A 115,343-nucleotide genomic window follows, 5' to 3' on the forward strand; every position below is an offset into this window, starting at 1 on the left:
GTCTAACATTCCTTAACTCTAATCCGCACTGCCGTTTTTGGGTGGCTTCTGACGGAGTGCCGAGAGCGAACACCTCGCGCGCTGGGGCTGCCGGCCACCGGCGATCCTGCACCCGGTGGCTACCATCGAAGTATGACCGTTCCCACCCTGTCCCTGTCCACCAAGTCCGCCGTCGACTCTCCCGCCGCGATTCTCATCGTCGCTGCCCAACAAACGGATGACGGTGTGCGCCTCATCGAAACCGGAAGCGACACGCTGATGGCCGCGATCACGGCCCAGCTTCCGTTGCTCGGCGTGACCGGCGCCCGCGATGAGGTCGTGCGGCTGGTCACTGATGACGGTTCGCCGCGCGCGATCGCGATCGTTGGACTCGGACGTACCGTCGATACCGATGCGCTACGGCACGCTGCCGGTTCCGCGGTTCGTCAGCTGACCGGCGTCGGTGCCGTCGCCTTCGCCATCTCGTTGACCGATGCCGATCAGGTCGAGGCCGTTCTCGAGGGCGCAGCTCTCGGCGGCTACTCCTACACCGCGTACCGACATAGCTCGCTCGCCGCGGCCAAGCTGCCGGCGTCGAGTGTGGTCGTGCACACCGGGGTCGCGGCACCCAACGCCATTGCGCGGGCCAGCGCGAGCGCCGAGGCGATCCGCCTGGTGAAGGACCTCGTGAACATGCCCCCCCTCGACCTCTACCCCGCCTCGCTCGCCGACGCAGCGGTTGAGGCCACCACCGGTCTGCCGATCGATGTGACGGTCTGGGACGAGCAGCAGCTCGCGGCCGACGGCTTCGGCGGTATCGCCGGCGTCGGTGCTGGGTCCACTCGCCCGCCGCGCCTGGTCAAGCTCAGTTACACACCGGCCGGAGCCGACAAGCATCTCGCCCTTGTGGGCAAGGGCATCACCTTTGACACCGGCGGACTCTCGCTCAAGCCGCCGGCATCCATGGTCGGCATGAAATACGACATGACCGGTGCGGCCACCGTGCTCGCCGTTGTGCTGGCCGCGGCGCGGCGGGAACTGCCGGTGCGCATCACGGCTTGGATGTGCATCGCCGAGAACATGCCCTCCGGTTCGGCCATTCGACCCAACGATGTGCTGCGCATGCGCGGCGGACGCACCGTCGAGGTTCTCAACACCGATGCCGAGGGTCGCCTCGTACTCGCCGACGGTCTGGTCGCCGCTGCCGAAGAACAGCCAGACGCGATCATCGACGTCGCCACCCTCACCGGAGCAGCCGTCGTCGCTCTCGGCACCCGGTATTTCGGAACCATGGGCGATGATGCCCTGGTGCAGCGGGTTCTCGCTGCCAGCGCTGCCGTCGGTGAGGCAGCCTGGCCGATGCCGTTCCCCGATGAGCTGCGCGCCACCCTCAACTCCGATGTGGCTGACATCGCCAACGCCAAGATCGGCAGCACCGCCGGCGGCATGCTGCTGGCCGGCGTGTTTCTGCGGGAATTCATCGGAACGGATGTTAGCGGAACGACGATCCCCTGGGCTCATCTCGACATCGCCGGGCCTGCGCAGAACTCGGGTGCGGGGTGGGGGTTCACCGCGGCCGGACCGACCGGGGTATCCGTCCGGGCCCTGCTCCGACTGGCCGAGGACTTTTCACGCCCGTAGTACAGTCGTAGGGGCAAGAAAAAGCTTGTCAAACCACGTGGCCGATCAGCACAATTTCATCGGCCGTCGTGACAAAGCGTTAAGCGCGAGGGAGTAGCTGAGTGTCGGATCAGAATTTTGACATTGTCGTTCTCGGTGGCGGAAGCGGTGGATACGCAGCAGCGCTGCGCGCCGTGCAGCTGGGATTCACCGTTGGTCTGATCGAGAAGGGCAAACTCGGCGGCACCTGCTTGCACGTCGGCTGCATTCCGACCAAGGCTCTCCTGCACTCGGCTGAGGTCGCCGATGTCAGCCGCGAGTCGGCCAAATACGGTGTCAAGACCACGTTTGAGGGCATTGACATGGCAGCGGTCACCGCGTTCCGCGAGGGCATCGTCGCGAGCAAGTACAAGGGCCTCCAAGGCCTGGTCAAGGCTCGCGGCATCACCGTGATCGAAGGTGAAGGCCACCTGGTCTCCCCCACGACCGTTCAGGTCGGTGAGGACACGATCGTCGGCAAGAACGTCATCCTCGCGACCGGCTCCTACGCCCGTTCGCTGCCCGGCCTCGAGATCGGCGGCCGCGTCATCACGAGCGAGACCGCGCTCGCCCTGGACTACGTGCCCAAAAAGGTCGCCGTGCTCGGCGGCGGCGTCATCGGTGCCGAGTTCGCGAGCGTCTGGAGGTCCTTCGGCGCCGACGTCACGATCATCGAAGCGCTCCCGCACCTCGTTCCGAACGAGGAAGAGTCCATCTCCAAGCAGCTGGAACGTGCATTCCGCAAGCGCGGCATCGAGTACTCCCTCGGCATCCGCTTTCAGAGTGTCACGCAGAGCGACTCCGGCGTCGTCGTCACCCTGGAAAACGGGGCAACGGTTGAGGCCGACCTTCTGCTCGTCGCTGTCGGCCGCGGCCCGGTCACGGCCGGACTCGGCTTCGACGAGGTCGGCGTCACCATGGATCGTGGCTTCGTTATCACCGATGAGCGTCTCGCCACGAATATTCCCGGCGTCTACGCCGTCGGCGACATCGTTCCTGGCCTGCAGCTGGCCCACCGCGGTTTCCAGCAGGGCATCTTCGTCGCCGAAGAAATCGCCGGACTGAATCCGATCATCGTCGAAGACATCAACATTCCCAAGGTCACCTACTGCGACCCCGAGGTTGCATCCGTCGGCTACAGCGAAGCGAAGGCTGCCGACAAGTTCGGTGCCGACCAGATTTCGACCTACGAGTACAACCTCGGCGGAAACGGCAAGAGCTCGATTCTCGGTACCGCCGGGTCGGTCAAGCTCGTTCGAGTCAAGGACGGCCCCATCGTGGGCATCCACATGATCGGTGCCCGCGTCGGCGAACTCATCGGCGAAGGCCAGCTCGTTGTGAACTGGGAAGCGTACCCGGAGGACATTGCTCCGTTCCTGCACGCCCACCCGACGCAGAATGAAGCGATGGGTGAGGCCTTCCTGGCTCTCGCCGGCAAACCGCTTCACGCGATGTAGTCGGAATCCCATTCTTATCCCATTTTTAGACAATCAAACGGTTTTGAAGGAGACATGCGCATGAGCGAATCCGTCAGCCTCCCGGCACTCGGAGAGAGTGTTACAGAGGGCACGGTCACCCGCTGGCTCAAGAACGTGGGCGACCGCGTGGAGGTCGACGAGCCGTTGCTCGAGGTATCGACCGACAAGGTGGACACGGAAATTCCGTCCCCGGTCGCCGGCATTATTGAGGCCATCCTGGTGCAGGAAGACGAGACCGTCGAGGTCGGAACACCCCTCGTGACGATCGGCGACGGGTCCGGCGCTGCCGCTCCGGCAGCCGAGGCACCGGTCGAGGCAACCGCAGCCCCCGTGGCAGAGCCGGTTGCAGCACCGGAGCCGGTTGCAGCTCCTGTTGCCGCCCCCGAGCCTGTCGCAGCGCCCGCACCGGTTGCCGCAGCCGCACCGGTTGCCGCACCCGCACCGGTCGCATCGCCCGCACCGGTTGCCGCTCCCGCTCCGGTTGTCGCTCCGGCTCCGGTTGCAGCACCCGCCCCCGTTGCCGCAGCACCCGCTGCGGTTGTGGACGCCCCGGTCGCTCGCGGTTCGCACGCCGGGACCAGCGGGTACGTCACCCCGATCGTGCGCAAGCTCGCCAACGAGGCCGGTGTCGACCTGTCGACCATCAGCGGCACCGGGGTGGGCGGACGAATCCGCAAGGAAGACATCGTGCAGGCTTCGTCAGCGCGGCCGGCCGCGGCCGCCCCGGTCGTGGAGGTCTCACCGCTGCGCGGAACTACCCAGCCGATGTCGCGCCTGCGCAAGGTCGTCGCCGAGCGTGCTGTCATCTCGATGCAGTCATCCGCTCAGCTCACGACCGTGGTCGAGGTGGATGTCACCCGGGTGGCCATGCTGCGCGACCGGGTCAAGGGTGCGTTCGCCGAGAAAACCGGCAACAAGCTCTCGTTCCTGCCGTTCTTCGCCCTGGCCGCAGCCGAGGCGCTTCGTGCCATCCCGATCGTGAACGCCACGATCGAGGGCGACACGATTGTCTACCCGGCCCAGGAAAACATCAGCATCGCGGTCGATACAGAACGCGGCTTGCTGACTCCAGTCGTGCGCAACGCCGGCGAACTCGATCTGGCCGGCTTTGCCGCCCAGATCGCGGACCTCGCTGCCCGCACCCGGGACAACAAGCTCAAGCCCGACGAGCTCAGCGGCGGAACGTTCACGCTGACCAACACCGGTTCGCGCGGGGCCCTGTTCGACACTCCCGTGGTGTTCCTGCCGCAGAGCGCCATCCTCGGCACCGGCATCGTGTACAAGAAGCCACTCGTCGTCACGACCGACGGCCTCGACGCGATCGCGATTCGTTCGAGTGTGTACCTCGCCCTGTCTTATGATCACCGCATCATCGACGGAGCGGATGCTGCCCGCTTCCTCACCACGATGAAGGCACGTCTGGAAGCTGGAGCGTTCGAGGGCAACCTCGGCATCTAAGCTCCAGGTTCTGCCGACGCTGAGCAAATCAGTAGTCGAAAATCTCACGAAGACGCCAGCCGCCCTCGCCCTTGACCACAAGGACCGAGGCTGGCTGGCCTTTTTCGTTCCCGGCGCCCGGGGCGAGTGCGACAACGGCCAGGTTGCCGGTTCGTTCCGCGAGGGTCGGCAGGTGGCCCACGTAGTCCGGCAGTTGCGGTCCTGACCCGCCCTGTTGCCGCTGACGCGCGTCGTAGCTGTCCAGAGCGAGCACGGCCGACCCGGTCTGGTCGACGCCCACCAGGCAGACGAGGGACGCCGCAGCGAGGCAAGCGGCCCGGCCGGCGAGCAGCGCCACCACGGCCGCAATCGGATCGTCCCCCGCAATCGCAGCCGCGTCCGGCGTTTCAAGGTCGGAGACGGCACCACCAGCCTGGCTGTGGTCTGAAGAATGGTCGCTATTATCCGGTGTCGCGGACGTTGCGGGCGGTCCGGCCGCCACCGCGTCGGCCGCGGGACCGGGGCGCCCGGAATGACCGGAGAGCGGAAACAACGTCAGTGCCAACACGAGCACGCTGACACCGACCAATCCCGCCACCAGGATAGGCCTTCGACGACCGTGAAGTCGTTTACGCAGGCCATGCCCGAGTGCCGCGACCGGACGTGCATCAACCAGGCTGTTGAGCAGCCGGCTGAGCAGCCAGCTGAGGAGATGCCGTAACCCGGCGACCCTCGCCACCAGGTTACCAAGGGCCCGGGAGGGCGGTCTCAGGCCCGCATTGACAGCAGAAGGATACGGGTCGGGGTCGTGCAGAACGGGGTCGTCGTGTTCCGGGGCGTACGGGCCCGGCGCAGTCCGTTCGGTGGCGTGGCCGCGTTCGCTGAACGTGCCTCGGATCTGCAGGTTTCCGATTCGCCGAGCGGGCTCCGCAACCTCCTGGCCACCGATCGACGGGTCAGCCGACCCGGCGCTGTCGGGATCCGGTTCGGTGACGAGTCGAAAGCCCCGCAGCGGTTCCGCGTCGGCCCAGTCGAACAGGGCGCGTTCCAGATCCACCAGGATCGATTCCGTCGGTTTCAGTGCGAGGAACGCTCCAGGTTCTGCGCCGTACCGGCCAACATCGTACGGCCCAACACTGGTTTGACCAGCACCGTACCGACCCGCACCGTCGCTCGGATCCACCGCCTCGTGGAACCGCCGGATCAATTCTGCCCCGCCGTGGCTGCGCGCGTCAGTCTCGGCGAGCCCAGCACAGACGCACCGCCCGATGGTCGCCAGCCGGGTGTAATCGGCGCGGAGGAGCGGCATCCGCTCTCGTAGGGCGTCGCTGAATTGGCGGATCGCACCGAATCCGGTCAGCACGGAGCGGCCGGTCGCGTCGAGCAGTACGGTGGCCTGGCTGAGGCTGCCGTGTGCGAACTCGGCCGAATGCAGCGCGTTGAGGGCCACCACGACGGGGGCGAGGAGGGTCACCGCTTCGCCCGGCGACAGCACGGGATGTTCGATCAAATAGCGGGCCAACGACCCGCCGGCGAGCCGTTCCAAGATCAGGCAGATTCGACCATCACCGAGCTGCGCGACATCGAGCAGCCGGACCAGCCCCGGCGCTGCTGCCGAGGTGAGGACGGCGATGTCGCTCTCGATGCTCGCCGACTCGGTGTCGGCACGGAATATCTTGAGGGCGACCATGGCGCCGCTGCTGGAATGTCCGAGATAGATTGCAGCGCGGTCCCCCGTGCCAAGCAGCCGAATCAGTCGGTAGCCGGCAACGACGCATTCGCTCTGCAGCGCTGCCGACCCCGGCGCGCGATTTCCGTCGACCTCCAGCTGCGGCCGAGGACCGAAGCGAATCGGGTCACCAAGTCGGATCGGGTTTCTGAATTGGATCGGGTTTCTGAATTGGATCGGGTCATCGACCGGAGCCGGGGGCGCTGCGCTGCGTCGTTTCACGAGACCATGTTCTCGCGGGAATCCGGTGCACAGACCTGGCCGGCACGCACCGGTGCACAACGGGCGAACCAGGAAAGCGGGGAGGAGCGCAGAAACCTGACGGCAGCCAGACTGACAAACGTCTGCAGCTCGCCCCAACTCCCCCGCAGCCCCCTAGACTGGGCCAATGCTCGACTTTGTCGTCGCGGGGCTAAGCGCCAACTCCGTGCCGTATGTTGAGGGCCTAGAGCTCCAACGCGCAGTCCACCGTTCCGTCGTCGCCCGTGAGCGACCGGACACCGTCCTCCTTTTGGAGCATCCCGCCGTGTACACCGCGGGTAAACGCACCCTGCCGGAAGAACGCCCCGTCGACGACACCCCGGTGATCGACGTCGACCGCGGCGGTAAAATCACCTGGCACGGACCTGGGCAGCTGGTCGGCTACCCCATCCTGCACCTCGCAGAACCGGTCGACGTCGTCGGCTATGTTCGATCTCTCGAGGGCATGCTGATCGAGGTGCTGATCGGCTTCGGCATCGACGCCGTCCGGGTAGCCGGACGTTCGGGAGTCTGGGTCGGACCGGCCGGCCACGAAGACAAGATCGCCGCCATTGGAATTCGAGTGGCACAGGGTGTCACCATGCACGGCTTCGCGCTCAACTGCAGCAACTCCCTCGAGCCGTATGACCGCATCATCGCCTGCGGAATTCGCGATGCCGGAGTCACCACAATGTCCCGCGTCCTCGGCCGCACCGTAGACCCGAGTGACCTGATCGACCCCATCACCGCTGGCTTTCAGCGCACGCTGGGAGCCGACACCGACAGCCTTAACCCCGTCAGCCTCGACAACGTCAGGACGAACGCATGAACGCAGTACCCGAAGGCCGCAAACTCCTACGCCTGGAAATTCGCAACGCCGAAACTCCGATCGAACGTAAGCCGGCCTGGATCAAGACCGTCGCCAAAATGGGCCCCGAATATCAGAAGCTGCAGAGTCTCGTGAAAAGCGAGAACCTGCACACGGTCTGCCAGGAAGCCGGCTGCCCCAACATCTTCGAGTGCTGGGAAGACCGCGAAGCAACCTTTTTGATCGGCGGCTCCCAGTGCACACGACGCTGTGACTTCTGCCAGATCGACACCGGGAAGCCGGCCGACTACGACACCGACGAGCCCCGCCGCGTCGGTGAATCGGTTGTCACCATGAACCTGCGCTATGCCACCGTGACCGGTGTGGCCAGGGACGACCTGCCCGACGAGGGGGCCTGGCTCTACGCCGAGACCATTCGCCAGATCCACCAGCAGAGCCCCGGAACCGGCGTCGAGATTCTGGTGCCGGACTTCTCCGGCAACCCGGATCATCTCGCGCAGGTGTTCTCAGCCCAACCGGAAGTTTTCGCGCACAACGTCGAAACCGTGCCGCGCATCTTCAAGCGCATCCGCCCCGCCTTTCGCTACGACCGGTCGCTCGACGTGCTCACCCAGGGCCGTAACGCCGGTCTGATTACCAAGTCCAACCTCATCCTGGGAATGGGTGAAGAACGCGCGGAAATCACCCAGGCCCTGCACGACCTGTACGAAGCCGGCACCGACATCATCACCATCACGCAGTACCTGCGGCCGAGTGCCCGACACCTGCCGGTCGCCCGCTGGGTGCGCCCGGAGGAATTCGTCGAACTCAATGAGGAGGCCAAAGAAATCGGCTTTCTCGGCGTGCTTTCCGGTCCGCTGGTGCGGTCGTCCTATCGGGCTGGCCGGCTGTGGGCCCAGTCCATGGTCGCGACCGGCCGGGAGATTCCGGCCGACCTGCGCCAGCTGGCGGATGCCCAACTTGGGTTCGCCCAGGCCGTCTCCTAATGCGAGGACGGGGTGAATTCGGTCACTCGGCATTCGAGTGACTGGGTAGTCTTATACCCATGGCACGCAGCAAGGAAAAGACCCCCAAAAAACCGAAGAAACCCGGCCGCTTGAAGCAAATGTGGCAGGTTTTCCAGATGACGAGACGATATGACTCGAATATCGTCTGGATTCTGGTTCTGGCCTTCCTAATCCCCGTTCTGATCAGCCTGGCCCTGGCCCTGCTGATCCCCGGCAGCAACGTCTTCACGATGGTGCTGTGGATCGTCGCCGGCGTGCTCGCCGGAATCCTGGCGATGCTCATCATTCTGGGGCGGCGGGCCGAGAAAGCCGCCTATTCGCAGATCGAGGGCCAGCCCGGTGCTGTCGGTGCCGTGCTGCGCAGCTCGCTCAAGCGGGGGTGGGTCGGCAGTGAAATGCCGGTCGCCGTAAACGGCAAGACTCAGGATGCTGTCTATCGGGCTGTCGGTCGCGGTGGAGTCGTGCTGATCAGCGAGGGCCCGAAAACGCGCACCACACGCATGCTCGACGAAGAGAAGCGCAAGATCGTGCGCATCGGCGGCAACGTCGGCGTGACCGTGATCTCGGTTGGACCCGACGACGACGCCGTGCCGCTGCACAAGCTGGCCCGCCGTCTAACCCGGATCAAGCCCACCCTGACCAAGGCCGAAGTTCTTGCGGTCAACAACCGCCTGAATTCCATGGGCACCAAGCTTCCCATTCCCAAGGGCGTCGACCCGATGAAGGCGCGCCCGCAGCGCGGTTGACTCCAGACAGATTCACCCGATTCCGGGGAACCAAAAGAAGGGCCCACGCTTCGCGTGCGGCCCTTCTTTTGGTTGTTCGGACTGTGCGGCACAGACCGGACCGCTACTGACGAATGAGGGCCGTTCCGGCGATCTTGTCGTGGAAGCCGCGCTGATCGGAATCCCAGACCAAGGCGGGAAGCGCGATCCCGAGCAGCAGCGAGCGCACCACCGGCCGCCACAGCCCGATCCAACCGCCGTGAAGGGAGATGAGCCGCAGGCCAACGAGCCGGTGGCCGATACTGGCCCCGATGGTCGGAATAAACACGATCTGCAGGATGACGAAGATGATTAGGTTCGCGGCCGGATCGTAGTTGAAGAAGATCGCCGACACCGCGATCGCGATGGCCCAGTCGATGGCGAAGCCCAGAATTCGCCGTCCAGGCCGACCGATCGAACTCGGCCCGTGCTGGGGTAGCCCGAGGCGCTCCCCCGGCCATTTGCTCGGTGGCACTGGACCAAACGTGTTCGGGCGGGAGCTGGAGTCTGGCACCCGATAAGTCTACCGAGCAGGCTCCCCTGTAACATGTGTGAAACATAAGCGTCACGGACAAGTAACGCAGCGCTACTAATCTCAATAAAGCCGATGTGTCCGATTCGGCAATTTACACGCCCACGTCGTCTGGAGTTTATCCGCATGTTCCGCGATTCGTCAGAAGTGCTCAAATTCATCAAAGACACGGACGTCAAGTTCCTTGACATCCGTTTCACCGATCTTCCCGGTGTGCAGCAGCACTTCAACATCCCGGCATCCACCGTTGATGAAGAATTCTTCACCGTTGGCCAGATGTTCGATGGCTCGTCGATCCGCGGTTTCGCGTCGATCCACGAATCCGACATGCAGCTCATCCCCGACGTGTCGACCGCATACATCGACGCCTTCCGCACCGAGCGCACGCTCATCATGCTGTTTGACATCTACAACCCGCGCAACGGCGAGATCTACTCCAAAGACCCGCGCCAGGTAGCCAAGAAGGCTGAGAAGTACCTCGCCTCCACCGGCATCGGCGACACCGCATTCTTCGGCTCCGAAGCCGAGTTCTACATTTTCGACGACGTGCGTTACGAAGTTAACCAGCACACCAGCTTCTACTCCGTCGACTCCAGCGAAGGCGCCTGGAACTCGGGCAAGAAAGAAGAAGGCGGAAACCTCGCCAACAAGACGCCATTCAAGGGCGGCTACTTTCCGGTCAGCCCGGTCGACCAGCACGTCGACATGCGCGACGACATCTGCCTCAAGCTGATCGAAGCCGGCCTCATCCTCGAACGCAGCCACCACGAGGTCGGCACCGGCGGCCAGGGCGAGATCAACTACAAGTTCGACACCATGGTGCACGCGGCCGATGACCTGCTCAAGTTCAAGTACATCGTCAAGAACACCGCGCACGACTGGGGCAAGACGGCGACCTTCATGCCCAAGCCGTTGTTCGGCGACAATGGCTCTGGCATGCACACCCACCAGTCTCTCTGGGCCGACGGCAAGCCGCTGTTCTACGATGAGGCCGGCTATGGCGGACTCTCCGATGTGGCCCGCTGGTACATCGGAGGCCTGCTAAAGCACGCTCCGGCAGTGCTCGCGTTCACGAACCCGACGGTGAACTCCTACCACCGCCTCGTTCCCGGCTTCGAAGCACCGGTCAACCTGGTCTACTCGGCCGGCAACCGGTCAGCGTCCATCCGCATCCCGATCACCGGCACCAACCCGAAGGCCAAGCGCCTCGAGTTCCGTGCACCCGATGCCTCCGGCAACCCGTACCTCGCGTTCGCCGCGCAGCTCATGGCCGGCCTCGACGGGATCAAGAACCGCACCGAACCGCACGAGCCCGTCGACAAGGACCTCTACGAGCTGCCGCCCGAAGAAGCCAAGAACATCCCCCAGGTTCCGGCTTCGCTCGAAGAAGCCCTGCAGGCCCTCGAAGCGGACCACGACTTTCTGCTGGCAGGAAACGTCTTCACCCCTGAGTTGATCGAGACCTGGATCGAGTACAAGCGCGAAAACGAGATCAAGCCGCTCGCTCAGCGCCCTCACCCATTCGAGTTCGAGCTCTACTACGGCGTCTAAGCCCAACGTGTGAGAAAAGGACCGCATCCTCGGATGCGGTCCTTTCCTCGTAGCTGACGTCCCCGCGCAGGCTCAGCCGGCCGTCGGGCCCGGGCGCTCCACCGGGCCATAGAACAAACGCTCAAACACGGCGCGGGCGCGCCGCGTGACGGCGAGGTAGTCGTCTTCCAGCTGGTTGCCCGACCCCGGTGGGTATTCCATCACGCGGGCGATGCCTTCGAGGGCTGCGCGATCCGTCGGGAGCACGTTCGAGGTGTGATTGGTCCACAGGGTGATGGCCGAGCGCGCGCGGGACGCGAAGACCCAGGCGCTGCGCAAGACCGCGGCATCCGCTGCCGGAATCAAACCCGCAGTCACTGCCTCGGTCAGGGCGTGCAGAGTCGACGTCGTGCGGAGCGCGGGAATGGCCGCGGCGTGCTGCAGTTGCAGCAATTGCACGAGCCATTCGACGTCGCTGAGCGACCCGCGCCCCAGCTTGAGGTGCCGGTTCGAGTCGGCTCCCTGCGGCAGACGCTCGTTCTCGACCCGCGCTTTGATGCGGCGGACCTCACGCACGGCCTGCTCGCTGATATTGCTCGGATACCGCACCTCGGCGGCCACGGCCTCGAAGTCGCGCAGCAGAGCGGCATCCCCGGCGACTCCGCGGCCGCGCAGCAGCGCCTGGGCTTCCCAGGTGAGCGACCAGCGCCGGTAGTAGGCCTGGTACGACTCAAGCGACCGCACCACCGGCCCATTGCTGCCCTCCGGGCGCAGGCCGATGTCCAGATCCAACGGCAGGCGGGCGTCATCGCTCAGCCGGTTGAGTTCACGAACGATAAACCTGGCACGCTCGTTGGCGGCTTCACCCTCAAGGGTGCCGGCACGAAAGACATACATGACATCGGCGTCGGAGCCGAAACCGAGTTCAGCACCACCGAAGCGGCCCATTCCGACAACCGCAAATTCAATGCCATCGGGAGAAGCGGATGCTGGGCTCTCAGCCGAATCGCTGAGTTCGCCGCCGCGAATGGCCGCGATCACTCCTTGGATATAGGTCGCATTGACATCGGTGAGGCCCTGACCCAGTTGGTCGAGGTTGATCTGGCCGAGGAGCGAGGCGAAGGCCAGGCGGAGCATCTCGCGCCGGCGCGCCGCCCGAAGGATGGTGCTAGCGGCATCCGCACTTTCGTGTCGGCCGAGTACCGCGCGTGTTTCGTCCCGCAGGGCCCTGAGTGGACGAGGCTGCAGGTCGTCCTCGTCTTCCAACCAGGCCACCGCTTCGGGGATCTTCTCGAGCAGTTCCCCGATGTAGCGGCTGCCGGACAGCACGCGGGTGAGTCGCTCCGCAGCGCCGGACGAGTCGCGCAGCATGCGCAGGAACCAGTAGGTCGAGCCAAGGTTGTCGCTGAGCCGCCGAAACGCGAGAAAGCCATAGTCGGGGTCAGCCCCCTGGGACAGCCACTGCAGCAGGACGGGCAGCAGATGACGCTGAATTGCCGCGCGTCGTGAGACCCCACCCGAGAGCGCCGCGATGTGGGCGAGGGCGCCCTTGGTGTTAAGGAAACCAATCGCGGCCAGCCGAGCCTCGGCCTGCGCACTGGTCAGATTCAGACCCTCGGCCGGCAGTGAGGCAACCGCCGAGAGCAGCGGACGGTAAAACAACCGCTCGTGCAGGCCGCGCACGCGTTGCTTGGTCTCTGACCAGCGGATGGTCAGCCCCGCAGCGCTCGTCGCCAGACCGGTCGACCGGGCCAGCACCCGCAGGTTCGCCTCGTCCCGGGGGACCAGGTGGGTGCGGCGCAGCTTCTGCAGCTGCAGCCGGTGCTCCATCAGGCGCAGCACGCGGTAGTCCTGGGCGAATTCGGTCGCTTCGGCCCGCCCGACGTAGCCGGCCGTGGCCAGTGCGGTCAGGGCGGGGAGGGTGCCGGCCTGGCGCACCTCCGGATCAGTCTGGCCGTGCACGAGCTGCAGCAGCTGCACCGTGAATTCGATATCGCGCAGGCCTCCCGGCCCGAGCTTGAGCTGCACATCGACCTCATCGTCGGGGATATTGTCGGTGACGCGTTCCCGCATCCGCTGCACGGACTCGACGAAATTCTCGCGGCTGGCGCTGTTCCAGACCTTGGGTGTGACGGCGTCGATGTAGCGTCCCCCGAGCTCGCGGTCCCCCGCGAGCGTGCGCGCCTTGAGCAGGGCCTGGAACTCCCAACTCTTGGCCCAGCGATCGTAGTAGGCGAGGTGGGATTCGATCGAACGCACGAGCGCACCGCTCTTGCCCTCCGGGCGCAGGTTGGGATCGACCTCCCAGAGTTCCGGTTCGACAGCGGACTCGTTGAGTGCACGCATGATGAGTACGGCCAGCCGGGTCGCTATTTCGACGGCGCGGGAGCTTTCCAGCCCGACCGTGTGATCACCGTCGGCGACGAAGATGACATCGACATCACTGACGTAGTTGAGTTCACTCGCGCCGGCCTTGCCCATACCGATAATCGCCAGCCGGGTCGCGCGCACCTGTTCGGTGGGGAACACGCCGCGGCCGGCCGACTCGCCGCTGCACATGGTGCGCGCGACAGCGAGGGCGGCCTCGAGAGCCGCCGTCGCGAGGTCGGACAGGGTGCGGGCCACTCCGTCGAGCCCGGCCACGGGGTCATCTTGTTCGAGGTCGAAGGCCGCAAGTTGTGCTAGCCGGCGGCGGTATCGCACCCGAAGGGCGATCCAGGCCTCCTCGTCCACCAGGCGGGAGAATCCGTCGCTCGCGCCCACCGAGTCCAACAGGTCGCGCACCAGGTCATCGACGCTGGGCAGCACGGCCAGCGGTACCTTGAGGACGGACAATTCGTTCGGGTGTCGCAGGAAGAATTCGGCGAGGCCACTCGACGCCCCGAGAACCCGGAGCAGACGCCTGGCCGCAGCGCACGACTGCAGCAGGTGGAACAGTTCAGCGGATCCCTGCCGGAGCAGCGCGACCAGCGCGACCAGCGCAGCATCCGGACTGGCCGTTTTCGTCAGGAGCGGAAGCAGCCGGTGCGTGTCGGTCAACCGGTCGGTCGCCTCGGACGCGCTGTGTGGGCTGCTCGCACCGAGGCGCTCGACCTCGTCGAGCCGACCGCGCACCTCTGTGAGGTCCACGAACCCGACCCGAACAAGCTCGGTCAGTGTTAAATACGAACGCTCCATCGCGGGTGATTCCTTCGATCATCGACAGGGTTGCGAGTTAGAGCATCTCCAGATTTTTCTGCAGCTCGAACGGAGTGACCTGCGACCGGTAGTCGCGCCATTCCTGGCGCTTGTTCAGCAGGACGTAGTTGAAGACCTGTTCCCCGAGCGTCTCCGCGACGAGTTCGGACTCCTCCATGAACTGAATGGCATGGTCCAGGCTCGCCGGCAGCTGAGTGTAGCCGAGGGCACGGCGCTCCGTGTCGCTCAGGCTCCAGACGTTGTCCTCGGCTTCGGGCGGCAACTCGTAGCCCTCCTCGATGCCCTTGAGGCCGGCAGCCAGCATGAGCGAGTAGGCGAGGTAGGGGTTGGCCGCTGAGTCGATCGCGCGGTACTCGACGCGAGCGCTCTGGCCCTTGTTCGGCTTGTACAGCGGTACTCGCACGAGGGCCGAACGGTTGTTGTGGCCCCAGCAGACAAAGCTCGGGGCCTCGTCGCCGCCCCACAGCCGCTTGTAGGAGTTGACGAACTGGTTGGTCACCGCGGTGATCTCCGGCGCGTGCTTCAGCAGTCCGGCGATGAATTGGCGGCCGATCTTGGACAGCTGGTACTTGGCACCAGCCTCGTAGAACGCATTCGCGTCGCCCTCAAACAACGACATGTGGGTGTGCATGCCGGATCCGGGGTGCTCAGACATGGGCTTGGGCATGAACGTCGCGTAAACGCCCTGCTCAATGGCGACTTCCTTGACCACGGTGCGGAAGGTCATGATGTTATCGGCGGTGGTCAGCGCATCGGCGTACCGCAGGTCGATCTCATTCTGGCCGGGTCCCGCTTCGTGGTGGCTGAACTCCACCGAGATACCCAGGTCTTCGAGCATGCGCACGGACCGGCGACGGAAGTCGTGCGCGGTGCCGCCGGGAACGTTGTCGAAGTAGCCCGCCGAGTCGACCGGGATCGGCCCGTTCTTGCCGTACTTCGAGGACTTGAGCAGGTAGAACTCCACCTCGGGGTGGGTGTAAAACGTGAAGCCGCGGTCGGCTGCCTTGGCCAGGGTGCGCTTGAGCACGTTGCGCGGGTCGGCCACGGCGGGCTGCCCGTCGGGCGTGGTGATGTCGCAGAACATGCGGGCGGTCGGGTCGACCTCGCCGCGCCACGGCAGAATCTGGAACGTGGTGGGATCCGGGTGAGCCAAGACATCCGCTTCGAAAGAACGGGTGAGGCCTTCGATGGCCGAGCCATCGAAACCGAGGCCTTCGTTGAAGGCACCTTCAACCTCGGCGGGCGCGATGGCGACCGATTTCAGGGTGCCGACGACATCGGTGAACCAGAGTCGAACGAACTTGATTCCTCGCTCCTCGATGGTCCGAAGAACGAAGTCGCGCTGCTTGTCCATTCACGCTCTTTCTGATTGCTCCAACTTTAATAACTACTGCCTAGGCTACTGGCTCCAAGCACGATTCCTTGCCTGACTAAACTTGTCGCATGCCAGAGTTGACAGTGCCAGAGCCCATAGTCCCTCCCGCCGATGTCCCGGTTCAGCAGCCGTATGGACACGCTCCCGAGGGCCCCAAGCGGGTACGCACCAGACATTTCCAGACCGCGAAGCTGCAAGGCATCCCGATTACCGGCCTGACCAGCTACGACATGCTCACCGCACAGATTTTTGATGAGGCCGGTATCGACTTTCTCCTGGTCGGTGATTCGGCCGGCAACAACGTCTTCGGTTACGAGACCACCCTGCCGGTCACCGTTGACGAGCTCATTCCGCTGACCCGCGCCGTGGCGCGCGCGGTCACCCGCGCGCTCGTCGTCGCGGACCTGCCGTTCGGGTCCTACGAGAGCGGTCCGGATCAGGCCCTGGCCACGGCTGTGCGGTTCATGAAGGAATCCCAGGCGCACGCGGTGAAGCTGGAGGGTGGGGAGCGCAGCCACAAACAGATTCGGCGCATCGTGTCGGCCGGCATCCCGGTGATGGGGCATATCGGCTTCACCCCGCAGAGCGAGCACGGGCTTGGCGGTCACATTATCCAGGGCCGCGGCGAAGCGGCCGAAGCACTCATTATCGACGCCCTCGCCGTTCAGGAGGCCGGTGCCTTTGCCGTGGTCCTCGAAATGGTCCCGGCCTCGGTCGCTGCCCAGGTGACCGAACGCCTGTCGATCCCGACTATCGGGGTCGGTGCCGGACCATCCGTTGACGGTCAATTGCTGGTCTGGACCGATTTCGCCGGCATGACCAGCGGCCGGGTACCAAAATTTGTGCGCCAGTATGCTGACGTGCGAGCGGTGCTAACGGATGCCGTGCAACGGTTCACCGCCGATGTCGCCTCCGGCGCCTACCCGGCTCCAGAGCACAGCTATGAGTAACGCGCCTTCGGGCCGTTAGCGAGCGTCTCGCGCGTCGTCCTCAGACCACTTGGCGCTGTTCGCCCGCAGCTTCTCCAGGGCGTGGGAGGCGTCCTCGCGGGTATTGAACGGACCGACCCGATCCAGCGACGCCGACTGCAGGCCGTGCTCGACCTCGCCGGTGCGCATGTTGTACCAGAATGCGTGTTCTTTGTCCTCGGCCATAAGCTTGATCCTATGCCTAAGGATTCAATCGGTCACCTCATCCCGGGAACGGTGTCATCGACCCGTTCCGTTCCCTCCCAGATCGTTCGCCCGGAGTACGTCGGCAAGACCGGCCCGAGCCCGTTCACCGGCTCCGACGTTTACTCGGCCGAGAAGATCGAGCTCATTCGTGAGTCGGGCCGCATCGCCGCCGAGGCCATTGCCGCTGTCGGCCGGGCAATCGTTCCCGGCGTGACGACCGAGGAACTCGACCAAATCGGTCACGACTACATGGTCGCCAACGACGCCTACCCCTCGACGCTCGGCTACCGCGGCTACCCGAAGTCGCTGTGCAGTTCGGTGAACGAGGTCATCTGCCACGGAATCCCCGATAACACCGTGCTCGAAAACGGTGACATCGTGAACATCGACATCACCGCCTTCAAGAATGGCGTGCACGGCGATACCAACGTCACCTTCATCGTCGGCGAAGCCTGCGAAGAGGTCACCCTGTTGGTCGAGCGCACTCGCGAGGCACTGGCCCGCGGCATCAAGGCCGTCGCCCCCGGCCGGCAGGTCAATGTGATCGGCCGCACGATCGAGTCCTATGCGAAACGGTTCAACTACGGCGTGGTGCGCGACTACACCGGGCACGGCGTCGGCGAAGCCTTCCACTCCGGCCTGATCATTCCGCACTATGACGCCCCGCAGTACGACACCGTGATGGAGGTCGGCATGGTCTTCACCATTGAGCCGATGCTCACCCTCGGCACGAGCGACTGGGACATCTGGGATGACGACTGGACGGTCCTCACCCGCGACCGCAGCATCACGGCGCAGTTCGAACACACCATCGTGGTGACCGAACGGGGCGCCGAAATTCTGACCCTGCCCTGACCGCTCTTTCGACCAGATAGGTTCACTTCATGACTGCAACGACGGCAATCGGCATCGACATCGGTGGCACCGGAATCAAGGGAGCCGTCGTCGATCTGTCGACCGGTGACCTGCTCTCGGAGCGGGTGAAGCTGCCGACACCCAAGGGCGGCCGACCGCAGGACATCATTGAAACCACGCGCACGCTGCTCGGGACGGTGTCCCAGGGAGTCGGCGACCTGCCGGTCGGCATCTGTTTTCCCGCGGTTGTCAAGAACGGGCACACCATGTCGGCGGCGAACGTGTCGTCGAAGTGGATCGGCCTGGCCGCTGAGGCATTGTTCGAAAAGAGCCTGGGGCTCCCCATCCACTTCATCAACGACGCGGATGCCGCGGGATACGCCGAAGCGCAGTTCGGGGCGGCGAAGGACGTTGCCGGCGTCGTACTGCTAACCACGCTCGGCACCGGAATCGGTTCGGCGCTGCTCAATGACGGTGTGCTGGTTCCGAACACGGAACTCGGCCACCTGCAAATCGACGGTCACGACTATGAGACCCGGGCGGCGTACTCGGCCAAAGAACGCGAGAACCTCAGCTGGGACAAGTGGGCGTCACGCCTGCAGAAGTACTACACAACCCTGGAACTGTTGTTCACTCCCGACCTGTTCATCGTCGGCGGCGGCGTCTCCAAACATCACGAGGACTTTCTGCCGCTTCTGCGCCTGAAAACCAGGATTATCCCGGCCGTGCACCGCAACAACGCCGGCATCCTCGGTGCGGCCGCCCTCGCCGCCAGGTTCCCCGGCTGATTCGCACCAGCTGAGGCGCACCGCTCAACGTCATCAGGACCGACATCACTTTTGTGGTGTCGGTCCTGCTGACGTTTGAACTAGACGAACGCTACCGTGCCATCCGTTCGTCGACGGGGTCGTCCTCGGAAACTCGCTCAGACTCCATCGCACGCTGGCGACGCTTCATCCAATAGGACAGAGCGAAGATCACGATCAGCGAAACGTAGATGGTTGCCGCGATCGGTGACGCGATGAGCGCCGTTGGATCCCCCTGCGAGATCGCGAGCGACCGACGCAGCTGGTTCTCAAAGATCGGGCCAAGAATGAGCCCGACCACCATCGGCGCGATCGGGTAGCCGTAACGCCGCATGAAGAAGCCCAGCACGCCAACGACGAGCAGAATAGCCACGTCAACCGGCGTGAAATTGAGCGAGAAGGCACCCAGCCCGGCGAACACCAGAATTCCGGCATACAAGTACGGGCGCGGGATCTGCAGAATCTTGACCCAGATGCCCACCAACGGCAGGTTGAGAATCAGCAGCATCAGGTTGCCGACGTACAGGCTGGCGATGAGCGTCCAAACCAGTGCGCCCTGGGTTTCAAAGAGCAACGGCCCCGGTTGAATCTGATAGCGCTGGAACGCGACGAGCATCATCGCGGCCGTGGCCGTCGTCGGAATTCCCAGGGTCAGCAACGGCACCAGAACTCCGGCCGCCGCCGCATTGTTGGCCGATTCCGGGCCGGCGACGCCCTCGATGGCGCCCTTGCCGAACTGCTTCTTGTTCTTGCCCTTGGCCAGTCGACGTTCGGCCGCATACGAGAGGAAGGTGGCGACATCCGCTCCCCCAGCGGGAATCGTACCGATCGGAAAGCCGATGAAGGTGCCGCGCAGCCACGGCTTCCAAGACCGCTTCCAGTCGTCCTTCTTCATCCAGGTCGTCCAGCCGCCGGTGACCGGAATCACCTTGACCGGACCGTGCCGCAGCCGGGACGCCACGTACATGGCCTCGCCGACGGCGAACAGGCCAACGGCGACGAGCACAACGTCGATACCGTCGGCCAGAAACGGATTACCGAAGGTGTAGCGCTGCTGACCGGTGAGGGCGTCGACGCCGATCAGCGCGATGAACAGACCGAGGGCCAGTGAGGCCAGCCCACGCAGAACGGATGCCCCGAGCAAGGCTCCTACCGTGAGGAAGGCGACAAGCATCAGAGCCACGTACTCAACCGGCCCGATTTGGATGGCGAACTCAGCCACAAACGGTGCCAGGAAGCTCAGCAGCACTGTCGCGAGGGTTCCCGCGACGAACGACCCGAGAGCTGCCGTGGCGAGAGCCGCAGCGCCCCGCCCGGCCTTGGCCATCTTGTTGCCCTCGAGGGCCGTCACGATCGACGCCGACTCCCCCGGGGTGTTGAGCAGGATCGATGTCGTTGACCCGCCATACATGCCGCCGTAGTAGATGCCAGCGAAGACAATGATGGCCGCTGTCGGTTCGAGGCTGTAGGTGATCGGCATCAGCAGGGCAATGGTCATGGCCGGGCCGATGCCCGGCAGCACGCCGATGGCAGTGCCGATGAAGACCCCGCCGAGGGCGTAGAGCAGATACATCGGCTGCATCGCGACGCTGAAGCCATTCATCAGGTTGATGAAGTTATCCATTGAAGATGGCCACCCCTTCCAGGAGGAAACCGGCCGGCAGGGACACGCCGAGGAGGCCCGCGAACACGAATTGCAGAATCAACGCCAGCACGATGCCGGTCAGGGCGTTGCGCCACCAGGGCTTGGCGCCGAGTGACCAGGCCGCGCCGAAGAACAACACGGCGGCCGCGACGGGCCAGCCAAGCGGCACGATCAGCACGATATGAACTATGACGAAGCCAACCAGTTTCAAGACCGTGAGCCAGTCGGTTTTGATGCTCGGGTCAACGTCTTCGCCCTCTTCAGCGACGCCGACGTGGCCGCGCAGCAGCTGGAAAATCAGGCCGACGCCGATCAGGACGAGCAGTCCGGAGACCACAAAGGGGAACGCGCGGGGACCGATGTCACTGGCTGATGGCGGCGTGCGGATATCGGCGCCGGCCACGAAGCCGACGACTCCCAGGCTGAGGATGACACACGCGAAAACTATTTCTCCGACGGGCCGGGCGGGAGCAGCCCAGTGCGGGCCACCCCCGCCCAGCGACTCGGCTGTGGGAGCGGTCATCGGGTTACAGTAGACCGATGTCTTTCAGCGTGACCTTCACCGTCGCGATGTCTTCGGTGAGGAAATCGGCGAACTCGTCGCCGATCATGAAGGCATCCGCCCAGTTGTTATCGGTGAGGGTGGTCTGCCAGGTGTCGGTGGCGTGCAGGTCTTCCATCAGCGTGGTGAGGACTTTCGCCTGTGCGGCATCGATGGATCCGGGGGCGACCACTCCGCGCCAGTTCGTCAGCACAACGTCGATCCCCTGCTCGGTCAGTGTTTCGGTGTCGGGAAGCTGCGGGGCAGCATCCGATCCCGACACGGCCAGGGCCCGTAGCTTGCCAGCCTTGACCTGCTCGGCATACTCGCCGACGCCGGAGATGCCGGCGTTGACCTTGTTGCCGAGCAGCGCGGCCAGGGACTCTCCGCCGCCCGAGTAGGGGATGTAGTTGAGCTTGTCAGCGCCGATGCCCTGTTCCTTGAGCATCATGCCGGCCAGAATATGGTCAGCACCGCCGGCCGATCCGCCGGTGATCGAGACGGCCTGGCCGGTCTCGCCGATGTCGTCGAGCAGATCGCCAATGGTGTCGTACGGGGAATCCGCCGGAACGACCACGACGAGCGGTTCGTCGGTGAGGCGGGCGATCGGGGTGGTGTCTTCGATGCGGTTGGCCGCGCTGTTCGTTTCGACAGCACCGACCATGACGTAGCCCATGACCATGAGGGTGTTGATGTCCTTCTCGGTCTTCATGGCGGCGAGCCCGTTGGTGCCGCCGGCGCCGCCGACGTTGACGACGGAGGCGCTCGTCACGAGGTCGTTGGCCTGCAGGTCCTTTTCGATGGCCCGACCGGTCTGGTCCCAGCCACCGCCCGGGTCGGCTGGAACGATGATGTTGAGCTTGTCGATGCCGGCTGCTGCCTCATCGCTGCCGCCGCTGGTCGCTGCCGGGGTACTGCACCCGGCGAGTAGCAGAACGGATGCTGCCGCCGTCACGATCAAACCGGTTCGACGCGTCCCTGAGCCTTGTTTCATGCTGTCTTCCTCTATTCACTTCACTGTGATGCGTATAGCTACGCTGTGCCCCAGCGTATGGAGCCCCATCGGCCCGCGGAAGAATTCGGTCATAGTGCGCATATTGGTCATTACGGACAGCGCCCGTCGGACTGCACGCCTGGCCAGATGGGAGAATGGGAAAATGATTCAGTCGATGTCGCTGAGAACACAGTTGTTCTTTCTGCAACTCTTTATTGTTCTCATCGTCGTCCTCGTTGCCGGGTCGGTCGCCATCCGCTTGCAGGAGCAGCAGATTCGTGATGCCTATCAAGCCCGCATGGTGGGAGTCGCGCAGTCGGTGGCCGAGCTGCCCGCGATCGTGGATGCCTTTGACGATAGTGATCCCAGCGCCACCATTCAGCCCATTGCCGAGCTGATCTCCGAGGCCGCCAATGTGACCTACGTCGTCGTTACCGACGACACCGGCGTGCGCTATTCGCATCCAAACCCGGCCATGATCGGCCACGTAACCTCGACCGATCCGTCGATTGCGCTGTCTGGTGCGACCTATGTCGGCACGCAGACCGGCACGCTCGGGGAAACCTGGCGGGTCAAACTACCCATCTACGACGAGTCCGGAGTCATCATCGGCATGGCCTCGGTGGGAATTCTGGAGCAGACGCTGCGCGCCGACCTATACAAGGTGCTGCCCGAACTGGTGATCTGGCTCCTCGGGGCTGCCTTGGTGGGAACAGCCGGGGCCACGATGATCTCTCGGATGGTGTGGCGCCGGATCCACCGGCTGGAGCCCGAAGAGATCGCCTCCCTGCTGGAGACCCGCGAGGCGATGCTGCACGGTATCGGCGAGGGCCTCGTCGCGGTGGATGCCGCCGGTTCCGTCGCGCTGGTCAACGACGAGGCTCGCAGACTTCTCGGCGCGGACGATGACTCGGTGGGGCGTCCGGCGACGGACGTGGTCGGTGCGGAACTGGCCAGGATGCTGGCCGAGAGCGGGGAAAGCGATGAGACCGTGCTCGTCGGTGAACGCGTTCTGCTGGCGCGGTCCAACGATGCCGCCGTCGATGGTCGATTGGTCGGCCGGGTATTGATTCTGCGGGACCGGACCGAGCTGCACCAGCTTCTGCAAGACCTGGATGGCGCCAGGGATGTGACGCAGGCTTTGCGCGCCCAGGCCCACGAATTCGCCAACAAGATGCATGTCATTTCGGGGTTAATCGAACTGGGGCGCACCGAACAGGTGGTGGATTTCATCACTCGCGCCGGGCACGGTGGTTCCGTGCTCTCCCGTGCGCTCTCCCCCGGCATCACCGACCCCGACGTGGCGAGTCTGCTCATGGCCAAGAGCACCATCGCAGCGGAGAAGGGCATCAATCTGGTAATCGACGAAAAGTCTACTCTGGCACCCGATGGAACGACGGATCCGGTCACTGTACTCGGCAATCTCATCGACAATGCTATAGAGGCGATCGGCTCCGACGGCACCATCCACGTTCGCCTCAGTGAAGAAGGGACCGGTGCCACCATCGTCGTTTCCGATGACGGCCCCGGAATCAAGGAGAAGGACCGCGTGCGAATATTTGAAGCCGGCCAGTCCACCCGGGACGCCAGCCGCCCCGGAGCACGCGGTTTCGGCTTGGCACTCGTGCAGCGCGTAGCCGTGCGCCGCACCGGATTCGTCACCTCCAAGCCGTCGCAGCACGGCGGAGCAACCTTCACTGTGCTCCTCGCTGCCGTACCATCTTCGCCCGACCCCATTGGAACCGCCTCATGACACTCATTCGCACGGCTCCCGTTTGCACGGCTCTCATCCGCACGGTCGTCATCGACGATGACCGTGCAGTCGCGGGAATTCACACCGGTTTTCTGCTCGCTCACGGTGGGTTCGAGATCGTCGGCGTCGCCTATACCGGCACCGACGGCCTCGATCTGATCACGAGGCTGAAGCCAGACCTGGTGCTGTTGGACATCCATCTGCCCGGTATATCCGGCATCGAGGTGCTGCGGGCTGCGCGTAATCTTCCCGGTGACCCGGTCGATATCATTGCCATCACCGCTGCCAGGGAGCTCGATACCGTGCGGGCGGCGATGGCCGGTGGGGTCATGCATTACCTGGTCAAACCGTTCACCTCGACCGTGCTGCTCGAGCGACTGGACCAGTACGTTCAACATCGGCTGGACCTGCACGAACACGCCGCCGTAACAGCATCGATGCTCGACCAGGCCCGAATAGACCGGATGCTGCAACCCGGCACGGTCGCGCCGCCAGCCAGTGCCCCCGGGCCCACCGGGTTGGCGCTGTCCAAGGGGCTGTCCGAGGTGACGCTCGACGCCGTCGTGGCCACGCTCAAGCGCGCCACCGTGGGCATCTCGGCCAGCGACGTGGCCCAAAACCTGGGTCTGGCTCGGGTGAGCGCCCGCAGATATCTTGAATTCCTGGTCGCCGCCGAACGTGCCGGCATCACCCAAAAATATGGTCACGCCGGGCGTCCGGAGAAGCTGTATCACTGGACCGCGGGGTGAATGAAGTGGAATGGGCCGGCTAGTACGCCGGGTTCTGTCCAGGTGCTTGCGCACCGTCGACGGCCATCTATCTCGTGACTACGTTGCCGCAGCCCTCTAGCGGTCTACCCGAAAGCTCGGCGAGCCGCCTCAACGCTTTCTGTCTGACCTTGCTCCGGACGAGGTTTACCGAGCCGACCAGGTCACCCTGGCCTCTGGTGGTCTCTTACACCACCGTTTCACCCTTACCCCCAGCTCGCGCTGGTGGCGGTCTACTTTCTGTGGCACTGTCTCGCGGGTTACCCCGGGTGGGTGTTACCCACCATCCTGCTCTATGGAGCCCGGACGTTCCTCGGCATCCGCTAGACCCGAAGATCTCCCGAATGACGCGACCGTCTTGCCGACCCATTCCGAGTACAAAGCCTACCGGGCGAGCAGGCGACGTGCGAACCGGCGCTAGATTCCGGACTCTTCGGTGCGCACCAGCACGGCGCCACAGTCGGGGCAGAAGATGACCTCGTCCGCCGGAGCCTGACGGGCATCAGCGAGGTCGCTCCCGGTCAGAGTCATCGTGCATCCGCTGCAGGTGCGGGCACGCAGCAGCGCCGCGGCGTTGCCGTGGCCGCTGATGCGCAGGCGCTCGTACAGGGCAGCGAGGTCATCGGGGATGGTAGCCGCGATCGTCGCGCGATCACGGGTCAACTCGCCGAGCTGACGGTTGAGGTCGACCAGCGACTCATCCCGAACGGCTTCCGTCGCGGCGACCCGCTCGGCGATGGCGTCGCGTTCCTGCTCCACCACAGCGACGGCCGCCTCGTGCTCTTCCTGGCGCTCAAGCACGGCAATCTCAATCTCCTCGAGATCGAACAGGCGCTTCTTGAGTGAGGCCACCTCGGAGTCCAGGGCCTGGATGTCCTTGATCGATGAGGTGTTCTGCAGGCGGTCGGTATCGCGGGCAATGCGCTTCTCGACGACCTCAACGTCGCTCTCGATGCGTCCCAATTCGGTGCGCACGTCGTCGAGCTCGCCGGACCGGCCGAGCAGCTTCATACGGCTGGCCTCAGCCTCCCGGTTGAGCGCGGCAAGCTCGGTGTGCGCCGCGAGTGATTTTGACTGGTGGCTGAGCTGAAGAACCTTGATGTCGAGGGCCTGAAGCCGCAGAAGTTCTTTCTGCTGGAGTGGTGATGCCTTCACGATGTCCTGACCTAACGCTGGAATTGAGTTGTACTGACGAAAGAAAAAAGAATTAGTGCACGACGGAAAAATCCCACGGGTCGGTGTTCAACTCACTCACCGTGACCGACACCCCCGGCAGGTTCGCCCGCAACTGCACGGCCGCCGGCTCCAGCCAGAGCCATTCGCTGGCCCAGTGTGCGACGTCGATGAGGGCGGGTCCGCCGACGCAGAGCGCCTGCTCGCGTGCCTCCTGCGCAGGGTGATGGCGCAGATCGGAGGTAATGTAGACATCTGCTGCCAGCACCTGCGGATTGCGAAGCAGGGAATCACCGGCACCGCCACAGAGAGCAACCGTCGTGATCGGGGCTGCATAGTCACCGGCGACGCGAACCCCTGAAGCCGTGGCCGGCAACAGGGCCAGCACGGTGTGTGCCAGGTGTCCGAGCGTGGTCGGTTTCGGCAGACGACCAACCCGTCCGATGCCGGTGCCCGGCACAGCGCCACTCGTGATGGGCAGTGCGTCGATCAGCCCCAGCCGACTGGCGATCACGTCGGACACGCCGTCAGCAACCACGTCTGCGTTGGTGTGGGCGGCCAGCAGGGCACAGTCGGCGCGAATCAGCCGGCTGAGCAGTGCGCCCTTGTAGGTGTCCTCGGCGATACTCGTGACACCGCGCAGCAGTAACGGATGATGCGTCAGCAACAGGTCGGCGCCGGCCGCAATAGCCTCGTCGACCGTGTCGGCGACGGTATCGACGGCCAAGTGGATGCTGCGAATCGGCCGGGCCGGATCGCCACTGACCAGCCCCGGTGCATCCCACGCTTCGGCACCGCCCGGGGGCCAGAGGGTATGAGCGACGAGGGTAACGTCGGCGAGCGAGAATGGCACCCATTCAGCCTACCGGGCGACCGGTGCCAAGGTTTCGCGGACAGGACGCAACCGATGCGTCGGGTCCGCGAAAAGATAGGTCAGTAGTCGAACTCGTCGAACTGCGCGGCAGCCGATTCCTCTCGGGTCCACGCCGCCGGAATCATGGCTCCGGTTTGGGCCTTGCGGTGCAGAAAGTCCGTGGTTTCCGGTTCGACCAGTTCTGGCGACAGACTGTCCGCGGTGACGCTGACCAGCTGACTCGCGGAACCGATCAAAAACTGAGCACGAAGGAGAGTACCGCCGTCGCCCATGACCGGTATATCAACGACGTCGACTTGTCGACGGTTACACAGTGCCTCGGCATACAGCAAGACCGCATCAGCCAGATCGCTGCCGGTAATAACTGACCCACCGGGGTGAAATATACGTTTCATGATCTTCCTCGAAAGCTCACGTTTAGTGCGTGTGCTGCCAGGGTCCGGGGCGGCCAATGCCACTATACGCCCGCCCAGCATAAACGGGAGGTCAGTCTCGGCTAGTTCGCAACTAGTCGCTGCAACGCTACAGGATCAGTACGCGATTGACGATGCACTCGGCCACATCGGCCAGTGGAAGACCGTTATGACGGGCATACTCGCGAATCTTGTCGAAGGCATCGCCCATGTGCACCCCGTGGGTGTACGCCACGACGCCCTTGGCCTGTTCGATCAACACTCGACTGCTCAGCGCGTGCTGAAATTGCTGGCGCACGATGTCGCTTTCGCGAATAGCCCGCTCCTGCAGGATGCCTATGGTCGCGACATCCGCGAGTGCCTGCACCGTGTTGGTGTCGGCCGTACTCAAGCCGCCGGTGCGATCCCAGAACAGATTGAGTGAGCCGATGATCGTTGCCCGCAGGCGCAACGGTACGGCGTGCATCGAGGCGAAGCCCTGGGCGAGTGCCCCCTGGCGAAACTTGGGCCATTTATCGCCAGTCCTGTCGATGTCGGGAACGGCGACGGCCAGCCCGGAGGTGAAACTCTCAACGCACGGGCCGCTCCCGGCTCGCAGCTGCAGAATTTCGACCAGGCGGCTGCGTTCGTTGGTCGACGCCACCACTTCCAGCTCGCCGTCACCGCCCGACAGGATGATGCCCGCCGCCGAAGCCTCCAGCAGGGCGGCGCATTTTTCAACCAGGGTGTGCAAAAGGTCGACGACATCGTAGTCGGCGACGAGTGTGTCGGCCAGGGTAACGAAGGTCTCAAGGAGTTGACCCTCCCGGGTTTTTGTCACCATATTTCCACGCTAAGACTCGGGAATCGACGAGAAATCCAATCGTCGTGTCACTACATCTGCGGCGACTTCCCGAACAGTTCGTCCATGAGCAAAAGCATGTCCATGAATTATCAGAAGCGCGTCGGCCGCGGAAAGATTGAGCTGGGCCAGAACCATTCCGGTCGCTTGATGAACGACACGCCGCGAATATCCTTCATTATCTTCCAGATTTGTTTTCAATGTTTGCGCGGTGAGGGATCGACGCAAGACCTGGAGCGCGGCTATCTGTGCGAGCACTTCCGCGTCCAGAATCTGCGCGGGTGTGAGGCCGCCCGAGCGGGTCGAAAACAGCGAGACAGCTCCGATATCGACCGACCCCATGATGAGTGGAAAGGCGTAGACAGCGTGCACTTCGGTGTTCCGTGCGGCTTTCATCAGCGCCGGCCAGGTCGCGCCCGACGACGTCGCAAAGTTGTCGACGAGTACGGGCCGTCTGGTGGCCAGCGCCGCCCAGGCAGGCCCCTCACCCAGGTCGAATTGCAGCTCGTCGAAGTGGGCCGCCATGGCATTGCTCGCGCTCACGGTCTCGGACCCAAACGGGGCCCCGAGCGTGCACACCGCTGCTGCATTGACCGGCAGCACCTGCATGAAAGGGGCACAGATACTGGTGCGGCTTTCGTGAGCGAGCGACAGTTGTTCGACCGCGGCCCCGAATGCCAGCCGATCAGGCACAACACACCAGCCCACCCCAGAAGCCCTGCATCGTGCGTGTCATTCGACCTCACGATCACAAGTCCTGGAAGAATTCTCTGCGGGCCCTACCGGGCTCGAACCGATAATATCCACGGTGTAAAAGGTCCGGTCGCAATCAAATTCAATGAGAATCCGCAAGAACACGAACTTTCGAGAGACTGCGCATTTGCGGTAACTTGCCCGAAATCCGGGATTGTGGCGAATCCTGCTGCTGGAACGCCAACGCCTCGCCAACTCAAAACACCCAGCACATTTGCTCTGCCTGTACGCAACACTAGCCGAGCATAACGAGCTTGGCGGCACCGAACACCGGCGGTGCCGCTGTTCGTGACCCGGGACTCCCGCGGACCGAGGGCATCAGGCCCTCATGAGGCCACGGGATGCACGCGTCCAGAGGACCTTCTCCCCACGGGTTCTGGTCGCGCTCTCGGCCGTTCTGCTGTCCGTTGAACCACGCTTGCGATGAACAAGCGTCCGGCAGGAATTCGGATCGAAATCCACCGCGAGGGGTAGGCCATGGCGACGCATGCGCACCGTATCGCCATGGCGGCCCCACCCTGGTCGATTTGTACTTCCTTGCCAAAGTGTGCAAGGGCGGACTACGGTTCGAACGTTCGATTCAAAATTCCGCACCGAAGGAGTGTCATGGTCAAATCACCTGCCATTCGCGCTGGACTGACGCTGGTGTCCGTCGCAGCGTTGATCCTCGCCACAACATCCGTTGCATCGGCCCGACCCGGGGACGACGGCTCGATATCGACCGCCGACGGCGCTCGCGACGCCCACCAGCACGGCGGAACCGCCGGTCATCTGCCGGCAACACAGTCCAATGTCAACGTAGTCTCCAAACTGAAGATGAAGAACGCGGTGCCTGAAAAGATCGCCGACGTGGGCGTCTTTAAGAATTATGCCTACCTTGCTGCGTGGGGCGTCGTATCGTGCACCTACAACGGGGTGCACGTCGTGGATATCAAGGACCCCGCGAAGCCGAAGGAGGTCGCGTTTATCCAGTCCAAGGAGGGCAGCTACCCGGGCGAGGGTGTCCAGACCCTTCAACTCGATACGCCAGCCTTTACCGGCGACGTGCTCGTCACCAACAATGAGAAGTGCAAGGACAAAGCAGGTTTCGGCGGCATGAATCTCTATGACGTGACGAATCCCGAGCACCCCACACCACTCGCCGTGGGCATTGGCGATTCAACAGCCGATGGTCAGGGCAAGAAGACCGCCAACCAGACCCACAGCGTCTTCGCCTGGGATGCCGGCGAGAAGGCGTACGCGGTCATCGTTGACAACGACGAGGGCACCGATGTCGACATTATGGACATCACCAACCCGAAGAAGCCGTTCCTGACCGCCGAATACGATCTGGACAAGACCTTTCCGCAGATCCTCCAAAACGCACCGGCGAACCTGACCGACGTGTTTCTGCATGACCTTGTCGTCAAGCAGATCGACGGAAAACAGGTGATGCTGTTGTCGTACTGGGACGCCGGATACGTCACGGTCGACATGACCGACGTGCACACCCCGATCTATATCGGCGATACGGACTTCACCAACCCCGACCCGCAGCTTCAGGAGTCGGCAGGCCTGATCGAGAAGCCCGAAGGTAACGGCCACCAGGGCGAGTTCACCCTCGACAACAGGTTCATAATCGGTGCCGACGAGGACTTCGCGCCCAACGGCGCGGAGGGCACCACGGATGATTCCGCGACGCCGTTTCAGATCTCGCAGGGCAGCGACACCCCGCAGCTGCAAGGCGGCGAGTCGCTGACCGGTGATGCCGTCTACGCGGGACAGGCATGTTCCGGTGATCCGATTGTGCTACCAGCACCGGTCACCGCAAGCGGCAGCCAGATCGCGATCGTCACCCGTGGCCTCTGCGCGTTCACCGAGAAGGTGGCGAACGTTGAAGCGGCCGGCGGCTATGACGGAATCGTCATTATCAACCGCGAGGGTTCCGACGGATGCGGCGCGTTCGGGATGAGCGTTGCCGGCACCATCCCGACCTCTTCGGTCGACCGTCAAACCGGATTCGGTTTCTTCGACCTCGAGGCCTCGTACGATAACGCGGCCTGCCTCGCCGGTGCTGCCAGCGTGATTCCCGGCCTGAGCCTAGGCGCCGTCGGAGACCTCGTTTCCGTGCGCGCGTTCTTTGACGGTTGGGGTTATGTGCACCTCTTCGACAACTCGACGGGAAAGATGTCCGAGCTGGACACCTATGCAATTCCCGAAGCCATGGACCCGGCCTACGCTGCGGGCTTCGGCGACCTCTCGGTTCACGAGGTGGCCACGTCCAAGCAGCGGGCCGACCTGGCGTACTTCTCGTATTACGCGGGAGGTTTTCGAGTGACCAAAATCATCGACGACAAACTCGTCGAGACGGGTCGCTTCATTGACCAGGGCGGCAACAACTTCTGGGGTGTGGACGTGTTCGAGAACAACGGCGTCGAATACGTTGCCGCCAGCGACCGTGACTTTGGGCTCTACATCTTCCGATACACGGGAAACTGAGCCGACAGCCTGATCTGAATTACCCACACGCAATCGCTCCTGAGAACCCCTCAGGAGCGTTTTCGTCCGTCCCGGTGCGCAGTAGGAGGCGCCGGGCCATCTCGACCTGCCGGGTCAGCGGGGCAGCACCGTGGCACCGTCGATGTGACGGGGAATCGTGTCGTGATGCTGAGCCCATGACACCCGAACCCCCGTCGAGAAGCCGTTGAAGACCAGACGACCCACGGTCGGTACGACCGCGTCGCTGATCTGACGCACGAGATCGGGCTCGTTGCTGCTGTGGTGCTCGGTGGCGGTCAGCGAGGCGCCGCCGTCCCACAAAACGCGAATAATCGCCAAGGGCCACAATACGAACGCCAAGTCGAACCACGGCAAGCTGAGTGTCGCGGAGACTGCGTATTACTCAGATGCTTACTCTGATCAGGTATTTATACTGTGGGCCCTACCGGGCTCGAACCGATGACATCCACGGTGTAAACGTGGCGCTCTACCAACTGAGCTAAAGGCCCCGACGACGACTCAAGGTCACCGGGTCTGTTCAGTATAGGTCAGAGGGCGGGTACGAGCTGTCCAAGGGCTGCCCGGTAGGCGTCGATCGGACGAGCTTCGCCCGGTGCTGTGATGAAACTGGCCCGAATGATGCCGCTCGGATCGATCAGGAACGTGGCGCGGTTAGCGAAGCCCTTGTCCTCAAGAAAGACGCCGTATTCTTTCGCAACGGCGCCGTGCGGCCAGAAATCGGCCACGAGGTCGAAGGTGTATTTTTCCTGCTCACCGAAGGCCCGCAGTGCATGACGGGAATCCACCGAAATTCCGATGAGCTCGACTCCGCCGTCTTCAAACAGGGCCAGGTTGTCACGCAGTTCACACAGTTCGCCACTGCAGATGCCGGAGAACGCCAGCGGGAAGAATACCAGAGCGACGGATTTGATCCCCCGATACTGGCTCAACTGAACCGTTTCACCAAACTGATTGATGAGCTTGAAATCGGGGGCCTGGGTGTCATTTTCGAGAGCGATGAGAGCTTCTTTCCTCGGTGCCGGGCGCATGGATTGGCCGGTGACACACTCTAGCTCTGCAATATGTCCGGTGTCACAGCGAACACGCATTTTGGTTCAGCCACCCCCGCGCACGGACAAGTTGCGAAATCTGTAGGCTTACGTGGTGCCGCCGGTTGCAATCCAACCTGCTCTGTTACGGCACCTGCCACCGTTGTGTTCAAGCCGCGGGGCATCATCGCTGCATATACCCCAGGCTGCATCAACCACAGAGGAGAGGTCGACTATGACGGTCAACGACCAGGACCCGTATTCGACGAACAACGCCGACTCAGATCCGGAGGAGACTGCTGAGTGGTCGCAATCCCTCGATTCGCTCGTTGCCGAACACGGCCACGAACGCGGGCGCGAGATCATGCTGAGCCTGTTGAAGCGCTCGAAGGAGCTGCACCTCGGAGTGCCGATGGTTCCGACGACGGACTACATCAACACCATTGCTACGGAGAACGAACCCGATTTTCCCGGCGACGAAGACATCGAGCGCCGCTACCGTGCCTGGATCCGCTGGAACGCTGCCGTTCTGGTGCACCGGGCCCAGCGCCCCGGCATCGCCGTCGGCGGGCACATCGCGACGTACGCGTCATCTGCTGCCCTCTACGAGGTCGGTTTCAACCACTTCTTCCGCGGCCAGGACCACCCGGGCGGCGGCGACCAGATTTTCATCCAGGGCCACGCCTCCCCCGGCACTTACGCGCGCGCCTTCCTCGAGGGCCGCCTGACCGAGAACCAACTCGACGGTTTCCGCCAGGAAAAGTCGCATGCCCCCGACGGCATCTCTTCGTACCCTCACCCGCGTCTGATGCCGGAATTCTGGCAGTTCCCCACCGTGTCGATGGGCCTCGGCCCGATCAACGCGATCTACCAGGCGCAGCTGAACCGCTACCTGACCAACCGCGGAATCAAGGACGCGAGCGACCAGCAGGTCTGGGCGTTCCTCGGCGACGGCGAAATGGACGAGGTCGAAAGCCGCGGCCAGCTGCAGGTCGCCGCCAACGAGGGCCTCGACAACCTCAATTTCGTGATCAACTGCAATCTGCAGCGACTCGATGGCCCCGTGCGCGGTAACGGCAAGATCATCCAGGAGCTGGAAAGCTTTTTCCGCGGTGCCGGCTGGAACGTCATCAAGGTCGTTTGGGGTCGCGAGTGGGACAACCTGCTCAAGAATGACGTCGACGGCGCCCTGATCAACCTGATGAACGTCACGCCCGACGGCGACTACCAGACCTACAAGGCCGAGAGCGGCGCCTACGTGCGTGAGAACTTCTTCGGTCGCGATCCGCGTGCGCTCAAGCTCGTCGAACACTTGAGCGACGACGAGGTCTGGAACCTCAAACGCGGCGGCCACGATTACCGCAAGGTGTACGCCGCGTTCAAGGCAGCGTCCGAGCACCAGGGCCAGCCCACCGTCATCCTGGCGAAGACGATTAAGGGCTACGGCCTCGGTCCGAGCTTCGAGGGCCGCAACGCGACCCACCAGATGAAGAAGATGACCCTCGACAACCTCAAGTCGTTCCGAGACAGCATGCACGTGCCGATCACGGATGCCCAGCTCGAGGAAAACCCGTACCTTCCGCCGTACTACACCCCCGGCAACAAGGACGAGGCGATCGAGTACATGCACGAGCGTCGTCGTGCGCTCGGTGGTTACCTGCCCGAACGTCGCACCAAGCACGCCAAGCTCAACCTTCCCGGCGACGACACCTACAAGGTCGCCAAGAAGGGTTCAGGCACCCAGGAGATCGCTACGACGATGTCGTTCGTGCGGCTCCTCAAGGAGCTCGTGCGGGCCAAGGACTTTGGCAATCGCATCGTGCCGATCATCCCCGACGAAGCACGCACCTTTGGTATCGATGCGTTCTTCCCGACCGCCAAGATCTACAACCCCAACGGCCAGCACTACACGTCCGTTGACCACGCCCAGCTGCTGTCTTACAAGGAGAGCCCGCAGGGCCAAATCCTGCACGTGGGCATCAACGAGGCCGGCGCCGCCGCAGCATTCACCAACGTCGGTACGTCGTATTCCACCCAGGGTGAACCGCTCATTCCGGTGTACGTTTTCTACTCCATGTTCGGATTCCAGCGCACGGGCGACGCCCTGTGGGCAGCGGGCGACATGATGACCCGCGGGTTCATCATTGGCGCTACGGCCGGGCGCACGACGTTGACCGGAGAAGGCCTACAGCACGCCGACGGCCACTCGCCGCTATTAGCGTCGACCAACCCGGCCGTCGTCTCCTATGACCCCGCCTACGGGTACGAGATCGGCCACATCGTGCGCGCCGGCCTCGAGCGCATGTACGGCGGCGCCCACACCGACCCGAACGTCATGTACTACATCACCGTCTACAACGAACCGGCCGTGCAGCCGGTCGAGCCCGAAAATGTCGACGTTGACGGCATTTTGCGCGGTATCCACCGGGTGAGCACGTCGACGGTCAGCGGACCGAAGGCCCAGTTGCTGGCCTCGGGTGTTGCCGTTCCGTGGGCACTGGAAGCTGCGAAGCTTCTCGCCGACGACTGGGGCGTTTCGGCCGATGTCTGGTCGGTCACGTCGTGGACGGAGCTGCGTCGCGATGGCTTGGCCGCCGAGGAACACAACTTTCTCAATCCCGACGACGAGCCACGCATTCCGTATGTCACCTCGAAGCTCGAGGGAGCTGCCGGCCCGTTCGTGGCCGTGTCGGACTTCATGCACGCCGTTCCCGACCAGATTCGCCAGTTCGTGCCGAGCGACTTCGCCACCCTCGGCGCCGACAGCTTCGGCTTCTCGGACACCCGCCCGGCAGCGCGTCGATTCTTCAAGATCGACGGCCCGTCGATGGTGGTGCGCACTCTCGAGCTGCTCGCCCGCCGCGGCGAGGTCGACCGAAGCCTGGCCGGCCAGGCCATCGCAAAGTATCGCCTGCACGACGTGAGCGCGGGCACCACCGGCTCCGCCGGGGGCGAGAGCTAAAAGCAGTGGCACCGGCGCCCAAGACGAAAGAGCAGACTCTCAACTGGTTGCGCACCATCTCCGGTGAGTTGTCCACGCAGACGCTGAAACGACTCGAAGACACGCTCACCTGGTATGGCGATATGCCACCAGGGCGGCGGTCCGCTGTCGGCCTGGTCGCCCAGGCCGGAATTACGAGCTTCATTTCGTGGTTCGACGACCCGCGGTCAACCCCGTGGATCGCCGCAGACGTCTTCGGCGCCGCTCCGCGCGAGCTGCTGCGCTCGGTGAGCCTGCAGCAAACGCTGCAGCTCATTCGAGTGACCGTCGAGGTCGTCGAGGAACGCGTCAAGGACGGTGGAGAGTCTCTCCGGGAAGCGATCCTGCTCTACTCACGCGAGATTGCCTTCGGGGCAGCGGATGTCTACGCGCGCGCCGCCGAGGCGCGCGGGCTCTGGGACGCCCGCCTCGAGGCCCTCGTCGTCGATTCCATTCTCAGCGGGGAATACGACGATGAGCTGCCCAGTCGCATCGCGGCCCTCGGCTGGCACGGCCACGGCGAGGTCTGTGTGCTCGTCGGCACCACACCGCAGATGCTCGATGTCGACCAGTTGCGCCGCGCCGCACGCCACATGGCGGCCGATGTGCTCATCGGTGTGCAGGGAAATCGGCTGGTGCTCGTGATCGGGCGTGCCCGCCCGGCGCCGGTCGACAGTGAGGACGTCGGCACAGCCGCAGCGCTGACCTTCATGGAGATCGCCATGGCGCTCGAGCCCATCTTCGGGCCGGGACATTTGGTGCTCGGGCACGAGGTGCCCAACCTGGTCGACGCGTCCAAGAGTGCCAAAGCGGCGCTGGCCGGTTTTGCCGTTGCTCGGTCGTGGCGGAATGCGCCGCGCCCGGTGCAAGCCGACGACCTGCTGCCCGAGCGCGCCCTTGCTGGCGATCCGCTCGCCCGAGCCACGCTCATCCACCGGATTTACCGGCCGTTGCAGGCGCATTCCACCGAGTTGCTCACCACGCTGTGGTGTTACCTCGACAATGGGCGCTCACTCGAGGCGACCGCCCGGGAACTTTTCGTGCACCCCAACACCGTGCGCTATCGCCTTAAGCGGGTCTCCGAAGTCATCGGCTACGACGCCACCGGAGCCCGCGAGGCGCTCATTCTGCAGTCCGCCCTGATTATCGGCTCGATCAGCGACCACGACGGTTCCACCCGCCGCCGCTGACCGCCACCCGAGCTCACCGGCCAATTGTGCTGCTGTAAACAAAGGTTTCATGAATACTTAGTGTGATCTGCACACTCATTCGCGCTGCCAGATTGGAAGACTAATTAAGTGATCGTTGTCGTCTGCCCGGGTCAGGGCTCCCAAACCCCCGGATTCCTCGAACCCTGGCTAGCTATGCCGGCCTTCAGTGCCGGCCTCCGCCAAATTTCCGAAGACGCTGGACTCGACCTCGTCGCCCACGGCACCCTCAGCGACGCCGACACGATCCGCGACACTGCGATCGCCCAGCCCCTAATCGTCGCCGCCGGCATCCTTACCCTCGAGGCCCTGCTCACGGATGGACGCCGCGACCGCATTGCCGGTATCGCCGGACACTCGGTCGGCGAACTCACCGCGGCTGCCGGCGCCGGCATCCTCAGCAACGCCGAGGCGGTGCACTTTGTCCGGGAACGCGGCCTGGCCATGCAGGCGGCTTCCTCGCTGGTACCCACGGGCATGAGCGCCGTCATCGGGGCCGACGAAACCGAGCTGCTGGCCCGGGTCGCCGAGCTCGGTCTGGAACCGGCCAACTTCAACGGCAGCGGCCAAATCGTCGTCGCCGGTGCCCTCGACGCCCTCGACGCCCTCGCCGAGACTCCCCCGCACCGCGCCAGGGTCATCCCGCTTCAGGTCGCCGGTGCATTCCACACTCGCTATATGCAACCGGCCGTCGAGCGGATGACCGTAGTCGCCGACTCGCTCAGCCCCGCCAATCCGACCCTCCCGATCTGGACCAACCGCGACGGCGACCGGGTGAGTGAGGGCATCCGTTTTGTGAAGCTACTCGTCGGTCAAGTGTCCTCGCCGGTACGGTGGGACAAGTGCATGGAGACTTTCGCTGCGGCGGGAGTCACCGGAATCATCGAGCTCGCACCCGCCGGCGCCCTCGTCGGTCTCGCCAAACGCGGCCTGAAAGGCGTCCCGAGTGTCGCCATCAAGACCCCGGACGACCTGCCCGCGGCCTGGGCCATGATCGACCAGCAGTCCTGAATGTTATGAGAGAGACAATGCCAAAGCCCACACTCCAGCAGTCCCACGGACCGCAGTACACCCGCATTCTGTCCGTCGGCGCCGCCCGCGGCGAACACCTCGTGCCCAACGACGACCTGGTCGAAGCGATCGATTCGTCTGACGAGTGGATTCAGCAGCGCACCGGCATCATCACGCGTGCTCGGGCCGGCCAGGACATCGATGCCGTCGATCTGGCAACGGATGCCGCCCGCGAGGCCATCGAGAGAAGCGGCATCGACCCAGCCCTCATCGACGCCGTGATCGTCGCGACCATCAGCAACAGCCGCCAGACCCCGTCGATCGCTGCCGTCGTCGCCGATCGGGTCGGCACCAACCCGGCCGCCGCTTACGACATCAACGCGGCCTGCGCCGGTTATGCCTACGCCGTCGCCCAGGCCGATGCGCTGATTCGCACCGGGGCCGCGCACTATGCACTCGTTATCGGTGCCGAGAAGCTCTCCGAACTCGTTGACCCGACCGACCGCAGCATTTCGTTCCTGCTCGGCGACGGTGCCGGCGCTATCGTGATCGGCCCGAGCGACTACCCGGGTATCTCCACCACGGTGTGGGGCTCCGACGGATCCAAAGCAGACGCGATTCACATGAATCACACCCTTCAGGAGTACCGTCGCGGCGAGGCCGACTGGCCAACCCTGCGTCAGCAAGGGCAAACCGTCTTTCGTTGGGCCGTCTGGGACATGGCCAAGGTGGCCAAGAAAGCCCTCGAAGTAGCCGGAATCGAGAGCGCCGACCTTGCCGCGTTCATTCCCCACCAGGCCAACATGCGCATCATCGACGAGTTCGCCAAGCAGCTCAAGCTGCCTGAGTCCGTGGTCATCGCGCGTGATGTCGCTAACACGGGCAACACGTCATCCGCTTCGATTCCGCTCGCCACGCACCGTCTGCTCGAGGAACACCCCGAGCTCAGCGGCGGCCTCGCTCTGCAGATCGGCTTTGGTGCCGGACTCGTGTTCGGTGCGCAAGTCGTTGTGCTGCCCTAACCAACCCACCCCCTAAACTAGGTCTCGGTCAACCGAGACACCCCTCAAGGAGAAAAAACATGGCACTGTCCACCGAAGAAGTTCTGACCGGCCTGGCCGAGCTCATCAACGACGAGACCGGAATTGCAACCGACACGGTTGAGCTCGGCAAGTCGTTCACCGATGACCTCGACATCGACTCCATCTCGATGATGACCATTGTCGTCAACGCAGAAGAGAAGTTCGACGTGAAGATCCCCGATGAAGAGGTCAAGAACCTCAAGACCGTCGGCGACGCCGTTGAGTTCATCGTGAAGGCACAGGACTAGGCCCGATCCTGAACCAGGTCGGCCGGAAATCGGCCGACCTGTTCATTGGGCTGGTGGCAGATCGCGCCGGCCCACACGTTTGTCGTTCCATGGAGAGTTGACTTATGACCAAGAAAATCGTTATCACCGGAATCGGTGCCACTACGCCGCTGGGCGGCACGGCGGTCGACACCTGGACGGCCCTTCTGGCCGGCGAATCGGGCGCTACCACCCTCGAACAAGCCTGGGTCGCCGAAACGGCGATCCCCGTAACTTTTGCCGCACAGGCCCGCGTGAAGACCGCGGATGTGCTGCAGCGCTTTGAGGTCAAACGCCTTGACCCGTCCAGCCAGTTCGCCCTCATCGCCGGGCGCGAAGCCTGGGCGGATGCCGGCGCCCCCGAGGTGGAGCCGGAACGCCTGGCCGTGGACTGGGCCACCGGAATCGGTGGAGTCTGGACTCTGCTCGACGCCTGGGACACCCTGCGCGAACGCGGCCCCCGTCGCGTGCTGCCGATGACCGTGCCGATGCTCATGCCGAACGGCCCGGGAGCGGCCATCGGAATGGACCTGCACGCCCGGGCCGGCATCACCACCGTGGTCTCCGCCTGTGCCTCCAGTACCGAGGCTTTGGTCAACGCCTACAACCGTCTGCAGGCTGGATTGGCCGACATCGTCATCGCCGGCGGCTCTGAGGCCGCGATCCACCCGCTGCCCATCGCATCCTTCGCGGCGATGCACGCCCTGTCGACGCGCAATGACGACCCGGCAACCGCGAGCCGCCCCTACGACGTCACCCGCGACGGATTCGTGCTCGGTGAGGGCGCTGCCGCACTCGTCATCGAAACCGAAGAGCACGCCAAGGCACGTGGCGCACACATCTACGCCGAACTGGTCGGTGGCGTAGTCAACAGCGATGCTTACCACGTGACGGCGCCGGACCCCGAGGGGACCGCAGCCGCCCGTGCGATGGTGTCGACCGTTCAGAACGCCGGCGCCTCGCTCGCCGACGTCTCGCACATCAACGCCCACGCCACCAGTACCCCGGTCGGCGACATTGCCGAATACAACGCCCTCAAGCGCGTCTTCGGAGATCTGCTCGACGGCATCCCGGTGTCGGCCACCAAGGCGTCGACCGGTCATCTGCTTGGTGGTGCCGGCGCCCTCGAGGCGTTCTTCACGGTCAAGGCCCTCGCTGAGCGCACCGCGCCACCAACGATCAACCTCACGTCGCAGGACCCGGAAATTCCCCTCGACGTAGTGACGACGCCGCGCGCACTGCCGGCCGGAGACCTGCTCGCCCTGAGCAATTCCTTCGGCTTCGGCGGTCACAACGCCGTCGTCGCGTTCCGCTCGGTCTAGTTTTGCGCGAATAGAGAATGACCCCGTCCAGCTGGACGGGGTCATTTCTGTCGGGCGGTTCAGGTGACTTCGTTATCTTGCCGCCGGGTAAAGTCACCGGTCGACAGGCCGCGCCACTACCGGCGAACCACACGTTGCGCGGCCTGGCGGTTCAACCCACCTGGTGCAGCCAGACCACCGCGTTCAGGTCGCTCGCCTGCCGGAATGGTTCCAACTCGTCGTCCCAGGATTGCCCGAGGGCGAGCCGCAACTCGCGGTGCAGGTCGATTGCATTGGCGCCGGCGTTGTCCATAGCAGAGCGGATGCGGTCCTCCGGCACGACAATGTTGCCCACGCTGTCCGTCTGGGCATGAAAAATGCCCAGACCCGGTGTGTGCAGCCAACGGCCGCCATCCGTTCCCCGCCCGGCATCTTCGGTCACTTCGAAGCGCAGGTGCTCCCAGCCTCTCAGGCTAGAAGCGAGAACAGCGCCGGTGCCTGGGGCGCCCTGCCAGTAATATTCAGCCCGCTGGGATCCGGGCAGCGCGGGCTGCTCAGACCATTCGAAGTTCACCGCCTCGCCGAGCGCACGCCCAGCGGCCCACTCGACGTGCGGACACAAGGCGCGCGGAGAAGAGTGCACAAAAAGCACCCCCCGCGCGATCGGCGCCCGACGGTTCTGTTTTGCGTCCATCGCGTTTCTCCGTTCTGTAGGTGCGTCTTCCCCAACGACCTCGGAACGACCGGACTCCCAACCTGAAGCTGTGAGCACGATGGTGGATGTGAAATTGTGCGGCAGTCGCGTTCACCCCTATGGAGATCCCGTGCAGTCGATAGCGCCATTATGCCCCAGGGAGCTATGGATTGACAAGCGTGTGCGGGCATTACGACCTGATGATCGCGAGTGGCAGATCCGCCTTGGGCCGCGTGCCCGAACTCGGGCCGAACCTGTGCACGACACGAAATGTGAACCATGTCCTTCAAGAATGTTCGTACGACTCCTTTTGCCGTCTCCATCACTTCCGCAATTTCTTCACCGACGGCGCCGCCGTCACCATCCGCAAGGGCGCCTAGGCCGCAGGACTCACCTCCCGGCTAGCTCCCACCAAGAATTTCCTCGCAGGAAACCAGGCGGACCCCACGTGCACACAGCCCGCGGGGCCCGCCCTTTTGCGTGCCTCCCCCGCAGATCGGTTGCGTTGATCGACTTAGCCTCGTATGCCGGGCTTGGACCCAGCCTGTTGAGATTTCGACCGACGGGATGGGCGCGTCCCGTGGGCCTGGTCACGTCGGTGCGCTGGTGGTCTCGCCCTATTTGGCCTGGGCGTAGTTGTCGACGGTCGCAACCGTGAGCATGAAATCGACCGGAAAGTCGCCGAAGAGAAGCCGACCGGCGGTTTCGGCGGCCGTGACGATGATCTTCGCCACGACCTCCGCCTGGGCTGCCAACGTGTGCACGATGACCTCGTCGTGCAGAAAGAACACCAGGTGCGGCGCGTAATCGAAGGGCGCGCGTGCCCGCCCTGGTGCCGCGGGACGCGCGGCCGACGCAGCCAGGCCGGGCCCAGCATCCGCTCGTCTGAGTGCGCTGGTCGCACCGGCACCGGCACCGGACGCCGGGAGGGCGGCAAGTTCTCGGCGAATCTCGGCCATCCAGCACAGCGCCCATTCCGCGGCGCTGCCCTGAACGATGAAGTTTCGGGTGAAGCGGCCCCAGTCCCTCGCCTGGCTGCGGGCCCGGCGCTCATCGGTCGCTGTGGCCGCCGGATCGTACGCCTGGGCTTGCACCTCATGCCAACCCTGCCCGGGTACCGGCGACGACCGCCCCAGCCGGGTGGTGACGACTTCGCCTCGCTCGCCGGCCCGGGCCGCCAACTCTGTCAGGGCGATCGCCCGCGGGTAGGCACGCGCCAGGCGCGGCAACAGCCGACCGCTCTCCCCCGTCGTGGCGCCATACATAGCTCCGAGCATGGCGACCTTGGCATGATCGCGCGTCTCCACGACGCCGCTCGCAACGATTCCGGCATAGAGGTCGGTTCCACGCCCGGCCGTAGCCATTCGCTCGTCCTGGGCCAACGCGGCGAGAATGCGCGGCTCCAACTGGGCGGCATCGGCGACGACGAGTTTCCAGCCGTCATCGGCGACCACCGCGCCGCGAATCTGTCTGGGCAGCTGCAACGCTCCCCCGCCGCGCGTCGCCCAGCGGCCGGTCACCACGCCTCCCGGCACGTAGTCGGGGTGGAATCGACCGTTGACGACCCAGGACTCCATCCAGGTCCAGCCGTTGGCGCTGAGCAACCGGGAAAGCTTCTTGTACTGCAACAGGGGCTCAATCACCGGATGCTCGAGCTTCTTCAACTCCCAGCCCCTGGTCGAGGTCACGGCCAGTCCCGCGCGTTGCAGGGCCTTGAACAGTTCCTGCGGCGAGTCCGGGTTGAGGGCATCATCATCCAGTTCCAGCCGGATCCGCTGGGCGAGCAGTTCAAGACGGTCCGGTCGCACACCCGGCAGGGCGCGGGGTCCCAGCTCCCGCGTCAGCAGATGATTGTGCACGTCGGTGCGCCACGGAAGCCCAGCGAAGCGCATTTCGGCGGCCACGAGCGCGCCCGCCGATTCCGCAGCGAGCAGCAGGCGCAACCGGCCCGGTTCGGCAGCGGATGCCACGGCGTCGAGTTGACGGCGGAACTCACGCCCGGACGTCGATTCGGAGGCGCGAGAATCGGGGCCAGGTTCGGTGCCACCAGAGTCGCCGGTGCCGTCAGCGGCGTGGTCGGCGAGATCGTCACCGCCATGGTCATCGTCGACATCAAACTCGAACAGGGTCGCCCGGAGCTCGATCTGATCGGCTGTCACCGCTCTCGCTGCGTCCCAGCGATCCGGCGCGGCGAGGGCCAGTTCGCTCAACTGGGTCAGGGCGGAATTCTTGAGGATCACGTGGCACAGGCGCAGATCGTGGCAGCGCTCCACCCGGATTCCGGCACTGAGCAGCAGCGGATAGGTGTGGCCGGTGTCGTCCCAGACCCACCGCGGGCGGCCTTCAATGGCCCAGGATTCCCTGGCGGCCACAAACGTTCGAAATTCGTCCAGACTCAGCCGGCGCGGCGGTTGCAGCGAAGCTCCGGCCTCATCGCGGGGTTCGACGACCAGGTCGCCACCGCCCGCCTGCCGCACCAGTACATACACCCTTCTATTCTGCCCGATTCAGCGTGGCGGACCTGTTCACGGCGCCGGGCAGAACGGCACCGTACCCATCGGCTTCGAGGTGCCGATGGGTACGGTGGTTGTGCGTTCCGTCTAGCCGGCGATCTTGTCGCCGCTGGGTGCCACCACCCACCAGACGTCGCCGACAGCCTGACCGGTGGTGTCACCGGCCGCCGCATCGCCAGCCCAGTAGTAAAGAGGGAGACCGTTCAGGGTGACCTGCTTGGTGCCATCCGTTCGGGTGATCACGCCAACGGTACCGGTGACTCCGTCGACCGTCGGGGTGTCCGATTCCGCGACGACCGGCGGCCACTTAACGAGACAGTCACCCTCGCAGGTACTCTCACCGGAGTCGGCGACGTCCTTGTCGAACACGTACAGAGTCATGCCTTTGCTGTCGACGACGATCGTGCCGAGGTCGCTGTCGGCCGTCGCGAGTGTCGCGTCGGCGGCCGGTTCGGCTACTTCGCTTGACGAGCTCGACTCGTCTGCCGCCGGCGGCGTCGCGCCCTGCGAGCATCCGGTCAGTGCGAGAACGCTGATCGCCAGCGCCCCGACGACAGGCCCGACCTTGAGCCATATTTTGCTGTTCATGATTGCTTCCTTTTCTCGGTGCACTGCTTTGAAATGGTGCGTGATTGAGCGGTGCGTGATCACGTGGTGCGTAACGAGGGGCTACGTGAATTAAAACGAGATGCCATGCCGATTGGTTCAGCCCGGCAGAGCATATCCACTGAATCGATATCAGGCCGCAATCTTGAAGTCTGCGCCGACATAGGAACGCGGGTGTGCCGATAACCTGACGGCCCTTTTCCGAAGTGCCACAAGTTGGTCCTGTTCGGCAGCGGTCAGATTGGTCACGGCAGAGGAGATCGGCCAGAAGTCGACCTCGTCGAGATGTGCGTTCGGCAGAAGCATTCGCTTGATGTGACAGCGGAGCTTTCAGCCATCGCAGGAACGTGCCGCGAATCGTTTCTGATGTTTCCACCAGAATAAACAGGGACAAGTTTTACCAAATGTCGAGCATGAAAGCGGCGCGAGGTGAGTCGGGCCGTGCCGGTCGGCTGCGCGATCGCTGCGTGGCGCGCGGCCTCCAGATCGTCGCCGGCCTTTGCTGCTTTTGCTGGGCAGCTTTTTTACTTTGCTGCAGTTGGCGATCATGGTCTTCCTTTCGCCAGCAGATCTATGCCCCAATTTAGGCGGGTGCAAGCGGATGTAGGCGCTGCATCCGGGCTGGTCAACTTCTTCGATAAAATACGACGCCGGGTCTCGGCGTTCTCGTCGCCTGGCGCGCCGACCCGAGAAGATCGCCGATAGGTCAAAGAGAGGATTCTGATCGCGGAATACCTGAGCTCGCTCCCCGGTTTTGCCCACGCTGAGAGAAGGTGGCTTTTGGAGCCAGCTGGAATTCAACCCACAACGGAAAGTGGTCAGAGATCCGCCAGGAGACCTCGGTGGGTGTCAGGCTGCCGAGCAGGTGTGGCAGAAAGTTGAACGAACCCGCCCGCAGGGTGTAGGTCAGGGAGGTCAGCAGGGATTTTCCGTCTGAGTCCGAGAACCATGCGATCTGGTCATAGAAGTGCCTTGAGGTGTCGTTGTCGAACACCGTTCGTGGGATGTCATTCAGCTCGGTCGGAGGCCACAGCCCGGTCGATACAAATGCATCAAACAGCGGGTCACCAATGCGGTCGAGGTTGAAATCGCCCAGCACGAGAAGGTTTTGGTTCCATCGGTCGGTCCGATCCGCCCAGGCACGCATCTACTCCGCGAACGCCGTGATCTCCGGCAGCCGCGCAGTCGGGTCAGCCCCCCAGATGACGTGCACGGTGGTCAATGTGAATTCAGCTGAGCCGCGCACAAAAGTGGCGGCGTACGGCGTTCGGGCGAACTGTTCGGCCGGCCCGTCGACCTTTGCTGGCAGCACGATCTCACCCACCAGTCCCGAAGGCTGCACCCGAGTCGAGTCATACAGAAACGTCAACCGTTCTCCGTTTCCTAGGCCGCCCTCGGTGACGTCGGAGACGACCACTCTCCAGTCATCTCCGAGCAATTCGAGCAGAAATTGCAGGGCGGTTGTGTTGCGACGCACTTCTTGAACTGCCATCACATCAAAGCAGGTCACGACCGCAGCGATGCACGCGAGGGAGTACCAGTCCCGCTTGGGAGTATCCCCCGGTTCGGCGTGCCACTTGGCTGTGAGATCCCCCAATGCCCGAAGGTTCCAGGTCGCGATCAGTAGATCGGCGGGGTGCTTCGGCGGCACCACTGCGGCCAGCGCTGCTCTGAAAGCGATCAGGTTTTCCGCCACGTCGGGCGGCATTGTTGTCGTCATGATTTGTGAACCAAACTGCCCTGCCCACACGGATGGGCCGTACGGCACTCAGAAATGGAAATCTGAAAAGATCAGATCTCCGCACACTCACGTACGTAAGGTGGCGGCCGCCGCCGGGAACGGTACTTTATCGAACTGGTGGCGACCGCATCTGCGCACCACTCGCCGGCTTTGCGCAACCAGTTCAGGACCTACCCCGGAGCCGTGTCGGCGGCCTCGAGAGCGAACGCGAGGACCGATCCATCCATCCATACAGCTCGGAGCCGACAATATGCGCATGGGCATGCTCGTCGCTGGACGCCGGCACCGTGTTATCCGAGCGCGCGTGCACGATCAGCGTCGGGCACGTGACGCGATCCAGCGATGCCGGAGTGAACGGACGGAAGTCGTTCTCCAAGCCCCGCCGACGTCGCTTCGCACCGAGCGACGCGCGAAGCGTCGCCTCCAGCTGCGCTGTGTGGCCGGGGATCGCCGCGAGCAGCGCAGCGCGATCGGACGCGACCACCTTGGTCTGGCTGCCCAATACGCGGAACAGTGCAGTGAGCGTCGGACTGGTCGCGTGGGTCAGCACCAGATCGGCGCAATGGTGAGGGTGTCCCGGGCTGCGAGGCGCGCTGCCCTCTGCGAATTCGGGCTTCTCCTGTGCTTTGAAAAGCTTGGACCGTTTGCCTCGTAGGCGGCCCTTGGCTTTGGCTACGGCCATCCCTTCCCGGGTTTGTGCGCGGATCAGGTCGGCTTCGAGTTCCGCGACCATGGCCAGGACGTTAAAGAGGAGCCGGCCGACGGTATCGGTGGGGTCGTGAATGGAGCCTCCGATGCTGAGCTTGACTTCGCGGCGGGTGAGTTCGTCGACAACGTCCTTTGCGTCGCGCAGGGTACGGGCCAGTCGGTCCTGTTTGGTCACGACCAGGGTGTCACCGTCCCGGCAGGCGGCTAGTGCTTCCCTGAGTCCGGGTCGTGCCCGGTTGGCGCCGGTCAGGCCTTGGACGGTGAACGTCTTCTCTGGCGTCACGCCATGAGCGGCCCGGGCGTTTCGCAGGGCGGTGAGGTCCTGGTCGTTGGTGGATACGCGCGCGTAGCCTATTAGCATGCCGGACCTGCTTCTAGCAGGTACCATTTACCCCTTTTGACCGGGCATTTTCTCGGGCGGGGCTCACGGGAATCGGGCGTACGCGGAACCATGCGCGTGGGTGTCATTTGCCGTACTTGGCTGCACAAATTTCAGCACTCGTTTGCACTGGCCATTCTGCCGGCATCGACCGTCGCTGCCATCCCGGATGGGGAACGTCTTGCGGGACGCTTAGCCGGGAATGCCCTGGCGTCCCGGTGCGGCTCAGGGGCGCGTACGCGTATTTCCGATGGCGGTAAGGACTCCATCAACGGATGCACCGGCAGTGCATACGAGGAACGTGATCGCGTTGGTCCAGCCAGCAGGGCCGGCCATCACAAAACCTTGACCGCCTGCACGCTGCCCGTTACAGGCTCGCCGCAACGGCCACTAGGCCAACAAGTCGTGAGCCTGCTCGGGGTCTCCGCCCTTGGACCCGCGCCTGCATCAGGCGTCGGCGCCGTGCAGGCTCCACGTCCGTGACACGCGACACACAACGGCGCAGAACCGAGGTCTACCTCAGGTCTGCGCCGCATGGCGTGATTTAGATGTCGGTGGCGATCTCGAACTGCGAGACCTGCGGGGCGCTGACGAGGAGTGAGCCGAGCTCGGTCGCACCCGCGCCGGCGCGCCAGGCACGGTAGGCCGAGTCGGCTTCGGCGGAGGCCCATCGCTCCAGCAGGATCAGGTGGGAGGAATCTTCGGCATCGACCAGGACGTCGACACCGAGGCAGCCGTCAAATGCCCGGGTGCCGGTGAGGATATCTCTCAGCATGGCCGGTGCATTGGCGACAGCCTCTGCTTTCAGACGAAGGTCGAGTAAAACGGTGAGTGCCATGGATGCTCCGATCAGGTGGGGTTGGTGCAGCGTCTAGAAGCTGAGGATCTGGTAGCCCTGAACGACCAGGTTGCGTGTGCTCGCTTCGCCCTTGTAGTCGGTGAGTAATGGCCATCCGCCGGTCTCGATCGGGTCGGAGACTCCGTGGGAGTTGACGCAGAAACCGCAGGCACCCAGGATGTTGTCCTGAAGCGCGACGGCGAGCGGGTTCATCTTGTGCTTGGGGTCGGAGATGGCGGCGAGAGACTCAACGCCGGAGCCGTCAAAGACCACCACGACCTCATCGCCGGCCTCCTTGAATTCGAGGGCGGTCTTGAGGCCGCGGTAAACGCGTGAGGTGTCGGAGCCGATGGGCTCGTAGATGACAACGGCGATCTTGAGTTCAGACATAAACATGTACCTCCTAGGTAGACCGATCTGGCCACTGCTAACTATACCGATCTGTCTGGTATTGTCCAATCATGGGATCCACGACTACCGCTGCGACACGGAGCGCCCGGGAACGCCTGCTGGCATCCGCGGCTCAGCTGTTTCAGGAACGCGGCATCAACGCGACCGGAATCGACCTCGTCGTTCGCAACGCAGGAGTAGCAAAGGCCAGCCTGTACAACAACTTCGCGAGCAAGGAAGCGCTCGTCGTGGCCTATCTGGAACAAGAGTTGGACGGCTGGGTTCAGCACTCGCGCTCCCTGGACGACCCGTTCGGCGCGCGCCCGGAGCGCGTGGCTGCCCTGTTCGAAGCGCTAGCGGTCTCAGTCGAATCCCACACCTTTCACGGCTGCCCGTTCACCAACGCGGTGATCGAGCTGCCCGAGTGCGTCAGCGTGCGCCGGGTAGCCGAACACTACCGTGAAGTCGTTCGCGCCCACCTCGCTTCCATCGCCGGCGAGGACCCAACCTCCACCTTGGTGTCTCGACTCTTTCTGCTCTACGACGCGGCCATCACGGCCGCTAAAGTGGGCCGCGACGCAGGCCTCGTGCGCCAGGCCAGCACCATGGCACAAGAACTCGTCTAAAACTCAGCTTCCAGGGAAGCGATCAATGAAGACATCAGCTGCGTTGCGGGCATTCGAGCTCAACACCCGACCGGTGCACCCGCCCTCCCGGGTGGCGCCCGACCAACGCTGGGAGGAAGCGACCTCAGAACGCCACCAAGTAGCGCCAAAGACCACATACACGCATTGATGAGCGTGGAAGCTCCATGGACGGTCGTCTGCGGAGACCTGGGTCAGAGCATGGAGCCAAGGTCGGAACCGACGGACGGATATGTCGCGGTCGCCGATTTTAGTTGTCGGGTGGTTAGGCCCAGCTTGATTGCGAGGCCGAAGATGTTGATCACTTCCGAGTAGCCGGGGCCGAGCAAATGTGCGCCGAGAATCTGATCGGTTGCTGTATCAATGATGACCTTCGTCGCCGCGACGGTCTCACCGACTCGGTAATTGGCGTACCAACTGCTGGTGTCGTTGTAGCGCACAGCGATATCACGGCCATCACGCACAGCTTCGTGCTCGAGCATGCCGACGCGGTTCAGTTCCGGGATCGTGAACACCGTGGTGGGGACGCCGGCATAGTCCGGCACGGTCATCGTGCCCTTGAGCATGTTGGATGCTGCCACCTTGCCCTCAAAAACGGCGACGGGCGTGAGGCGTTCTCCGGGAGTGTCGGCGGCGTCGCCGGCGGCGAAGACCGACGGATTACTGCGGCTTTGCAGGTGTCCGAACACATCGATCCCCTTCGGGCCCCAGGCAATGTTTGCCGCCGCCAGATCCAGGCCGTCGATGTTGGGCACCCGGCCTGCGCCGTGCACCACCAGATCTGTCTCGACGACGGTCATGACGCCGTGCTGCTCGACGCTCACTTGAAGCCCCGTAGCGGTGCGCGCCACTGCACTAACTGAGGTGCTGTGCTTGACGCGGATGCCGGCTTGCTCACTGCGCTGCACGAGCAGATCGACGAGATCGGGGTCGAACGCGCGTAACGGCCGCGCCCCGTGATCGATGACCACGCAGTCCACACCCGCGCGGGCTGCGATGTGGGCGAACTCGAAGGAGACGAACCCGCCCCCGACGAATACGATCCGGCCGGGAAGCTCCTCGAGGTTGAGAAAGTCGGTGCTATCGATGAGGTGCTCGTGTCCGGGGAAGTCGAGGGGGCGCGGTCGGGCACCAGTCGCTATGAGAAACCGCTTCGCCTGGTGCCGCACGCCGTTGATTTCGAGGTGATGGGGCCCGGTGAAGTGAGCGGCACCGTGAAAAGTGCTCACACCGTTGCGCAGAAGTTCGTCTTCCAAGCTCTGAGGAACACCGTCGGTGAAACCGCGCTTGTGACGCATCAACGCCGCCCAGTCCAGCGTGAGCTCATTCTCGCTGATGCCTTTGCCCTGCATCAGATGGGCGGAGTCGATCACTTCCGCTCCCCGACGGAGAATCTTTTTCGGGTCACACCCGCGCAGCGCACACGTGCCCCCGTACGGCAGGGCATCAACGATCCCCACGCGCCATCCCTGTGCAGCGCACCTATTGGCTGCTGTGGTGCCGGCCATTCCGGCCCCGATCACAAACAGGTCGTATTCCTCAAACGTGTCGCTCATGCTGTGGTGATCGCATCGCGCAGTTGCTCCAGAGTCGGGGCGCCGGCCAATCCTGTCGGGGTCGTGTAGATGCGGCAGGCCATTCCCACCGGCGCTGCCGGGTCAGGAAAAAGGTCTGTTCCCCCCACCAGAATGCTCGGGGATCCCCGAAAATTGATTGCCTCTGCGTCTTCCAGATTCTCGACCAACCGCCGGGTCACGACGGTGCCGGGGCGTTCGACTGCGATCACCGCTAGCCGCTCAGCGGCAATTTTCCAGTTCGGGCACCCATCGAAGTACTGCAACGCAATATCCATGCCCTTACCGTAGACGTTGCACTATGGTGCAAGGTCAAGTGGTGGAATGGGACTATGCAAATTAGAGACCTGGCCATCGCGAGCGGCGCAACCGCACAGACCATACGGTTTTATGAGCGGCGCGGTCTGTTGGATCCCGCAGAACGTGCGGGGAACGGTTACCGCCGATACAACGAAGCGGCCCTCTCGCGCCTGCAATTCATTCGGTCTGCCAAGACGGCTGGTTTAACCTTGTCCGAAATTGGCAGCATCATCACGGTGAGAGAAGCAGGCGAGGTGCCGTGCGGGCACGTTTTAGACCTTCTCGCGGGGAAACTTTCGAATGTGCACCGCCGCCAACAAGAACTTGTACTTCTTGAAACAGAGCTGCAACACCTCATTGACGGGACCCAGCATCTCGATCCGGGCGATTGCGAAGCGGGCAGTGTCTGTCACCTCTTCACCCAAGCTCACCATTAGCGCACAACGTTCATTCACGCCATTAATCGGTGCGAATTCACCGCCATTTACCGCTGCAATTTAGACGTGGAACCATGCGGACTGTCTTCGGCACATTGCCGAGGGACACAAGGGGGACTACAGCAAAATTGGTGCTCCCTCGGGCAAGAGCTGGGACACTTTCGCGAAGTGGTGCATCGGGCAAACTCTTGGTTCTCCGTCGAGTGCGACGTATCAAAAGTCCAACGCCACTTACCTGTTCCAAGCGCCGGTTCAGATTTGGAGCAACGGGACCCTTCAGAAGGCTTATGAGAACCGAGTGTCAGTACGCACAAGCGACCGGGTCGTCGTGACCTCATACATTTCTTGAGCTTAGAATTAGAGATCATGCCTACTTCGGTCTCGAGCGCTAAACTCCTTGATGAACTTTTCTACTACCTCGACGAGTTCACTCCGCCCATCTTTAGCGCCAATCGTTCGCTCACTGTCGTGTCGGTTTCAGCGCCGGACGCCAGTGAACAATCGCCGGTCTTGATTTCCGCTAGTGAGTTCTCATCGCTCTACAGTGAGCTCCTTTCATCCGCGGTAGACGATCCGGCTCCGGTCTCACTTCGAGTAAGGGCCTTCCGTCTGTTTTCGGTCTTGCTCCAGGAAGCAGCGTGGGACCTGTCGGACCCAGGTTCGCGAGGCTACAGACTAGCTAAAGGCAAGTTCATCCCCTGGGACTAGAGCTTGATCAGTGTCACACCGCACGCGAACGTCAGAAGCCCGTGTGAGGCAGTAAGTCTTGTACCGGGCAAAGAAAGCACACAATTCGGCCGGTCGCTGCCGTTACTGGTGAGCAAGAAATTGGAGGCCGCTGCAGTTGCGGCGGCATGGACGTGTCGGTCGTGGGCATCAGAGCCGTGGAATGCGATGGACCCGTCAAAGTCGGCGATAATCTCGTCAAGGTTCTCGACGACGTCATCGTCGAGACGACGGGTGATGTTTCCGTCGAGTTCAGGCTTCACGCCCCGTCGAGCACGAACTATTTTGATGACGACGTCAATCGTTGCGTGGAGCTGGAACAACTGCTGCGTCTTGTTGAGCATGAGGAAGAGCCAGTTACGCGTCGTTCAACTCAGCAAGACATTGGCGTCGACAAAGACTCCTTGAAGCATGAGCCTCAGAGTATCGGTTGAGCAACAGCCACTACTTGTGTCCCGGTCCAGGTTCGGCTACCGGGACACAGTGTGTGCCGCGCGGTCGGGCCAGTCACGATGAGATGCTAGTTCTGTGGAATTGAACCAGGGCACCGATGCGCAAGCCGTTTTCATCCGCCCCTACGGTCAAGCGGATGCCGCAAACACATTGGCAATAATCCTTGCTGCGGTGACCGAGACCGCTGCCACCGACTACTCGCCGGAGCAGATTCAGGCGTGGGCTCGGCCAGAAGCGCGAGATCTGCCCACCTGGCATGCGTCGATGCAGGAGCGGAACAGTTACGTGGCCACCGTGGATGGTGCACCAGCAGGCTTCTCCGATGTGAACCCTGCTGGGTATATCGACATGCTGTTCGTTGCCCCTCGATACCAGCGACAAGGGGTAGCACGACAACTGATCGGACGCGTTGAGGTCCACGCGCGTCAGGCGCAGCTGACAGAACTGATAGCCGACGTCAGCATCACAGCCCGCCCCTTCTTCGAGCGCCACGGCTTCACCGTCGAGGTAGAACAGCACTCGGTGATGGGCGGCGTGTCGCTGACCAATTACAAGATGAAAAAGAAGCTCCTCGACAGCGCGGTGTGCCTGAGCGGGCAGCTTGTCTGCCACACTCAGGAAGAGGCGAACACTGTCCGGGATCACCTACCCACGGCACCTTGCCCTGACCCGCGCCGAACCGGGATGCTGTTCGTTTAACGTCACCCCGACGAGCGATCCGCTGGTGTGGCAGGTCGAGGAGTGCTTCGAGCACGCAGCTTTTTTCAAGGCTCATCCAGCAGGTCAACGATGACCACACCGTTGTCGAGGTCGCCTCCCGGCACGGAAACTCGGTGATCATGTCGAAAGACGACTACGACGCGATAACCGAAACTGCCTACCTGCTTCGGAACCCTGCGAAGGCCGAGCGGCTGCTCACGGCGATCGAGCGGGTGCGACGCGGAGAGTTCAAGCAGCACGACCTGACAACCGAGTGAGTCGGACTGTCGCCTTCGACCCGAATGGGTGGGACGACTACATCTACTGGCAAACCCAGGACCGCAAGACTCTGAGGCGCATCAACCAGCTAGTCAGCGACGCGTTGAGCGATCCGTTCGCGGGGAGAGGCAAACCTGAGCCCCTCAAGCACCTCCTTGCCGGCGAGTGGTCCCGCCGCATCGACGACACGAATCGGCTGGTCTACTACGTCACGGATGACCACATCATCATCCTGCAAGCTCGCGACCGCTACTGACCCGAGGTCTACGTGTCCTGCAAGAGGTCTCCCTGTGACACGGCTCGACCATCGGAATGACTGCTGGCGGTCTCTGGGTTCGGTTCTCCCGTTGCTGAGTTGCCTGGCCCGACAACACGATGATGCGGTCGATCTCGAGCGCATCGAGTAGCGCTGCCATGCCGCCGCCCGGCAGCGCAAAGGTCTGCCCCGTCGCAAGCGGTGTTCCCAGGTACCCAGGCATGCTTGGAGCGATGATTCGGAACCCGTTCACGAGCAGGTACTCGACCGCCACGAGCCCTTGATCCCACCCGCCGAGGGTGCCGTAGATGGCGAGAATCGGCTCGCCCCTGCCTCGCTCGGCGAACTCAACCGGTCCCGATCCCGTTGAAACGGTTCGCGGGATTTCCGCCAGGCACGCGCGGAAGTCTTTGGACGAGGGCGATCTCAGCGCGGTGGCCATGACCCACTATCGCTTCGACGGCGTGCGTGGTCAATGGCGCGAAATTTCGCGCGTGCAATTTCAGAGCGGATGCTGGCCCGCGCTCCCGACACAGGCTCGCGCTCATCCGTGGCGAGCGCACTATTCGCCCGGGCGCCGTCGAGTGTCACCGCCGTGGCCTCGACGGTTGACCGAACGCTATCCTCGACGGCATGACGCGAGACGGCCCATCCGAGTATGAAACAGACAGGGATGGCCTTCGCCTCCTGGCCGACAGTCGGCAGCGGACAGCCGACAGCGGACAGCCGACAGCCGACAGCCGACAGCTAATCAGGGCCAGCCCTGACCGCATCCTCGCCGGAGCCGACTCGATCACCGCACTGGTACATGCACCTCGATCGAGACGAGCGCCATCGCGTCGCTCAAATCACTGTGCAACATACCGGCACGGTGCCCGTCATCGTCGGGATCGGCACCGGGCGGAGAGGATGCTCCTTCAGCATTCGATCACGTTCACCGCGAGGCCACCTCGAGACGTCTCCTTGTACTTGGTCATCATGTCGGCACCGGTGTCCCGCATGGTCTTGATCGCTTTGTCGAGTGACACCTTGTGGCTGCCGTCTCCGTGGAGGGCGAGGCGGGCAGCGTTGATGGCTTTCACGCTGGCAATAGCGTTGCGCTCGATGCACGGGATCTGCACGAGCCCGCCCACGGGATCGCAGGTCAGGCCCAAATTGTGTTCGATTCCGATTTCCGCAGCGTTCTCCGCCTGGATGGGAGTTCCTCCCAGCGCTTCGCAAAGGGCGCCGGCGGCCATGGAACAGGCCGCGCCGACTTCGCCCTGGCACCCGACTTCCGCGCCTGAGATGGACGCATTCAGCTTGAACAGGATTCCAATCGCCGCGGCCGTCAGCAGGAAACGCACGACACCGTCGTCGTCGGCCCCCGGGACGAACTTCACGTAGTAGTGCAGCACGGCTGGGATGATCCCGGCCGCCCCGTTGGTGGGCGCCGTGACGATCCGCCCACCGGCCGCATTTTCCTCGTTGACGGCCAGCGCAAAGAGATTCACCCATTCCATCGCCCGCAGGGGGTCGGTGGTGTCCTCCGGCGCCTGCAGCGCGCGGAACAGCCCCGGTGCCCGGCGCGTGACCTGCAGGCCACCAGGCAGAATACCGTCGCCAGCACATCCGTTGGCCACGCACGTCTGCATGACGGACCAAATGTTCAGCAGCTTCGTGCGTAGCTCGATCTCCGTGTGCCAGGTGCGCTCGTTGGCCAGCATCACGTCGGAGATGCCGAGTCCCTCCCGGGCGCAGATTGCCAGCAGTTCATCGGCCGTCGTAAACGGATGCGGCAGGACAGTTTCATCCACAACCACACGATCCGCACCCACGGCATCCTCATCCACGACGAAGCCTCCACCGACGGAGTAGTAGGTGCGCTCCCGCACCACGCCACCATCGTGGCTCATGACCCGAAAGATCATGCCGTTCGGGTGTGCGGGCAATGATTTGCGCCGATGTAGGAGCACGTCCTCGGTGAAGTTGAAGTCAATGCCGTGCCGACCGGCCAGCATCAACCGTGCGTCGAGTGCGGCCGCCGCCACCTGGTCGTCGGCCGTTGCCGTGTCCACGGTTTCCGGGTCCAGGCCCTGGAGCCCGAGAACCACAGCCTTGTCCGAGCCATGGCCACGGCCGGTCGCGCCCAGCGAGCCGAACAGCTCCGCCTGAACCCGCACGATTCCGTCGAGCAGACCGTCCCGAGCCAGACCCTCGGCGAAGCGTTTCGCCGCGCGCATCGGACCCACCGTGTGGGAGGACGAGGGCCCGATGCCCACGGAGAAAAGGTCCAACACGCTCAATGCCATGTCGTGCTCTCCGCTACCGTGAACTCGCGCATACCGTCCAGGAGCCAGCGGCCCAGGTAATCGGCAAATGATGCCCGAGGGAATACGCGGAACGTTTCGTTGTCAGTTTTCCACAGGACGACCGGAACGTTGCCGATCACGGTGGCGATTGCCACGCCGGTCGAGAAGGCGCGGGGATGCAAGTCGGCCGCGCAGCTCTTCTCCAACACTGCCCGGGCGGAGGGTCCGGCCAGTTCGAACGTCGTGCGGTTGCTGGAGAGATCGACGGTTTGTCCGGCTCCATCGCCGAGGGCCGCCACTAGCTCGGCAGCGAGTGTGCCGTCAAGTGCCTCCTCCTCGGCAACCAGCAGAAACTCGTCCGGCCCCAGCCACAGCACGGCCATTCCGGCGACCCCTGTGGTCACCTGCCCACACGCGGTCGGCAGCCCTCCGGTGACGGCGCCGATGCGGCGACCACCCTCGGAGAGCGGGTCGACACGGATGCCCACCATGACTTGGAACGGGATCTCCCGGAGGGAGACCCGAGCCTCGGCCGACGCGGTTTCAGCGAATTCCGCCCAAAGATGTTCCGCGGGACTGTGGCGACGCGCCGTCAGGTGCGTTTGTTGGACATCCGTTATTTGAGCATCCGTGCTTTCAATCGTGTTAACCATCTCGGCGCTTCCCTTCGGCATCAAAAAGTACTGTTTCCCCAACGACGACGTCCACGCGCTCTGTTCCGAAGACGGCCACCAGGTGTTCCCCGATCCGGTCTCGACCGTTCGTGATCAGCGCGAGCCCGAAGGACCGGCCCAGGGCAGCACTATGATAACTCGACGTCACAAAACCCTGCATCGGAACGGGTCCGACTGCGGGGGTGATGGGCACACCGTGGTCGATGAGTTGGGTACCTTCCGGCAACCGGATCGTCCCATCCGTGGGCATTACGCTCACCAGGTGTTTCCGGCCCTCCGAGCGCACACCGGCACGCTCGTATGAGCGTTTGCCGATGAAGTCCTTGACCTTGGACACCACCCACTCCATGCCCGCATCCTGCGGGGTGACGGTACCGTCGGTGTCCTGGCCGACGATCGGGTATCCCTTTTCTGCGCGCAACACGTGCATGGTTTCCGTACCGTATGGGGTGATCTTGAACTCTGCGCCGGCCTCGGTCACGTCTTCCCAAGTCTGCAGCCCGTACCAGGCCGGAACGTTGATCTCGTAAGCCAGCTCACCGGAGAAGGAGATTCGGCAGATTCGAGCAGCAACGCCGGAGGCGAGCACCGTTTCGCGGAACGTCATAAAAGGGAAGGCCTCGGTAGACAGATCAAGCCCCGGCGCCAGCTTGCCGAGCACCGCACGGGACTTCGGCCCGACGACGGCGATCGTGGTCCATTGCTCCGTCACTGACGTGCAGCTCACGTCCAGCTCCGGCCACTCGGTCTGCAGCCATTCCTCGAGCCAGTCCAGCACCTTCGCTGCACCGCCGGTTGTGGTGGTCATGAAGTAGCGGTCGTCATCCAGTCGAAGCGTCACGCCGTCGTCGAAGATCATGCCGTCGGGGGTGCACATGACGCCGTAACGGGCCGAGCCGGGCGCGAGCTTCTTGAAGGCATTGGTGTAAATGCGGTTGAGAAACTCCCCGGCTCCGGTGCCGCGGATTTCAATCTTGCCCAGAGTCGTGGCATCCATGTAGCCCACAGAGTCGCGCACAGCCGCGCATTCGCGCAGCACGGCAGCGTCCATGTCCTCGCCCGCAAGCGGGTAGTACCACGGACGTTTCCACTGGCCGACGTCCTCGAACAGCGCACCGCGCTGTTCATGCCAGGTGTGGATGGACGTCCGGCGAGCGGCGTCAAACAGGTCCCCGCGCTTTCGACCGGCCAAGGCCACGAACGACACCGGCGTGAACGGAGCACGGTACGTCGTGGTGCCGATCGAGCCGATGTCGGCGTCAACGGCGGTGCCCTGTCGGCGAAAAGCAGCAGCAATGACGCCGATCGCGTTCACACCAGAGGTCTTTCCCTGGTCATTGGCGGTGCTGATAGAGGTATAGCGCTTGATGTGCTCCACGCTGCGGAGCCCCGCCCCCGTAGACCGCCAGACATCGGCCACGCTTTGGTCGCGTTGAAAATCGACGAAGTGATGGTTCCAGTCTGACGTCGTCCCTTTGGTTCCGCCGACCAGCCAGAGGGCACGGGTCGGCGCGACGGGCTGCGCCGGACGAGCGGGACGGGCCAACGTGGCGATGGCAGCAGCTACGGCCGCTCCCGTGGAGAATCCGGCGTTGACAGCGGCAATCGCTCCCGCGGATACACCCTCGGCGATACAGTCGGCCAGTGCATAGCTCCCCCGCGCTGCACCGACGACCTGCTGGTCGCGAACCACCGTCGACGGTACGAATCCGACGAGATCCTGGTCCCAACGCACCTTGCCCTGGGCCTGACTGTGCAGGTGTACCACGGGGCTCCAACCGCCGGAGACTGCCAGGAGGTCAGCCTTGAATTCCTCAATGCCACCCACCGGCGCACCGTCGTCGTCGATCCGGGCGACCGAGACCCGCGCCAGGCGCTGCTCACCCACGGTGTCAACCACAGCACTGCCGTAGAGAACGCGTACGCCCGTTTTGGCCGCCACGAGCGCTGCGAGCGCCGACGGCGCTGGCCGAGCGTCGACTACCGCTGCCACCTCTATACCCACCGCACACAGGTCGGACGCGAGCAGGTATGCGCTGTCGTTTGTGGTCCCGATCACGACGCGGGAGCCCGCTGCCACACCGTACCGGTTGAGGTACGTGCGGGCAGCAGACGCCAGCATGATGCCGGGGCGGTCGTTGTTTTCGAAGACGATCGGTCGTTCGTGCGCGCCGGTCGCCAGCACCACCTGGTTCGCACGGATGTGCCAGATGCGGAGGTGCGAGACGCCGTCGGCCGGGGCCGTCTGCAGATGGTCGGTACGGTTCTCGACGGCGATGAGGAAGTTGCTGTCGTAGGAGCCGAACACCGTCGTGCGGCACAGGATCGTGCACTCGGGGATGCTGGCAAGTTCGGCTCTGATGTCGGCGACCCACTCGAGGGCATCGACGCCGGCTACCTGCTCATCACGGCCGGAAAGCAGTGTTCCGCCCAGCTCGGGCTGGTCGTCGATGAGGATTATGCGGGCGCCAGTGCGGGCCGCCTCCCGTGCCGCTGCCAGCCCGGCTGGACCGCCGCCGACCACAAGAACGTCGGTGTGAACATACTTCTTGTCGTAAACCGCTTCGTCATCGCTCGGGTCAAGCTGACCCAAGCCGGACAGGAATTCAGCCTCAAGACCGTCAACCAGCTCCACGGTCGTGGCTGGGAGCATAGATTCGGCGACGTGGCCGGGGAATCGTCCCGCCACCTTGACCAGCGCATTGGGCTCCTCCACGCCAGCAGACATGATGCCGCGCGGTCGGTTCCCATACAGAGAATTGCCAACCGACACGCGGCCTGCGGCGAGCAGCGCGGAGGCCAGAGTATCGCCAGGATGGCCGGCGTACCCGACGCCGTCCACGATGAAGTTGAAAACCGTACCGCGGTCAATGCGTCCGCCATGGCTGAGCCGATTGGATTGAGTGTGCTGACCGGTCATAGCTGGACTCCTTCCGGTGTTCCTTGGCGGGTAGTACTCATGCCCATACCGGTCGTGGGTTGCGACGTCCGCAGGGCTGGCGGCTCCTGGCCAATGCGATAGACGGCCGTGATGTCATAGCTCACGGTGTCCCGGAGCATATTGAACCACTTTCGGCATCCCGCACTGTGCACCCATCGCTCCGCAAAGAGCCCTTTCGTGTTCTGGCGGTAGAAGAGGTACTCCGCCCACTCCCGGTCGGTGAGTTCTGCCGGATGCTCGGGGTAGGCCACGTGGGCTTGTCCCCCATAGTGAAATTCGGTTTCGTTGCGCGGCCCGCAGTTGGGGCATGGAAACAGCAGCATGGCGTGCTCCTTACGTTCTGAGAGGTCGATTTCTAGTGAGCCACGGCGGCGGCGCCGTGCTCGTCGATCAGGGCGCCGGTTTCGAAACGTTCCAGAGAGAACGGCTTGTTCAGGGCGTGCGGGGCCCCGGTGGCGATGGTGTGGGCGAAGGTCAGGCCCGCTGCCGGCGTTCCCTTGAAGCCGCCGGTTCCCCACCCGCAATTAACGTACATATTCTCAACCGGTGTGGTCCCGATGATGGGCGAGGCATCCATTGTGGTGTCGACGATGCCGCCCCAGGTGCGCAGCACATGGGCCCGGGCGAAGATCGGAAACAGCTCGACGGCGGCGGCCATCTGCTCTTCGATGACGTGGAAGGATCCACGCTGGCCATAGCCGTTGTACGAGTCGACTCCGGCCCCCATCACCAGTTCGCCCTTGTGGGCCTGGGAGACATACACGTGTACCTGATTCGACATCACCACCGTCGGGTGAACGGGTTCGTGCAGCTCGGACACCAACGCCTGCAGCGGGTGGGACTGGATCGGCAGCCGAAACCCGGCCATTTCGGCGAGCAACGAACTGTGTCCGGCCGCGCACAGTCCCACTTTGCCGGTGCTGATGGTGCCACGGCTGGTTTCCACGCCGGTGACCCGCTCGCCGTCTTTGATGAAGCCGGTGACCTCACAGTTCTGGATGATGTCGACCCCCAGCTCGTCGCATTTGCGGGCAAACGCCCACGCCACGTGATCATGCTTGGCGATGCCGGCCCGGGGTTGGTAGGTGGCACCCATGACCGGGTAACGGATGTTGTCGCTGATGTTCAGGATCGGGCAGAGTTCCTTCACCTGCTTCGGGTCGAGCCATTCGGCGTCGACCCCGTTGAGTTGGTTGGCGCCGACCCGACGGATGCTTTCACGAACGTCCCCAAGAGTATGGGCGAGGTTCATGACGCCACGCTGGCTGAAGAGAAAGTCGTATTCGAGCTCTTCCGGCAGGATCTCCCAGAGTTTGAGCGATTGCTCGTAGATCGCCGCGCTCTCATCCCACAGGTAGTTAGAGCGGATGATGGTGGTATTGCGGGCCATATTCCCGCCAGCCAGCCAGCCCTTCTCCAGGATCGCGATGTTCGTCATCCCGTGATTCTTCGCCAGGTAATACGCCGTCGCCAACCCGTGACCGCCGCCACCGATGATCACGGCGTCGTACGACTTCTTGGGATCGGGGTTGTGCCACAGGAACTCCGGGTGCTCCTTCAGCTGTTGGGTACTCACTGAGCGACTCCGCTCAGCACGGCCACGATTGGTTCTTCAAACGATACCGGCGCGGACAGCTGCGGATACAGCGGAAATTTCTCTGTCAGCTTCCGAACCCGCTCGCGCAACAGGATCGCGGAATCCTCACTCAGGTCACCCGAAATGGCGGCCGCGATAATGTCAGCGACCTCGGTGAATTCGGCACGGCCAAATCCGCGGGTGGCCAGTGCCGGTGTGCCGATCCGCAGCCCGGAGGAAATCATGGGCGGCCTCGGGTCGAACGGAACGGCGTTACGGTTCACGGTAATGCCGATGCGGTGCAGCCGATCCTCGCCTTGCTGGCCGTCAAGGGCGGAGTTGCGCAGGTCGACCAACACGAGGTGCACGTCCGTGCCGCCGCCCACCACGGAGATTCCGTATTCCGCGACATCCGAGGCGAGCAGACGTTCGGCGAGGATTTTGGCACCCTCGAGGGTGCGTTCTTGGCGCTCGCGGAAAGCTTGCGTGGCGGCAATTTTGAAGGCGACCGCCTTCGCGGCGATGACGTGTTCCAACGGGCCGCCCTGCTGACCGGGAAACACCGCGCTGTTGATCTTTCGTGCCAGGGACTCACGGCTGAGGATCACCCCGCCCCGAGGGCCACCCAGGGTCTTGTGTGTCGTCGTGGTGACGACGTCGGCGTACGGAACCGGGTTCGAGTGCAGACCAGCAGCTACCAGCCCGGCGAAGTGCGCCATATCCACCATCAGATATGCGCCGGCGAGGTCTGCGATGCGGCGGAACTCCGCAAAATCGAGCTGTCGGGTGTATGCGGACCACCCGGCCACGATCAGTTTGGGTTGGTGTTCCAATGTCAGCGCTTCCAGTTCGACCATATCCACGGTCATGTCTGATTCGCGCACGTGGTACGCAATGGCGTTGTACAACTTGCCGGAGAAATTCAGCCGCATGCCGTGCGTCAGGTGCCCGCCGTGGGACAGGTCCAATCCCAGGATGGTGTCGCCGGGGTTTAGGAGCGCCGCCATGGCGGCGGCGTTCGCTTGCGCGCCCGAGTGTGGCTGCACGTTGGCGGCCTCGGCACCAAAGAGTGCCTTCACTCGGTCGATCGCCAGCTGTTCAATCACGTCAATGTGCTCGCAGCCACCGTAATAGCGCTTGCCCGGGTAACCCTCCGCGTACTTGTTGGTCAGTACCGAGCCCTGTGCTTCCATGACGGCTGCGGGGGCGAAATTTTCAGAGGCGATCATTTCCAGTGTCGATTGCTGACGAGCCAGCTCTCGAGTGATGGCCTCGCCGACCTCGGCATCTACGCTGGACAGAGTACCGGTGAGCACATCGGCCATGGGTTAGCTCCTTGCAAATCGCCGCTAATACGTAACTATTAGCCAATTGATATATTAGATTAAGTGCAACAATATAGTGCGGCCAGTTCGACGTCAAGGACTTCCTCTGGGGCAAGCGACCCGAGGAGAAACCATGACGAACGCTACAGCAGCGGCTGAGCCAGATCTGTCGTTGTCAGAGCATGCCTACCGCAGTCTGCGCGACCAGCTGATCATGCTGGAGATACGCCCGGGCGATGCCATCAACGATTCAGCCCTGGCGGCGAGCCTCGGTATTGGGCGCACCCCCGTGCGCGAGGCGCTCAAGCGACTCGAGAGCGATCACCTCGTCGTCTCGTACCCGCGCCGCGGAACTTTTGCCACCCGCGTCGACTTCACCGAGTTGGCAGACATTTCGGAGATCCGCCAATTACTGGAGCCACTCGCGGCCCGACGTGCGGCGCAGAACGCCACCGCGCCAATGCGCGCAAAATTCCGAGATTTAGCCGCTAGTATTGCAGGTTCAGAACCTGGCAACTCGGACCAGCATGACCTGATGCGCTTTGACATCAAAGTACACCGGCAGATCTATGCCGCAGCCGGCAATGCGCATCTGGAAGACGTGCTGATCCGCTACGACAACCTGGCAACGCGCATCTGGTGTCTGGTGCTCGACAAAATCCCATCCGTGGTCGGGCACATCACCGAGCATGTCAAGCTGCTCCAGGCCATCGCCGACGGTGACGGCGAACTTTCCGCTGGGCTGGCCCTCGAGCACGTGACCAACTTTGAGAAGACCATCCGCACCGCCCTTTAGACGGTTCCTGGTGGGCGGCGCCTGCCTCAGGCGGCGAAAAGAGCTTCGCGTACCGCCTGCTCGAAGCCACTCACGTGGATCCGCGCGAGTTCGGCGGCACCTGCCTCATCTCCGTCGATAACGGCACGGAGCAGGTCCACATGCTCATGGACGTGCCGGGACAGGTCAGGCAGGCGATCCAGGACCATGCACCAGATTCGTGTCGCAAGATTGTCGTAGCGGATCAGGACATCTTCGAGGTGGGGATTGGCGGCCGCCGCATAAATGCCGCGGTGCACGCTGGCGTCCAACCGCAGCGTTTCGACGACGGACGCTGCGCTCGCGTCGAATCCCTCGACGGCGCGCATGACCTCCCGCAACTGTTCCCTGGCAGACACCGTGGCCACGCGGGCAGCCCGGGAAGCGGCAAGGGGTTCCAGCTGCGTGCGGATTTCGGAAATGAACGCAAGGTCAGTAACGTCCACGCGGGTCGCGAAAGTTCCTCTCCGCGGGTAGGACACAACGAGGCGATCGAGCTCCAGCCGTTTCAAGGCTTCGCGCACCGGCGTGCGCCCGACGCCCAAGTCTTTGGCGAGCTCGCCATCACTGAGTAGATCGCCAGGCTTGATGTCCAGAGTCAGCAGCCGATCGCGAACGCGTTCGTAGGCTATATCCGCCAACGACCTCCGTGCGGCATCAGCACCAGCACCAGCACCAGCACTCACCCAAGCTTCAACCGCCATTCGTTGACCCCTTTCAAATCGAGCAAGAAGGCTATTGACCTATCTCAGTCGCCAGTATACGCTGATCACCAAATCAGATATATCAGTAGTAATACTGCCAATATATATAGGGGCGGAGACATGACGCTAATTTCGACAGACTCATCTACCAGCACACTGCCTCAATCGGAGGTTCTTGGGCAAGAGCAGACGAAGAAGTTCGTTCTCACATTGTCGTGCGTCGAACGCGCAGGCATCGTCCACGCGGTCACAACGTTCCTGTTCGAGCGTGGCTTCAACATTGAAGAACACCAGCAGTTCGATGACGGCCTCCGAGAGACTCTGCATCTCCGCACCGCATTCTCGGGCCCTTCTACTTACACCCCGCACGGTCTCGAGGAAGAATTCCGATCGATTGCTGCCCGCTTCGACATGAAATTTAGCTTTCATGACGAGACGAAGCAACGCATCCTGGTCATGGTGTCCAAGTTCGGGCACTGCCTGAACGACTTACTCTTTCGCTGGCGGGGCGGAAGCCTCCACGGCGACATTGCCCTTGTGGTTTCCAATCATGAAACCCACCGGGCAATGGTTGAGGCCGCCGGCGTCCCCTTCATCTACCTCCCGGTGACTCCCGCGACCAAATTGGACGCCGAGCGGCGCTTACTGGAACTGGTGGAGGAGCAGAAAATCGACCTCGTCGTGCTTGCCCGGTACATGCAGGTTCTGTCCGATGACCTCTGCCGCTCGCTGGAAGGCCGCGCTATCAACATCCACCATTCCTTTCTCCCGGGATTCAAGGGCGCACGCCCTTACCACCAGGCCTACGACCGTGGCGTAAAGCTGGTGGGCGCCACGGCACACTACGTCACTGCGGAACTCGATGAGGGGCCAATCATCGAACAGGAAGTCATCAGGGTCGACCACAGCTATGGACCGACCGCTCTTTCAACAGTCGGACGGGACGCCGAAGCACTGGCACTCTCCCGGGCCGTGCGCTGGCACTGCGAACACCGTGTACTTCTGGATCGGAACAGCACCGTCGTGTTCCGGTAAGTAGAAGCCACCCAACCAGCAGGTATTGACACACAAAAATCAGGAGGAGAAACCACATGGCATCGACGCCAAGCATTGTCATTATCGGAGCTGGAATAGTCGGAACGAACCTGGCCGATGAACTCGTCACCCGAGGTTGGAACAACATCACTGTGCTGGACCAAGGGCCGCTGCACATGCCCGGGGGCTCAACGTCCCACGCCCCCGGTCTCGTCTTCCAGACAAACGCCTCGAAATCCATGGCACTCTTCGCCAAATACACGGTGGAGAAGCTACTCTCCTTGACCGAAGACGGCGTCAACTGCTTCAACCAGGTCGGCGGCCTCGAAGTCGCCACCACCGAGACCCGTCTCGCTGACCTGAAGCGAAAGCTCGGATACGCAGCATCGTATGGAATTACCGGAAAAATTCTTTCACGTGAAGAGTGCATGGAGCTCTACCCGCTCCTGAACGAGGAAGATATCCTCGGTGGACTACATGTTCCCAGCGACGGCCTGGCCAACGCCGCCCGCGCCGTTCAGTTGCTGATCAAGCGCACGGAAGCCGCGGGCGTCCAGTACCTGGGCAACACCACTGTCACGGGTATTGAACAGTCCGGCCGGCGCGTCACAGGTGTCCAGACGTCCGACGGTGTTATCCCCGCGGACATCGTGGTTTCCTGCGCAGGCTTTTGGGGGGCCAAGATCGGCGAAATGATCGGCATGTCCGTTCCTCTTCTACCCTTGGCCCACCAGTACGTCACGACCACTCCGGTACCAGCGTTGAAGGGCAAGAACAGCCTGCCCAACGGGGCCTCCTTACCCATCCTGCGACACCAGGACCAGGACCTGTACTACCGCGAGCACGGCGAGCGCTACGGCATCGGTTCCTACGCCCACCGCCCAATGCCCGTGGACCTCGACGAACTCGGCACCTTTGAGCCCGCCACGATCAGCGAACACAACATGCCCTCCCGGCTGGACTTCACCGTGGATGACTTCCTTCCGGCCTGGGAGGCCACCAAGCGGATCCTGCCCGCGCTTTCGGAAAGCAATATAGAGGATGGCTTCAATGGCATTTTCTCCTTCACCCCCGACGGCGGATCCCTGGTGGGCGAGTCCAAGGAGTTGGACGGCTTCTTCGTTGCCGAAGCCGTGTGGGTGACCCACTCTGCCGGTATCGCCCGCGCCGTTGCCCAACTGCTGACCACCGGAAGGTCGGAGATCGATCTGGGTGATTGTGATATTCACCGCTTTGAAGAGGTCCAGTTAACCCCGGAATACGTCAGCGAAACATCACAGCAGAATTTCGTCGAAATCTACGACGTCCTCCACCCACTCCAGTCCAAGCTGTCCCCCCGCAACCTCCGCGTGAGTCCGTTCCACGCGCGCCACAAGCAGTTGGGCGGGTTCTTCCTGGAGAGCGGCGGATGGGAACGCCCCTACTGGTTCGAAGCAAACGCGGAGCTGTTGAAGGAGATGCCGGACAGCTGGCTGCCGCCAGCTCGCGACGCGTGGTCGGGGATGTTCAGCTCGCCCATTGCTGCCGCGGAAGCGTGGAAGACCCGCACGGCAGTTGCCATGTACGACATGACTCCGCTCAAGCGCCTCGAGGTCTCCGGCCCGGGCGCTCTGAAGCTGCTGCAGGAACTCACCACTGCGGACCTGGCCAAGAAGCCCGGTGCAGTCACGTACACCCTCCTGCTGGACGACGCCGGCGGCATCCGAAGCGACATCACCGTGGCCCGGTTGAGCGAAGACACCTTCCAGCTCGGAGCCAACGGAAACATCGACACTGCCTACTTTGAGAGGGCAGCCCGCCATCAGACTGAAAGCGGGAGCGCCAGCGACTGGGTACAGGTGCGCGACACGACGGGCGGCACGTGCTGCATTGGCCTCTGGGGGCCCCTCGCTCGGGACCTGATCAGCACCGTCAGCAGCGACGATTTCAGCAATGACGGTCTCAAATACTTCCGCGCCAAGAAAGTAGTCATCGGCGGCGTCAACGTAACGGCCATGCGCTTGTCCTACGTCGGCGAACTGGGCTGGGAACTCTACACAAGTGCCGACAACGGTCAGCGCCTCTGGGATGCGCTCTGGAAGGCCGGCCAGCCTCACGGTGTCATAGCGGCAGGCCGTGCAGCTTTTGGTGCGCTGCGTCTTGAAAAGGGTTACCGATCCTGGGGCACGGACATGACGACCGAGCACGACCCCCTGGAAGCCGGACTGGGATTCGCCGTGAAGATGGCCAAGGCATCCTTCGTCGGAAAAAAAGCGCTGGAAGGCCGTAGCGAGGAAAACTCCGAACGGAACCTGTGCTGCCTGACGGTCGACGACGGCCGGAGTATCGTCCTGGGCAAGGAACCGGTGTTTTACAAGGACCAGGCGGTCGGCTACGTCACCAGCGCCGCCTACGGCTACACCGTCGCAAAACCGATCGCCTACGCGTACCTTCCGACGGCTGTCACTGTCGGGGACTCTGTTGAGATCGAGTACTTCGGCCGGCGCATTCAGGCCACGGTCACCGCAGATCCGCTCTACGACCCCACGATGTCCAGGTTGCGCGGCTAACGCCCCGCCGGGGCCGTTATGAAAATGGAGTGCCAGCACCTCTGAGGGTCGATGCGCGGTGTGCGCAAACCCGGGCCACGACTTCCCGTTTAGCCGTAAGCCGGGAGCAAGCTCTGCTGGCGGTCCGGACTGAAGCACTCAGCCGTGATGCACGACCGCGAAGAAATCTCTGGACACACATCCAGGCCTGCAATACGATGCCTCAGATATATCTTTACTGGTGATTTAGGAATATCAGCCGTCAAAGGCCGAATTATGATTTTCGATTTGGAGGAGGCTCTCAACCTTCTGCCCGATCTGACCCCAAGGGCCATGTATAACCACAGGCCTATGCCGCATCGAACAAAGGACACGCTTATGCCTTTTAATAGTGACCTAAAATCCCACACACCCGAGGAGTTACCTGCCAACAATGATGTGGCAGAGACTCCGCGTAATGACGAGTCCCGAAGGGGGGAGAAGAGTAATGCAATCATTGGTGTCTCCGGCGAAGTAGACACAATCCCCGCACGCGCCGTGCCGGACGCCGAGTACGGGCAAATCCTCGAAGAATTGCGTCATGCCCAGACCGAGCAGGCAGTTGCGGATCGCCGCAACCATAAGCTCAGTCTCGACAAAATCATCTTCGGGATCACCGGCGCCATCGCCATTGCCTTTGTTGTCTGGGGCTTTGTGGGACGCGATAGTTTGTCCAGCACTTCCACGGGTGCCCTCAATTGGGTCATGGAGTACACCGGCTGGCTCTTCATGCTCGTGGCATCGCTCTTCGTGATCTTTGTCCTGTGGCTGGCCCTGGGTAAGTTCGGCAACATCCCGCTGGGTAAGGACGGCGAAAGGCCCGAATTCCGCACTGTCTCCTGGATCGCAATGATGTTCGCCGCCGGCATGGGCATCGGGCTGATGTTCTACGGCGTGGCCGAACCCCTTTATCACTATATCTCTCCCCCGCCCGGCACCGTGGACGGACGAACCCCCGAAGCCATCCAGACTGCCATGGCCACCTCGATCTTCCACTGGACGCTGCACCCCTGGGCCATGTATGCCATTGTCGGCATCCCAATTGCCTACGGGACGTACCGCCTGGGTCGCAGGCAATTGATCTCCGTCGCATTCACGTCACTCTTCGGAGTCAGGACGGTCGAAGGGCCAGTCGGGAAGTTCATCAACATCCTGGCCATTTTCGCCACCTTGTTTGGAACCGCTGCATCGTTGGGCCTTGGTGCCCTGCAGATTGGCAGCGGCATGACGTCCAACGGTTGGTTCGGCGAGATCGGCACCCCCGTGCTCGTGGCGATTGTCGCTGTCCTGACCTTGTGCTTCGTCGCTTCAGCCGTCTCTGGAATCAGCCGCGGTATCAAGTGGCTTTCCAACATCAACATGGTCCTGGCCGTCGTCCTGGCATTGATCGTCTTCGTCGCGGGCCCCACTCTCTTCATCCTTAACTTGATCCCCTCTGCAGTTGGCGAGTACGCCCGCGACCTGGCCGAAATGTCGTCCCGGACTGAAGCGGTCGGCGATGAGTCGCTGCGCAGCTGGATGAGCAGCTGGACAATCTTCTACTGGGCCTGGTGGATCTCATGGACCCCGTTCGTCGGTCTCTTCATCGCCCGCATTAGCCGCGGTCGCACCATCCGCCAGCTCGTCACCGGAGTGCTTCTGGTGCCCAGCGTCGTCAGCGTGATCTGGTTTGCCGTCTTCGGAGGCGCAGCCTTCCAAATTCAGCAGGAAGCCGACAGAACCAACACCCCGGGCCTGGTCACCGTGGTCGACGGGACACCGACCGTCAACTTCGACGGAGCACTCTTCGACCTGATCAAGAACCTGAGCATGCCTGACTGGGCCACTACTGCCGTTATCGTGCTGGCCATGGTTTTGGTCGCTATCTTCTTTATCACTGGTGCCGACGCTGCCTCAATCGTGATGGGATCGCTCAGCTCCAATGGCGCCGAGCACCCCCGCCGCGGAGTGATCATCTTCTGGGGCTGCCTCACCGGTGCCGTGGCGGCGGTCATGTTGCTGGCCGGCGGCGATGCACCATCGGAAGCCTTGGCTGGCCTGCAACGAATAACCATCGTGGCAGCGCTACCGTTCGTCATCGTCATGGTGTTGCTCTGCTTCGCTCTCACCAAGGACCTGCGTCGCGATCCTCTCTTCCTGCGGCGTCGCCTGGCCACATCCGTCGTAGAGCGAGCAATGCGCACCGGCGTGGAACAACACGGCGGCGTGCAGTTCGACCTCGTGACAAAGCACGACTGCGCCGAGAAATGCTCCGACTCGGACTGCCCGGGGGGCACTCGCACGGGGAGCATCCCAACCTTCGAGCCCCAGCAGCCGGGCCCGGACGGTAAATAGCGGCGCACCTTAGGTAGCAGCCCACCTCGGCGGCACGCGGCTTCTTCAGGCCCGTGCCGCCGAGCCTCACCCACCCCCAACGAATAGCAAAGGTATGTACATGTCCCAGCTCCGCGACCAACAACAGACGCTACGGATTAGCAGCGAAGGGAAAGATTTCGTGGATATCCAGTTGGAGTGCTCAAATCCAGTCACTGTTCAGCTGCAACTGGATGGCGGCTGCAATTGCCAACACGACCAAGGGAACCGCCCGGGCTCGTATGTTGACAGTGACCTCGGTCCTCGCTGACGGCAGCGGCGTCCCGCGCCCTGATTAATAGTCCTTGGCGCCCGGCCGCATTTTCGGAACTGTTTCGACAGCGACGCGCAATGGACCACATTCGCGAATACCGCATCCATACACGGCTCAGCAAACGGCTCAGCAAACGGCAGATCCTGTCCGTTCGTCTTTACCATTGCTGGCCCTCCAAAATGACTCCCAGATCACGCCCAAGGAGATTCACCTTATGACGAACGAGAGCTTCGATTACGTGATAGTCGGCGGCGGAAGCGCCGGATCGGTCCTCGCAGACAGGCTGAGCGCCGACGGACAGCACACGGTGCTGGTCCTTGAAGCGGGCCGCAGCGACTACCCGTGGGACCTTTTCATCCAGATGCCGGCGGCCCTCACCTTCCCCAGCGGCAACAGGTTCTACGACTGGCAATACGAATCCGACCCCGAACCCCGCATGCACGGTCGGAAGATCGCCCACGCCCGCGGCAAAGTGCTCGGCGGCTCCAGCTCCATCAACGGGATGATCTTCCAGCGCGGTAACCCCCTGGACTACGAACGCTGGGGAGCGGACGCCGGCATGGAGACCTGGGACTTCGCGCACTGTCTGCCCTACTTCAAACGCATGGAAACCACGCTGGCCGCAGCTCTGGACGATGACTTGCGCGGCCATGACGGACCTCTGGTCCTGGAGCGCGGGCCCGCCCGCAATCCCCTGTTCCAGGCTTTCTTCCGCGCCGCCGAGGAAGCGGGTCACAAACGCACCGATGACGTCAACGGGTACAGGCAGGAAGGCTTCGGCCCGTTCGACCGTAACATCCACAAGGGCCAGCGGCTGTCGGCTTCCCGGGCTTACCTTCGCCCCAACAAGGGCCGTCGGAACCTGACAGTCCGCACCCGGGCGCTGGTGGCCAGAGTCAACTTCGACGGCACAACGGCCACGGGGGTCAGCTACCGCCGGAACGGGAGGCTGCACACCGTCAGCGCCAAGGAGGTGGTGCTGTGCGGCGGGGCCATCAACACGCCCCAGTTGCTGCAACTGTCCGGCATTGGTGATTCGGCCCACCTCTCGTCGCTGGGCATCACGACTGTCGTGGCTCTGCCCGGTGTCGGCGAAAACCTGCAAGACCACCTGGAGGTCTATGTCCAGCACTCCTGCACGCAGCCCGTGTCCATGCAGCCTAGCCTCAGCCTCTGGCGCTACCCATTGATCGGACTCCAGTGGCTGCTGAGCCGCAAGGGCCCGGCTGCCACCAACCATTTCGAAGGAGGCGGATTCGTTCGCTCCAACGATGACGTCGCCTACCCCAACTTGATGTTTCACTTCCTGCCGGTGGCTGTGCGCTACGACGGCCAGAAGGCCGATGCCAAACACGGGTATCAGGTCCACGTCGGCCCCATGTACTCCGACACCAGGGGCAGTCTGAAGATCATCTCCACGAACCCGGCCACGCACCCGTCCCTGCAATTCAACTATCTGTCCACGGACCAGGACCGGCGCGAATGGGTCGAAGCCATCCGGGTTACCCGCGACATTCTCGGCCGGCCGGCCCTGGCTCCCTACAGCGGCGGCGAACTCTCACCCGGCCCGTCCGTGCAGACGGACGAGGAAATCCTGGACTGGGTGGCTCGGGACGCCGAAACGGCGCTCCATCCCTCCTGTACCGCCAAGATGGGCCCTGCCTCTGACCCCCTGGCGGTGGTGGATCCGCTCACCATGAAGGTCCACGGGACCTCGGGGCTCCGCGTGGCTGACGCCTCCGCGATGCCCTATGTGACCAACGGCAACATCTACGCACCGGTCATGATGCTCGCCGAAAAGGCTGCGGACCTCATCCTGGACCGTACGCCACTGGCACCCCAGCACGCCGACTTCTACCGGCACGCACCTGCAGCTACTACCGAGGCCGCGCCCAGTGTGGGTCTCGCATGAACCGCGTTCAGGGTGTTCAGCTGACCGGCCTTGGAACCGTCACGGTCCCCGATGACGCACCGGTGCCTGGGCTGTTTGCGAACGGCCGGTGGACTGAAACGGCCGCCGGGTACACCCGGGTCATCCGCTGCCCGGCGGACGGTGAACAGGTCGCCGAGGTTGCCGAATGCACGGCCGCCGACGCCGGGGAAGCCGTCGCCAGCGCCCGTCGCGCGTTCGACAGCGGAGCGTGGCCGGGAACCAGCGAGAAGGCGCGTGGCCAGGTCCTGCTCCGCACCGCCGAATTGCTGGAGCGCGACAAGGCCCTGTATGCCCGGGCCGAGGCCCTCGACACGGGCAAGCGCTACGTCGAAGCGGAATACGACATCGACGATATCGCCGCCTGCTTCAGGTACTACGGCGGCATCGCCGGGACGGACGCAGGCCGTGTGATCGACACCGGAAATCCCGGCAGCATCAGCCGCGTTGTCCACGCACCGGTCGGGGTTTGCGGACTCATCACGCCGTGGAACTACCCCCTCCTGCAGGCCTCCTGGAAGGTGGCCCCGGCCCTGCTGGCCGGTAATACCTTCGTCCTGAAACCCAGCGAATTGACTCCCTCCACGGCCATCCTGCTGATGGAAACGCTCCTGGAAGCCGGGTTGCCGCCCGGCGTCGCAAACCTCGTCACCGGCACGGGCCCCGAGGTCGGCGCCGTCCTGAGCGAAAGCCCGGACGTTGACCTGGTCTCCTTCACCGGCGGCCTGGCCACCGGGATCAGCATCATGAAGGCCGCGGCCGACACCGTGAAGCGGGTCGCCCTGGAACTGGGCGGGAAGAATCCGAACATTGTCTTCGCTGACGCCGACCGCGAGTCTGCTTTGGATAATGCCCTCACTGCGGTGTTCCTGCATTCCGGGCAGGTGTGCTCGGCCGGCACGAGGCTCATTATTGAGGAATCGATCCACGACGAGTTCATGGCCGAACTGGTGCGGCGCGCCCAGTCCATCCGGCTTGGCGGTCCCTTCGACGAGCGCGCGGAAACCGGCCCGCTGATTTCGGCCGCGCACCGTGACAGGGTCCACGCCTATGTCCAGGCCGGCATCGCGGAAGGAGCCACGCTGCTGTGCGGCGGATATATCCCCGACACCGGCGCGCTGGCAATCGGCAGCTACTACCCTCCCACCATCCTGGATGACTGCCACACGTCCATGAACGCCGTCCAGGAAGAGTCGTTTGGACCGGTCCTGACCGTGGAGACCTTCAGCACTGAGCAGGAAGCCATCATGCTGGCGAACGACACCGCCTACGGGCTGGCTGGCGCCGTCTGGACGAATGACGGTTCCCGCGCCCAGCGCGTTGCCGGATCCCTCCGGCACGGAACGGTGTGGATCAACGACTACCACCCCTACCTTCCCCAAGCTGAGTGGGGCGGGTTCGGCAAGTCGGGAAACGGCCGCGAACTTGGGCTTCAGGGTCTCGCGGAGTACCGAGAAACCAAACACATCTGGCAAAACATCAACCCCCAGCCCAGCCACTGGTTCGAGTCTCCACCGGCAGGAGTACAGCAATGAATAGTCCCGACATCTCCGTGCGCAACCTTTGGAAGGTCTTCGGACCGGGGGGCGACCAGATTCCCGGAAACCCCGAACTCTCGGGCCTCAACTCAGCGGAACTGCTGGAACGTACCGGCTGCAACGCTGCCGTCCGTGACCTGAGTTTCGACGTCGCCAAAGGCGAGGTCTTCGTGGTCATGGGACTTTCCGGATCCGGCAAGTCCACCCTGATCCGGTGCCTGACCCGGCTGATCGAACCCACCTCCGGGCAGGTCCTGGTGGACGGCAAGGATGTTCTCCAGGCAGGCATGGCCGAGCTCCGCGAACTGCGCCGGCGGAAGATGTCCATGGTGTTCCAGCATTTCGGCCTCCTCCCGCACCGCACCGTGCTCGACAACGTCTCGTACGGGCTGCAGATCCGCGGGGCGGCCAAAAAAGAACGCTTCACCCGGGCCCGGGAGATCATCGAACTCGTGGGCCTCAAGGGCTACGAACAGCACTACCCGGACCAGCTGTCCGGCGGGATGCAGCAGCGCGTGGGCCTGGGCCGGGCCCTTGCCGGGGATCCGGACACCATCCTCTTCGACGAGCCCTTCTCCGCCCTGGATCCGCTCATTCGCCGTGATATGCAGGCCGAAGTCATCCGGCTGCACAAGGAAATGGGCAAGACCATGGTTTTCGTGACCCACGACCTCTCCGAGGCGCTCAAGCTCGGCGACCGCATCCTGATCATGCGAAACGGAGAGACGGTCCAGTGCGGCACGGGAGATGAGCTGGTGGGGTCCCCGGCGGACAAATACATTGAGGACTTCGTGTCCGAAGTCCTCCGCGCGGATGTCCTGACTCTGAAGTGGATCACCCGGCCCGTTGAGGCCGCAACACCGGCTGACGCGCCCGTTCTCAGTTCACGGATGATCATCCGCGATGCCATCGCGGCGGTCATGCAGTCCCCCTGCCCCGTCCTGGTGGAGGATTCCGGCCGGATCACCGGGCAGATCGACCGTGACAGCATCCTGTCGGTACTACAGCGCACGGAAGCAGCGGCCTAGTGTCCGTCCTCGTCCGGGATCGGGCCACGGCGCAGCCCGCACCGTTCCCCTCCCCCTCCCGTACCCTCGAACCGCGCCGCAGGCCCAGCAGACGCACCATCCTGTTGGCCAGCGCAGTCGTCGTCTGGATCCTGGGATTCGTTTTCCTGCATGGAACCTCCACCCTGACGCTGCCGGCCTCTGAGCTGACGGACCTGCACCGCTCCCTCAACCAGTTCAACGTTTGGGTAGCGGCAAACCGCGCGGACAACCCCGTCTTCCTGTACGTCTTAACGCCCTTGCGTGCCGGCGTCGACGCCGTGGCCAACCTGTTCATCACCACCTTTGCGGCGAGTTCCACGGGCCTTCGTCTGCCGGAAATCGGCTGGCTCGGAACGGTGGGCTTGCTGGGGTGGATCGCGTTGGCGATCGGAAATGCCCGGGTCGCACTGTTGACGGTGACCATCCTTATATTCTTTGGCTTCCAGGGCCTGTTCCTCGAGGCCACCTACACGTTCGCCTTGGTCGTCACCGCTGTGCTGCTGACCCTTCTGGTTGGAATCCCACTCGGTGTCCTGGCCGGCGTGTACGGCCGCGTCGCCAAGTTGATCACGCCGGTACTGGACTTCATGCAGACGCTGCCAACGTTCGTGTACCTGGCCCCCCTGGCTTTGATCTTCCTCATCGGCCCGGCATCGGCCGTTATCGCCACAGTGATCTACGCGGCTCCGCCCGTGATCCGCCTGACGGCGCACGGCATCCGCGGCATCCCCGAGAACACCCGCGAAGCATCCGATTCACTGGGCACAACTGGTGTGCAGCGGCTCCTTACCCTGCAGCTTCCCATGGCCCGCCGCACCATCGTCATGGGGATCAACCAGAGCACCATGGCTGCCCTGTCCATGGTCACCATCGCCGCCCTGATCGCAGCCCCCGGGCTCGGCCAGGTGGTGGTCCGGGCGCTGCAGTCGCTGGACGTCGGCACCGCCGTCAACGCTGGACTGTCCATAGTCCTGCTGGCGATCATGCTGGACCGGGTGACCACCGCCGCAAGCCGCCGCGCGGAACCAGGAGCAGCCCGCAACCGCAGGGTCTCCCGCAGGACCAGATATATCCTCCTGGGCATGACCCTGGTGCTGGCCCTGGTCATGGTGCAGTTCTCCCGGACCATGCTGTGGGCCGCCGCATTCCCGGCCAACCTTGACATCGGCCGGGTGATCGTCCAAGCCGTGAGCTCGGCCAGCGAATGGACGCAGGCCAACCTATCCCTCTTCACCGTCTCCTTCCGGGAAGCCGTCACCACCGGGATCCTCAACCCGTTCCAGTCGCTGCTCACCGAGACACCCTTCTACATCCTGGTGGCCGCTATTGCCCTAGCCGCATACGCCCTGGGCGGCTGGAAGCTCTCGGCCCTGACCACTGCCTGCCTGGGCGTTATTATCTACCTCGGCCTCTGGAGCGACTCCATGGTCACCCTGGCCGCAACGCTGGTAGCAACCACGGTGGTCATGGTCCTGGGTATAGTCTTCGGCGTCGCCATGGGACGGTCCGCTCGGGTGGACCAGATTATGCGGCCCATGCTGGACGCGGGCCAGACCATGCCCGCCTTTGTCTACCTGGTCCCGTTCCTGGGCCTCTTCGGCGCCACCCGTTTTACAGCGATCATCGCCGGAATCATCTACGCCGCCCCCGTGGCCATCAAGATCACGGCCGACGGCATCGCGGCGATCTCCCCCACCGTTGTCGAAGCCGCCGTATCCAGCGGCTCCACCCCCTGGCAGGTCATCACCAAGGTCCAGCTTCCGATGGCCAGGCAGACCCTGGCCCTCGCCGCGAACCAGGGCCTGATCTATGTCCTGGCCATGGTGGTGGTGGGTGCGCTCGTGGGCGCAGGCGGCCTCGGGTACGACGTCGTTGCTGGCTTCGTGCAAAGCTCGCTCTTCGGCAAGGGCCTCGCTGCAGGCCTTGCCATCGTCTTCCTCGGCATCCTGCTGGACAGGATGACCCAGGCCGCCGCAGCCACACCGGCGCGAAAAATCCCTTCGCCCAAAACGTCGACAACCTGACCGCATGATCGCCCTGCGCCCGGCGCGGTGCACCCCCGCATTCCCCCCAATAAGGAGATCAGATAATGAACAAAGCTAGATTGCTGTTGAATCGAACTGTCCCGGCAGTGGCTGGAGCTGCTGCCGCGATCATGCTGTTCGCAGGCTGCGGCGGTGCCTCCGTCAATCAGTCGGCTGCCGACCCGGCTGCCGACGGCGCGGCGGCCTGCGGAACGGTCAACGTCGCAATGAACGCCTGGGTGGGGTACACGGCCAATGCCGCCGTGTACAGCTATGTGGCGAAGAACGAGTTGGGCTGCACCGTGGTGCAGAAGGACCTGAATGAGCAGATTTCGTGGCAGGGCTTTGCCTCCGGCGAGGTGGACATCGTGATCGAGAACTGGGGCCACGATGATCTCGCCAAGCAGTACATCACCGATCAGAAAGTGGCCGTCGACGCTGGCGCCACCGGAAACGTGGGCTACATCGGCTGGTACGTGGCGCCCTGGATGGCCGAGAAGTATCCGGACATCACGGAATGGGAGAATCTGAACAAGTATGCCTCGATGCTCGCCACGTCCGAATCCGGAGGCAAAGGGCAGCTACTCGACGGCGATCCCGCCTTCGTCACCAATGACGAGGCGCTGGTGAAGAACCTCAATCTGGACTACAAGGTGGTGTTCTCCGGTTCGGAGGCCGCCCTGATCCAGTCATTCCGTACAGCGGAGCAGAATAAGACGCCGATTCTGGGCTATTTCTACGAGCCGCAGTGGTTCCTGGCCCAGGTGCCGCTTAAAAAGGTCAACTTGCCGGCGTGGACCGAGGGCTGCGACGCGAACGCGGAAGAAGTAGCCTGTGACTACCCGGAATACAAGCTCAACAAGATTATTTCGAAGAAGTTTGCGGACAGTGGATCGCCCGCAGCCAAGCTTGCGAAATCATTCAACTGGACCAATGAGGACCAGAATGCGGTTGCTACGGATATCCAGGGCGGCATGATGCCCGAGGAGGCGGCAAAGAAATGGGTGGATGCTAACGAGGATGCTGTGAACGCCTGGCTCAACTAGTCCAGAACGTTCAGATTATGCGGCGGCGAGTCCTCCCTGGGCTGTCTCACTGATCTCAGCCGGGTCGGTAGACTCACCCACCCACCGGAAATCCGTGGGTGGGTGAGTGACTTGTTTTCAGCTCCTTGTTCGGGCAGCGCGAACGTGTCGCCACCATGCGGATCTGCTGGCCCTGTCTGCGACGAATCGTGGGCATCCGCTCTCAGAGATCGTCTTCGGGTCGGGCGGTGAGGATCCGATTGGCGCTGACCTGCAAAATGCCGAGCGACTCCTGAATCAGGGGCGATGTGATGCTGCCCTTGCGCACCGCAGCGACAATGCGGCGCGAGGGTTTGCCCTTGCCGGCAATGCGCAGTCGAACCACGTTTTCGGCACCGTGCAGCGGCGCCAGTCGCGGCAGCAGTCCCAAGCCCAGCCCAGCACCAACGAAGGCGATCTGGGTTTCCCATTCCACGGCCTCATGGGCAATTCGCGGTGTCACCCCGACTGCCGTGAACGCCGCCGTAAATAGGGCATGGTAAGTGGAACCGGCCGCCTCGGTTATCCAGGGTTCCGTGGCCAGCTCCTCGAGCGTCACCGTTTGCCGTGATGCCAACGGATGGTCGGCGGGAATGATCACGTCCAGGGGATCGTCGAGCAGAACAGTCTGTTCGAAGCGCGCATCATCCTCAACCGGGGTGTCGGACTGCATGGCGACGATGACCGCGAGGTCGATTCGCTCGGCAACCAACAAGTCGAAGCAGCGAGCCGGGTTGGCCTCGAGTACCTGTACCTCCAGCAGGGGGCGTGTCGAGCGCAGCGTGGCGGCCAGCGGCGCGAGCAGCTGGGCAGCCGCCGTGGAGAATCCACCGAGCCCCAAACGGGACGGCACCTGGTCGCCGGCCTCCATGGCCGCGGCGCGCAGGCTCTCCCATTCCGCAATGAGCGCGTCCGAGCCCGCCACGAGATAGCGGCCCGCGGCGGTTAGCCGTACCCCTCGGCCGTCCTTCGTCAGCAGCTGCATTCCGAGCACACGCTGGAACTCCCGCAATTGCGCGGAGACCGCGGAGGGAGAATAACCCGTGAGCGCCGCCGTAGCCCCAACGGTGCCGCACCGGCCAAGTACCCGAAGTGTTATAAGCCGTGGATCGATCATGCACTTATTCTGCACTGTTATTTGCTAAATCTTGCGCTTTTGTTGCAGATCTATGCTCCCTAATCTCAGGATTAGCCGTTTTCGACAACGCCGGTTGCCCCCCACTCCGGGTCTCACTCATCGCACACTCATCCAACCCTCTCGGGAGGAAACCCATGGCTGCTCCAGTACACATGCCCCTCAATTCACGTGGAAGACTCGCTTCATCCTTGCCAGCCGAGCAGATGGCGGAAATTACCGAGTTGTTTGATTTTCGGCGGGTGGGATATTCCCTCGATGCCCCCTTCTACACCGATCCGACGATTTTCAACATTGACATGAAGGCCATTTTTGGCCAGCATTGGATCTTTGCCGCCAGCATCGCCGAGCTCCCGGAACCAGGAGACTACGTCACTGTCGATTACGGCCCGTATTCCCTGATCGTGCTGCGCGACGACGACGGCGGCGTGAACGTGCTGCACAACGTGTGCCGCCACCGGGGCGCCCGCGTCTTGACCGAAGCTTCGGGGACCACGGGCAACCTGGTCTGCGGCTATCACTCGTGGACCTACTCCCCCCGCGGCGATTTGGTCCATGCCTCGGCACCGGGGGAAACGCAGTTCGACAAGGGCTGTTTCGGTCTCAAGCGCGCCCACAGCCGCGTGTTCGCAGGACTCATCTTCGTCTGCATTGCGGATGTACCGCCAACGGACTTCGACGAAACCGGAAAGATCTTCGAACCCTACCTTGCGCCCCACGACCTATCGAAGACGAAAATCGCTTACCAGCAGAACATCGTCGAGGAGGGCAACTGGAAGCTCGTCATGGAGAACAACCGTGAGTGCTACCACTGCGACGGCCACCCGGAACTCGCCTGCTCCCTCTTTCCCACCTGGGGCCTGACGGAGGGCCTGATCCCGCTCCATCTTGAGGAGGTGTGGGGCCGAAACAAGGAAGCACAGTCCTCGCTCGAGGACCGTTGCCGCCGTTATGGCCTTCCCTATGAGGCCGTCGAGGAACTCGACACCCGCGTAGGGGGAATCCGCATCTCACGAGACGCTCTCGACGGCGACGGCGAATCGTTCTCGCCCGACGGGCGCAGACTCTCCAAGAAGCTGCTCGGTGACTTGCGCGACTTCCGCCTTGGCCGCTGCTCGATGCACCTGCAGCCCAACAGCTGGTTCCATTTCGTCGCGGACCACATCATCACGTTCGCCGTCTTCCCCGTCAATGAGCACCAGACGCTGGTACGCACCACCTGGCTGGTGGCTGACGACGCCGTGGAAGGCGTCGATTACGACCTGGAGAAGCTCACCCACACCTGGAAGCAGACCAATCTGCAGGATAAGGCGTTCGTGGAGTTGTGCCAGAAGGGCGCCAGCAGCCCCGCCTACGAGCCCGGCCCGTACATGAAGAGTGAATACCAGGTCGAGGCATTCATCAACTGGTATGTACAGCGCGTGCAGGAGCACTTGGCATGATTGAACTCGGCACCGTCACGGCCATCCAGGAGCCACAGCGCATTCGCGGCCTGGAGATGCCGTGGAACAGGGTGCTGGGCAGCACCGATGGACCCGCCGGTGCGGCCCGCGCATTGGGACCCTGGAATCCGCAGGAGCTTATGGCCGAATGTGTCGAGACCATTCCCGAGGCGGGCGGCATGATGACCTTCGTGTTCCGCCGCTCCGACGGGGCGCCCCTGGCGTTCCGTCCGGGCCAGTACGTGAATGTCGCCTTTCCCGTGAACGGCGAGGACCAGGACGCCGTGGACCGCAGCTACTCGCTGTCCAGTTCGCCCACCAAGCCGTGGACCTTTGAGATAACAGTCAAATGCGACCCCACGGGGCAGGTCTCGCCGTGGGTGCACGCGAACGTCAAACCCGGCACCGTCCTGGAGATGCTCGGGCCGGTCGGGGCCTTCCACCTGCCCGACGTCGACCGGCGGGCACGGTACCTCTTACTGGCGGCCGGCTCCGGCATCACCCCCATCATGTCGATGGTGCGGACCATCCACTCCCTGCCCGGACAGGCCGATGTCGTGCTGCTCTTCCACGGAGCGGAGGCTGGAGGGTTTGCCTTCCACCAGGAATTGAACTACATCGCCTCCGTGGACTCACGCGTCAAGGTCTTCTACTCCCTGGGCAACCGCAGCGAACCCGAGGGGTGGCAAGGGCTCACCGGAAGGCTAACGGCGGCCATGCTCGACCAGGTAGCCCCCGATGCCAACGGCCGCCAGGTTTATGCCTGCGGCCCCGAGGGTTACCTGAACGCAGCCACCGAGCTCCTTGAGAACGTCGGCGTCGACGACACCTCCATCCACGTGGAATTCTTCTCGGGAGACCGCCAGACCATTCTTGAATACCAGGCGGAGGTCGCGCTTGCAGTGGACATTGCGGAGGAAATCGCCGAGGAAATCGCCGATTCCGCCGAGGACTACTACGAAAGCCAGCCCGCAGCATTCGGGCTCTACGAGCCCGGCTACGATGCCGAGGGAACCCTGGAGGCCACGGGACTGCCTCTGGAAACCGTCGACCCGGACTCGTCCTGTCCCCAAGCCCCCGATGCCAGTTCGGATGTGGGGCCGGAGGCCGGGTCCACCGATGTCTCGAGCTTCGACACGGTCGGCACGGGAAGTCTCACCCTTTCCTTCCTGCGCACCGGCATCAACGTGCGCATCGACCCCGCCGAACATATCCTCGGGGTGGCCCAGCGTGCGGGCGTCAGGATCGGCGCGAACTGCAGGGAAGGCATGTGCGGCTCCTGCAAAGTCGTCAAGCTTTCCGGGGAAGTCGACATGAACCACCAGGGCGGGATCCGGGCTCGGGAAATCGATGCAGGCAAGTTCCTGCCCTGCTGCTCGACCGCGCTCACTGATTTAGTGATCGATGCCTAGCCGCCTCCAGCTTCTTCCCGCCGGGAGCGTATCAATAGACCCGAGTTGCTTCACGAAAGTGACAACAACGTCCTCACAGGCAGTCTGATGCGACCAGCATCACCGTGAGGGTTCGATCGCCAACCCATAGGAGCCATTTAATGTCAGGTAACAAAGCCGTTGCATACAAGGCGCCGGGGATCGTGGAAATCATCGATACCCCGTATCCCACCTTTGAACTGCAAGCCGGCCCAGGCGTCAATCCCCTCAATGTCGGCCGGAAGATCCCGCACGGGGTCATCCTGCGCACCGTGAGCACCAACATCTGCGGCTCTGACCAGCACATGGTTCGTGGCCGCACGACCGCCCCGGCCGGTCTCGTCCTGGGGCACGAGATCACCGGGGAAGTCATCGAGACCGGGCCCGACGTCGAGTTCATCGAGGTCGGGGACATCGTCTCGGTCCCCTTCAACATCTCCTGCGGACGTTGCCGGAATTGCAAGGAAGGCAAGACCGGAATCTGCCTGAACGTGAACCCAGACCGTCCCGGTTCCGCCTACGGCTATGTCGACATGGGCGGATGGGTCGGCGGGCAGGCGGAGTTCGTCCTGGTCCCCTACGCGGACTGGAACCTGCTGCGGTTCCCCGATCGGGACCAGGCCCTGGAAAAGATCATGGACCTGACCATGCTCTCGGACATCCTCCCGACCGGTTTCCACGGGGCCGTTACTGCAGGTGTTGGCGTCGGGTCCACCGTCTATGTTGCCGGGGCCGGTCCCGTGGGGCTGGCCGCGGCAGCCAGCGCCCAACTGCTGGGGGCTGCGGTGGTCATCGTGGGGGATCTGAATGAGGATCGCCTGACCCAGGCCCGATCCTTTGGCTGCGAAACCGTTAATGTGGCCAACGGGGACCCGGCTGACCAGATCGAGCAGCTTCTCGGGGTCCGGGAGGTCGATGCCGGTATCGACGCGGTCGGTTTCGAGGCCCGCGGACACGGACATGGTGCCGGGGCCCAGGAAGCGCCGGCCACCGTACTCAATTCACTGATGGATCTCACCGCCGCCGGCGGGTCCCTGGGCATTCCCGGCCTGTATGTCACCGGGGATCCGGGCGCCGCGGACGAGGCGGCCCAGAAGGGCAGCCTGTCACTGTCCCTGGGCACCGGCTGGGCGAAGTCCCTCTCCTTTGCTACCGGCCAGTGTCCGGTCATGAAGTACAACCGGCACCTGATGATGGCGATCCTGCATGACAGGATCCAGATCGCCAAGGCGGTCAACGCCACAGCCATTTCACTCCAGGATGCCCCGCGGGGGTACGCGGAATTCGATGCGGGCGCCGCCACGAAGTATGTCCTGGACCCGAACGGCTACCTCAGCAAATAGTCCGCCAGGCAGGTTAGAGCAGTCGGTGCACCACCCATATCGTGTGGGCGGTGCACCGCCCAATCCGTCTTCGAGGCGCTTGAACGTGTTGCGGATCAGATGAATGTTATGCCGATGTCGGCACGGTGGCTTGATGACGTGGGTCTGAATGGCACCGGCTACGTCGCGGCCGAACTGGGCCAGCAACGCAATAGTGTCGTCGCTGGAGACTCTGATCTCGGCAGCGAGGTTGTCCAGGGCGGTGCCTTCCGGCAAAAGTTCTGCGAAGAAGTTGCGTCTTCGCCCCGCCCGGCTGCGGTTGCTGACGAGGTCGAACGGCACCGAGGCGGAGAGGATCGTGCTGCCGAGCCCCAAACACACAGCTGCCTAGGCGTTTAGGCGTGCAGCCAACTCGTGGAGGGTGGGAACGGTGTAGTCCGGTTGCGCGAAGTAGCTCGGATAAGGGGCATCGCCTCGGTTGATCCAAGCGGTGCTGAGGCCCGCTTGGGCTGCCCCGTGGATGTCCCAGGGGTGCACGGCGACCAGGAGCATGTCGGCCGGCTGAACCCCCAGAGCATTCGCGGCGTAGTGATAGGCGGAACCGACAGGTTTCCACGCCGGTGCGTCCTCGACGGTGAGAAGGGCGTCAAAGTTATCTCGAATCCCCGCCTCGGACAGCATGGCTTGTGCCAACCGTGCCGACCCGTTGGACAAGGTCGCGAGGCGGTACCCCGAGACCTTCAACGCCCTGACCCCGTCTGCGACATCCGGGTGCAGGTTCAGCGTCCCGAGGCCCTCCAAGACATGGGATACGGCCTCATCGGCAGTGCGCGTCAGGGCGATGCCGCGGAACAGATCATGCAGGATCGCGGTGCCGATCACGGAGAATCTCGCACTGTCGCCAGACGCGGCGAGGGCGAATCCGTCTCGAAGCAATGATGCGAACCAGATCCGGGCCAGATAACCCGGGGCACCGACCTCCACGAAACGATTCTCCATTGGTGACATGTCCGAGAGGGTCTCATTGACATCGAAAACGATTACTGACGCGGCTGCATTCATGATGGGCTCCTTAAGATTGATCAACGTGCCCGAGATCGGAAACCGACGGCGTCTGTTCACGCCGGTCGTGCCTCGACTCAAACACGAAGTCGGACAAACGATGTGGTCGACCCCTTCCACCCAATAGGCAGAGTCACGGCAGCGAACACGATGCGATCCACGGACCCACGGACCCACGGACCCACGGACCTCCAGTCTACGAAAACCTCGCCCGCGCCCTAAAACTGATCCTGTGAGGCGTGGGATGCACCGCCGGGAATTCCTCCCCTGCCTCATGGTTGTCTTCTAGACGTATCGGAATCGGCGGGTGTAATGCCGCCCGACGGACCGTCGCTCAACTCAACGGAAAGAAGATCGCCATGGACCTCAACAAATTGGATCTCGCCAATCGCCGCGGAATCATCACGGGCGCAGGACAAGGCATCGGCCAGGCCATCGCCCTCGAGTTTGGTCGACGCGGTGGTCACCTCCTGCTGGTCGGCCGCCAATTGGCCACACTCACCGAAACCGCCCGCCTCGTCGCCGCCGCGGGCGGAACAACCGAAATCCTCGTCGAAGACCTGACTCAGCCTGGCGCTGTTGAACGGGTCGCCGACACCGTTGCACCGTGGAGCACGGTTGATCTGCTCGTCAACAATGCCGGCAATGTACGCGCGGGTCGGCTTGAGCTCATCAGCGATGCGGATGTCCATTCAATGATCGATCTGAACCTCACCGCTCCGATCCTGCTCACCAAAGCCCTCCTGCCGGCGCTTCGTCTGAGTGGCGAGGGCCGTGGAAGCATCCTCCTGAACGTTTCCAGCGGGATAGCCCTCGTCGGGATGCCGTTCTATTCGATTTACGCGGCCACGAAATCAGGCTTAGCCCAGTTCGGCGAATCGCTGCGCCGGGAATTGATCGGAACGGGCGTGCACGTTGCGACCGTCTACCCGGGGGCCACCGATACCGCCATGATGACCTCGCAGAACGCCGGTGCCGAACTCGGCTGGGGCCGCCGCAGCCTGGCCGACGTCATCACCGATCTGATCGCTGCATTGCAGGCAGGTGAGCATGAAATCAACACCGCACCCGAGGGCCGCCGGGCAATGCAGGAACTCAACCTCACCGACCCATTGGCCGTGGATGCCGCACTGGCTCCCGGCCTCGAAGCCCTCGAACTCGCGGTGCGCGACCACCGCAGCATCTAGCGGCCCAAACTACGAGACCACCACGTGAAGAACACCGCAACCTCAAGCGGATCCGATTTTGCCTCAAAGACCGACGTCCAGACCCGAAGTGGCATTCTGCGCGCTGGAACGCGGCGGGCGTCGCGTACCGGGGCTCACGCATCCTCTTATCGAATCATCCCTGGCGCGTTCACGGTCAAGTCGCGCTGCGCGTTAGCTGGCGCAGAAGGTCCAGGGCTCGGTCCTTGGTGAACTGTTCTGTGGTCCTCTAAGGTGAGCTCGTAGACGTCGGCATCCAGGTTTCCGATGCCGTGCAGCGCAGCGGATGATTCGTGAGAAACAACCGCCAGCTCGGGTGACACGAGGCGCTCGGACGCTCTCGGCCGGGGGTCAAGGGCAAGCCGCGCTACCTGCAGCCCGCGATGCCGATCGAACGGCACCCCGACAACCACATACACGCCATGCTGCAGCCGTGCCAGAGCACCATGCTCGGCAAGCCGAGCCAGCTGCGCTGGCGTAACTCCCAGACCACGGGCCTGGGGCGGCGATCGCCAGCAGCGAGCGGATCGCTGACTTGCTGAACCGTTGTCACGCTCTTGGTCGATACCCGCGCAGACCCAATAAGCTTCGTCATTGACGCCTTTCGATGTCTCGCAACGGTCCTTGCCTGCCTGCATATTGTTGACAAACGATGCGAGACACGCCGCTTCTTACATTGCCTTCAGACTGCGATGCCCACAACCCGATCACCGAGAAGGATGTAGACCGTGGCGCTCGTCACTATCGCGCAACGTCGACCCGTCCCATCGTGGCGTCAGCCGCCAGCTTGTGAGACGTGGTCTCCACCGTACCGGTGGGATTTGAAAACTAGACCGTCCCTAATCAGACGGCGGACCGCGCCCAGATCAGCAGGATTACCGGGTTTTTCAATCTTTTGAACACCCGGGACACCGATGCGATTTCATTCAAGTGCTGCCAAAATATTGCCACGCACAGCACGGAACAGTGGACGACTCTGCGGACGCCCGAAGCATTGGGAGAAACCCGATGCTGACGAAGGGATGGCCGAGGCGCATGTGTGCCCCGGCCATCCCTAATCAGGGGTTAGTCCTGTGTGCCGTCTTCGACGGCGACACCGTTGATGTCGTCGCTCGTGTTCTCGGTGTCGGTTTCGGTTTCGGTTTCGGTACCAGACTCGGTGCCGGACTCGTCGGCGGTTTCGCCGTCGTTGGTGCCGTCTTCGACCTCGTCCTGAACGTTATCCGTGTCGGCCGACGTGACGCCTCGTTCGACGTGCGAGGTGGACGATGAGGGACTGGCGGGAGTGGACTGGGCGCCGGCGGTGAGGGTGATGCCGCCGACGAGGGCCAGAGCCAAAGCGACTGCTGCGCCACCGGCGATTTTCGTCTTCTTCTGCATGGTGTGTGCCTTTCGTGAGTGAGCTCCGCGACTGCGGGGCCATACTTCCAAGCTAAAGAGGGGCACGTGAGATAAGCGTGAGAGCCAGAGCTACAGAGTCACTTTAGGGGCGGAGGGGAAGATTCACTGCCACGGTGGTGCCGATGCCGACTTGTGAGGTGAGCGTGATGCGGCCGTCGTGCGCGTGGATGATCTGCTGCACCAGGCTGAGGCCGATGCCGTGCCCGGGCTGTGATCGCGCCCGGTCCGATCGCCAGAACCGGTCGAAGGCGTGTTTCAGGTCGTTGTTGTCGATGCCGATGCCGGTGTCCCGCACGGTGACGGTGCAGGTCCTGTCGTGGACGGCAGTGCTGACGGTGATGACGCCCGTCGGCGGGGTGAATTTCAACGCGTTGTCGATGACGTTCGCGATCGCTCGAGCGAGCAGGGCCGCGGAGCCCAGAACGGCCGCGGCCCGCCCCCGGTGAACGTCCAGCCGGGCGGCATCCACTGGGCTACTGGCTCGCGCGTCGATGTCGAGGCGGACAAGGTCATTCAGGTCGACGAGTTCGTACGTTTTCTTCAGCTCGGCTCCCGCGCCGCGCGATAGCAGCAGGAGGTCATTGGTGAGCTGGGTGAGGCCGCCGACGGCGTCGAGCGCGGTCTGCATCGCCCGCTCATACTCGGCCGGGGTGCGGATGCTGAGCAGGGCGAGTTCGAGTTCGCCCTCAATGACACTGAGCGGGCTGCGCATCTCGTGAGAGGCGCCATCGACGAAGCGTTGCTGCAGCTCGTAGCTTTTCTGCAACGGTGCCAGGGCTGCGCGGGCCATGAGAAAACTCGCGATCGGGATCAGCACCAACAAGACGGCGTAGAGCACGAGCAGGCCGGTGCGGAGGTTAGCGAAGCCCTGCTCGGCCGCGTTAATGGCGCCGGCACCGTCCGATTCAGCGGCGTCGAAATCGAAGGTTCCGGTGACGAAGATGTAGATGCCAACCGCGAACGCGGCGAACAGCACCAGCTGCACAATCGTGTAGGTGACGGTGAGTCGAACCAACGCGCGGCGAAACATCAGCTGTCCGCTTGGATCAGGTAGCCGGCGCCGCGCCGGGTCTCGATGATGACCGTTTCGCCGGGCAGGGTGAGTTTTTGCCGCAGGTAGCGGATGTAGGTTTGCACGACGTTGCTGAATCCCTCATAGTTGCTGTCCCACGCATGATCAATCAGCTCGGTGGCACTAATGATGGTGCCGGCGTTGCGCATCAGGTATTCCAGCACAGCGAATTCCTTCGCCGTCAACACAATGGTGCGCCCGGCCCGCATCGCGGTGCGGGTGGCGGGGTCGAGGGAGACCCCTTGCGCCTGCAGCACGGGTGCGTACGCCCGCGGAGAACGCCGAAGGAGCGCCCGCACGCGGGCCAACAGCTCGACCAGGTGGAACGGTTTGACGATGTAGTCGTCGGCGCCGGCGTCGAGCCCTTCAACCTTGGTACGCATCGAATCCAGCGCGGTCAGCATCAGCACGGGCACGTCGCTATTGATCAAGCGGATGCATCGGCACACGTCCATCCCTCCACCCGGCAGTCCCGGGAGCATCAAATCCAGTACGACCAGATCGTAGGTGTCAATTTCGAAGGCCTGCACGCCGTCGGGCGCGGTGTGGGCGACATCGACGGCATAGCCGGATTCGGTGAGGGTACGACGGATGACGTCCGCGATGCGGACGTCATCCTCGATAACGAGCACCTTCATACGCTGCCCGGCCCGACCGATTGCGGACGTGGCGGGTAGCGGGTGATGGTCATAGCCTCGACCCTAGACCGTGGCCGAGGAGACCAGGATGAGAAGCCCGAAACCTCACGGCGATCACTGCGGCAGGCACTGCCGCGTTCCGCTGATCCTCACACCCGATCATTCTGGCGGCGTGAGACGAGGGCTCGGATGACGACGGGAACCACGGAGAGCATAACGATGCCGATCAGCACGAGATCGATGTAGCGTGCGGCGAAGTCGGCGACGCCCGGGATGTGTGCCAGCCCGAAGCCCAGGAGCACCACCGCGGTCGTCCAGAGCACGGCGCCGATGATGTTGAACAGTGTGAACACCCGCCGGCGCATTTTGCCGACGCCGGCCGCGACGGGGGCAGAGGTGCGTACGACCGGTACGAAGCGGGCGATGGTGACGGCCGCCGGGCCGAACCGATCAAAGAACCCCTGCGTTCGGATGACGCTCTTTCGGCTGAACAGGCCAGAGTCGCGCCGGTCGAAAATGCGTCGGCCCGTCGTGCGCCCGATAATGTACCCGAGTTGGTCGCCCAGCACCGCCGATAGGGCGATGGCCGGGATGACGATCCAGAGCGGCTGGCTGATCACCCCGCTGAGGACGAGCACGCCGGTGAAGAACAGCAGGGTATCCCCGGGCAAGAAGAACCCGACGAGCAGGCCCGTCTCCACGAACACGATCGCGCAGACGACCACGAGGCCCCAGACGCCGGCGCCGGCGATCACAGATTGCGGATCCAGAAAACCGGACGTGGGTAGTGCGGTGGCGATCATGGTGTTCATGCTGCAGGGACTTTCTCTGAGTTTTCTGAAGGCGATCCGGGCATCCGCTGCTGCGCGAGGTGTTTAGGCGGTGGCCGTCAGTTGGGCGTTCGTGGTGCGGGCGCGGCGGGTGAGCACGATCACGAGGATGAGGATCACGGCCAGGAACAGCACGCTGGTTCCCGTCGTTCCGAGCCCCAGGCCGCCATCAGCGACAGGCTGAGACAGCAGATCGCCGGTGGATGCGCCCAGCGGGCGGGTCAGGATGTAGGCGATCCAGAATGCCAGCACAGCGTTCAAGTGGAAGACGAAGTACGCCACAGCGACCAGCGCGATGGCGGCGGCGAAGACGAGCAGCGCGACGAAGAAGCCCAGGTTGAGTCCTTCGGCGACGAGGTCGCCCGCCGCAGTCCCGAGGGCGAACGTGAACAACACGGCCAGCCAGTAGAACGACTCCCGCCGAGTCGTGAAGATGGAGTGGATGGACAGGGTCTTCTCCGAGATGGCCCAGACGGTGAAGGTCGCGGCCAGTGCGATGGCGAAGACGACCGTCGTCACCCACAGGGGAACGCCGAGGCTGTCGGTGAGGTTATCGGTGATCAGAGTTCCCACAACGCTGATGAGCACCACGGCCAGCCAGTACACCGCCGGGGTGTATTTCTGCAATCTGAATTGCACGATCAGCGCGGCGACCAGCAGGACCGCCATAATGATCGACGTGATCGTCAGTCCCAGGTTGAGGTCGACGTTGAGGAAGTCCGCGGCGGTCTCCCCCACTGTGGTCGCGAGTACCTTGATCACCCAGAAGATGAGGGTGACCTCGGGCACCTTGGTGAGGATGTTCCGGACGGGCGAAACGGTCGTGGAGCGGGTCGAGGTCGTGGACATGTGTTCCTCCTGGGATGGGGTCGGTAACACCAGCGAACACGGTGGTGTCTAAGATTTCTCACAGAAGAAGGCAATCATCGCAATGGATTCTTTTACCAGGTGAGCGGCGACCTGCTCGACGGAGCAGGATCAGGATGCGGCTGGCTTCGCGCGCGGGAGGGTGAGGCTGATCGCTGTGCCTGCGGCGCCGCTGTCGACGACGTGCACGGCTCCTCCGTAGCGCACCGCAATTTCCCGCACCAAGGACAGGCCGATACCAAACCCCGTTCGGGCGTCCCCGCCACCGTCCACGGCCGCGCCGGAGTGCGCGAATCGATCAAAGATGCGGGCGGGGTCGATGCCTTGAATGCCGGGGCCGCGATCGCGCACGGTGACCACCACCGTCTTCTTGGTCACGGCCACACCCACCGCGACGATCGACCCGCTGGGGGCGAAGCGCACAGCGTTATCCAGCAGCGCGACCGCGCAGCGGGTGATGCTGGAGGCGGGCACGCGCACCGGCGCGGGCTGGGCTGCATCCATTTCAATGGTGATGTTTTTGTCGACGGCGATCAGTGCCATCGATTGCACCGCGGCTTCGACGGCAGCGACCAGGTCGACGACGACGGTATCGTGCACGGCCGCGCCGCCGACTTCAGCAGATTCGAGCAAGTCGTTGACGATGTGGATGAGGTCCTTCGCATCGCTGCGGAGCTCTGCAACGACCGAGGACGACGGATCATCGGCGGGGAGGGTGCGCTGCAGAATTTGCAGGCGGGCATCAAGCACCGCAAGCGGGGTTCGGAGTTCATGGCTGGCGTCAGCGACAAACGCCCGTTGGATGCGCAGCACATCACCGAGCGGTTGCACGGCCCGACGGGTGACCAGAAAGCTCAACACACCGGCCAGAATGATCAATGCCACGCCCAACACTCCCGCGGCCCGCAGCAGGTTGACCGCGCTGACCTGCAGGTTGTCGGTGTCGGGCACCGGTTCGAACAGCTCACCGGGCGAGATCTCGGACAGGATGTAAACGAAGACGGCCACGATGACCACCGCGACAACCGCAGCGCACGCGATCGCGATGCGGGTCCCGACGAGTCGGGAGGCCCGACGGATGGCGAGGGTGTCGCTGTCAACGATGCGGGTTCTGCTTCGGATCATGGCTGTCCCAGGCGGTAACCCGCACCGCGCACGGTGAGGACGATGTCGGTTTCGGTCTTGCGCCGCAGATAATGCACGTAGGTGTCCACCGTCCCGGCGGTGTCCGCGGCGCTGAACACGGTCTGCAGGATCTGCTGGCGGGAGAACGTGCGTTGTGGGGCATCCGCTAACAATTTGAGCAGTTCGTTCTCCTTCACCGTCAGCAGGATGCGCCCGTCATACGGGGAATAGATCGTTCGACTGTCGGGGTAGTACTCCCAGGCGCCCACCAGCACCGTGCGGCCCTCCCCGGTGAAGACCCGACGGATGGCCCGGAGCCGGGCGAAGAGCTCATCGAATTCGAACGGTTTGACCAGGTAATCGTTGGCGCCGATGTCCAGCCCGGCCACCTTGTCCCCCGTCGTTCCCAGCGCAGTGAGGAGCAGGATGGGAGTGGTCACCAGTTTGCGGCGGAGCGCTTCAACCACTCCGAGGCCGTCCAACGTCGGCAGGCGCCGGTCGATCACCATCACCTCGAACTCGCCGCCGAGACCGGCCGCAAGTCCCTCCGCGCCGTCGGCGACCAGGGTGACATCGTAGTTTTCCGTGAGCACGTCGCAAATCATCGGGCCGAGCTTGGCATCATCTTCGATCAACAACAGCCGGGGGCGAGCTGTGCTCTCAGCGGGCATTCCAGACTCCTCCGTGCACGGGTCCAGCGTGGAGGCCGGATCGACGTTCGCTCCAGTGTGCCAGTAGTAGCACCGAAGCGGCGTTCACCAGCGCCACGGCAGCAAGCGAGTACACGACCGACGCCACCACATCCGACGGGTAATGCACCCCCAAATAGACCCGGGACGCAGCCGTGGCGAGCACCACCACCGCGGCCGTTCCAATCACAAACGGATGCCATCGGTGACCGGCCGTGACGAGGACGACCCCGAGCAGGAAGCAGGCGGCGAAGCTGGTGTGTCCGCTCGGAAAGCTGAGACCACCCGGTTCAAGCAGCAGGATGTGCGGCAGCGACGGTATGTCAGGTCGCGCCCGCTGCACCAGGAGTTTGATCACGTCGGCGCCCAGCGTGGGAATCATCACCACCAGCACGAAGCGGATCGCCGCGCCGGGTCGCCGGGTCAACAGCAGCACCGATCCGGCTGCCAACAAGACCAGTACCACGCCCACTGCGGGGCTGAACAGCCAGTCAATGCCGAGGGCCACCGCGTCCAGAGGCGCGCTGTGGTCAGCGTTTACCTGCCGGAGAACATTCATCTCCCCGTCCGTCCACCCCGCCGACCCGGTGAGCACGAACCCAGTGGCTATGACGGTGAGAATGACTCCAGCCGCGGGAAGAGCGGTCCGAACGAACCTGTGCAGTGGTCGGGTTTCTGAGCTCATCCCCCCAGACTTACCCGTCACGTCACAGAACAGTCTAAGAATTGTGCCTGCCGGGACGGGCTCTCACTGACCATTCAGTCCCGCTCCGCAGGAGTTGGTTCCTTCAACACCTACCCGGAGCAGTTCACCGAACGACGCGATGAACACAAGCAGTGCACCTCCCGGTAAACTGGCCGTGGGAAACCGGGTGGACAGCCGCATTCGCAGCGGCCTGCAGGCCGTGGCGGCCGCGGTTATCGAATAGCTCACGCGGTCTCGGCTCCGAGCTGCAGCCTGGTCATCACAGCTTCGACGCGGGCGCGTGCCGGAGCGTTCAACCCTCGGATGGGGCGCGGCAGACAGTCCGGGGCCACCAAGCCCAGTTGTTCTGCGATCGCGGCAACCACCCGGTAGCTCCCGCCGAGCTCGGCGAAGAGGGCCCACAGCGGCTCGAGCCGCGCGGACTGTTGCTCGGCTTCGCTGCTATCGCCGTCTTGTGCGGCCCGTGTGATCGCGAGGGCGAGTTCGGGGAGTGTTCCGCCGATCACGGAGTACCAGGCGTCGCATCCGGCGTTCAACCCGGTCGCTGCCGAGGCATCACCAGAGACCCCCACGGTCACGTGTGCGGGCACCGCATCCCGGATTGTTTGCACCCGGGCGGCGGCACGGGCTGGCACTCCGGGGACTCCCGGGATCTTGATCGCGGCCACCTGCGGGAGTCGGGCGATGCTGGCGTACAAGTCGTCGGTGAAGGTGACGTGGGTGGTGCCGGGGTTGTCGTAGACGACCAACGGCACAGACAGGTTCGAGGTCACGTCCTCGAACAACCCGAAGACGTCATCGTCCGTGAGCGGCTGGTAGCTGACCGGTGCCAGCAGCACGGCGCGTGCGCCAGCTTCCTGCGCGTCTTCCGCCAGGGCGAGGACGTGCGAGGTGCGGAGCGCACCAATGCCGACGATCACTGGCACCGTCTCGGCGTGCTGGACGGCGCACAGTGCCACCCGGCGTCGCTCCTCGCGGTCCAGATACATGTACGACCCGGTCGAGCCGAGAGCGGTTATCGAGTCGACACCCGCAGTGACCAACTTTCCGATCAGCCCCGCGTAGGCGGTCTCGTCGAATGCGTCGTTGCGGAGCGGCGTCAAGGGGAAGGCGCTCAGACCGGTAAACATGGGCACTCCATTCGGATGGCAGTAGCTGCGGCAGTCCTTCCACCCTAGTGCACTATAATGCACCGTGTGGGTGTTGAACCGGATGACTTGGCGGCGGTCATCGGCGCGCGCATTCGAGCGTGCCGGCATGCCCTGAAGTGGACGCTCGATGAGGTGGCGGCGCAGTCCGGGGTCAGCCGTCGGATGATCGTCAAGGTCGAAAAAGGCGAGGCCAACCCGAGCGTGGCGACCCTGCTCCTTCTCAGTGATGCGCTCGGAATCGACCTTCCGACGCTGGTCGCAGCCCGGGACGGTGTTCCAGCGGCACTGACGCGTCGCGGCGACGGCGCGGAACTTTGGTCAAGCCCGAGCGGCGGTAGTGGAATTTTGCTTGCGGGTACCCCGTCGCCCGACGTCTTGGAACTGTGGCAGTGGACCCTTGCCCCCGGAGATACCCACGAAAACACGCCCCATGTTGCTGGCACACGAGAGATCCTGCACGTCGGCAGAGGCGTGGTGAACCTCACCGTCGGCCCCGATGAGGTGAGCCTCAGCCCCGGCGATACCTTCGCGTTCGATGGCGACCAAGCGCACGCCTACGCGAACACGTCGAAATCCACTGCGGAGTTCACGCTTGCCGTCTTCGAGCCCGGCGTCGGTACGTCCAGCCCACGCCCCTCCCACCAGACCACCTGACGGCAGGAACACCATGACGACCTAACACGACCTCCTCAGCGGGGCCTGCGTCGACGATGAGATCTTCGCGCTTCGACCGGACTACCGCGCCTGCCTCCTCACCGTGTCCGGCCTCACCCTGGGGGAAAGCGACGACGCCAGTGACGCTCTGCTCCACGAGGCGGAGACAACAGCCCGGCACCTCCTGGCAGCAGCACCGGTCGAGGAGGTGCCACACGTTGCGGCGTGGCGGGATGCCAACCGTGGCTTCGGTGCGAAACCGCAACGCACGAGGAACAGCCTCGAGGCGCTCCTTCGCCGGGCCGGGGACGGGCTGCCACGGGTGAACCGGCTGACGGACCTCTATAACGCGATCTCCGTCCTGCATCAGGTGCCTCTCGGCGGCGAGGACCTTGACCGTTACGTCGGCGCACCCCGCCTCATCCGTGCCACTGGCGACGACACTTTCGATACCAGTGCCGGCGGCGCCGACGTCACCGAGCACCCCGACTCCGGTGAGGTCGTCTAGTGCGATGACGCCGGCGTCACCTGCCGGCGGTGGAACTGGCGTCAAGGCCGCCGCACGCAGCTGAGCGACAGCACCACACGTGCCCTGTTCATCTTGGATGCGCTTGCCGCGATGTCCGACGAGCAGCTGCACGAAGACCTCGCCACCCACCTCGCCCGGCTCGGCCCCCACGTCGGCGTCGAATCGCGAATCCTCGCGCGCCCCACCCCCAACTGACCTCGCCACTCGCGTTCTACCTCCCGGAACAGGACTGCCATGACGCCTTCACCGGACAAGCACGACGCCTCGACCGTTGGCGACCTCACCTGGGCCGTCCATGGTGGTAACCGCATCGACGCCGGTACGGGCGCGATCCGGAGCCCGTTGGTGATGGCGAACTCCTATTTGCTGCCCAAGGACCCGGCATCGATGAACTGATCAGCGACCGAGCAGCTGGTCTACGGGCGGAATGGTTCCGCCAACCAGGAAGCCCTTGAAATAAAGATCGCAGCGCTCGAAGGCGGGGAGGTGACGGTAGCGTTCGCGACCGGTGTCGCGGCCCTACACGGGGTATTCTTCACCCTGCTGCGCACTGGCGATCACGTGATCGTCTCCGACGTCACCTACGAGGCTGTCTGGCGACTGTTCTCTGAGCTGCTGCCGGAACGGTACGGGATCGAAGCGTCCTTCGTCGCCGACGACGACGCGGTCCGGGAAGCAATCCGGCCCAGCACGAAGCTGATCCACGTCGCGACAATCGCGAACCCCACCACCAAGGTCGCCGACATCAGCTCCCTCGCGGCTATCACCCACTACAAGGGGCTCCTGTTGAGCGTGGACGCAACCTTCACACACCCACCGTTCTTCCGCACTCTCGAACACGGCGCCGATCTCGCCGTGCACTCGCTAACGAAGTACATCAACGGTCACGGTGACGCGATGGACGGCGTCGTCACCGGCAACGCCGCCCTGATCGACCGAATCCGCCATGACGCCTTGGTCGACGTCGGCGGGGTTACGAACCGCGCTCTGGGCAGATTTTGGGAGCTTTCACGCACATCCTCTGCGCTCCGCCACATAGTCCTCTACCGGCCGCGCAACGTGGCTAACTCGTCGAGCAACTCCCGTCATCGTGAGCTACTCCGAGACACCCTCGAAGAGGAGCGCGAGCTCGTCGAGTTCGACGTCCCAGCCCTCCCGGTTCTGCTCAAGACGTTCGCGACGGTAGCGGGTGCCGCCGGGAAGTGTATCGAAGCCCGATTCGATCACCGTGACATCCGTCCCGGTACCAGCATCGGCGATGGTGAAGCGCACGTGCGTCGAGTACTCGTCGAGCTGTTCGGCGGGGATGCCCGACCAACGGAAGCCGAACGAGCCGTCGGGCACGACCTCGGTGATTTCGATCGGGAAGCTGCCGTAGTCATCCCAGTCGATGCTGCCAGTAGCACCGGGTTCGAGCGCGGCGAACCCCGCACCGTCGCCAAACCACTTGACCATCACCTCGGGGTCGGTCAGCGCCTTCCAGACGCGCGCGCGCGAGGCCTCGATGTGCACGGTGCGGGTTACTGTGTGCCCCTTGATTCTTGCGTGATCAGACACGGTGTTTCCTTCACGTTCAAGCTGAGCGCGACGGGACATTGCCCGCCGAGCGGCACGTCAACAAGTTCAGCAAACGCACCTCATCGAGCCTACCCATGATTGCCTATCTGCTCACGGCCGGGTGAGCGCGGTGAACGCGGATGTGTGCTCGGCAATAGATAGCTGCAAGCGCCTACGGAACGGCGAACAGCATCGCCAGCACGCCCCACTTCAGCCCGCGCCGCGTGTTAATCGCGTCGATCACGATGGCGGTCGGCATGAACCGGCGCAAGAAAGAATAGGTGCTGGCGGTGGCGGCCAGAATAAGTTCGAACATGGCGCGGCCTTTCAGATGCTCGGCAACAAGAACCTGAAAGACGGAGAGTCATGCCATCGCAACGCGCGACGGCGCATAAAAGAGGCTGCCTAAGATTATTTTAGAACCGGATGTCGGCAGGCGAAAGTATCGCGCGTACCATTTCCCAGAGGAATCTTCCTGCACCGGATCGCGCTCAAACCGTTGCCCCGAACTGTGGGAACCGTCAGGACGAGCCGCTCCATGCGGCCGGAACGATGGTCCAGAGAAGCTCGGTCTGTCCCCCACTGCGGTTGTCCCAAGAGTGGGGTTGGCGCCCCGCGACGGTCATCGTGTCCCCCTCCGATAGCTCAACTTCGCCTCCTACCAGCCGAAGGACGAGGCTCCCGGATAACACGTGCAACACCTCGACATCGCAGTTGATCGTGTAGAGCTCGTCTCCCCCTGAGGCTCCGGGGGCGAGGGTCGAGCGGAGTACTTGCACCCGTGACTCGCCCCGTGGGGTGAGCAGCTTTTCGATCGCGCCCTTCCCACCCATGTTGATGAGTGCCGCATCGGCGAGGGCTATGACCTCGTTATCGGGCGCCTCGAAGAGCGAGCCGAGCTGAAGGGAAAGCACCTGGCACAGTGCCACGAGCGAAGACACGCTGGGCGAGGTCTCGTCTCGCTCCACTCTGCTGATGAAGCCGGTGCTGAGGTTACTTGCCGCGGCTACGTCCGCGATCGTCAAGGCCTGGGCTAGCCGCGTTGCCCGGAGTTTCGCTCCGATCGCGAGCGGTGCGCCCGATGGTGCCGGGTTGAGAGCTCGCACAGTGCCTTGCCTTTCTTAACGCGTTTCGACCTGACATGGGACTGTTTCCCAGTATCTCGCGATCTCTCGCCGCTCCCCGCCATGCGCACGGCCGGTGTCGCCGCGGGCCGGGCTTAGCGCGGTGTCATGGCCGAAAGGATTTCGTAGGCGACATGGGAGGCGGCAACGGCCGTAATCTGCGCATGGTCGTAGGCGGGGGCGACTTCGACGACGTCGGCTCCGACGATCCGCACGGCGCTCAGCGCACGGATGATGGCCAGCAATTCCCTGCTCGTCAGCCCGCCCGCTTCCGGGGTGCCGGTTCCGGGAGCGTGAGCGGGGTCGAGAACATCGATATCGACGGACACGTATACCGGGCGGTTGCCGAGGCGGGCCAGCATCCGCTTTACGACTCCGGCAACGCCCTCGGTCTCGACTTCGTGGGCGGCAATGACGGCGAAGCCCAGGCGGGCGTCATCGGTGAGGTCCTTGCGGCCGTAGAGCGGGCCACGAATACCGATGTGCAGGCTGGCTTCGAGGTCAATTAAACCCTCCTCGGATGCGCGGCGAAAGGGCGTGCCGTGGGTCACAGGTGCGCCGAAGTAGGTGTCCCACGTGTCGAGGTGAGCGTCGAAGTGCAGCACCGCGACCGGGCCCGTCACCTTGGTGACCGCCCGCAGCAGGGGAAGGGCGATGGTGTGGTCCCCCCCAATCGTCAGCAGTCGTGTTCCGCCAGCGCCGAGACGGGTTGCCTCTGCCTCAATCTGAGCGACTGCCTCGTCGATATTGAAGGGGTTCGCCGCAATGTCTCCTGCGTCGACGACCTGCTGAGTGGCGAACGGCTCTACATCCTGCACGGGGTTGTAGGGCCGCAGCAGCCGGGAGGCCTCGCGCACGTGGGCCGGGCCGAAGCGGGCTCCGGGACGGTAGCTGACCCCGCTGTCAAACGGCACACCCACAACGGCTATGTCTGCGTTGGGCACGTCTTCGATGCGGGGAAGTCGGGCGAAGGTGGCGATGCCGGCATAACGGGGTGAAATGCTGGCGTCGGATGGACCGATCGGATTGTTCATGGGAGCTTTCTTGGAGGGAGTCGGTGGAAGAGTGATCTGCGAGCCGGTGGTGACAGGGAGTGCGGCCTGCCTATGGCGTAAGTTGCAGCGCGACAGCCCGCACGGGCGCTCCATCCGCCGCCTCGAAGGCGATGGGCAGCAGAGAGATGAAGGGCTCATCGAAGTCGACCGACGCAAGATTCGTGAGGTTCTCGCAGATCACTCCGTCAACGTCTGCAATGAGGTGATGCACGGGAAAGCCCTCACCGTGATGGGTGGAGTCCGGTGTCTCATCGATGTTGATCGCGTCGATCCCGAAGGTGCGAATGCCCAGGGAAATGAGTTTGGCGCAGGCATCGGCGTCGAGGAATGGATTGTCGAAGTACGTCGGTGAGCCGCAGTGCGCGCTCCATCCCGTGTGGAGAAGCACGATAGCTCCCGGCAGAAGTTGCGCCTCGACGGGCTTGAAGTACGACCACGTGATGCGACCGCGCGCGCCCGCGGCACGGGCGTCGACGAGTACACCTGTGCCGACGAACCGGTCCAGCGGCAACTCATCGAGTTTCTTGGCCGCATCATCAAAGTGGTACGGAGCGTCAACGTGGGTGCCCGTTTGTGACCCCATGGACACCGAGAGAAGGTTAAAGCCGTCGCGATCGATCGTGCTGTGCGGGTCAAACCGTGGCACAGGATCTCCCGGATAGACCTGGGTGTCTGCGTTCACCAGGAGGGAGAGATCCACGACCTTGTTTGTCTTCATAGTCAAAAACTATTGCACAGGAGACAACATCCCGCTAGTGTCAATCAAAACCTGCCGCCTCCGCCGGCCCCCCTCCACGAGTCAAAGGCAAACCCATGAGTGACAACAATGGCGTTCATCACACCGCGCCCGCCGTCGAGCTAAACGCGCGGCCAAAAATCACCGAGGTTGAAACCCTCGGCGTCGACACCATTCCCGACGCCGACCGCACCTCGACCTGGCTCGACCTCCTCCGCATCCAGTTTGGCGGCGCGAACACGTTTGCCACCGTGCTGCTCGGTACCTTCCCGATCGTCCTTGGCCTTTCCTTCTGGCAAGCCGCCCTCGCAACGATCTGCGGAGTGCTCGTCGGCACGTTCTTCCTGATGCCGATGGGACTATTCGGCCCGAAAACAGGCACCAACAACGCGGTGTCATCCGCTGCATTCTTCGGCGTGCGCGGGCGAGTGGTCGGCTCGTTCCTCTCCCTTCTCACCGCCATCGCCTTCTACTCCATCTCGGTGTGGGTCAGTGGCGACGCACTCGTGGGCGCGCTCACCCGGCTTGGAGGCATAACGGACTCAATCGGACTTCGCACCCTGGTCTACGGAGTGATCGGAGTGATCGTCATCGTCGTGGTGGTGTACGGCTATCAGTTCATGCTGCTGGTGAACAAGACCGCGGTCATCGCCAACACGATCCTCATCCTTCTGGCTATAGTCGCGTTCAACGGTGTGTTTGACAGCTCCTACAATCCCGGACCCGCGGCCTTCGCGCTCGGCTCCTTCTGGCCGACATTCGTCGCCGCCGCGCTCATCGTGGCCTCCAACCCCATCTCGTTCGGGGCGTTCCTCGGAGATTGGTCCCGCTACATCCCCCGCACCACCCCGACTCGCAAGATCCTCGGCGCAACACTGATCGGCCAGTCCCTCACCCTCATTCCCTTCCTCTTCGGTGTGGCGACCGCAACGATCGTCGCTGGCGAGAGCGACTACGTCGTCGCCCTCATCCAGGCATCGCCCATCTGGTACGCGGTACTCCTCATGGGAGTGGCCTTCATCGGCGGACTGTCGACGGGCACGACCTCCCTCTACGGCACGGGCCTCGACTTCTCTTCGGTCTTTCCTCGGTTCACCCGCGCCCAGGCCACCATCGGTATCGGCATCGTCGCCTTCCTCTTCATCCTGACCGGCCGCATCTTCTTCGACCTGCTCGGCGCCGTGAACGCTTTCGTCGGCGCCATCATCGTCACGACCACCCCATGGATGGTCATCATGGCCATTGGCTACATCGTGCGCCGAGGCAACTTTCGCCCGCGCGATCTCCAGGTTTTCAACCGCGGTGAAATCGGCGGCGCTTACTGGTTCAACAACGGAGTCAACTGGCGCGGAATGGTCGCCTGGATCGGAGCCGCTACCCTCGGACTGCTCTTTGCGAACTACCCGCCCATCATCGTTGGACCCTTCATCAATCTGGGCGGCGGCGTCGATCTCAGCCTCGCGATCGCCGTGATCTCGGCGGCCGTTCTCTATCTTGGAGCGCTTTGGATCTTTCCCGAGCCCCGATTCGTGTTTGGTGATCAAGGCGCACGCGGCGTACCAACCAGAGAATCGACTATCCCTGCCATCGAAACCGACCATTCGTCCACCGCCGCCAAGGTCGCAGCACGCCGAGTCGGAGCCGCAACGTGAGCATGTACGAAGCAGTGACAGCGGATGCGTTGGCCGCAGCCGACCAGATCATCGAGGACTTCGGCCATCACCACCGCGACGCCTATTTCGCCCGGTTCAGCCCGCAGGCAACCTTCATGTTCCACAACGTCGGGCGGCGCCTGGAGTCGCGGGAAGAGTATGAGCAGCTCTGGCTGGAATGGGAATCAGACGGATTCACGGTCATCTCATGCACGTCTACGAACCGCCGCATTCAGCTGGTTGGCTCCGTCGCCGTGTTCACCCACGATGTCGAGACAGTCTCCGAAGTTGCGGGCGAACGGTCGACAAGTCAAGAATCTGAGACCATCGTGCTTTCACTCACAGGCGGAACCTGGCTCGGTATCCACGAGCACCTGTCTATGCGCACCAACAACGCCGCGGACTAACTCCCCGGCGCCGATAGCGGGCTTCGTTTCAATGGAGCGGACACGTCGAAATACTTGGCCAGGTCCCTCGTGGTTAAATGTGAATCAAGGCTGAAACTCAGGAGGCATTCGGCACCCCTCACCCATCGGCGATCGCGGTCGCTCTTAGTAACTCTAAGATGATTTGAGCGTCTTCTGCGCCAGCGCCAACAATAGGCAGCTTTCAGGAATATACGTCAATCACATCGGGTGTCGTTGCATCTGTGCGGACTGAAAACTCTTGATCAAAGCGAATTCCAATCGCGGTGGTGAGACTTGAACCCAGAACTAATGGAAATATTCCGAATGTGACACGTTCGCCAGTGAAGAGAAGACCTGATCAGGTGTCGTTTTGACGACGCTCTCGGAATTGAACCCGAGACAGATGTTCTTATAGTCAAATCTCGACGATTTTTGCCGGATAAAATCCCAGATCAGATCCAAATTACAGGAGGGCGGCCGGGACTTGAACCCGAGACCGACGGTTTGCACCGAGGCCATTTAGGCTGATACTCGGCTCGCATTCAAACCTCGGTTAGTCTCGCTTTTTCTCGATCTGATCTGGAGCTTCTTGCGTGAGATGTCGTCGTCATTATCTCAACACCTCGGGCCGTCTCGGCGGGTTTCGGAGCGATAAACGGTGAATAAACATGTGTGCGTCAAGTCCTCACGCGCCGACGTTGCTACCCGTGGGACGTCCGCTGAGGAGGTTCTTGGTGAACCGCATAATGTCGTCCTGGAGCTCGGCATAAGCCTGCGTGGCCGGAGTCTCTGAACGGGCAAAGGATTCCACGGTCTCCAGCACGGACGTGATGATCAACCGGGGAGTGCGCACTTTCCACGCCTCGCCTTCGGCCACAAGATCATCGATCATGATGGCGGCATGACTGTATTTTCGGTTGACGGCCAGAGCCATCTTGCCGTCGCTGTCGAGGTGCGTTTGCGGAACGACATCGTAGGCCGGGGTGATTCTCGTGCCGCCGTCCGGGAGGTGGAGCATGCTGACGTTCTTGGCGTGCATATCAAGGTTACCCACGGCCTGCGAGACGGTCAGGAGCCGGAGGAGCTGCTCGACGGACGCTCGGTCGCCGTCGCGACCGAGGACATCCGCTATGCGCTTGAGGGAGACCTTGCCGCCGTACTCTTGATATTTCTCGTTCTTTGATGCGCCGAGAGCTTGGTTCATGTCTTCTTGGTGAAGGCGTCCCTGGGGTGCGTGCGGTGATCGGTCATAGCGCTCGATGACCAGACCGGGGACTCCGCCGAAGTCTTCGATCCAGGTGTGGAGCATGGTGAGGCCGGCCGCTTTGGCGGCTCGGAAGCCGTATTCTTCGTCGAAGGTGATGGTCGGGTAGCGCACGGACGATGGCTTGATGATATGGGTCGACGGGTACCCCTCGAGGACTTGAAACCAGTGGTCATCCTGTCGTGCGAGCACGATCTTGTCTTGGACGCCGGCCAAGGACGTGCGCCCAGACTGCGGCCGGTTTCCGAGAGGAGCGGTTTGAGTATTGGTGAGCATCCGGCCCACTTCGACCCCGTCAACCAGCGCGACGGCCGGCGTGCGCGGCTCCCCCGGCCCCTCTGGATCGTAAATCTGAATAGCGCCGGCGACGTCGCGGCCAAACCGTGCCAACAGCGCAATGGTGTCGTCGGTGGAGACTCTGATCCCCGCGGCGAGGTTGTCCAGAGCGGTGCCCTCGGGTAAGAGTTCGGCGAAGAAGTTGCGTCTTCGCGCTGCCCGGCTGCGGTTGCTGACCAGGTCGAACGGCACCGATGCGGAGAGAATTGTGCTACCGAGCCCAAAGGTCTCGATGGCGTTCTTCGCGGTTACGAAATCAAACGTGCGACGGTCCGCACCGACCAGATGCCCAACCAGTTCGCCGTATAGCTCGACGCGTAAGTCACCCACGGGGCTCATCCACAACGTCGTCTTGGGGCCCGTCGGTGCCTGGATCGACCTCCATATACATGCGGATACCGGTCTCCCGCATGATCGCAAAGATGCGCTCGAGCACGATGGTTTTCTTTCCGGATTCCAAACCCCAGATGTACTTCTGGTCGGTCTCCAACCTGTCCGCGAGATCACGCTGCGTCAAGCCGCGCACGAGACGGCCCTGCTGCAGCATTCGACCGAGACCCTCAGGACCCTTCACTTCTCCACGTGCTGCCATGACATTCTCCTCGCGAAGGTCTTATTCCCTTCAGACTAGCTGATGGCAATATCGCCGTCAATTGGGGCGAAGGCTTTATTACCGTCGTAGGGACGAATACTGAACTGGCCCCACTTGCGGAGCGCACGACCTGGCGGTTGGTGACTGCATGATCTCTGAAAATTTGCGAGGGAGTGGCCTGCCGACCGGATGAGTGGGGATGCATCGGCGTCGGTATGATGGCGTGACGTACCGCGGCTCGGACAACCACCTATCCAATCAGCGAGGTGACGTCCCGCCGGCTGGTGTAGTCATACGTCAGATGTATTCCGTTGTCAACGAGCACAATCCAGGCCCGCAAGCGGGACCTCCGACGTCGCACTTTCAGGCAAATTACTGAGCCGCAGTTGGCTTGCTCGATATCACAGGGGAATCAGTCAACTCGCCCGCGGCGACACCGGGACGGCGGATGCGTTCGGGTCGAGATTCGGATCCCAGGGCCGGGGCATCCCGATCGGGTTTGGAAACGGAAAAACCGTTTGGCACACTCTCGCGATGGGCGCGAGCGTGCGGGCGATACGTGCGATCTCAGCGTCGTTCAATCCGCGCCACGGACCGACCGCCAGCTGGTTGGTCATGTTCTCGGCGCGCTCCACTGCCACCCTGCCATTCTCGCTGATCTCGCCCTGGCCGGTCAGCAGCCCACGAGCCATGAGCTCTTCGACTTCGACAGCCCACTCTTCCTCTGTCCAGCCACGCGCCTTCCGCACACTCGTCGCGTCGATATCCACCGCGCTGCGCAACACGATAGTACTGATGCCCGCGATCCCGCCCTCCACCACTGCCATAACATGACCGTCACCGCGATGCTCGCGAAGCGTGGCAGCGGCCTGCCAGAGCCGGCGATACGGATCCGCCTCCACCGCCAACGCGCTGTTCGCCGCCGCGAGAGGTCGACCAATGGTGTCGACACGAGCCGCTATCTTGGCAAGTACGTCAGCCGCTTCGGCGACAGATCGTTCGTCGGGCACGAGGTTTCGCAACGTCGCTGCTGCACCCCGCGACCGCGCGTCGAGGACCCGGTCGACGGTCACCGTCGACCACACAGCCGGCAGCACCCGCTCGACCAAGAACGGAGCGAACCCACTGAAAATCGCCACCACCGGAGCAGCCGTCACCGCCCCGAGCGGGGCTGCGCGACCGGCGAAGTATCCGTCCCAATAACGGGTGAGTCCGATACCCGCGAACGCCTCCCTCGCCTCCGGGGAGAAATACGTCACCGCGTGGATCGGCTCAAACAACGTCCACAGTGCCCGAACGTGATGCTCCAGCTCGCTCATTCGTCTCCCTTGTCGCCGCATCTTCCCAAGTCTATTGCGCGCGGCAACACCGGCCTCGAAGCGCCGCCCACCGCTGGCCCGTCGCGGACGTAGCCGTCCAGGACAGGCGGGAAAGGCGCGTGCGCGCAAACAGTTGATTTTCATTCGAATCGAAGACGAAACAGGCCCGACAGATTCCGCAGCGTGTATCGCACTACCGCCATCGAGCAGACGCTTTACAATCTCGTCGCCTACCGCGCCACCGCGGACCGGGCATCCCGTTTTACCAAAGGCCACATCGTCGTCGCCGAAGGCTAAGCGCACATCTTCCAGGTCGACCGCGACGGCGCAGCCATCCAATGCGAAGAGTTCGTCGCCAAGAAGGTCGGCCACGACCTCGCGCGTACCAACTATCAGGTCGACCGAGCCCATCGCGCGCTTCCGGGCAGCGAACAGGATGCTGCGTCGACGCAGACTGCAATCGTGCACGAGACGGAAGTGGCTCACGCCAGGGTGGTGAAACAGCGATGGCAGACTGAAACATCCCCAGCGCCCACGACGCCGCGGCCGAATGGATCGAGGTCATCCCAGATGACTCGAACCGGGTCGTGCACCTTCTCTATGGGAACCCCAGAAGGACGGAAATTTTGGAATCAGCAATGGATAAACTATGGGTGAGTCAAGTCTTGCCCTTTCGGTACAGACAAGAAACCCTGATCAGATGAAATTTACAGTAGAGCGGCCGGGACTTGAACCCGGGACCGACGGATTGTGACAGGCCATTATCGACCTGTCGACCTACGCGTCGAAACCTCGACAGATATCGACTTATCTCGATCTGATCAGGAGTTCCTTGTGAATGTGCGTCCAATTCTATCTCAACGCCTTGGCCCGTCTCGGCCGGTCTCGACGCAATAAACGTTGAATAAAGGTGCGCGCATCAAGTCCCATATGCGGGCTCGGATCCCACACTCGCAACGCTCACGACCAAGCGCCAACTGGACACACACTGGCTGCGCGCGGTTTGTGGGAAATCACCTATGGAGGTCAGGGCGACATTGGACGGTGGCCGGACGACCACCGAGAACTCTATCCACCAAAAGAGCCCTTCCCCGAACGGTCAACCAGGCGTTGACCTCCGCTGTGCAGTGAGACTTTTAACATCTCCACTAAGCAACGGAGGTCCCCCCTTTTCAACCCTTTAAGCCACAAGCGCCATGGCCGGGTACAGCTAGCCTGCTAGCGCGGGCTAGTCTTCGAGCAGGGTGTTGAGCACGTCGGGGCGGTTCGTGATCACGCCGTCGACGCCCAGGTCGATGGCCCGCACCATGTCTGCTTCGGTGTTAACCGTCCACACGAGCACGTCCATGCCGAGGCGGTGAACCTCAGCCACGTAGGCTGCGTCAATCGACGCGTGGAACGGGTTGATTTGGTCGGCCCAGGTGGCGAGTTCCGGGAGCTGATCGATGGTCGGTGTGCCAAGGAGGCCCACCGGAACGGTCGGTTCGAGCTCGGTGAAGGTTTTCATGGAGTCGAAGTTGAACGACTGCACCACGAGCTTGTCCTGGCCCACCGCGGACTGCACGTAGCCGCGGGACTCGCGCAGCGCAGCGGATACCTCGGCTTCGATCCCCGTGTACAGCTGCGGTGCCTTGATTTCGAGCAGCATGCCGGAGCCGCTCTTCCGAATGACCTCGATCGCCTCGGCGAAGGTCGGTAGCTTTTCACCGGTGAACTGGGCGCCCTTCCACGAGCCGGCGTCGAGGGTTTGCATCTCTGCGGCGGTGAAGTCGCCCACATTCCACGGTGCCCGGTCGGGGAAGAGGTCTTCCACGTTTGTGGTTCGGGCCAGGTTCGTGTCGTGAATGACCACGAGTTCCCCGTCGGCGGAGCGTTGAACGTCCATCTCGAGCAAATCGGCGCCCTGGTCCGTTCCGGCGCGGAAGGCGGCGAGGGTGTTCTCGGGAGTCGATTCGCTCGCGCCGCGATGCGCGGCGTTGATCACGTCGTCGGATTCGCTCGCGAAGGCGCTGGGTGCCGCGCCAACGGACAGACCGGCGACCAGGGCAACGGCAACGGCCGCGGCGGCGCCAGTGCGACGGTGCCGAAACGATTCGACCGGAACGGTGAGGGTGGGCGTGCTCATGGGATCTCCTTGCGTTGGAAGCGTTGAACTCCTTCAGGCTGCAACGCGCACGTGTCGCCCAGGTGTCCTACCGGTGGACTAGGGGTGGAGCGTACCTGTCCGGGAAGACCTCTCGGCGTCGCTGCGGCGAAAGGAGAACTTCTTGTGCCCAAAGAAGCGCAAGCAGGGTCCTGAGTACGAAGATCAGCAGCTGGGCGAGCAGGACGCGGTCGGAGCCGCCGACACCCTCACGCTCCTGGGTCAGGGCGAAGACACCGCCGCAGGAGTGGACCTGACAAATCTTCGGGAGCTAGTGCTCCCCCGCGTCGTTGACAGCGCCATGGTGGGGCATTTACTGCCGCCGGGAAAGCTGATGCGGTCCTGATTACGCCGGAGCACCCGCACTGGCCCGCCGGATTTGCTGACCTTGACTGGAGCGCCCCGCAGGCCCTCTGGGCCCGGGGCGATACCGCTCTGTTGGTCGCACAGCCGAGCTATGGGTAATGTGCGGTAATCGTTTGGTCGGTATTGCCCCGTCGTCGGCGCACGGGCCGCCATCGGGTACGGCGAGCACGTCTGTATGGACATTGTCGGCGGGCTCGTCGGGCGCGGGCACACCATCGTGTCGGGGGCCGCGTATGGCATCGACGGGATGGCGCACCGCACCGCTCTCGCCAGCAACGGCCAGACCGTCGCGTACCTCGCCGGAGGTGTTGACCGGTTCTACCCCACCGGACACGACGCCCTCCTCACCCGAATCGCCACCGACGGCGTCGTCGCCTCGGAAATGGAGACAGGGCTGTCCTCCACGCACTCAGCCGCCGAGAACGAGATGAACGTTAAGCACTTCGCGCCCTCTAGCCGTCCAGCGGCACAGACTTCGCCGCCCGTTCAGGGGCGTCCTGACGCCGCGTTCACGGTTGACTGGGACGGTCCCGTAGAGGGGTCGCCTTATGGGCAGAACTTTATCCAGCTTTCACGAACTACAGGCCAGCGTAATTCCCCGTTACTCTGAGCCCATGACGACCAGACCGGATGAACAGGCTAAAGCGCGAGCTTTATGGCGCTGGACGGTGCCAGCTGCCGTGATCGCCGCCGTCTCTATTTTGTTGATCTGGGTAGCCCAATCGCTACCCACTATTTGCCCCGCAATTTACCCCGCACCGCCAAGCTGCGCTCCTGATGCACGCTCCGGTCCCGCACTTCTTAGCAGCGCATTCCTCGTTGCCCTATTTGTGGCGCTGTTGGTCACCGGCGTGGTAATTCAACCCAGACGCCGCGATAAAGCATTACGGGTCCTTTTGATCGTGCTTGTCGTGGCTGCCACCGTCGCGCCTATATGGACGCTCAACAGTTCCGGGTTCGCGCTTGGTTAGCATTCCCCTTGCGGGCATGTGTGCTGCCATTGGATCAACGCCGACGGGTATGAGCAGCGAAACCCAATGGGAAGTCGAAGCCCGCTAGGGCGTGTCTCCTAACCCAGTGGGTTGGTTTGACCTGCTGCGGATATCTCGGATAGTGGGCCCTCTTAAAATGAGGGATCACTGAAAGTAGAGATCAGCATGACCGCAGCGCGGAGAAAATTTACGCAGGAGTTCAAAGACGAGCTGTGTCGCGAGGTGATCAATACCTCCAAGCCGATCACGGACGTCGCCACCGCGTACGGCGTCGGCCCGGAGACGCTCCGGAACTGGCTGGGCAAATATCGTGAGGCTAACGGCGGCACGGAAGTGGACTTGACTGTGTCGGAACGTGCCAGGTTGAAGGAACTCGAGCGGGAAGTTCAAGAGCTGCGGGCGGAGACCGCTTTCTTGAAAAAAGCCAGCGCTTACTTCGCGCGGGAGCAGCGGTAGTGAGCAAGTACGAGTACATCGACTCCCAAAAATCTGAGCCCACCAACCACAATTCGGTGGGGAAAATGTGTCTCTGGCTGGCCGTGTCCACGTCCGGTTTCTACCACTGGGCAATCCGGCCGCAGTCCGCAACTGCGGCCCGCCGAGAGGCCCTAATCTCCCGCATTCAACACTTCTTCGAGGAGTCCGACGGCACCTACGGATACCGCCGAATCCACGCCGACCTCGCCGCGGAGCAGACCGAGTGCTCGCCCGAGCTGGTGCGGCAGCTCATGCGCCAGATCGGCCTCGTAGCCTGCCAACCACGGCCCTTCCGCATCACGACGGAGGCAGATGCCGAGGCGGCGGCGAGCATGCCCGACCTCGTCAAACGCGACTTCGCCGCCGACCGTCCCGGAGTGAAGTTCGTCGGCGATATTACATACATCCACACCTGGCAAGGATTCATCTATCTGGCCACCGTCATCGACTGCTATTCGAAGAAAGTCGTCGGGTGGTCCATCGCCGACCACATGCGCACCGAACTCGTCGCCGCCGCCCTCCGCAACGCCGCTGCGACGACCCTGATCGAGCCTGACGCGATCTGGCACTCCGACCGCGGCAGCGTCGGCGGATTCAACTGGTCGTCGCAACACCCCGACATGGAGGTGGATTATGGGACGTCCAAAAGGGTGGATGGCCGCGCAACTCGGGCGGGAGCCGATGCGGTCGCCGGGCCGGCCGCCGGCGTGGCGCCGGGAGCACCGGCAAGATTTTTGGAACCTCGTCGGGCAGGGTCTCTCGAGCGAGGACGTTGGCGAGCGAGCGGGCGGGCGTGTCGGCGCCGGTCGGGACACGGTCGTTCCGTCATGCTGGCGGGATGCGAGACATCAGCAGAGTACCGCTTTCCGGGCGGTTTTTGACCATCGTCGAGCGAGAGGAGATCGCACTACTGCGGGCACAGAACGCCGGGGTTCGACAGATCGCACAGGTATCGGCCACTGATTGGGAACGCCAGTTGTCGCAGGTTATGGTGCGAGGCCGAGTTGTTCGAGCATGCCCTGTTGGTCGCTGCTGCCCCACCGCTCGACTAGCTTTCCGCTCTCAAACCGGCTGATTTGCATGCCACGAACGGCCATTGTTTTCCCGCTAGCGGCGTGGCCCATGAGTGGGCCTTGGTGGGTGCCGCTGAGGGTGTAAGCAAATGCGACGTCGGTGTCGTTTGCGACGAGGCGCTCGACTGCGATGTGCAGGTCGGGAAAAGCGGCAATCATCTCGCCGAAGAACGCTTTGAAGCCTGCGGGGCCCGGGCCTTGGCCAGGGGCAGGATCGTTGTCAACTGCGTCTTCGGCCACGAGGTCGTCGAGAAGGTCGAGTTCTCCGCTGTTGACGGCGTCACCAAACTTCTGCTGCGCAGCAATATTTGCTTCTTGACTCATGTGTTCACTCTCTTCCTAGAGATTTAGCATGGAGGGATTTGTGTGGGCCACGAGGTGACCATACCGCCATTGACGTTCCGCGTTGGGAGTGGTGAACGAATCTGAGTATGAATCCGATGCCGATGAGGACGGCCTGCGTTGCAATTTCTGGCAGTGCTGCTGTCGCGACGACGGCCCAGAGCACAGCGGTGCGAACCGTCGCCTCGATACCGTTGAAGGCGAAGAATCGGGCAAATCGGATATATCCGGATGCGGCAGGTCCTCGGAGGTCTCGGAAGACGAATCGCTCTTGGAGGAGGAAATTGCCGACGATTGTGACGGCTGCGGAGATGATTGCAGCAGCGATGTACCACACGCCGAGAGCCTGCAGTCCCGCCATGATGATCAGGTTCGCTACCGCGCCAGCTGCGCCGATGGTGGCGAAGCCGGAAACGCGACCGAAGCGGAGTGCGGCAAGTTGCGTGACGAAGCGGACCCCTTGCCGGAAGTCAGCTTTGGATACACCGGCTTGTCGTTCGCCGAAAACGAACGGTTCCTCCGCCACAGTGACCGTATTGCGAACCAGAATCTCGAGCAGTATTTTAAATCCTCGTGGCTGCAAAACTGATACATCTATGGTGGCGCGGCGTACGGCGAAAAAGCCTGTCATCGGGTCGGTGCAGTTCTGCAGCCTGACGGGGAACATCGCGCGTGTCAGGAGGTTTGCTGCGTTGGAGACGATATGGCGCGATATGCCTGCGAGCCCGCCGGATGAACCGCCGTCAAGATTCCGGGAGGCGACAACCACATCTGCGTGTTCGCTGGCGGCTGCGGCTAGCAGAATCGGAATCATCTCGGGAGGGTGCTGCAGATCACCGTCCATCACGATGCACCACTTCCCGCCGCTGGCGGCAATACCCGCGAGGACCGCGCCCGCTAAGCCGCCGATGGGTGTACTTCGGTGGATAATGCGGACGGGGAGGCGGGCGGTGTTGCCGACGTGAACTATTACCTGTGGTGTGTCGTCCGAAGAGTCATCGACGAAGATGATTTCCGCGTCATAGTTGGTTGTGGCGTCACTAATTCGTGCAACAAGCTCGGCTATGTTCGGTGCCTCATTGTAGGTGGGTATCACGATCGAAACCTTCATCAGCGGGTCATTCCCTTCCTGTCCGGGGCGAGGCGAGCATTCTTGTTCGCCGCTGGCGGGAGGCGAGGTAGAGTCGGTGGGCGGTGATGATTATCGCGAGCCACACCAGTCCGAGGGTTACGGCCACAAGCACATCAATGAACCAGTAGTGGCCGAGGTAGACACGGCTGAGTCCGATGGTGAGTGCGAAAAGTATTGCGACGGTGCCCGTCAACACCCGCGCGCGGCGAGTTGTTTGGCGAAGCATCAGCAGGTAGGCGATCACGACTGCGTTCAGAGTGTGGCCGGATGGGAAGGATGGGAGTATTCGTACGGAGCGACCGCGCCGATCAGCGGCGGGCACGCCCGACCGATCAGGTCTTTTCCGGCGATCGTCATCGCGAGGGATTCGATCCCGGCAGCGGTGATGAGGATGGCGGGGGTCCACCATCTGCGGTGAATCGACAGGGTGAGCAGTGTCAACGGACCTGAGCACACCGCCGATGACGTTGAAGGTAATGAAACGGCGCCGCGGCATGTGCCCGATTCCGGCGGCGACGCGGCGAAGGTTCGTACCACGGGTACGAATCGTGCGACTATCACCGCAACCGGGCCAAATCGTGTGAAAAACCTTTCCGTTCGATCGATACTTTTCCGACGGGCCCGATTCGTGTCGTTCGAATATTCGAGGGCCGGTGCTGCGTCCGAGTGCGTAGTCGACCTGGTCGCCGAGTATGGCGGATATGCCGATAAGCAGAATCACCAGGCAAAGCAGCTGAGTGATCGCCCCGCTCGCAACCAGACCGGTGAAGAACAGCAGCGTATCTCCGGGAAGGAAAAACCCGATCAGGAGGCCCGTTTCGGCACACACGATGGCACACACGATAGCCAGACCCCGCACCCCCGCACCCGTGATGAGCGTCGGGGGGGGTCGATGAGGCCGCTGGACAAGATTGAGGAAGGGGTCATGAGTTCTATGGTTTCGGTTGGAGTATTAAGAAATCGGGAAGAATCGAAAACATCGCGACGGCACGCGCGGTTAGGGTCCGGGGTTGCCGGCCAGCGTGTATTCGTAGATGACGCTGCGGTGGGTTTCATAGTGCGCGACGGGGGTGTAGCCCAATTCGGCAAGCTGCTGTTTGTCGTAATCGTTTGGGGACTCGATCGAATATTCGATGAGCCAGACGCGGTCGACGTCAGCGAGCCGGCCAAGGTTCGCGGCTTCCGCGATGGTGTACGCCGTATCGTGCCAGGTCGGGTCAGCACTAAACGGCACCTTCAGGGTGATGTCGCGCAGCCCGATAAATCCAGCTGGATAGGTGTGGAGAGCAAGGCGCGGGCGGCGGGATGGACGGACACTTTCGTCGAAGTCCACCGCGTCCCCGGGTTTCGCGTGCGCTCCGAGCAGTGTGCTGATGTCCGCCCAGTCGCTGTGGTTCTTTGCGTACGGGGTCCGCTGCGCAAGATAAACCGGAGCCGCGGTGGCAACGATAAGGAGCACCCCGAGAGATAGCGCCCACATCCTGTTGCGGGTGAGGACCACCAGTCCGGAGGCGATGAGGATCGCGGCCGCAGGTGCGCTGTACGACAGGTACCGGGCGGTATAGACGGGAACGAGGAACTGCCCGCCAATGAGTACGACTGCTGGGACCAGCAGCCAACTTGCCGCGACCAGCTCCAGGCTCGGCATCCGCAGCCCTCCGGCGGTGACTTCGACGTTGTGTTTGTCATGACGACCTCGTCGGGCGATTACCACGGCAGCGATGCCGGCAACCAGAATCAGTGTCCACGCGATAGCTGCAAATTGGTTGCTACCGAACCACAGCGACACCAGCAACTTCCGGGAAGTCACTTCATTGCGGGACGCGAGGAAACCTATTTGGTGTCGTTCCAGCACCGCCCAGATCACCACCGGTGTCGCCAAAATAATGGCAGCAGCGGCATACAAGAACCATTTTCGGAGGAAGCCGCGCGGAGCCCGAATATTGAGCAGAATGACGGCATGTGCCAACACCAGCAGAATCAAATAAAGGAAAACATAAATACCCGTCGCGGACAGTGCTGCGTAGGCGAACCACTGCCACCGCGACGATCCGTTTCGTCGAATGATTTCGACTAGCAGCACGGTCAGCCAAGCGGCAATCGCGGCGCTGAAAGCGTATGAACGCGTCTCTTCCCCCATGTACGTTACCCGCGGAAGGATGCCGCAGACGATACCCGCGACCAGCGCGGTCCGTCTCGAGGACAAACGTGCGGTGAGATGCATGATGCCCGCGACCGCGATGCCAATGGCGATTGCGCTCGGGAAGCGGACCGAAAAAGGTGACGCACCAAAAACATTTATCCACGCGTGCAACCCGAGATAGTAGGTGCCGTGGACTGCATCCACCGTGGTCAGCATGGTGAACAAACTTGAAAGCGATCGTTGCGCGGACATGATGCTCGCTGCCTCGTCCCCCCATAACGAGGGAATCCAGGAGCCCGATAAGGACACCACCATGCTAGCCAGGGCAACTACTGCAGATATCAGCCGGTAACGGGCCGTTTGTGGTGACCCGCGCGAGATCATCCGAATGGCCAGAGAGACCCGTTCCAATGCGCTTATCATCCGATTACATCATACGCTTCCTAAAAAATTATCAAAAATGAGCCCCACCGGGGGCCGATTCTTAGAGGCATCTGGGGGCAAGAGGTCGCGCATTGTGCCGAAAAGCAATCCCGTTGACACCCCCAGACGAAAGGTCCACTTCGTGTTAGGTCTCAAACGGTCAGCAGCAGGTGCGTAACTCGCGCACGGCGGGCGGACAGCATTTCATGCCGTCCTCTGACAAAAAAAGTGTTCATAGCGCGGGCGCTGACTCTAGCTGAAAATAGATCTGCTCGAGTGATCCATCCGCGAGGAACGCCGCCACAGTATTCGCGATCGAGTCGTGATGGCTGAGGCACCCACCACGCAAAATTCCGATGCTGGTGCATGTTTTCGTGACCTCTCACAGCACGTGTGTATTCATAAATACGGTCATCCCGAGTTCGCTGTTGAGGCGCACAGTAGTTTCGTGCAGCGTGCGGACTCCTTCCGGGTCCAACCCCGAGGTGGGCTCGTCCAGGAAAAGCACCGCCGGTGAGTGGAGCACAGCTTGCGCAATTCCGACTTTTTGACGCATGCCCTTGCTGAAAGTCCCCAGCTTCTGACTATCACGGCCCTCGAAGTGAACCGTCCCTGATTTCCTGCCGCTTTCTTTCTGGTGAAAGGATTCGGATATGCCCAAGAAACACCCAACAGAGGTTCGTGAACGAGCGGTCCGTATGACTCTTGATCGTTTGAAGGATTACCCATCGATGTGGGCGGCCTGCCGCGACCTAGCCCCCAAGCTCAACATCGGCGCCGAGACGCTCCGGAAATGGGTCACCCAGGCGTAGACCGACGCCGGCGAACGCACCAGGCCCACGACCGAGGAGCTCGAGGAAATCAAACGCCTCAAGCGCCAGAACCGTGACCTCCGCGAGACGAACGACATCTTCAAAGCGGCAGCGTCTTTCTTCACGAGGGAGCTCGACCCTCGCAACCGTCTATAGTCGCTTTCATCGTCCAGATGAAGGCGAACGGCCATGGAGTCGAGTTGACGTGTGGTGTCCTGCGTGAGCAGGGCGTCACGGTCACTTCACGGTCATTTCGGGCGTGGAAGACTCGCGCCGCCGCGGCCCGAGTTCAGAGCGATGCGGCACTCGTCGACCGGCTGAAAGCCTTGAAAGTGAGAGATGTGTACGGGCGTCAGCAGCCCGAGATTCTCGATGGGCGGCGGAAGATGACGGCGTGACTCCGCCGGGGTGAGTTCACCGGCGTTTCGAAGCACACGGTCGACCGGTTGATGCGTCTCGAGGGCATGAACGGCCTCGTCCGGGGCCGGAAGCCCCGGGCTTCGGCGTCGACTGGCAAGGAGTCAGCGCGAGCCCCTGACTTACTTAAACGCAACTTCAGTGCGCCCCGCCCGAACCGCTCCTGGGTCACGGACTTCACGTATGTCCCAACGTGGGGCGGCTTCGTCTACGTGGCCTTCGCGATCGACTTGTACTCTCGTGCGATCGTGGGCTGGCATGCGTCAACGGTCAAAGACACACCGTTCGTTGAGGTCTGTTTGAATATGGCGCTCTGGCGTCGCGACCATGCCGGCCACGCCGTACGGCCCGGTTTGATACATCACAGCGATGCCGGATCTCAATACACATCGATCAAATTCACCGAGACTGTCGCTCTGGAAGGCCTCGTCGCCTCGATCGGAACCATCGGCGACGCCTACGATACCGCGGCCGCGGAGACGGTCATGGGGCTTTACAAGAACGAGGCCGTGGCGAAGAACTCACCCTTCGTGACGGGACCGTTGAAGACCCTCGCAGACGTTGAGAAACTCACCTTCGACTGGCTGGACTGGTACAACAATCGGC

105 protein-coding genes, 1 tRNA gene, 1 other RNA gene and 5 pseudogenes (2 of these 112 cut by a window edge) are annotated in these 115,343 nt (G+C 63.0%); 48 read left to right on the top strand and 64 right to left on the bottom strand.

The window, feature by feature from the left end; genetic code table 11:
• Window positions 1-9, bottom strand: partial view of a proteasome assembly chaperone family protein gene (locus E3T41_RS04670; RefSeq protein WP_092448635.1) — the 5' end (the start) only. It extends 915 nt beyond the left edge of the window; 9 of the gene's 924 nt are visible here — the first part of the coding sequence; it begins with the start codon at window positions 7-9; its stop codon lies beyond the left edge, outside the window.
• Window positions 10-132: 123 nt separating this feature from the next.
• Between E3T41_RS04670 and E3T41_RS04675 the strand changes: the two genes are divergently transcribed.
• The 3 genes from E3T41_RS04675 to E3T41_RS04685 all read left to right on the top strand — a co-directional run bounded on the left by E3T41_RS04675 (window position 133) and on the right by E3T41_RS04685 (window position 4,574).
• Entirely contained in the window at window positions 133-1,620 is a 1,488-nt protein-coding gene (locus tag E3T41_RS04675) for a leucyl aminopeptidase (protein ID WP_134477502.1), read from the top strand.
• 101 nt (window positions 1,621-1,721) lie between these two features.
• Window positions 1,722-3,095, top strand: coding sequence for a dihydrolipoyl dehydrogenase (lpdA, locus tag E3T41_RS04680; protein WP_092448637.1), 1,374 nt, complete (start codon window positions 1,722-1,724; stop codon window positions 3,093-3,095).
• Window positions 3,096-3,155: 60 nt separating this feature from the next.
• Window positions 3,156-4,574: a 2-oxo acid dehydrogenase subunit E2 gene (locus E3T41_RS04685; RefSeq protein WP_092448729.1), complete on the top strand. Its 1,419-nt coding sequence runs from the start codon at window positions 3,156-3,158 to the stop codon at window positions 4,572-4,574.
• Between the two features lie 28 nt (window positions 4,575-4,602).
• Here E3T41_RS04685 and E3T41_RS04690 read toward each other — a convergent pair whose 3' ends face one another.
• On the bottom strand, window positions 4,603-6,504 hold the full coding sequence (locus E3T41_RS04690; protein WP_166791493.1) for a protein kinase: 1,902 nt from the start codon (window positions 6,502-6,504) through the stop codon (window positions 4,603-4,605).
• 166 nt (window positions 6,505-6,670) lie between these two features.
• On the opposite strand from E3T41_RS04690, the gene lipB reads away from it, so the two are divergent.
• From lipB to E3T41_RS04705, 3 genes are read left to right on the top strand one after another with little or no spacing between them, the layout of a single operon-like run.
• Complete coding sequence (gene lipB / locus E3T41_RS04695) at window positions 6,671-7,351, top strand: lipoyl(octanoyl) transferase LipB (protein WP_092448639.1); 681 nt, start codon at window positions 6,671-6,673, stop codon at window positions 7,349-7,351.
• Complete coding sequence (gene lipA, locus E3T41_RS04700; protein WP_092448640.1) at window positions 7,348-8,337, top strand: lipoyl synthase; 990 nt, start codon at window positions 7,348-7,350, stop codon at window positions 8,335-8,337. Before lipB ends, lipA begins: the two co-directional genes overlap by 4 nt.
• A gap of 59 nt (window positions 8,338-8,396) precedes the next feature.
• Complete coding sequence (locus E3T41_RS04705) at window positions 8,397-9,104, top strand: DUF4191 domain-containing protein (protein ID WP_104132502.1); 708 nt, start codon at window positions 8,397-8,399, stop codon at window positions 9,102-9,104.
• A gap of 103 nt (window positions 9,105-9,207) precedes the next feature.
• Here E3T41_RS04705 and E3T41_RS04710 read toward each other — a convergent pair whose 3' ends face one another.
• Window positions 9,208-9,636, bottom strand: a complete 429-nt coding sequence (locus E3T41_RS04710; protein ID WP_092448642.1) for an RDD family protein — start codon at window positions 9,634-9,636, stop codon at window positions 9,208-9,210.
• A gap of 144 nt (window positions 9,637-9,780) precedes the next feature.
• On the opposite strand from E3T41_RS04710, the gene glnA reads away from it, so the two are divergent.
• Window positions 9,781-11,205, top strand: a complete 1,425-nt coding sequence (gene glnA / locus E3T41_RS04715; protein ID WP_092448643.1) for a type I glutamate--ammonia ligase — start codon at window positions 9,781-9,783, stop codon at window positions 11,203-11,205.
• 72 nt (window positions 11,206-11,277) lie between these two features.
• Here glnA and E3T41_RS04720 read toward each other — a convergent pair whose 3' ends face one another.
• Entirely contained in the window at window positions 11,278-14,361 is a 3,084-nt protein-coding gene (locus E3T41_RS04720) for a bifunctional [glutamine synthetase] adenylyltransferase/[glutamine synthetase]-adenylyl-L-tyrosine phosphorylase (RefSeq protein WP_134477506.1), read from the bottom strand.
• 37 nt (window positions 14,362-14,398) lie between these two features.
• The gene (locus E3T41_RS04725; RefSeq protein ID WP_092108031.1) at window positions 14,399-15,736 is read right to left on the bottom strand and encodes a glutamine synthetase family protein; all 1,338 of its coding nucleotides are present in this window, start codon (window positions 15,734-15,736) and stop codon (window positions 14,399-14,401) included.
• 89 nt (window positions 15,737-15,825) lie between these two features.
• Here E3T41_RS04725 and panB point away from each other — a divergent pair, with 89 nt between their 5' ends.
• Window positions 15,826-16,707 carry a 3-methyl-2-oxobutanoate hydroxymethyltransferase gene (panB, locus tag E3T41_RS04730; protein ID WP_134477508.1) on the top strand — a complete coding sequence of 294 codons (882 nt, stop codon included), beginning with the start codon at window positions 15,826-15,828 and terminating at the stop codon, window positions 16,705-16,707.
• A 15-nt stretch (window positions 16,708-16,722) separates the two neighbouring features.
• On the opposite strand, the gene E3T41_RS04735 is transcribed toward panB, so the two are convergent.
• Window positions 16,723-16,911: an SPOR domain-containing protein gene (locus E3T41_RS04735; protein WP_104132505.1), complete on the bottom strand. Its 189-nt coding sequence runs from the start codon at window positions 16,909-16,911 to the stop codon at window positions 16,723-16,725.
• Between the two features lie 12 nt (window positions 16,912-16,923).
• Between E3T41_RS04735 and map the strand changes: the two genes are divergently transcribed.
• Entirely contained in the window at window positions 16,924-17,787 is an 864-nt protein-coding gene (gene map / locus E3T41_RS04740; RefSeq protein WP_092448730.1) for a type I methionyl aminopeptidase, read from the top strand.
• A 29-nt stretch (window positions 17,788-17,816) separates the two neighbouring features.
• Window positions 17,817-18,575: a polyphosphate--glucose phosphotransferase gene (gene ppgK, locus E3T41_RS04745; protein WP_134477510.1), complete on the top strand. Its 759-nt coding sequence runs from the start codon at window positions 17,817-17,819 to the stop codon at window positions 18,573-18,575.
• Window positions 18,576-18,666: 91 nt separating this feature from the next.
• Here ppgK and E3T41_RS04750 read toward each other — a convergent pair whose 3' ends face one another.
• From E3T41_RS04750 to E3T41_RS04760, 3 genes are read right to left on the bottom strand one after another with little or no spacing between them, the layout of a single operon-like run.
• Window positions 18,667-20,217: a tripartite tricarboxylate transporter permease gene (locus E3T41_RS04750; RefSeq protein ID WP_134477512.1), complete on the bottom strand. Its 1,551-nt coding sequence runs from the start codon at window positions 20,215-20,217 to the stop codon at window positions 18,667-18,669.
• Complete coding sequence (locus E3T41_RS04755) at window positions 20,210-20,761, bottom strand: tripartite tricarboxylate transporter TctB family protein (RefSeq protein WP_134477514.1); 552 nt, start codon at window positions 20,759-20,761, stop codon at window positions 20,210-20,212. The genes E3T41_RS04750 and E3T41_RS04755 overlap by 8 nt, the downstream gene beginning before the upstream one ends.
• A gap of 4 nt (window positions 20,762-20,765) precedes the next feature.
• On the bottom strand, window positions 20,766-21,773 hold the full coding sequence (locus E3T41_RS04760; RefSeq protein ID WP_104132507.1) for a tripartite tricarboxylate transporter substrate binding protein: 1,008 nt from the start codon (window positions 21,771-21,773) through the stop codon (window positions 20,766-20,768).
• Window positions 21,774-21,948: 175 nt separating this feature from the next.
• Here E3T41_RS04760 and E3T41_RS04765 point away from each other — a divergent pair, with 175 nt between their 5' ends.
• Window positions 21,949-23,526: a sensor histidine kinase gene (locus tag E3T41_RS04765; RefSeq protein WP_241991029.1), complete on the top strand. Its 1,578-nt coding sequence runs from the start codon at window positions 21,949-21,951 to the stop codon at window positions 23,524-23,526.
• On the top strand, window positions 23,523-24,275 hold the full coding sequence (locus E3T41_RS04770; RefSeq protein ID WP_104132509.1) for a response regulator: 753 nt from the start codon (window positions 23,523-23,525) through the stop codon (window positions 24,273-24,275). The genes E3T41_RS04765 and E3T41_RS04770 overlap by 4 nt, the downstream gene beginning before the upstream one ends.
• A 7-nt stretch (window positions 24,276-24,282) precedes the next feature.
• Here the strand turns inward: E3T41_RS04770 and rnpB are convergent.
• From rnpB to E3T41_RS04800, 6 genes are all read right to left on the bottom strand, one after another.
• Window positions 24,283-24,662: RNase P RNA component class A (gene rnpB / locus E3T41_RS04775), an RNA gene on the bottom strand.
• A gap of 48 nt (window positions 24,663-24,710) precedes the next feature.
• A complete protein-coding gene (locus E3T41_RS04780; RefSeq protein ID WP_092448653.1) occupies window positions 24,711-25,448 on the bottom strand; it encodes a zinc ribbon domain-containing protein in 738 nt (245 codons plus the stop codon).
• Window positions 25,449-25,500: 52 nt separating this feature from the next.
• On the bottom strand, window positions 25,501-26,319 hold the full coding sequence (locus E3T41_RS04785; RefSeq protein WP_092448654.1) for a Nif3-like dinuclear metal center hexameric protein: 819 nt from the start codon (window positions 26,317-26,319) through the stop codon (window positions 25,501-25,503).
• An 80-nt stretch (window positions 26,320-26,399) separates the two neighbouring features.
• Window positions 26,400-26,735 carry a hypothetical protein gene (locus E3T41_RS04790; RefSeq protein ID WP_134477518.1) on the bottom strand — a complete coding sequence of 112 codons (336 nt, stop codon included), beginning with the start codon at window positions 26,733-26,735 and terminating at the stop codon, window positions 26,400-26,402.
• Between the two features lie 127 nt (window positions 26,736-26,862).
• Window positions 26,863-27,576: a GAF and ANTAR domain-containing protein gene (locus E3T41_RS04795; RefSeq protein WP_174775277.1), complete on the bottom strand. Its 714-nt coding sequence runs from the start codon at window positions 27,574-27,576 to the stop codon at window positions 26,863-26,865.
• Window positions 27,577-27,585: 9 nt separating this feature from the next.
• Window positions 27,586-28,287 (bottom strand): GAF and ANTAR domain-containing protein, encoded by a 702-nt coding sequence (locus E3T41_RS04800; protein WP_241991030.1) that lies wholly within the window; start codon window positions 28,285-28,287, stop codon window positions 27,586-27,588.
• A 666-nt stretch (window positions 28,288-28,953) separates the two neighbouring features.
• On the opposite strand from E3T41_RS04800, the gene E3T41_RS04805 reads away from it, so the two are divergent.
• Window positions 28,954-30,825, top strand: coding sequence for a PA domain-containing protein (locus E3T41_RS04805; RefSeq protein ID WP_092448656.1), 1,872 nt, complete (start codon window positions 28,954-28,956; stop codon window positions 30,823-30,825).
• Window positions 30,826-30,939: 114 nt separating this feature from the next.
• Here the strand turns inward: E3T41_RS04805 and E3T41_RS04810 are convergent, their stop codons facing one another.
• The 3 genes from E3T41_RS04810 to E3T41_RS04820 form a co-directional block, all read right to left on the bottom strand.
• Window positions 30,940-31,164, bottom strand: coding sequence for a hypothetical protein (locus tag E3T41_RS04810; RefSeq protein WP_134477522.1), 225 nt, complete (start codon window positions 31,162-31,164; stop codon window positions 30,940-30,942).
• A gap of 97 nt (window positions 31,165-31,261) precedes the next feature.
• A tRNA-Val gene (locus E3T41_RS04815) sits at window positions 31,262-31,334 on the bottom strand.
• Between the two features lie 39 nt (window positions 31,335-31,373).
• Window positions 31,374-31,844 (bottom strand): peroxiredoxin, encoded by a 471-nt coding sequence (locus E3T41_RS04820; protein WP_092448732.1) that lies wholly within the window; start codon window positions 31,842-31,844, stop codon window positions 31,374-31,376.
• Window positions 31,845-32,109: 265 nt separating this feature from the next.
• Here E3T41_RS04820 and aceE point away from each other — a divergent pair, with 265 nt between their 5' ends.
• The 6 genes from aceE (at window position 32,110) to E3T41_RS04850 (ending at window position 39,743) form a co-directional block, all read left to right on the top strand.
• Window positions 32,110-34,836 (top strand): pyruvate dehydrogenase (acetyl-transferring), homodimeric type, encoded by a 2,727-nt coding sequence (gene aceE / locus E3T41_RS04825; protein ID WP_092448658.1) that lies wholly within the window; start codon window positions 32,110-32,112, stop codon window positions 34,834-34,836.
• 5 nt (window positions 34,837-34,841) lie between these two features.
• Window positions 34,842-36,044 (top strand): CdaR family transcriptional regulator, encoded by a 1,203-nt coding sequence (locus E3T41_RS04830; protein ID WP_092448659.1) that lies wholly within the window; start codon window positions 34,842-34,844, stop codon window positions 36,042-36,044.
• 108 nt (window positions 36,045-36,152) lie between these two features.
• Complete coding sequence (locus E3T41_RS04835; RefSeq protein WP_092448660.1) at window positions 36,153-37,073, top strand: ACP S-malonyltransferase; 921 nt, start codon at window positions 36,153-36,155, stop codon at window positions 37,071-37,073.
• Between the two features lie 17 nt (window positions 37,074-37,090).
• Window positions 37,091-38,095, top strand: a complete 1,005-nt coding sequence (locus E3T41_RS04840) for a beta-ketoacyl-ACP synthase III (protein WP_092448661.1) — start codon at window positions 37,091-37,093, stop codon at window positions 38,093-38,095.
• A 59-nt stretch (window positions 38,096-38,154) separates the two neighbouring features.
• Entirely contained in the window at window positions 38,155-38,403 is a 249-nt protein-coding gene (locus E3T41_RS04845; RefSeq protein WP_092108059.1) for an acyl carrier protein, read from the top strand.
• Window positions 38,404-38,507: 104 nt separating this feature from the next.
• The gene (locus tag E3T41_RS04850) at window positions 38,508-39,743 is read left to right on the top strand and encodes a beta-ketoacyl synthase (RefSeq protein ID WP_092448662.1); all 1,236 of its coding nucleotides are present in this window, start codon (window positions 38,508-38,510) and stop codon (window positions 39,741-39,743) included.
• A gap of 151 nt (window positions 39,744-39,894) precedes the next feature.
• Here E3T41_RS04850 and E3T41_RS04855 read toward each other — a convergent pair whose 3' ends face one another.
• From E3T41_RS04855 to E3T41_RS04885, 8 genes and pseudogenes are all read right to left on the bottom strand, one after another.
• A complete protein-coding gene (locus E3T41_RS04855) occupies window positions 39,895-40,416 on the bottom strand; it encodes a DUF3145 domain-containing protein (RefSeq protein ID WP_092448663.1) in 522 nt (173 codons plus the stop codon).
• 617 nt (window positions 40,417-41,033) lie between these two features.
• Complete coding sequence (locus E3T41_RS04860; protein WP_241991031.1) at window positions 41,034-42,905, bottom strand: bifunctional 3'-5' exonuclease/DNA polymerase; 1,872 nt, start codon at window positions 42,903-42,905, stop codon at window positions 41,034-41,036.
• 111 nt (window positions 42,906-43,016) lie between these two features.
• On the bottom strand, window positions 43,017-43,517 hold the full coding sequence (locus E3T41_RS04865) for a hypothetical protein (protein WP_134477524.1): 501 nt from the start codon (window positions 43,515-43,517) through the stop codon (window positions 43,017-43,019).
• A gap of 724 nt (window positions 43,518-44,241) precedes the next feature.
• Window positions 44,242-44,634, bottom strand: coding sequence for a hypothetical protein (locus tag E3T41_RS18115; RefSeq protein WP_174775278.1), 393 nt, complete (start codon window positions 44,632-44,634; stop codon window positions 44,242-44,244).
• A gap of 48 nt (window positions 44,635-44,682) precedes the next feature.
• Window positions 44,683-45,255, bottom strand: coding sequence for a hypothetical protein (locus E3T41_RS18120; protein ID WP_174775279.1), 573 nt, complete (start codon window positions 45,253-45,255; stop codon window positions 44,683-44,685).
• Between the two features lie 637 nt (window positions 45,256-45,892).
• Window positions 45,893-46,372 (bottom strand): annotated as a pseudogene (locus E3T41_RS04875) (recombinase family protein); the annotation flags it as partial.
• A 535-nt stretch (window positions 46,373-46,907) separates the two neighbouring features.
• On the bottom strand, window positions 46,908-47,201 hold the full coding sequence (locus E3T41_RS04880) for a putative quinol monooxygenase (protein WP_092448665.1): 294 nt from the start codon (window positions 47,199-47,201) through the stop codon (window positions 46,908-46,910).
• Between the two features lie 33 nt (window positions 47,202-47,234).
• A complete protein-coding gene (locus tag E3T41_RS04885; RefSeq protein WP_092448666.1) occupies window positions 47,235-47,591 on the bottom strand; it encodes a DsrE family protein in 357 nt (118 codons plus the stop codon).
• A gap of 71 nt (window positions 47,592-47,662) precedes the next feature.
• Between E3T41_RS04885 and E3T41_RS18820 the strand changes: the two genes are divergently transcribed.
• Window positions 47,663-48,217: a TetR/AcrR family transcriptional regulator gene (locus E3T41_RS18820; RefSeq protein ID WP_092448667.1), complete on the top strand. Its 555-nt coding sequence runs from the start codon at window positions 47,663-47,665 to the stop codon at window positions 48,215-48,217.
• A gap of 212 nt (window positions 48,218-48,429) precedes the next feature.
• Here E3T41_RS18820 and E3T41_RS04895 read toward each other — a convergent pair whose 3' ends face one another.
• Window positions 48,430-49,791 (bottom strand): NAD(P)/FAD-dependent oxidoreductase, encoded by a 1,362-nt coding sequence (locus E3T41_RS04895; RefSeq protein ID WP_134477526.1) that lies wholly within the window; start codon window positions 49,789-49,791, stop codon window positions 48,430-48,432.
• Window positions 49,788-50,087, bottom strand: coding sequence for a thioredoxin family protein (locus E3T41_RS04900; protein ID WP_092448669.1), 300 nt, complete (start codon window positions 50,085-50,087; stop codon window positions 49,788-49,790). The genes E3T41_RS04895 and E3T41_RS04900 overlap by 4 nt, the downstream gene beginning before the upstream one ends.
• A 54-nt stretch (window positions 50,088-50,141) precedes the next feature.
• Between E3T41_RS04900 and E3T41_RS04905 the strand changes: the two genes are divergently transcribed.
• Window positions 50,142-50,546 (top strand): heavy metal-responsive transcriptional regulator, encoded by a 405-nt coding sequence (locus E3T41_RS04905; RefSeq protein WP_092448670.1) that lies wholly within the window; start codon window positions 50,142-50,144, stop codon window positions 50,544-50,546.
• A 704-nt stretch (window positions 50,547-51,250) separates the two neighbouring features.
• Here the strand turns inward: E3T41_RS04905 and E3T41_RS04910 are convergent.
• On the bottom strand, window positions 51,251-51,616 hold the full coding sequence (locus E3T41_RS04910; RefSeq protein ID WP_134477528.1) for a hypothetical protein: 366 nt from the start codon (window positions 51,614-51,616) through the stop codon (window positions 51,251-51,253).
• A 184-nt stretch (window positions 51,617-51,800) separates the two neighbouring features.
• Between E3T41_RS04910 and E3T41_RS04915 the strand changes: the two genes are divergently transcribed.
• The 3 genes from E3T41_RS04915 (at window position 51,801) to E3T41_RS04925 (ending at window position 52,959) form a co-directional block, all read left to right on the top strand.
• Window positions 51,801-52,424 (top strand): GNAT family N-acetyltransferase, encoded by a 624-nt coding sequence (locus tag E3T41_RS04915; protein ID WP_241991032.1) that lies wholly within the window; start codon window positions 51,801-51,803, stop codon window positions 52,422-52,424.
• Between the two features lie 74 nt (window positions 52,425-52,498).
• On the top strand, window positions 52,499-52,702 hold the full coding sequence (locus E3T41_RS04920) for a type II toxin-antitoxin system Phd/YefM family antitoxin (RefSeq protein ID WP_277871285.1): 204 nt from the start codon (window positions 52,499-52,501) through the stop codon (window positions 52,700-52,702).
• On the top strand, window positions 52,699-52,959 hold the full coding sequence (locus tag E3T41_RS04925; RefSeq protein WP_092448674.1) for a Txe/YoeB family addiction module toxin: 261 nt from the start codon (window positions 52,699-52,701) through the stop codon (window positions 52,957-52,959). The genes E3T41_RS04920 and E3T41_RS04925 overlap by 4 nt, the downstream gene beginning before the upstream one ends.
• A 917-nt stretch (window positions 52,960-53,876) precedes the next feature.
• Here E3T41_RS04925 and E3T41_RS04930 read toward each other — a convergent pair.
• From E3T41_RS04930 to glyA, 6 genes are read right to left on the bottom strand one after another with little or no spacing between them, the layout of a single operon-like run.
• Window positions 53,877-55,250, bottom strand: a complete 1,374-nt coding sequence (locus tag E3T41_RS04930; protein WP_134477530.1) for an L-serine ammonia-lyase — start codon at window positions 55,248-55,250, stop codon at window positions 53,877-53,879.
• Window positions 55,241-55,903, bottom strand: coding sequence for a sarcosine oxidase subunit gamma (locus tag E3T41_RS04935; protein WP_104132529.1), 663 nt, complete (start codon window positions 55,901-55,903; stop codon window positions 55,241-55,243). The genes E3T41_RS04930 and E3T41_RS04935 overlap by 10 nt, the downstream gene beginning before the upstream one ends.
• On the bottom strand, window positions 55,896-58,844 hold the full coding sequence (locus E3T41_RS04940) for a 2Fe-2S iron-sulfur cluster-binding protein (protein WP_092448678.1): 2,949 nt from the start codon (window positions 58,842-58,844) through the stop codon (window positions 55,896-55,898). Before E3T41_RS04940 ends, E3T41_RS04935 begins: the two co-directional genes overlap by 8 nt.
• Window positions 58,841-59,188 carry a sarcosine oxidase subunit delta gene (locus E3T41_RS04945; protein WP_092448679.1) on the bottom strand — a complete coding sequence of 116 codons (348 nt, stop codon included), beginning with the start codon at window positions 59,186-59,188 and terminating at the stop codon, window positions 58,841-58,843. The genes E3T41_RS04940 and E3T41_RS04945 overlap by 4 nt, the downstream gene beginning before the upstream one ends.
• Before the next feature lie 32 nt (window positions 59,189-59,220).
• Window positions 59,221-60,441, bottom strand: coding sequence for a sarcosine oxidase subunit beta family protein (locus E3T41_RS04950; protein ID WP_092448680.1), 1,221 nt, complete (start codon window positions 60,439-60,441; stop codon window positions 59,221-59,223).
• Window positions 60,438-61,766, bottom strand: a complete 1,329-nt coding sequence (glyA, locus tag E3T41_RS04955; RefSeq protein WP_134477532.1) for a serine hydroxymethyltransferase — start codon at window positions 61,764-61,766, stop codon at window positions 60,438-60,440. Before glyA ends, E3T41_RS04950 begins: the two co-directional genes overlap by 4 nt.
• Window positions 61,767-61,899: 133 nt before the next feature.
• Between glyA and E3T41_RS04960 the strand changes: the two genes are divergently transcribed.
• Complete coding sequence (locus E3T41_RS04960) at window positions 61,900-62,562, top strand: GntR family transcriptional regulator (protein ID WP_092448682.1); 663 nt, start codon at window positions 61,900-61,902, stop codon at window positions 62,560-62,562.
• Between the two features lie 26 nt (window positions 62,563-62,588).
• Here E3T41_RS04960 and E3T41_RS04965 read toward each other — a convergent pair whose 3' ends face one another.
• On the bottom strand, window positions 62,589-63,284 hold the full coding sequence (locus E3T41_RS04965) for a GntR family transcriptional regulator (protein ID WP_092448683.1): 696 nt from the start codon (window positions 63,282-63,284) through the stop codon (window positions 62,589-62,591).
• 120 nt (window positions 63,285-63,404) lie between these two features.
• Here E3T41_RS04965 and purU point away from each other — a divergent pair, with 120 nt between their 5' ends.
• The 8 genes from purU to E3T41_RS05005 all read left to right on the top strand — a co-directional run bounded on the left by purU (window position 63,405) and on the right by E3T41_RS05005 (window position 77,099).
• Window positions 63,405-64,319: a formyltetrahydrofolate deformylase gene (purU, locus tag E3T41_RS04970; RefSeq protein WP_134477534.1), complete on the top strand. Its 915-nt coding sequence runs from the start codon at window positions 63,405-63,407 to the stop codon at window positions 64,317-64,319.
• Window positions 64,320-64,375: 56 nt separating this feature from the next.
• Window positions 64,376-66,868, top strand: coding sequence for an FAD-dependent oxidoreductase (locus E3T41_RS04975; RefSeq protein ID WP_134477536.1), 2,493 nt, complete (start codon window positions 64,376-64,378; stop codon window positions 66,866-66,868).
• 255 nt (window positions 66,869-67,123) lie between these two features.
• On the top strand, window positions 67,124-69,220 hold the full coding sequence (locus tag E3T41_RS04980) for a BCCT family transporter (RefSeq protein WP_370257083.1): 2,097 nt from the start codon (window positions 67,124-67,126) through the stop codon (window positions 69,218-69,220).
• A 506-nt stretch (window positions 69,221-69,726) separates the two neighbouring features.
• Window positions 69,727-71,424, top strand: coding sequence for a choline dehydrogenase (gene betA / locus E3T41_RS04985; RefSeq protein WP_092448688.1), 1,698 nt, complete (start codon window positions 69,727-69,729; stop codon window positions 71,422-71,424).
• A 62-nt stretch (window positions 71,425-71,486) separates the two neighbouring features.
• Window positions 71,487-72,977 carry an aldehyde dehydrogenase family protein gene (locus E3T41_RS04990; RefSeq protein WP_134477610.1) on the top strand — a complete coding sequence of 497 codons (1,491 nt, stop codon included), beginning with the start codon at window positions 71,487-71,489 and terminating at the stop codon, window positions 72,975-72,977.
• The gene (locus E3T41_RS04995) at window positions 72,974-74,008 is read left to right on the top strand and encodes a glycine betaine/L-proline ABC transporter ATP-binding protein (RefSeq protein ID WP_092448690.1); all 1,035 of its coding nucleotides are present in this window, start codon (window positions 72,974-72,976) and stop codon (window positions 74,006-74,008) included. The genes E3T41_RS04990 and E3T41_RS04995 overlap by 4 nt, the downstream gene beginning before the upstream one ends.
• Window positions 74,008-76,053 carry a proline/glycine betaine ABC transporter permease gene (locus tag E3T41_RS05000; protein WP_092448691.1) on the top strand — a complete coding sequence of 682 codons (2,046 nt, stop codon included), beginning with the start codon at window positions 74,008-74,010 and terminating at the stop codon, window positions 76,051-76,053. Before E3T41_RS04995 ends, E3T41_RS05000 begins: the two co-directional genes overlap by 1 nt.
• A 65-nt stretch (window positions 76,054-76,118) precedes the next feature.
• The gene (locus E3T41_RS05005; RefSeq protein ID WP_198415603.1) at window positions 76,119-77,099 is read left to right on the top strand and encodes an ABC transporter substrate-binding protein; all 981 of its coding nucleotides are present in this window, start codon (window positions 76,119-76,121) and stop codon (window positions 77,097-77,099) included.
• Window positions 77,100-77,301: 202 nt separating this feature from the next.
• Here the strand turns inward: E3T41_RS05005 and E3T41_RS05010 are convergent, their stop codons facing one another.
• The gene (locus tag E3T41_RS05010; RefSeq protein WP_134477538.1) at window positions 77,302-78,234 is read right to left on the bottom strand and encodes a LysR family transcriptional regulator; all 933 of its coding nucleotides are present in this window, start codon (window positions 78,232-78,234) and stop codon (window positions 77,302-77,304) included.
• Window positions 78,235-78,389: 155 nt separating this feature from the next.
• On the opposite strand from E3T41_RS05010, the gene E3T41_RS05015 reads away from it, so the two are divergent.
• From E3T41_RS05015 to fdhA, 3 genes are all read left to right on the top strand, one after another.
• Window positions 78,390-79,694 (top strand): SRPBCC family protein, encoded by a 1,305-nt coding sequence (locus tag E3T41_RS05015; protein WP_134477540.1) that lies wholly within the window; start codon window positions 78,390-78,392, stop codon window positions 79,692-79,694.
• Window positions 79,691-81,106: a ferredoxin reductase gene (locus E3T41_RS05020; protein WP_134477542.1), complete on the top strand. Its 1,416-nt coding sequence runs from the start codon at window positions 79,691-79,693 to the stop codon at window positions 81,104-81,106. The genes E3T41_RS05015 and E3T41_RS05020 overlap by 4 nt, the downstream gene beginning before the upstream one ends.
• Before the next feature lie 140 nt (window positions 81,107-81,246).
• Window positions 81,247-82,467, top strand: coding sequence for a formaldehyde dehydrogenase, glutathione-independent (fdhA, locus tag E3T41_RS05025; RefSeq protein WP_134477544.1), 1,221 nt, complete (start codon window positions 81,247-81,249; stop codon window positions 82,465-82,467).
• On the opposite strand, the gene E3T41_RS18355 is transcribed toward fdhA, so the two are convergent.
• Both E3T41_RS18355 and E3T41_RS05035 read right to left on the bottom strand, forming a co-directional pair.
• Window positions 82,375-82,827 carry a HipA N-terminal domain-containing protein gene (locus tag E3T41_RS18355; RefSeq protein ID WP_255411846.1) on the bottom strand — a complete coding sequence of 151 codons (453 nt, stop codon included), beginning with the start codon at window positions 82,825-82,827 and terminating at the stop codon, window positions 82,375-82,377. The two genes, fdhA and E3T41_RS18355, sit on opposite strands and share 93 nt — an antisense overlap.
• Before the next feature lie 6 nt (window positions 82,828-82,833).
• Window positions 82,834-83,508, bottom strand: coding sequence for a haloacid dehalogenase type II (locus tag E3T41_RS05035; protein WP_092448697.1), 675 nt, complete (start codon window positions 83,506-83,508; stop codon window positions 82,834-82,836).
• Between the two features lie 359 nt (window positions 83,509-83,867).
• Between E3T41_RS05035 and E3T41_RS05040 the strand changes: the two genes are divergently transcribed.
• A complete protein-coding gene (locus tag E3T41_RS05040) occupies window positions 83,868-84,695 on the top strand; it encodes an SDR family oxidoreductase (protein ID WP_198415602.1) in 828 nt (275 codons plus the stop codon).
• Window positions 84,696-84,841: 146 nt separating this feature from the next.
• On the opposite strand, the gene E3T41_RS18910 is transcribed toward E3T41_RS05040, so the two are convergent.
• From E3T41_RS18910 to E3T41_RS05090, 10 genes are all read right to left on the bottom strand, one after another.
• Window positions 84,842-85,351 carry a type IV toxin-antitoxin system AbiEi family antitoxin domain-containing protein gene (locus E3T41_RS18910; RefSeq protein WP_134477546.1) on the bottom strand — a complete coding sequence of 170 codons (510 nt, stop codon included), beginning with the start codon at window positions 85,349-85,351 and terminating at the stop codon, window positions 84,842-84,844.
• A gap of 427 nt (window positions 85,352-85,778) precedes the next feature.
• Window positions 85,779-86,093, bottom strand: a complete 315-nt coding sequence (locus tag E3T41_RS05050) for a hypothetical protein (protein WP_092448699.1) — start codon at window positions 86,091-86,093, stop codon at window positions 85,779-85,781.
• A gap of 103 nt (window positions 86,094-86,196) precedes the next feature.
• Entirely contained in the window at window positions 86,197-87,144 is a 948-nt protein-coding gene (locus E3T41_RS05055) for a cell wall metabolism sensor histidine kinase WalK (RefSeq protein WP_134477548.1), read from the bottom strand.
• Window positions 87,144-87,824 carry a response regulator transcription factor gene (locus tag E3T41_RS05060; RefSeq protein ID WP_104132537.1) on the bottom strand — a complete coding sequence of 227 codons (681 nt, stop codon included), beginning with the start codon at window positions 87,822-87,824 and terminating at the stop codon, window positions 87,144-87,146. The genes E3T41_RS05055 and E3T41_RS05060 overlap by 1 nt, the downstream gene beginning before the upstream one ends.
• Before the next feature lie 149 nt (window positions 87,825-87,973).
• Window positions 87,974-88,636 (bottom strand): DedA family protein, encoded by a 663-nt coding sequence (locus tag E3T41_RS05065; RefSeq protein WP_092448701.1) that lies wholly within the window; start codon window positions 88,634-88,636, stop codon window positions 87,974-87,976.
• A 63-nt stretch (window positions 88,637-88,699) separates the two neighbouring features.
• Window positions 88,700-89,503: a hypothetical protein gene (locus E3T41_RS05070; RefSeq protein ID WP_134477550.1), complete on the bottom strand. Its 804-nt coding sequence runs from the start codon at window positions 89,501-89,503 to the stop codon at window positions 88,700-88,702.
• 129 nt (window positions 89,504-89,632) lie between these two features.
• Window positions 89,633-90,646, bottom strand: coding sequence for a sensor histidine kinase KdpD (locus E3T41_RS05075; protein ID WP_134477552.1), 1,014 nt, complete (start codon window positions 90,644-90,646; stop codon window positions 89,633-89,635).
• Window positions 90,643-91,317 carry a response regulator transcription factor gene (locus tag E3T41_RS05080; protein WP_134477554.1) on the bottom strand — a complete coding sequence of 225 codons (675 nt, stop codon included), beginning with the start codon at window positions 91,315-91,317 and terminating at the stop codon, window positions 90,643-90,645. The genes E3T41_RS05075 and E3T41_RS05080 overlap by 4 nt, the downstream gene beginning before the upstream one ends.
• Complete coding sequence (locus tag E3T41_RS05085) at window positions 91,307-92,020, bottom strand: phosphatase PAP2 family protein (protein ID WP_134477556.1); 714 nt, start codon at window positions 92,018-92,020, stop codon at window positions 91,307-91,309. Before E3T41_RS05085 ends, E3T41_RS05080 begins: the two co-directional genes overlap by 11 nt.
• 245 nt (window positions 92,021-92,265) lie before the next feature.
• Window positions 92,266-93,171 carry a dihydrodipicolinate synthase family protein gene (locus E3T41_RS05090; RefSeq protein WP_092448706.1) on the bottom strand — a complete coding sequence of 302 codons (906 nt, stop codon included), beginning with the start codon at window positions 93,169-93,171 and terminating at the stop codon, window positions 92,266-92,268.
• Window positions 93,172-93,237: 66 nt separating this feature from the next.
• Here E3T41_RS05090 and E3T41_RS05095 point away from each other — a divergent pair, with 66 nt between their 5' ends.
• The 4 genes and pseudogenes from E3T41_RS05095 to E3T41_RS18365 all read left to right on the top strand — a co-directional run.
• A complete protein-coding gene (locus E3T41_RS05095; protein ID WP_233195269.1) occupies window positions 93,238-93,846 on the top strand; it encodes a helix-turn-helix domain-containing protein in 609 nt (202 codons plus the stop codon).
• A gap of 103 nt (window positions 93,847-93,949) precedes the next feature.
• The gene (locus E3T41_RS18915; protein ID WP_370257091.1) at window positions 93,950-94,354 is read left to right on the top strand and encodes a B3/4 domain-containing protein; all 405 of its coding nucleotides are present in this window, start codon (window positions 93,950-93,952) and stop codon (window positions 94,352-94,354) included.
• 255 nt (window positions 94,355-94,609) lie between these two features.
• Window positions 94,610-94,771, top strand: a complete 162-nt coding sequence (locus E3T41_RS18360; protein WP_241991033.1) for a hypothetical protein — start codon at window positions 94,610-94,612, stop codon at window positions 94,769-94,771.
• Between the two features lie 66 nt (window positions 94,772-94,837).
• Window positions 94,838-95,251 (top strand): annotated as a pseudogene (locus E3T41_RS18365) (aminotransferase class I/II-fold pyridoxal phosphate-dependent enzyme); the annotation flags it as partial.
• A 219-nt stretch (window positions 95,252-95,470) separates the two neighbouring features.
• On the opposite strand, the gene E3T41_RS05110 reads toward E3T41_RS18365, so the two are convergent.
• The 5 genes from E3T41_RS05110 to E3T41_RS05125 form a co-directional block, all read right to left on the bottom strand.
• Window positions 95,471-95,932, bottom strand: a complete 462-nt coding sequence (locus E3T41_RS05110) for an SRPBCC domain-containing protein (RefSeq protein ID WP_241991034.1) — start codon at window positions 95,930-95,932, stop codon at window positions 95,471-95,473.
• A 172-nt stretch (window positions 95,933-96,104) separates the two neighbouring features.
• Window positions 96,105-96,248: a hypothetical protein gene (locus tag E3T41_RS17790; RefSeq protein WP_158251635.1), complete on the bottom strand. Its 144-nt coding sequence runs from the start codon at window positions 96,246-96,248 to the stop codon at window positions 96,105-96,107.
• A 205-nt stretch (window positions 96,249-96,453) separates the two neighbouring features.
• Window positions 96,454-97,038, bottom strand: a complete 585-nt coding sequence (locus E3T41_RS05115) for a cupin domain-containing protein (protein WP_092448708.1) — start codon at window positions 97,036-97,038, stop codon at window positions 96,454-96,456.
• 113 nt (window positions 97,039-97,151) lie between these two features.
• Entirely contained in the window at window positions 97,152-98,090 is a 939-nt protein-coding gene (gene speB / locus E3T41_RS05120) for an agmatinase (protein ID WP_092448709.1), read from the bottom strand.
• 70 nt (window positions 98,091-98,160) lie between these two features.
• Window positions 98,161-98,829, bottom strand: a complete 669-nt coding sequence (locus E3T41_RS05125) for a cyclase family protein (protein ID WP_104132544.1) — start codon at window positions 98,827-98,829, stop codon at window positions 98,161-98,163.
• Between the two features lie 95 nt (window positions 98,830-98,924).
• Here E3T41_RS05125 and E3T41_RS05130 point away from each other — a divergent pair, with 95 nt between their 5' ends.
• Together E3T41_RS05130 and E3T41_RS05135 are read left to right on the top strand one after the other, a co-directional pair.
• Window positions 98,925-100,499 (top strand): cytosine permease, encoded by a 1,575-nt coding sequence (locus tag E3T41_RS05130; protein ID WP_092448711.1) that lies wholly within the window; start codon window positions 98,925-98,927, stop codon window positions 100,497-100,499.
• 2 nt (window positions 100,500-100,501) lie between these two features.
• Window positions 100,502-100,906 carry a nuclear transport factor 2 family protein gene (locus E3T41_RS05135; protein ID WP_134477614.1) on the top strand — a complete coding sequence of 135 codons (405 nt, stop codon included), beginning with the start codon at window positions 100,502-100,504 and terminating at the stop codon, window positions 100,904-100,906.
• A 685-nt stretch (window positions 100,907-101,591) separates the two neighbouring features.
• Here E3T41_RS05135 and E3T41_RS05140 read toward each other — a convergent pair.
• The 4 genes from E3T41_RS05140 to E3T41_RS05155 form a co-directional block, all read right to left on the bottom strand.
• Window positions 101,592-102,836 carry a type II toxin-antitoxin system HipA family toxin gene (locus E3T41_RS05140; RefSeq protein ID WP_092448713.1) on the bottom strand — a complete coding sequence of 415 codons (1,245 nt, stop codon included), beginning with the start codon at window positions 102,834-102,836 and terminating at the stop codon, window positions 101,592-101,594.
• Window positions 102,829-103,098 carry a helix-turn-helix domain-containing protein gene (locus E3T41_RS05145; RefSeq protein ID WP_134477558.1) on the bottom strand — a complete coding sequence of 90 codons (270 nt, stop codon included), beginning with the start codon at window positions 103,096-103,098 and terminating at the stop codon, window positions 102,829-102,831. Before E3T41_RS05145 ends, E3T41_RS05140 begins: the two co-directional genes overlap by 8 nt.
• A 416-nt stretch (window positions 103,099-103,514) precedes the next feature.
• Window positions 103,515-104,903: a hypothetical protein gene (locus E3T41_RS05150; protein WP_134477560.1), complete on the bottom strand. Its 1,389-nt coding sequence runs from the start codon at window positions 104,901-104,903 to the stop codon at window positions 103,515-103,517.
• 742 nt (window positions 104,904-105,645) lie between these two features.
• Entirely contained in the window at window positions 105,646-106,542 is an 897-nt protein-coding gene (locus E3T41_RS05155; RefSeq protein WP_134477562.1) for a glycerophosphodiester phosphodiesterase family protein, read from the bottom strand.
• A gap of 142 nt (window positions 106,543-106,684) precedes the next feature.
• Here E3T41_RS05155 and E3T41_RS05160 point away from each other — a divergent pair, with 142 nt between their 5' ends.
• The 4 genes and pseudogenes from E3T41_RS05160 to E3T41_RS05175 all read left to right on the top strand — a co-directional run.
• Complete coding sequence (locus tag E3T41_RS05160; RefSeq protein WP_104132548.1) at window positions 106,685-106,906, top strand: hypothetical protein; 222 nt, start codon at window positions 106,685-106,687, stop codon at window positions 106,904-106,906.
• 156 nt (window positions 106,907-107,062) lie between these two features.
• A pseudogene (locus E3T41_RS05165) lies at window positions 107,063-107,536 on the top strand (DNA-processing protein DprA); the annotation flags it as partial.
• 4 nt (window positions 107,537-107,540) lie between these two features.
• Window positions 107,541-107,897 carry a hypothetical protein gene (locus E3T41_RS05170; protein WP_134477564.1) on the top strand — a complete coding sequence of 119 codons (357 nt, stop codon included), beginning with the start codon at window positions 107,541-107,543 and terminating at the stop codon, window positions 107,895-107,897.
• A 186-nt stretch (window positions 107,898-108,083) separates the two neighbouring features.
• Window positions 108,084-108,982, top strand: a pseudogene (locus E3T41_RS05175) (IS3 family transposase); the annotation flags it as partial.
• A 399-nt stretch (window positions 108,983-109,381) separates the two neighbouring features.
• Here the strand turns inward: E3T41_RS05175 and E3T41_RS05180 are convergent.
• The 6 genes from E3T41_RS05180 to E3T41_RS18375 all read right to left on the bottom strand — a co-directional run bounded on the left by E3T41_RS05180 (window position 109,382) and on the right by E3T41_RS18375 (window position 114,169).
• A complete protein-coding gene (locus tag E3T41_RS05180; protein WP_134477566.1) occupies window positions 109,382-109,792 on the bottom strand; it encodes an ester cyclase in 411 nt (136 codons plus the stop codon).
• A 4-nt stretch (window positions 109,793-109,796) separates the two neighbouring features.
• A complete protein-coding gene (locus E3T41_RS05185) occupies window positions 109,797-110,921 on the bottom strand; it encodes a glycosyltransferase family 2 protein (RefSeq protein WP_134477568.1) in 1,125 nt (374 codons plus the stop codon).
• Between the two features lie 7 nt (window positions 110,922-110,928).
• Window positions 110,929-111,264: a phosphatase PAP2 family protein gene (locus E3T41_RS05190; RefSeq protein WP_241991035.1), complete on the bottom strand. Its 336-nt coding sequence runs from the start codon at window positions 111,262-111,264 to the stop codon at window positions 110,929-110,931.
• Window positions 111,195-111,383 carry a hypothetical protein gene (locus E3T41_RS18370; protein WP_233195287.1) on the bottom strand — a complete coding sequence of 63 codons (189 nt, stop codon included), beginning with the start codon at window positions 111,381-111,383 and terminating at the stop codon, window positions 111,195-111,197. The genes E3T41_RS05190 and E3T41_RS18370 overlap by 70 nt, the downstream gene beginning before the upstream one ends.
• A gap of 556 nt (window positions 111,384-111,939) precedes the next feature.
• Window positions 111,940-113,337, bottom strand: a complete 1,398-nt coding sequence (locus E3T41_RS05195; RefSeq protein ID WP_158251636.1) for a glycosyltransferase family 39 protein — start codon at window positions 113,335-113,337, stop codon at window positions 111,940-111,942.
• A 553-nt stretch (window positions 113,338-113,890) separates the two neighbouring features.
• Window positions 113,891-114,169 carry an ATP-binding cassette domain-containing protein gene (locus E3T41_RS18375; RefSeq protein ID WP_241991036.1) on the bottom strand — a complete coding sequence of 93 codons (279 nt, stop codon included), beginning with the start codon at window positions 114,167-114,169 and terminating at the stop codon, window positions 113,891-113,893.
• On the opposite strand from E3T41_RS18375, the pseudogene E3T41_RS05205 reads away from it, so the two are divergent.
• Window positions 114,162-115,343 (top strand): annotated as a pseudogene (locus E3T41_RS05205) (IS3 family transposase); it runs 110 nt beyond the window's last position. The gene E3T41_RS18375 and the pseudogene E3T41_RS05205 overlap by 8 nt on opposite strands.

This window comes from Cryobacterium sp. Hh38 (assembly GCF_004403235.1).
In the GTDB taxonomy this organism is placed as follows: domain Bacteria; phylum Actinomycetota; class Actinomycetes; order Actinomycetales; family Microbacteriaceae; genus Cryobacterium; species Cryobacterium levicorallinum.

Coding starts and splice junctions, on each gene's coding strand:
- E3T41_RS18820 (WP_092448667.1), top strand. CDS start 47,663: ATGGGATCCACGACTACCGCTGCGACACGGAGCGCCCGGGAACGCCTG.
- E3T41_RS04930 (WP_134477530.1), bottom strand. CDS start 55,250: ATGGCATTGAGCGTGTTGGACCTTTTCTCCGTGGGCATCGGGCCCTCG.
- E3T41_RS04905 (WP_092448670.1), top strand. CDS start 50,142: ATGCAAATTAGAGACCTGGCCATCGCGAGCGGCGCAACCGCACAGACC.
- purU (WP_134477534.1), top strand. CDS start 63,405: ATGACGCTAATTTCGACAGACTCATCTACCAGCACACTGCCTCAATCG.
- E3T41_RS18120 (WP_174775279.1), bottom strand. CDS start 45,255: ATGACGACAACAATGCCGCCCGACGTGGCGGAAAACCTGATCGCTTTC.
- E3T41_RS04880 (WP_092448665.1), bottom strand. CDS start 47,201: ATGGCACTCACCGTTTTACTCGACCTTCGTCTGAAAGCAGAGGCTGTC.
- aceE (WP_092448658.1), top strand. CDS start 32,110: ATGACGGTCAACGACCAGGACCCGTATTCGACGAACAACGCCGACTCA.
- E3T41_RS05085 (WP_134477556.1), bottom strand. CDS start 92,020: ATGAGCTCAGAAACCCGACCACTGCACAGGTTCGTTCGGACCGCTCTT.
- E3T41_RS04995 (WP_092448690.1), top strand. CDS start 72,974: ATGAATAGTCCCGACATCTCCGTGCGCAACCTTTGGAAGGTCTTCGGA.
- E3T41_RS04790 (WP_134477518.1), bottom strand. CDS start 26,735: ATGAAACGTATATTTCACCCCGGTGGGTCAGTTATTACCGGCAGCGAT.
- E3T41_RS04975 (WP_134477536.1), top strand. CDS start 64,376: ATGGCATCGACGCCAAGCATTGTCATTATCGGAGCTGGAATAGTCGGA.
- E3T41_RS05195 (WP_158251636.1), bottom strand. CDS start 113,337: ATGTCCGCGCAACGATCGCTTTCAAGTTTGTTCACCATGCTGACCACG.
- E3T41_RS04765 (WP_241991029.1), top strand. CDS start 21,949: ATGTCGCTGAGAACACAGTTGTTCTTTCTGCAACTCTTTATTGTTCTC.
- E3T41_RS04965 (WP_092448683.1), bottom strand. CDS start 63,284: ATGGCGGTTGAAGCTTGGGTGAGTGCTGGTGCTGGTGCTGGTGCTGAT.
- E3T41_RS04750 (WP_134477512.1), bottom strand. CDS start 20,217: ATGGATAACTTCATCAACCTGATGAATGGCTTCAGCGTCGCGATGCAG.
- E3T41_RS04755 (WP_134477514.1), bottom strand. CDS start 20,761: ATGACCGCTCCCACAGCCGAGTCGCTGGGCGGGGGTGGCCCGCACTGG.
- E3T41_RS04685 (WP_092448729.1), top strand. CDS start 3,156: ATGAGCGAATCCGTCAGCCTCCCGGCACTCGGAGAGAGTGTTACAGAG.
- glnA (WP_092448643.1), top strand. CDS start 9,781: ATGTTCCGCGATTCGTCAGAAGTGCTCAAATTCATCAAAGACACGGAC.
- E3T41_RS05090 (WP_092448706.1), bottom strand. CDS start 93,171: ATGTTTACCGGTCTGAGCGCCTTCCCCTTGACGCCGCTCCGCAACGAC.
- E3T41_RS04845 (WP_092108059.1), top strand. CDS start 38,155: ATGGCACTGTCCACCGAAGAAGTTCTGACCGGCCTGGCCGAGCTCATC.
- E3T41_RS05125 (WP_104132544.1), bottom strand. CDS start 98,829: ATGAAGACAAACAAGGTCGTGGATCTCTCCCTCCTGGTGAACGCAGAC.
- E3T41_RS05015 (WP_134477540.1), top strand. CDS start 78,390: ATGGCTGCTCCAGTACACATGCCCCTCAATTCACGTGGAAGACTCGCT.
- E3T41_RS04675 (WP_134477502.1), top strand. CDS start 133: ATGACCGTTCCCACCCTGTCCCTGTCCACCAAGTCCGCCGTCGACTCT.
- E3T41_RS05070 (WP_134477550.1), bottom strand. CDS start 89,503: ATGTCCACGACCTCGACCCGCTCCACGACCGTTTCGCCCGTCCGGAAC.
- E3T41_RS05055 (WP_134477548.1), bottom strand. CDS start 87,144: ATGTTTCGCCGCGCGTTGGTTCGACTCACCGTCACCTACACGATTGTG.
- E3T41_RS05075 (WP_134477552.1), bottom strand. CDS start 90,646: ATGATCCGAAGCAGAACCCGCATCGTTGACAGCGACACCCTCGCCATC.
- E3T41_RS05005 (WP_198415603.1), top strand. CDS start 76,119: ATGAACAAAGCTAGATTGCTGTTGAATCGAACTGTCCCGGCAGTGGCT.
- E3T41_RS04940 (WP_092448678.1), bottom strand. CDS start 58,844: ATGACCGGTCAGCACACTCAATCCAATCGGCTCAGCCATGGCGGACGC.
- E3T41_RS05180 (WP_134477566.1), bottom strand. CDS start 109,792: ATGAGTCAAGAAGCAAATATTGCTGCGCAGCAGAAGTTTGGTGACGCC.
- E3T41_RS05060 (WP_104132537.1), bottom strand. CDS start 87,824: ATGAAGGTGCTCGTTATCGAGGATGACGTCCGCATCGCGGACGTCATC.
- E3T41_RS04855 (WP_092448663.1), bottom strand. CDS start 40,416: ATGGACGCAAAACAGAACCGTCGGGCGCCGATCGCGCGGGGGGTGCTT.
- E3T41_RS05130 (WP_092448711.1), top strand. CDS start 98,925: ATGAGTGACAACAATGGCGTTCATCACACCGCGCCCGCCGTCGAGCTA.
- E3T41_RS04900 (WP_092448669.1), bottom strand. CDS start 50,087: ATGGATATTGCGTTGCAGTACTTCGATGGGTGCCCGAACTGGAAAATT.
- E3T41_RS04735 (WP_104132505.1), bottom strand. CDS start 16,911: ATGGCCGAGGACAAAGAACACGCATTCTGGTACAACATGCGCACCGGC.
- E3T41_RS05080 (WP_134477554.1), bottom strand. CDS start 91,317: ATGCCCGCTGAGAGCACAGCTCGCCCCCGGCTGTTGTTGATCGAAGAT.
- panB (WP_134477508.1), top strand. CDS start 15,826: ATGCCAGAGTTGACAGTGCCAGAGCCCATAGTCCCTCCCGCCGATGTC.
- E3T41_RS05145 (WP_134477558.1), bottom strand. CDS start 103,098: ATGGCAGCACGTGGAGAAGTGAAGGGTCCTGAGGGTCTCGGTCGAATG.
- E3T41_RS05035 (WP_092448697.1), bottom strand. CDS start 83,508: ATGAATGCAGCCGCGTCAGTAATCGTTTTCGATGTCAATGAGACCCTC.
- E3T41_RS04945 (WP_092448679.1), bottom strand. CDS start 59,188: ATGCTGCTGTTTCCATGCCCCAACTGCGGGCCGCGCAACGAAACCGAA.
- E3T41_RS17790 (WP_158251635.1), bottom strand. CDS start 96,248: ATGTTCGAACTTATTCTGGCCGCCACCGCCAGCACCTATTCTTTCTTG.
- E3T41_RS04980 (WP_370257083.1), top strand. CDS start 67,124: ATGATTTTCGATTTGGAGGAGGCTCTCAACCTTCTGCCCGATCTGACC.
- betA (WP_092448688.1), top strand. CDS start 69,727: ATGACGAACGAGAGCTTCGATTACGTGATAGTCGGCGGCGGAAGCGCC.
- map (WP_092448730.1), top strand. CDS start 16,924: ATGCCTAAGGATTCAATCGGTCACCTCATCCCGGGAACGGTGTCATCG.
- E3T41_RS05010 (WP_134477538.1), bottom strand. CDS start 78,234: ATGATCGATCCACGGCTTATAACACTTCGGGTACTTGGCCGGTGCGGC.
- E3T41_RS04705 (WP_104132502.1), top strand. CDS start 8,397: ATGGCACGCAGCAAGGAAAAGACCCCCAAAAAACCGAAGAAACCCGGC.
- E3T41_RS05040 (WP_198415602.1), top strand. CDS start 83,868: ATGGACCTCAACAAATTGGATCTCGCCAATCGCCGCGGAATCATCACG.
- E3T41_RS04760 (WP_104132507.1), bottom strand. CDS start 21,773: ATGAAACAAGGCTCAGGGACGCGTCGAACCGGTTTGATCGTGACGGCG.
- E3T41_RS04805 (WP_092448656.1), top strand. CDS start 28,954: ATGGTCAAATCACCTGCCATTCGCGCTGGACTGACGCTGGTGTCCGTC.
- E3T41_RS18910 (WP_134477546.1), bottom strand. CDS start 85,351: ATGCAGGCAGGCAAGGACCGTTGCGAGACATCGAAAGGCGTCAATGAC.
- E3T41_RS05170 (WP_134477564.1), top strand. CDS start 107,541: ATGACGACCAGACCGGATGAACAGGCTAAAGCGCGAGCTTTATGGCGC.
- E3T41_RS05065 (WP_092448701.1), bottom strand. CDS start 88,636: ATGAACACCATGATCGCCACCGCACTACCCACGTCCGGTTTTCTGGAT.
- E3T41_RS05185 (WP_134477568.1), bottom strand. CDS start 110,921: ATGAAGGTTTCGATCGTGATACCCACCTACAATGAGGCACCGAACATA.
- E3T41_RS04795 (WP_174775277.1), bottom strand. CDS start 27,576: ATGGTGACAAAAACCCGGGAGGGTCAACTCCTTGAGACCTTCGTTACC.
- E3T41_RS04910 (WP_134477528.1), bottom strand. CDS start 51,616: ATGCTCAACAAGACGCAGCAGTTGTTCCAGCTCCACGCAACGATTGAC.
- E3T41_RS04960 (WP_092448682.1), top strand. CDS start 61,900: ATGACGAACGCTACAGCAGCGGCTGAGCCAGATCTGTCGTTGTCAGAG.
- E3T41_RS04720 (WP_134477506.1), bottom strand. CDS start 14,361: ATGGAGCGTTCGTATTTAACACTGACCGAGCTTGTTCGGGTCGGGTTC.
- lipB (WP_092448639.1), top strand. CDS start 6,671: ATGCTCGACTTTGTCGTCGCGGGGCTAAGCGCCAACTCCGTGCCGTAT.
- E3T41_RS05135 (WP_134477614.1), top strand. CDS start 100,502: ATGTACGAAGCAGTGACAGCGGATGCGTTGGCCGCAGCCGACCAGATC.
- ppgK (WP_134477510.1), top strand. CDS start 17,817: ATGACTGCAACGACGGCAATCGGCATCGACATCGGTGGCACCGGAATC.
- E3T41_RS04865 (WP_134477524.1), bottom strand. CDS start 43,517: ATGAACAGCAAAATATGGCTCAAGGTCGGGCCTGTCGTCGGGGCGCTG.
- E3T41_RS05155 (WP_134477562.1), bottom strand. CDS start 106,542: ATGAGCACGCCCACCCTCACCGTTCCGGTCGAATCGTTTCGGCACCGT.
- E3T41_RS04840 (WP_092448661.1), top strand. CDS start 37,091: ATGCCAAAGCCCACACTCCAGCAGTCCCACGGACCGCAGTACACCCGC.
- E3T41_RS04885 (WP_092448666.1), bottom strand. CDS start 47,591: ATGTCTGAACTCAAGATCGCCGTTGTCATCTACGAGCCCATCGGCTCC.
- E3T41_RS04935 (WP_104132529.1), bottom strand. CDS start 55,903: ATGGTTAACACGATTGAAAGCACGGATGCTCAAATAACGGATGTCCAA.
- E3T41_RS04850 (WP_092448662.1), top strand. CDS start 38,508: ATGACCAAGAAAATCGTTATCACCGGAATCGGTGCCACTACGCCGCTG.
- glyA (WP_134477532.1), bottom strand. CDS start 61,766: ATGGCCGATGTGCTCACCGGTACTCTGTCCAGCGTAGATGCCGAGGTC.
- E3T41_RS05050 (WP_092448699.1), bottom strand. CDS start 86,093: ATGCAGAAGAAGACGAAAATCGCCGGTGGCGCAGCAGTCGCTTTGGCT.
- E3T41_RS04895 (WP_134477526.1), bottom strand. CDS start 49,791: ATGAGCGACACGTTTGAGGAATACGACCTGTTTGTGATCGGGGCCGGA.
- E3T41_RS18360 (WP_241991033.1), top strand. CDS start 94,610: ATGACGCCTTCACCGGACAAGCACGACGCCTCGACCGTTGGCGACCTC.
- fdhA (WP_134477544.1), top strand. CDS start 81,247: ATGTCAGGTAACAAAGCCGTTGCATACAAGGCGCCGGGGATCGTGGAA.
- E3T41_RS05020 (WP_134477542.1), top strand. CDS start 79,691: ATGATTGAACTCGGCACCGTCACGGCCATCCAGGAGCCACAGCGCATT.
- E3T41_RS04725 (WP_092108031.1), bottom strand. CDS start 15,736: ATGGACAAGCAGCGCGACTTCGTTCTTCGGACCATCGAGGAGCGAGGA.
- lipA (WP_092448640.1), top strand. CDS start 7,348: ATGAACGCAGTACCCGAAGGCCGCAAACTCCTACGCCTGGAAATTCGC.
- speB (WP_092448709.1), bottom strand. CDS start 98,090: ATGAACAATCCGATCGGTCCATCCGACGCCAGCATTTCACCCCGTTAT.
- E3T41_RS04770 (WP_104132509.1), top strand. CDS start 23,523: ATGACACTCATTCGCACGGCTCCCGTTTGCACGGCTCTCATCCGCACG.